The organism is Hahella sp. NS-SX17 (genome assembly GCF_057367735.1).
Genome location: NZ_CM170632.1, coordinates 571,505 through 686,847, shown reverse-complemented (window position 1 = coordinate 686,847; position 115,343 = coordinate 571,505). Strand labels below are relative to the sequence as shown.

The 115,343-nt window shown below is 56.4% G+C and carries 104 protein-coding genes and 1 pseudogene (2 of these 105 running past the window's edge); 48 read left to right on the top strand and 57 right to left on the bottom strand.

All coding sequences use genetic code 11. The features are described from left to right. Both AC2IBB_RS03120 and AC2IBB_RS03115 read right to left on the bottom strand, forming a co-directional pair. Window positions 1–492, bottom strand: partial view of a putative bifunctional diguanylate cyclase/phosphodiesterase gene (locus AC2IBB_RS03120; RefSeq protein WP_486331454.1) — the 5' end (the start) only. It extends 807 nt beyond the left edge of the window; only the first 492 of its 1,299 coding nucleotides appear in the window; it begins with the start codon at window positions 490–492; the stop codon falls past the left edge of the window. Window positions 493–503: 11 nt separating this feature from the next. Beyond that, window positions 504–1,748: an HD-GYP domain-containing protein gene (locus AC2IBB_RS03115; protein WP_486331453.1), complete on the bottom strand. Its 1,245-nt coding sequence runs from the start codon at window positions 1,746–1,748 to the stop codon at window positions 504–506. 576 nt (window positions 1,749–2,324) lie between these two features. On the opposite strand from AC2IBB_RS03115, the gene AC2IBB_RS03110 reads away from it, so the two are divergent. The 4 genes from AC2IBB_RS03110 to AC2IBB_RS03095 all read left to right on the top strand — a co-directional run bounded on the left by AC2IBB_RS03110 (window position 2,325) and on the right by AC2IBB_RS03095 (window position 7,293). Next, window positions 2,325–3,161, top strand: a complete 837-nt coding sequence (locus AC2IBB_RS03110; protein ID WP_486331452.1) for an HAD-IIB family hydrolase — start codon at window positions 2,325–2,327, stop codon at window positions 3,159–3,161. Window positions 3,162–3,231: 70 nt separating this feature from the next. Continuing rightward, window positions 3,232–4,458 carry a glycosyltransferase family protein gene (locus AC2IBB_RS03105; RefSeq protein ID WP_486331451.1) on the top strand — a complete coding sequence of 409 codons (1,227 nt, stop codon included), beginning with the start codon at window positions 3,232–3,234 and terminating at the stop codon, window positions 4,456–4,458. Window positions 4,459–4,575: 117 nt separating this feature from the next. Beyond that, window positions 4,576–6,318, top strand: a complete 1,743-nt coding sequence (locus tag AC2IBB_RS03100; RefSeq protein WP_486331450.1) for a sugar phosphorylase — start codon at window positions 4,576–4,578, stop codon at window positions 6,316–6,318. A gap of 87 nt (window positions 6,319–6,405) precedes the next feature. Next, a complete protein-coding gene (locus AC2IBB_RS03095) occupies window positions 6,406–7,293 on the top strand; it encodes a hypothetical protein (RefSeq protein WP_486331449.1) in 888 nt (295 codons plus the stop codon). 18 nt (window positions 7,294–7,311) lie between these two features. On the opposite strand, the gene AC2IBB_RS03090 is transcribed toward AC2IBB_RS03095, so the two are convergent. The 8 genes from AC2IBB_RS03090 to AC2IBB_RS03055 form a co-directional block, all read right to left on the bottom strand. Next, window positions 7,312–8,085, bottom strand: coding sequence for a BPSS1780 family membrane protein (locus AC2IBB_RS03090; protein ID WP_486331448.1), 774 nt, complete (start codon window positions 8,083–8,085; stop codon window positions 7,312–7,314). Window positions 8,086–8,313: 228 nt separating this feature from the next. Next, entirely contained in the window at window positions 8,314–9,687 is a 1,374-nt protein-coding gene (locus AC2IBB_RS03085) for a DUF58 domain-containing protein (RefSeq protein ID WP_486331447.1), read from the bottom strand. Next, window positions 9,684–10,667, bottom strand: a complete 984-nt coding sequence (locus AC2IBB_RS03080) for an AAA family ATPase (protein ID WP_486331446.1) — start codon at window positions 10,665–10,667, stop codon at window positions 9,684–9,686. The genes AC2IBB_RS03085 and AC2IBB_RS03080 overlap by 4 nt, the downstream gene beginning before the upstream one ends. Beyond that, window positions 10,664–11,896, bottom strand: a complete 1,233-nt coding sequence (locus AC2IBB_RS03075; RefSeq protein ID WP_486331445.1) for a DUF4350 domain-containing protein — start codon at window positions 11,894–11,896, stop codon at window positions 10,664–10,666. The genes AC2IBB_RS03080 and AC2IBB_RS03075 overlap by 4 nt, the downstream gene beginning before the upstream one ends. Beyond that, the gene (locus AC2IBB_RS03070; RefSeq protein WP_486331444.1) at window positions 11,883–13,469 is read right to left on the bottom strand and encodes a DUF4129 domain-containing protein; all 1,587 of its coding nucleotides are present in this window, start codon (window positions 13,467–13,469) and stop codon (window positions 11,883–11,885) included. Before AC2IBB_RS03070 ends, AC2IBB_RS03075 begins: the two co-directional genes overlap by 14 nt. Next, window positions 13,456–14,421: a stage II sporulation protein M gene (locus AC2IBB_RS03065; RefSeq protein WP_486331443.1), complete on the bottom strand. Its 966-nt coding sequence runs from the start codon at window positions 14,419–14,421 to the stop codon at window positions 13,456–13,458. The genes AC2IBB_RS03070 and AC2IBB_RS03065 overlap by 14 nt, the downstream gene beginning before the upstream one ends. Next, complete coding sequence (locus AC2IBB_RS03060) at window positions 14,418–15,173, bottom strand: RDD family protein (protein ID WP_486331442.1); 756 nt, start codon at window positions 15,171–15,173, stop codon at window positions 14,418–14,420. Before AC2IBB_RS03060 ends, AC2IBB_RS03065 begins: the two co-directional genes overlap by 4 nt. Before the next feature lie 161 nt (window positions 15,174–15,334). After that, entirely contained in the window at window positions 15,335–16,261 is a 927-nt protein-coding gene (locus tag AC2IBB_RS03055; protein ID WP_486331441.1) for a DMT family transporter, read from the bottom strand. Between the two features lie 132 nt (window positions 16,262–16,393). On the opposite strand from AC2IBB_RS03055, the gene AC2IBB_RS03050 reads away from it, so the two are divergent. After that, on the top strand, window positions 16,394–17,296 hold the full coding sequence (locus AC2IBB_RS03050; protein ID WP_486331440.1) for an SDR family oxidoreductase: 903 nt from the start codon (window positions 16,394–16,396) through the stop codon (window positions 17,294–17,296). 115 nt (window positions 17,297–17,411) lie between these two features. Further along, on the top strand, window positions 17,412–18,836 hold the full coding sequence (locus tag AC2IBB_RS03045) for an HDOD domain-containing protein (protein ID WP_486331439.1): 1,425 nt from the start codon (window positions 17,412–17,414) through the stop codon (window positions 18,834–18,836). Here AC2IBB_RS03045 and AC2IBB_RS03040 read toward each other — a convergent pair. The 3 genes from AC2IBB_RS03040 to AC2IBB_RS03030 form a co-directional block, all read right to left on the bottom strand. Beyond that, the gene (locus AC2IBB_RS03040; protein WP_486331438.1) at window positions 18,826–18,951 is read right to left on the bottom strand and encodes a hypothetical protein; all 126 of its coding nucleotides are present in this window, start codon (window positions 18,949–18,951) and stop codon (window positions 18,826–18,828) included. The genes AC2IBB_RS03045 and AC2IBB_RS03040 overlap by 11 nt on opposite strands. A 30-nt stretch (window positions 18,952–18,981) precedes the next feature. Continuing rightward, on the bottom strand, window positions 18,982–19,239 hold the full coding sequence (locus AC2IBB_RS03035; protein WP_486331437.1) for a PAS domain-containing protein: 258 nt from the start codon (window positions 19,237–19,239) through the stop codon (window positions 18,982–18,984). 132 nt (window positions 19,240–19,371) lie between these two features. Beyond that, window positions 19,372–20,361 (bottom strand): GlxA family transcriptional regulator, encoded by a 990-nt coding sequence (locus tag AC2IBB_RS03030; RefSeq protein ID WP_486331436.1) that lies wholly within the window; start codon window positions 20,359–20,361, stop codon window positions 19,372–19,374. A gap of 155 nt (window positions 20,362–20,516) precedes the next feature. Here AC2IBB_RS03030 and AC2IBB_RS03025 point away from each other — a divergent pair, with 155 nt between their 5' ends. The 7 genes from AC2IBB_RS03025 to AC2IBB_RS02995 all read left to right on the top strand — a co-directional run bounded on the left by AC2IBB_RS03025 (window position 20,517) and on the right by AC2IBB_RS02995 (window position 30,092). Beyond that, window positions 20,517–21,104: a cysteine hydrolase family protein gene (locus tag AC2IBB_RS03025; RefSeq protein ID WP_486331435.1), complete on the top strand. Its 588-nt coding sequence runs from the start codon at window positions 20,517–20,519 to the stop codon at window positions 21,102–21,104. Between the two features lie 480 nt (window positions 21,105–21,584). Continuing rightward, window positions 21,585–22,844, top strand: coding sequence for an ABC transporter substrate-binding protein (locus tag AC2IBB_RS03020; RefSeq protein ID WP_486331434.1), 1,260 nt, complete (start codon window positions 21,585–21,587; stop codon window positions 22,842–22,844). Between the two features lie 319 nt (window positions 22,845–23,163). Continuing rightward, on the top strand, window positions 23,164–26,739 hold the full coding sequence (gene pulA / locus AC2IBB_RS03015; protein ID WP_486331433.1) for a pullulanase-type alpha-1,6-glucosidase: 3,576 nt from the start codon (window positions 23,164–23,166) through the stop codon (window positions 26,737–26,739). Window positions 26,740–26,967: 228 nt separating this feature from the next. Beyond that, window positions 26,968–27,801 (top strand): hypothetical protein, encoded by an 834-nt coding sequence (locus tag AC2IBB_RS03010; RefSeq protein ID WP_486331432.1) that lies wholly within the window; start codon window positions 26,968–26,970, stop codon window positions 27,799–27,801. Further along, window positions 27,798–28,325 (top strand): DUF6843 domain-containing protein, encoded by a 528-nt coding sequence (locus tag AC2IBB_RS03005; RefSeq protein WP_486331431.1) that lies wholly within the window; start codon window positions 27,798–27,800, stop codon window positions 28,323–28,325. The genes AC2IBB_RS03010 and AC2IBB_RS03005 overlap by 4 nt, the downstream gene beginning before the upstream one ends. 203 nt (window positions 28,326–28,528) lie before the next feature. Continuing rightward, window positions 28,529–29,050 (top strand): DUF6843 domain-containing protein, encoded by a 522-nt coding sequence (locus tag AC2IBB_RS03000; RefSeq protein ID WP_486331430.1) that lies wholly within the window; start codon window positions 28,529–28,531, stop codon window positions 29,048–29,050. A 466-nt stretch (window positions 29,051–29,516) separates the two neighbouring features. Then, window positions 29,517–30,092: a YceI family protein gene (locus AC2IBB_RS02995; RefSeq protein ID WP_486331429.1), complete on the top strand. Its 576-nt coding sequence runs from the start codon at window positions 29,517–29,519 to the stop codon at window positions 30,090–30,092. Window positions 30,093–30,165: 73 nt separating this feature from the next. Here the strand turns inward: AC2IBB_RS02995 and AC2IBB_RS02990 are convergent, their stop codons facing one another. After that, on the bottom strand, window positions 30,166–30,930 hold the full coding sequence (locus AC2IBB_RS02990) for a hypothetical protein (RefSeq protein WP_486331428.1): 765 nt from the start codon (window positions 30,928–30,930) through the stop codon (window positions 30,166–30,168). A gap of 126 nt (window positions 30,931–31,056) precedes the next feature. Between AC2IBB_RS02990 and AC2IBB_RS02985 the strand changes: the two genes are divergently transcribed. Beyond that, complete coding sequence (locus AC2IBB_RS02985) at window positions 31,057–31,875, top strand: DUF1186 domain-containing protein (protein WP_486331427.1); 819 nt, start codon at window positions 31,057–31,059, stop codon at window positions 31,873–31,875. Between the two features lie 37 nt (window positions 31,876–31,912). On the opposite strand, the gene AC2IBB_RS02980 is transcribed toward AC2IBB_RS02985, so the two are convergent. Next, window positions 31,913–32,341 carry a hypothetical protein gene (locus tag AC2IBB_RS02980; RefSeq protein ID WP_486331426.1) on the bottom strand — a complete coding sequence of 143 codons (429 nt, stop codon included), beginning with the start codon at window positions 32,339–32,341 and terminating at the stop codon, window positions 31,913–31,915. 55 nt (window positions 32,342–32,396) lie between these two features. Then, the gene (locus AC2IBB_RS02975; protein ID WP_486331425.1) at window positions 32,397–32,612 is read right to left on the bottom strand and encodes a hypothetical protein; all 216 of its coding nucleotides are present in this window, start codon (window positions 32,610–32,612) and stop codon (window positions 32,397–32,399) included. Window positions 32,613–32,921: 309 nt separating this feature from the next. Here AC2IBB_RS02975 and AC2IBB_RS02970 point away from each other — a divergent pair, with 309 nt between their 5' ends. Beyond that, window positions 32,922–33,548: a YopT-type cysteine protease domain-containing protein gene (locus AC2IBB_RS02970; RefSeq protein WP_486331424.1), complete on the top strand. Its 627-nt coding sequence runs from the start codon at window positions 32,922–32,924 to the stop codon at window positions 33,546–33,548. A gap of 1 nt (window position 33,549) precedes the next feature. On the opposite strand, the gene AC2IBB_RS02965 is transcribed toward AC2IBB_RS02970, so the two are convergent. From AC2IBB_RS02965 to AC2IBB_RS02950, 4 genes are all read right to left on the bottom strand, one after another. Further along, the gene (locus AC2IBB_RS02965; RefSeq protein WP_486331423.1) at window positions 33,550–34,899 is read right to left on the bottom strand and encodes an esterase/lipase family protein; all 1,350 of its coding nucleotides are present in this window, start codon (window positions 34,897–34,899) and stop codon (window positions 33,550–33,552) included. Between the two features lie 42 nt (window positions 34,900–34,941). Further along, window positions 34,942–36,081 (bottom strand): tRNA 2-selenouridine(34) synthase MnmH, encoded by a 1,140-nt coding sequence (gene mnmH / locus AC2IBB_RS02960; protein ID WP_486331422.1) that lies wholly within the window; start codon window positions 36,079–36,081, stop codon window positions 34,942–34,944. Beyond that, window positions 36,082–37,122, bottom strand: a complete 1,041-nt coding sequence (selD, locus tag AC2IBB_RS02955; protein WP_486331421.1) for a selenide, water dikinase SelD — start codon at window positions 37,120–37,122, stop codon at window positions 36,082–36,084. A gap of 72 nt (window positions 37,123–37,194) precedes the next feature. Beyond that, on the bottom strand, window positions 37,195–37,638 hold the full coding sequence (locus AC2IBB_RS02950) for a hypothetical protein (RefSeq protein WP_486331420.1): 444 nt from the start codon (window positions 37,636–37,638) through the stop codon (window positions 37,195–37,197). A 211-nt stretch (window positions 37,639–37,849) separates the two neighbouring features. Here AC2IBB_RS02950 and AC2IBB_RS02945 point away from each other — a divergent pair, with 211 nt between their 5' ends. The 3 genes and pseudogenes from AC2IBB_RS02945 to AC2IBB_RS02935 all read left to right on the top strand — a co-directional run. Beyond that, window positions 37,850–38,182: a hypothetical protein gene (locus tag AC2IBB_RS02945; protein WP_486331419.1), complete on the top strand. Its 333-nt coding sequence runs from the start codon at window positions 37,850–37,852 to the stop codon at window positions 38,180–38,182. A gap of 173 nt (window positions 38,183–38,355) precedes the next feature. Then, the gene (locus AC2IBB_RS02940) at window positions 38,356–38,940 is read left to right on the top strand and encodes a hypothetical protein (protein ID WP_486331418.1); all 585 of its coding nucleotides are present in this window, start codon (window positions 38,356–38,358) and stop codon (window positions 38,938–38,940) included. A 478-nt stretch (window positions 38,941–39,418) separates the two neighbouring features. Beyond that, window positions 39,419–39,548: pseudogene (locus tag AC2IBB_RS02935) on the top strand (helix-turn-helix domain-containing protein); the annotation flags it as partial. Between the two features lie 576 nt (window positions 39,549–40,124). On the opposite strand, the gene AC2IBB_RS02930 reads toward AC2IBB_RS02935, so the two are convergent. The 6 genes from AC2IBB_RS02930 to AC2IBB_RS02905 all read right to left on the bottom strand — a co-directional run bounded on the left by AC2IBB_RS02930 (window position 40,125) and on the right by AC2IBB_RS02905 (window position 49,245). Beyond that, window positions 40,125–42,362, bottom strand: a complete 2,238-nt coding sequence (locus AC2IBB_RS02930; protein ID WP_486331417.1) for an ATPase, T2SS/T4P/T4SS family — start codon at window positions 42,360–42,362, stop codon at window positions 40,125–40,127. 7 nt (window positions 42,363–42,369) lie between these two features. Continuing rightward, on the bottom strand, window positions 42,370–43,557 hold the full coding sequence (locus AC2IBB_RS02925) for a sensor histidine kinase (protein ID WP_486331416.1): 1,188 nt from the start codon (window positions 43,555–43,557) through the stop codon (window positions 42,370–42,372). Window positions 43,558–43,579: 22 nt separating this feature from the next. Then, on the bottom strand, window positions 43,580–44,230 hold the full coding sequence (locus AC2IBB_RS02920; RefSeq protein ID WP_486331415.1) for a GTP-binding protein: 651 nt from the start codon (window positions 44,228–44,230) through the stop codon (window positions 43,580–43,582). Between the two features lie 106 nt (window positions 44,231–44,336). Next, on the bottom strand, window positions 44,337–44,825 hold the full coding sequence (locus AC2IBB_RS02915) for a GNAT family N-acetyltransferase (RefSeq protein ID WP_486331414.1): 489 nt from the start codon (window positions 44,823–44,825) through the stop codon (window positions 44,337–44,339). A 127-nt stretch (window positions 44,826–44,952) separates the two neighbouring features. After that, window positions 44,953–45,816: a nucleoside-specific channel-forming Tsx family protein gene (locus AC2IBB_RS02910; RefSeq protein ID WP_486331413.1), complete on the bottom strand. Its 864-nt coding sequence runs from the start codon at window positions 45,814–45,816 to the stop codon at window positions 44,953–44,955. A gap of 447 nt (window positions 45,817–46,263) precedes the next feature. Next, window positions 46,264–49,245 carry a M14 family metallopeptidase gene (locus AC2IBB_RS02905; protein ID WP_486331412.1) on the bottom strand — a complete coding sequence of 994 codons (2,982 nt, stop codon included), beginning with the start codon at window positions 49,243–49,245 and terminating at the stop codon, window positions 46,264–46,266. Between the two features lie 469 nt (window positions 49,246–49,714). Here AC2IBB_RS02905 and recC point away from each other — a divergent pair, with 469 nt between their 5' ends. The 4 genes from recC (at window position 49,715) to AC2IBB_RS02885 (ending at window position 59,133) form a co-directional block, all read left to right on the top strand. Next, window positions 49,715–52,936, top strand: coding sequence for an exodeoxyribonuclease V subunit gamma (gene recC, locus AC2IBB_RS02900; RefSeq protein WP_486331411.1), 3,222 nt, complete (start codon window positions 49,715–49,717; stop codon window positions 52,934–52,936). Continuing rightward, on the top strand, window positions 52,933–56,478 hold the full coding sequence (gene recB, locus AC2IBB_RS02895) for an exodeoxyribonuclease V subunit beta (RefSeq protein ID WP_486331410.1): 3,546 nt from the start codon (window positions 52,933–52,935) through the stop codon (window positions 56,476–56,478). Before recC ends, recB begins: the two co-directional genes overlap by 4 nt. Further along, window positions 56,475–58,412 (top strand): exodeoxyribonuclease V subunit alpha, encoded by a 1,938-nt coding sequence (gene recD / locus AC2IBB_RS02890; RefSeq protein WP_486331409.1) that lies wholly within the window; start codon window positions 56,475–56,477, stop codon window positions 58,410–58,412. Before recB ends, recD begins: the two co-directional genes overlap by 4 nt. Window positions 58,413–58,686: 274 nt before the next feature. Beyond that, window positions 58,687–59,133, top strand: a complete 447-nt coding sequence (locus AC2IBB_RS02885) for a CBS domain-containing protein (protein ID WP_486331408.1) — start codon at window positions 58,687–58,689, stop codon at window positions 59,131–59,133. A gap of 87 nt (window positions 59,134–59,220) precedes the next feature. Here AC2IBB_RS02885 and AC2IBB_RS02880 read toward each other — a convergent pair whose 3' ends face one another. Beyond that, on the bottom strand, window positions 59,221–60,678 hold the full coding sequence (locus tag AC2IBB_RS02880) for an aminoacyl-histidine dipeptidase (RefSeq protein ID WP_486331407.1): 1,458 nt from the start codon (window positions 60,676–60,678) through the stop codon (window positions 59,221–59,223). Window positions 60,679–60,734: 56 nt separating this feature from the next. Then, window positions 60,735–61,631, bottom strand: a complete 897-nt coding sequence (locus tag AC2IBB_RS02875) for a LysR family transcriptional regulator (protein WP_486331406.1) — start codon at window positions 61,629–61,631, stop codon at window positions 60,735–60,737. A 131-nt stretch (window positions 61,632–61,762) separates the two neighbouring features. Between AC2IBB_RS02875 and AC2IBB_RS02870 the strand changes: the two genes are divergently transcribed. Next, window positions 61,763–62,602 (top strand): pirin family protein, encoded by an 840-nt coding sequence (locus AC2IBB_RS02870; RefSeq protein ID WP_486331405.1) that lies wholly within the window; start codon window positions 61,763–61,765, stop codon window positions 62,600–62,602. Window positions 62,603–62,645: 43 nt separating this feature from the next. On the opposite strand, the gene AC2IBB_RS02865 is transcribed toward AC2IBB_RS02870, so the two are convergent. Genes AC2IBB_RS02865 through AC2IBB_RS02855 form a run of 3 tightly spaced genes read right to left on the bottom strand, consistent with a single transcriptional unit; the run spans window position 62,646 to window position 65,057 of the window. Continuing rightward, window positions 62,646–62,798, bottom strand: coding sequence for a DUF5989 family protein (locus AC2IBB_RS02865; RefSeq protein WP_486331404.1), 153 nt, complete (start codon window positions 62,796–62,798; stop codon window positions 62,646–62,648). Beyond that, complete coding sequence (locus tag AC2IBB_RS02860) at window positions 62,798–63,220, bottom strand: SxtJ family membrane protein (protein ID WP_486331403.1); 423 nt, start codon at window positions 63,218–63,220, stop codon at window positions 62,798–62,800. The genes AC2IBB_RS02865 and AC2IBB_RS02860 overlap by 1 nt, the downstream gene beginning before the upstream one ends. Then, a complete protein-coding gene (locus AC2IBB_RS02855; protein ID WP_486331402.1) occupies window positions 63,213–65,057 on the bottom strand; it encodes a carbamoyltransferase family protein in 1,845 nt (614 codons plus the stop codon). Before AC2IBB_RS02855 ends, AC2IBB_RS02860 begins: the two co-directional genes overlap by 8 nt. A 137-nt stretch (window positions 65,058–65,194) precedes the next feature. Here AC2IBB_RS02855 and efpL point away from each other — a divergent pair, with 137 nt between their 5' ends. The 3 genes from efpL (at window position 65,195) to AC2IBB_RS02840 (ending at window position 68,586) form a co-directional block, all read left to right on the top strand. Continuing rightward, entirely contained in the window at window positions 65,195–65,764 is a 570-nt protein-coding gene (efpL, locus tag AC2IBB_RS02850; RefSeq protein WP_486331401.1) for an elongation factor P-like protein EfpL, read from the top strand. Between the two features lie 142 nt (window positions 65,765–65,906). Then, window positions 65,907–67,040: an ABC transporter substrate-binding protein gene (locus AC2IBB_RS02845; protein ID WP_486331400.1), complete on the top strand. Its 1,134-nt coding sequence runs from the start codon at window positions 65,907–65,909 to the stop codon at window positions 67,038–67,040. A gap of 28 nt (window positions 67,041–67,068) precedes the next feature. Next, on the top strand, window positions 67,069–68,586 hold the full coding sequence (locus AC2IBB_RS02840) for a HAMP domain-containing sensor histidine kinase (RefSeq protein ID WP_486331399.1): 1,518 nt from the start codon (window positions 67,069–67,071) through the stop codon (window positions 68,584–68,586). A gap of 18 nt (window positions 68,587–68,604) precedes the next feature. On the opposite strand, the gene hspQ is transcribed toward AC2IBB_RS02840, so the two are convergent. From hspQ to AC2IBB_RS02800, 8 genes are all read right to left on the bottom strand, one after another. Then, window positions 68,605–68,916 carry a heat shock protein HspQ gene (hspQ, locus tag AC2IBB_RS02835; protein WP_486331398.1) on the bottom strand — a complete coding sequence of 104 codons (312 nt, stop codon included), beginning with the start codon at window positions 68,914–68,916 and terminating at the stop codon, window positions 68,605–68,607. 74 nt (window positions 68,917–68,990) lie between these two features. Then, complete coding sequence (locus AC2IBB_RS02830) at window positions 68,991–69,833, bottom strand: helix-turn-helix domain-containing protein (protein ID WP_486331397.1); 843 nt, start codon at window positions 69,831–69,833, stop codon at window positions 68,991–68,993. 38 nt (window positions 69,834–69,871) lie between these two features. Beyond that, window positions 69,872–70,900: an ABC transporter ATP-binding protein gene (locus tag AC2IBB_RS02825; RefSeq protein ID WP_486331396.1), complete on the bottom strand. Its 1,029-nt coding sequence runs from the start codon at window positions 70,898–70,900 to the stop codon at window positions 69,872–69,874. A 73-nt stretch (window positions 70,901–70,973) separates the two neighbouring features. Further along, window positions 70,974–72,596, bottom strand: a complete 1,623-nt coding sequence (locus AC2IBB_RS02820; protein WP_486331395.1) for an alpha-glucosidase — start codon at window positions 72,594–72,596, stop codon at window positions 70,974–70,976. Window positions 72,597–72,652: 56 nt separating this feature from the next. After that, entirely contained in the window at window positions 72,653–73,498 is an 846-nt protein-coding gene (locus AC2IBB_RS02815; RefSeq protein ID WP_486331394.1) for a carbohydrate ABC transporter permease, read from the bottom strand. 1 nt (window position 73,499) lies between these two features. Beyond that, on the bottom strand, window positions 73,500–74,417 hold the full coding sequence (locus tag AC2IBB_RS02810) for a carbohydrate ABC transporter permease (RefSeq protein WP_486333918.1): 918 nt from the start codon (window positions 74,415–74,417) through the stop codon (window positions 73,500–73,502). A 59-nt stretch (window positions 74,418–74,476) separates the two neighbouring features. After that, entirely contained in the window at window positions 74,477–75,754 is a 1,278-nt protein-coding gene (locus AC2IBB_RS02805; protein ID WP_486333917.1) for an ABC transporter substrate-binding protein, read from the bottom strand. Window positions 75,755–75,870: 116 nt separating this feature from the next. Next, complete coding sequence (locus AC2IBB_RS02800; RefSeq protein WP_486331393.1) at window positions 75,871–76,278, bottom strand: glyoxalase superfamily protein; 408 nt, start codon at window positions 76,276–76,278, stop codon at window positions 75,871–75,873. 328 nt (window positions 76,279–76,606) lie between these two features. Between AC2IBB_RS02800 and AC2IBB_RS02795 the strand changes: the two genes are divergently transcribed. Beyond that, a complete protein-coding gene (locus tag AC2IBB_RS02795; protein ID WP_486331392.1) occupies window positions 76,607–78,289 on the top strand; it encodes an alpha-glucosidase in 1,683 nt (560 codons plus the stop codon). An 18-nt stretch (window positions 78,290–78,307) separates the two neighbouring features. Here AC2IBB_RS02795 and AC2IBB_RS02790 read toward each other — a convergent pair whose 3' ends face one another. Continuing rightward, complete coding sequence (locus AC2IBB_RS02790; protein WP_486331391.1) at window positions 78,308–78,883, bottom strand: DUF924 family protein; 576 nt, start codon at window positions 78,881–78,883, stop codon at window positions 78,308–78,310. Between the two features lie 124 nt (window positions 78,884–79,007). On the opposite strand from AC2IBB_RS02790, the gene AC2IBB_RS02785 reads away from it, so the two are divergent. The 3 genes from AC2IBB_RS02785 to AC2IBB_RS02775 all read left to right on the top strand — a co-directional run bounded on the left by AC2IBB_RS02785 (window position 79,008) and on the right by AC2IBB_RS02775 (window position 82,471). Continuing rightward, window positions 79,008–80,429 (top strand): DUF6880 family protein, encoded by a 1,422-nt coding sequence (locus AC2IBB_RS02785; RefSeq protein ID WP_486331390.1) that lies wholly within the window; start codon window positions 79,008–79,010, stop codon window positions 80,427–80,429. A 147-nt stretch (window positions 80,430–80,576) separates the two neighbouring features. Continuing rightward, entirely contained in the window at window positions 80,577–81,029 is a 453-nt protein-coding gene (locus AC2IBB_RS02780) for a hypothetical protein (protein WP_486331389.1), read from the top strand. Continuing rightward, window positions 81,026–82,471 carry an LruC domain-containing protein gene (locus AC2IBB_RS02775; RefSeq protein WP_486331388.1) on the top strand — a complete coding sequence of 482 codons (1,446 nt, stop codon included), beginning with the start codon at window positions 81,026–81,028 and terminating at the stop codon, window positions 82,469–82,471. Before AC2IBB_RS02780 ends, AC2IBB_RS02775 begins: the two co-directional genes overlap by 4 nt. Here AC2IBB_RS02775 and AC2IBB_RS02770 read toward each other — a convergent pair. From AC2IBB_RS02770 to AC2IBB_RS02745, 6 genes are all read right to left on the bottom strand, one after another. Continuing rightward, on the bottom strand, window positions 82,451–83,020 hold the full coding sequence (locus AC2IBB_RS02770) for a methyltransferase domain-containing protein (RefSeq protein WP_486331387.1): 570 nt from the start codon (window positions 83,018–83,020) through the stop codon (window positions 82,451–82,453). The genes AC2IBB_RS02775 and AC2IBB_RS02770 overlap by 21 nt on opposite strands. Before the next feature lie 3 nt (window positions 83,021–83,023). Beyond that, on the bottom strand, window positions 83,024–83,440 hold the full coding sequence (locus AC2IBB_RS02765; RefSeq protein ID WP_486331386.1) for a hypothetical protein: 417 nt from the start codon (window positions 83,438–83,440) through the stop codon (window positions 83,024–83,026). Beyond that, window positions 83,433–84,170, bottom strand: coding sequence for a helix-turn-helix transcriptional regulator (locus tag AC2IBB_RS02760; protein ID WP_486331385.1), 738 nt, complete (start codon window positions 84,168–84,170; stop codon window positions 83,433–83,435). Before AC2IBB_RS02760 ends, AC2IBB_RS02765 begins: the two co-directional genes overlap by 8 nt. Window positions 84,171–84,209: 39 nt before the next feature. Beyond that, on the bottom strand, window positions 84,210–84,530 hold the full coding sequence (locus tag AC2IBB_RS02755) for a hypothetical protein (RefSeq protein ID WP_486331384.1): 321 nt from the start codon (window positions 84,528–84,530) through the stop codon (window positions 84,210–84,212). A 130-nt stretch (window positions 84,531–84,660) separates the two neighbouring features. Continuing rightward, complete coding sequence (locus AC2IBB_RS02750) at window positions 84,661–85,275, bottom strand: LysE family translocator (RefSeq protein WP_486331383.1); 615 nt, start codon at window positions 85,273–85,275, stop codon at window positions 84,661–84,663. Window positions 85,276–85,469: 194 nt separating this feature from the next. Beyond that, window positions 85,470–85,697 (bottom strand): DUF1127 domain-containing protein, encoded by a 228-nt coding sequence (locus AC2IBB_RS02745; protein ID WP_486331382.1) that lies wholly within the window; start codon window positions 85,695–85,697, stop codon window positions 85,470–85,472. Window positions 85,698–85,896: 199 nt separating this feature from the next. Here AC2IBB_RS02745 and AC2IBB_RS02740 point away from each other — a divergent pair, with 199 nt between their 5' ends. The 5 genes from AC2IBB_RS02740 to AC2IBB_RS02720 all read left to right on the top strand — a co-directional run bounded on the left by AC2IBB_RS02740 (window position 85,897) and on the right by AC2IBB_RS02720 (window position 89,912). Continuing rightward, complete coding sequence (locus tag AC2IBB_RS02740; RefSeq protein WP_486331381.1) at window positions 85,897–87,324, top strand: aminotransferase-like domain-containing protein; 1,428 nt, start codon at window positions 85,897–85,899, stop codon at window positions 87,322–87,324. Window positions 87,325–87,415: 91 nt separating this feature from the next. Beyond that, window positions 87,416–88,432, top strand: coding sequence for a YheT family hydrolase (locus AC2IBB_RS02735; RefSeq protein ID WP_486331380.1), 1,017 nt, complete (start codon window positions 87,416–87,418; stop codon window positions 88,430–88,432). Window positions 88,433–88,476: 44 nt separating this feature from the next. Continuing rightward, entirely contained in the window at window positions 88,477–88,839 is a 363-nt protein-coding gene (locus AC2IBB_RS02730) for a translation initiation factor Sui1 (protein ID WP_216735391.1), read from the top strand. Window positions 88,840–88,941: 102 nt separating this feature from the next. Further along, complete coding sequence (locus AC2IBB_RS02725) at window positions 88,942–89,283, top strand: ParD-like family protein (RefSeq protein WP_486331379.1); 342 nt, start codon at window positions 88,942–88,944, stop codon at window positions 89,281–89,283. Between the two features lie 50 nt (window positions 89,284–89,333). Next, a complete protein-coding gene (locus tag AC2IBB_RS02720; RefSeq protein ID WP_486331378.1) occupies window positions 89,334–89,912 on the top strand; it encodes an ATPase in 579 nt (192 codons plus the stop codon). Window positions 89,913–89,928: 16 nt separating this feature from the next. Here the strand turns inward: AC2IBB_RS02720 and AC2IBB_RS02715 are convergent, their stop codons facing one another. Then, on the bottom strand, window positions 89,929–90,561 hold the full coding sequence (locus AC2IBB_RS02715; RefSeq protein ID WP_486331377.1) for a flavin reductase family protein: 633 nt from the start codon (window positions 90,559–90,561) through the stop codon (window positions 89,929–89,931). A 221-nt stretch (window positions 90,562–90,782) separates the two neighbouring features. Here AC2IBB_RS02715 and AC2IBB_RS02710 point away from each other — a divergent pair, with 221 nt between their 5' ends. From AC2IBB_RS02710 to AC2IBB_RS02690, 5 genes are all read left to right on the top strand, one after another. Next, window positions 90,783–92,162, top strand: a complete 1,380-nt coding sequence (locus tag AC2IBB_RS02710) for an imelysin family protein (protein ID WP_486331376.1) — start codon at window positions 90,783–90,785, stop codon at window positions 92,160–92,162. Between the two features lie 89 nt (window positions 92,163–92,251). Then, window positions 92,252–93,775, top strand: coding sequence for a di-heme oxidoreductase family protein (locus AC2IBB_RS02705; protein ID WP_486331375.1), 1,524 nt, complete (start codon window positions 92,252–92,254; stop codon window positions 93,773–93,775). Window positions 93,776–93,786: 11 nt separating this feature from the next. Further along, the gene (locus tag AC2IBB_RS02700; RefSeq protein ID WP_486331374.1) at window positions 93,787–94,899 is read left to right on the top strand and encodes an imelysin family protein; all 1,113 of its coding nucleotides are present in this window, start codon (window positions 93,787–93,789) and stop codon (window positions 94,897–94,899) included. Between the two features lies 1 nt (window position 94,900). Then, entirely contained in the window at window positions 94,901–96,061 is a 1,161-nt protein-coding gene (locus AC2IBB_RS02695; protein ID WP_486331373.1) for a DUF1513 domain-containing protein, read from the top strand. 139 nt (window positions 96,062–96,200) lie between these two features. After that, on the top strand, window positions 96,201–96,953 hold the full coding sequence (locus AC2IBB_RS02690; protein WP_486331372.1) for a helix-turn-helix domain-containing protein: 753 nt from the start codon (window positions 96,201–96,203) through the stop codon (window positions 96,951–96,953). Between the two features lie 115 nt (window positions 96,954–97,068). On the opposite strand, the gene AC2IBB_RS02685 is transcribed toward AC2IBB_RS02690, so the two are convergent. After that, the gene (locus tag AC2IBB_RS02685; protein ID WP_486331371.1) at window positions 97,069–97,356 is read right to left on the bottom strand and encodes a hypothetical protein; all 288 of its coding nucleotides are present in this window, start codon (window positions 97,354–97,356) and stop codon (window positions 97,069–97,071) included. A 365-nt stretch (window positions 97,357–97,721) separates the two neighbouring features. On the opposite strand from AC2IBB_RS02685, the gene AC2IBB_RS02680 reads away from it, so the two are divergent. Then, the gene (locus AC2IBB_RS02680) at window positions 97,722–99,374 is read left to right on the top strand and encodes a ricin-type beta-trefoil lectin domain protein (protein WP_486331370.1); all 1,653 of its coding nucleotides are present in this window, start codon (window positions 97,722–97,724) and stop codon (window positions 99,372–99,374) included. A 2-nt stretch (window positions 99,375–99,376) separates the two neighbouring features. Here AC2IBB_RS02680 and AC2IBB_RS02675 read toward each other — a convergent pair whose 3' ends face one another. The 4 genes from AC2IBB_RS02675 to AC2IBB_RS02660 all read right to left on the bottom strand — a co-directional run bounded on the left by AC2IBB_RS02675 (window position 99,377) and on the right by AC2IBB_RS02660 (window position 102,874). Continuing rightward, window positions 99,377–100,174: a carbon-nitrogen hydrolase family protein gene (locus tag AC2IBB_RS02675; protein ID WP_486331369.1), complete on the bottom strand. Its 798-nt coding sequence runs from the start codon at window positions 100,172–100,174 to the stop codon at window positions 99,377–99,379. A gap of 105 nt (window positions 100,175–100,279) precedes the next feature. Beyond that, entirely contained in the window at window positions 100,280–100,918 is a 639-nt protein-coding gene (locus tag AC2IBB_RS02670) for a dioxygenase family protein (RefSeq protein ID WP_486331368.1), read from the bottom strand. A 130-nt stretch (window positions 100,919–101,048) separates the two neighbouring features. Continuing rightward, the gene (locus tag AC2IBB_RS02665) at window positions 101,049–101,972 is read right to left on the bottom strand and encodes a GGDEF domain-containing protein (protein ID WP_486331367.1); all 924 of its coding nucleotides are present in this window, start codon (window positions 101,970–101,972) and stop codon (window positions 101,049–101,051) included. Window positions 101,973–102,118: 146 nt separating this feature from the next. Then, complete coding sequence (locus AC2IBB_RS02660; protein ID WP_486331366.1) at window positions 102,119–102,874, bottom strand: nucleotidyltransferase domain-containing protein; 756 nt, start codon at window positions 102,872–102,874, stop codon at window positions 102,119–102,121. A 585-nt stretch (window positions 102,875–103,459) separates the two neighbouring features. On the opposite strand from AC2IBB_RS02660, the gene AC2IBB_RS02655 reads away from it, so the two are divergent. The 5 genes from AC2IBB_RS02655 to rtcA all read left to right on the top strand — a co-directional run bounded on the left by AC2IBB_RS02655 (window position 103,460) and on the right by rtcA (window position 110,560). After that, the gene (locus tag AC2IBB_RS02655; RefSeq protein WP_486331365.1) at window positions 103,460–104,710 is read left to right on the top strand and encodes a D-amino acid dehydrogenase; all 1,251 of its coding nucleotides are present in this window, start codon (window positions 103,460–103,462) and stop codon (window positions 104,708–104,710) included. 224 nt (window positions 104,711–104,934) lie between these two features. After that, window positions 104,935–106,299: an alanine/glycine:cation symporter family protein gene (locus AC2IBB_RS02650; protein ID WP_486331364.1), complete on the top strand. Its 1,365-nt coding sequence runs from the start codon at window positions 104,935–104,937 to the stop codon at window positions 106,297–106,299. A 181-nt stretch (window positions 106,300–106,480) separates the two neighbouring features. Continuing rightward, window positions 106,481–108,070, top strand: coding sequence for an RNA repair transcriptional activator RtcR (rtcR, locus tag AC2IBB_RS02645; protein WP_486331363.1), 1,590 nt, complete (start codon window positions 106,481–106,483; stop codon window positions 108,068–108,070). Window positions 108,071–108,271: 201 nt separating this feature from the next. Beyond that, entirely contained in the window at window positions 108,272–109,510 is a 1,239-nt protein-coding gene (locus AC2IBB_RS02640; RefSeq protein WP_486331362.1) for an RtcB family protein, read from the top strand. A 48-nt stretch (window positions 109,511–109,558) separates the two neighbouring features. Continuing rightward, on the top strand, window positions 109,559–110,560 hold the full coding sequence (gene rtcA / locus AC2IBB_RS02635; RefSeq protein ID WP_486331361.1) for an RNA 3'-terminal phosphate cyclase: 1,002 nt from the start codon (window positions 109,559–109,561) through the stop codon (window positions 110,558–110,560). 64 nt (window positions 110,561–110,624) lie between these two features. On the opposite strand, the gene AC2IBB_RS02630 is transcribed toward rtcA, so the two are convergent. The 5 genes from AC2IBB_RS02630 to AC2IBB_RS02610 all read right to left on the bottom strand — a co-directional run bounded on the left by AC2IBB_RS02630 (window position 110,625) and on the right by AC2IBB_RS02610 (window position 113,062). Further along, on the bottom strand, window positions 110,625–110,882 hold the full coding sequence (locus tag AC2IBB_RS02630) for a hypothetical protein (protein ID WP_486331360.1): 258 nt from the start codon (window positions 110,880–110,882) through the stop codon (window positions 110,625–110,627). Between the two features lie 77 nt (window positions 110,883–110,959). Further along, on the bottom strand, window positions 110,960–111,346 hold the full coding sequence (locus AC2IBB_RS02625) for a 1-deoxy-D-xylulose-5-phosphate synthase (RefSeq protein WP_486331359.1): 387 nt from the start codon (window positions 111,344–111,346) through the stop codon (window positions 110,960–110,962). 2 nt (window positions 111,347–111,348) lie between these two features. Continuing rightward, window positions 111,349–112,086: a PLDc N-terminal domain-containing protein gene (locus tag AC2IBB_RS02620; protein WP_486331358.1), complete on the bottom strand. Its 738-nt coding sequence runs from the start codon at window positions 112,084–112,086 to the stop codon at window positions 111,349–111,351. A 71-nt stretch (window positions 112,087–112,157) separates the two neighbouring features. Continuing rightward, window positions 112,158–112,502, bottom strand: a complete 345-nt coding sequence (locus AC2IBB_RS02615; RefSeq protein ID WP_486331357.1) for a hypothetical protein — start codon at window positions 112,500–112,502, stop codon at window positions 112,158–112,160. Window positions 112,503–112,825: 323 nt separating this feature from the next. Beyond that, window positions 112,826–113,062 carry a hypothetical protein gene (locus tag AC2IBB_RS02610; RefSeq protein ID WP_486331356.1) on the bottom strand — a complete coding sequence of 79 codons (237 nt, stop codon included), beginning with the start codon at window positions 113,060–113,062 and terminating at the stop codon, window positions 112,826–112,828. Window positions 113,063–113,541: 479 nt separating this feature from the next. Between AC2IBB_RS02610 and osmF the strand changes: the two genes are divergently transcribed. Together osmF and AC2IBB_RS02600 are read left to right on the top strand one after the other, a co-directional pair. Then, window positions 113,542–114,465, top strand: coding sequence for a glycine betaine ABC transporter substrate-binding protein OsmF (osmF, locus tag AC2IBB_RS02605; protein WP_486331355.1), 924 nt, complete (start codon window positions 113,542–113,544; stop codon window positions 114,463–114,465). 50 nt (window positions 114,466–114,515) lie between these two features. Then, on the top strand, window positions 114,516–115,343 hold the 5' portion of the coding sequence (locus AC2IBB_RS02600) for an ABC transporter permease (RefSeq protein ID WP_486331354.1). Its footprint extends 306 nt past the window's final position; only the first 828 of its 1,134 coding nucleotides appear in the window; the start codon lies at window positions 114,516–114,518; its stop codon lies beyond the right edge, outside the window.

Genomic DNA, 115,343 nt, shown 5'->3' with positions numbered 1-115,343 from the left:
TTCCGGCATGTCGCTGTAGTCCATATAACGCACGCGCAGATACTTGGCCCCGGACAGAGCCTGCTCCGCGCAGGTCAGCAAAGTCTCAGGTCTGGAGGTATGAGCAGGGTAACTGGCGCCGCCACAGGTGAGATGCACGCTGAGGCGGTGACTATCGATATCCAAGGGCTGTTCCAGCACCTTCAGCATTTGCTGCGCCGCCAACTGCAATATCGCCGCGCTGACCGCCTGCACCGTGATGGCGAAGCGTCCGTCGCCCACGCAAAAGACGGGACCTTTTCCTTCTCTGAGTTTATGCAAACGCTCGCCGACGGCCTGAAACAAGTGATCGCCGACCGCGTCGCCGTATACTTCGTTGGTCCTCAGCAAACGCCGCAGGTCGAAGACGATGACGCCCAGCGCACGTCCCTCCGGCAACACTGTCGCAGCGCGCCGCAGTTCCTGCAGAAATTCACTGCGCTGCGGCGTCGTCGTGTCGAGGGCGTCGCTCATGATGACTCCATCTAGATATAGAGCGTTTCAGGATCAATGTCATAAGAGCCCGGCTCCAGGCTGCGTTCGATATGCAGCGGCTGACCTACGCTGGTTTCCAGACAATCCAGCAAATCAAGCTCTTTGGGGACGTCGTACAGGTTTTTCTCGCTATCCAGCAACATCAGCAAACGGGGCCGCAATCGCCTGGATCGATATTCTCCGATAACGATTCCCACTTGCCCATCCGTCAACTCGACCAGCGTGCCAGCGGGATAAATGCCCACCGCCTGAATGAATTCCTCCACCAGCTCCGCCTGGAACTCCACATCGCGCCACTCATACAACTTGCGGACGGCTTCAGAGGGCGGCAGAGGATGAGCGTAAGGGCGCTGGCTGGTGATGGCGTCATAACAATCCGCCAGAGACGCAATGCGGGCGTAGATGGGAATCGCATTCGCCGCCATACCCCGTGGATAACCGGAACCGTTGTGGCGTTCATGGTGGTTCTCCACCATAGCCAATATCGTACGGCTGACGCCCTCGATGTTCTGCACTGTCTCCAAGCCCCGCGCCACATGGCTTTTCATGAGTTCGAACTCATGATCTTCAAGCCGGCGCGCCTGCATCAACAATTCCGCCGGCAGTTGCAGCTTGCCGACATCCAATAACAGCCCGCCGACCGCCAGTTCCTCCAGATCTTTCTGCGACAGCCCCAACTGGCGCCCCATGATGACGCACCAGACAGAAACGCTCATGGAGTGTTTGTAAGCGTAGGAGTCCTGATTCTTCATGCGGGCCATCAAGGCGCAGGCGTCCGGGTTGCGGATAACACTCTCTACCATGGGCGCCACCAGGGCCTGAAATTTTTTGAGCTGGAAGGAGACGCCCCGGCTCATTTCATCCATCAGATAGGCGACGTTGGCGCTGAAATCTTTGTACAGCGCTTTGGCCACCGGCATCTCTTCTTCCAATGGCGCGACGTCCACATAGTTGTGCAACTTGACGCCAGGCAACAATTTGCGGCGACGCTGCAGGGAGTCTTTGATGTTTACCGCCAAAGGCGAGACGCCGCCCTTGGGTTTGCGTCCTTTAACGGTATCGATATAAACGTAATCGCAAAACTGTTGCAGTAATTCGATATCACGTCGGGTGCGCAGTAAAAAGCCCTGTAACGGAAACGGCGTATCCAGCCAGGGACGATCCAACTGGCTGACGAACATCCCCACCTCAAGCTTGCCGCAGGGAAGTTCAATCGTCTTTATTTCGTGTTTCATGCGTACCCGATTCAGTTAAACGCTGATGGAGATTTTCGCCGTTTCCATCGGCGCTGTTTCGGTTTGTGCGCCCCAGGCGCTTGCCGGCGGGATGTTTCGTGAGATTCAGCTATGCGTTTACCATTAACGATTTATATAAGCTTTTCGTCGCGCGCGCCGCAGGCGCCTTTTCCGTATGGCTGATTTATTAATCCGTTTCTTATAGCTTAATTTATATATGGATGACATGCAGAGATTTGTAGTCGATTGTGTGTATTCCTCTCAGCGGCAGTGCTACGCCGGGGGCCGTTATCCTGTTGCGCCGTCCCGCCCGGAAGCGTCAAAGAGAAAAAGAACAGATTTTCTTGCGTCACATGCACCAAAATAAAGCATGATGACGCTTACGCCCCTTTGGCGCCCGCTTTTAGGGCGCATCCAACACACTAACCGGGCGTCTCTGCGTCACCAATCCATGCATGACTAGATCGAACAGGGAGCGAAAGGGAGAAACAGACATGCCGCAGGGAAGCTGGTATCGGATTTGCAGAAACACCATCACAACGACATCAACCGGACGATAGTCCCAGTGGGAACGATATGAGCCAGCTAATCATTTACACCGACCTGGACGGCACTTTGCTCGATCACCACACCTACGCTGCGGATTCAGCATTACCCACGTTGGCCAAGTTAAAGCAATGGCGTATTCCCTGCGTCTGGAACACCAGTAAAACTTACGCCGAACTGCGCGCGTTACGCCAAAGACTGCATCACCAGGACCCGTTCATCGTGGAAAACGGCGCTGCCGTGTATCTGCCGAAATCCCAGTTCCAGGAACCCTTTAGCGGCGCGCATGTCAGTGAAGAGTTTTACGCCAAGAGCTTCGGACCCAGCCGTCAGCATATTCTGGACGTATTGCAGGAGTTTAAAGGCTCCTATGGATTCAAAAGCTTTTCCGAAATGGACGCCGAAACGGTGGCGTCGCTCACCGGTTTATCCAAAGTCGATGCGGCCCTCGCCAAGCAACGTGAATTCACAGAGCCGCTGGTGTGGGAAGACAGCCCAACGGCGTTAAAACAATTCACCGCCGAACTTAATGACACCGGTTTGCAAATTTTACGCGGCGGTCGCTTTTTGCATGTGATGGGGCAATTCAACAAAGCCACCGCCATGCAATGGCTGACGGAGCTTTACGCCGAACGTTGCGGCGAAACGCCGGTCAGCCTGGCCCTGGGCGACAGCCATAATGACATCGCCATGCTCAACGCCGCGGATATTGCGGTGGTAGTGCGTTCCCCCTCGCATCTGCCGCCCTCCCTGGAGCGCAAGGAGCGCATCCTGACCAAAAAGTTCGGTCCCGAAGGCTGGGCCGAAGCCGTAGAACAGGTGCTTGCGTCGCAACAGTCGCTGAACGCGCCATCCATGCGTTCGTAACCTGCGCCGGAATGCTGCGGCGTTCCGGCTACTTTCAGGAGACGCACGCCGACAATAAAGAGGATCAAGCATGGGCGATTTTTATCAAAACGGCATCGTAACCACCCTGCACAACCTGTCCCGTCGTCCACTGGAGGATATTGAGCAGGAGCTGGTCGCCTTTTCTCAACGCCGGCCTTTGGCGCTGGTGCTACCCTGCCTGTATTCAGAGCTGCAGGGCGAAGCCATGCCGCGCATTCTGGAACACTTATGCAAAGTGCCTTATCTGGAGGAAATCATCATTGGTCTGGATCGGGCGGATGAGGGGCAGTACCGGGAAGCTCTGCATTTCTTCTCCGCACTGCCGCAACGCCATCGGGTTCTATGGAACGACGGCCCCCGTCTACGCGCCATCGACGCGGAGCTAAAACAGGAGTCGCTGTCGCCGCGGGAACCGGGCAAGGGCCGCAATGTGTGGTTCTGTCTCGGCTACGTGCTGGCCTCCGGGGCCTGCGAATCCGTCGCCCTGCATGACTGCGACATTGTCACCTATGACCGCGAACTCCTGGCGCGCCTGATTTATCCCGTGGCCAATCCCAATTTCAACTATGAATTCTGCAAAGGCTATTACGCCCGCGTGGCCAATGGCAAAATCAACGGCCGCGTAAGCCGCCTGCTGGTGACGCCGCTGTTGCGGGCGCTGAAAAAAGTGCTCGGCCACCTGGATTTCCTCGACTATCTGGACAGTTACCGCTACCCTCTGGCCGGCGAATTCTCGTTTCGCAAAGACGTGATCAACGACATTCGCATCCCCAGCGATTGGGGCCTGGAGATCGGCGTCCTGAGCGAGATGAAGCGTAACTACTCCACCAACCGTTTGTGTCAGGTGGATATCGCCGACGTTTATGACCACAAGCATCAGGACCTGTCCGCGGACAACGACGACACCGGGCTGTCGAAAATGTCCATCGACATCACCAAAGCCCTGTTCCGCAAACTGGCCACCCAGGGCATCGTCTTCAACCAGGAAACCTTCCGCACCATCAAGGCCTGCTATTTCCGCATTGCGCTGGATTTTGTGGAAACCTATCGCAATGACGCGGAAATCAACGGTCTGGCGCTGGACGTCCATCATGAGGAGCAAGCCGTGGAGCTGTTCGCCAAGAACATTATGAAAGCGGGCGAGTACTTCCTCGAACACCCGATGGAAGCGCCTTTTATTCCGTCCTGGAATCGGGTCATCAGCGCGTTTCCCGGGGTCATGACTCAACTTTATGACGCCGTGGACGCCGACATGCGGGAGTACGCCGCCCAGTAAAGTCCGCTGAGGTTTCGCGGCGTCGCCGCGGAGACGCCCGAACCCTCCAGTCACAGACTATGCTGTATGTGTCGCCATACGGATGAACCTCTTTCTGACCAGGAGTACTGCAGAATAATGGAGCCCACCTCGCTCACTCAATTAGAGCAGCGTCTGATGGAGCACATCAAAACGCTGTATCCGGACGTCAATGCCCTCAACTTCGCCAGAGACTGTCTCGACACATTCGGAGTTCAGCCCGATGCGCCGCCTCCGCAGCCTCACCGCAATCCCTGGTCGCAAGAGGACACCGTACTCATCACCTACGGCGACAGTCTGCGCGGCGAAAGCGAACCACCGCTCCATAGCCTGCATGAGTTCCTGCGCAGCCAGCTACGGCAATGCATCAGCACCGTGCATATTCTCCCCTTCTTTCCCTATAGCTCCGACGACGGCTTCAGCGTGATGGATTACACCACCGTGAATCCCGCCCTTGGCGACTGGGAGGATATCGCCGCCTTCACCCGTGAATTCAAGGTGATGGGAGATCTGGTCATCAACCATTGCTCCAGCCGTTCTCTCTGGTTCGAGAACTACAAAGCGGGACAGACGCCCGGCGCCAATTACTTTGTGGAGGCCGCCCCCGATACGGATTTAACCCAGGTAGTGCGGCCGCGCACCTCGCCGCTACTGCGGGAAGTCGCCACGGCTGACGGCGTTCGCCATGTCTGGTGCACCTTCAGTCATGATCAGATCGACCTGAATTTCCGCAATCCGCAGGTGTTGCTGGAGTTTTTGCGCATACTGCGCCTGTATCTGGACAAAGGCGTGCGCTGGTTCCGGCTGGATGCGGTGGCGTTTCTCTGGAAAGTTCCCGGGACCTCCTGCATCAACCTGCCGGAAACCCATGAGATGATCCGCCTGTTGCGCCTGCTGATCGAGCACCGCGCCCATGACGCAGTCATCATTACCGAGACCAATATTCCCAACCACGAAAACCTGACCTATTTCGGCAACGCCAACGAAGCGCACCTGATCTACAACTTCTCCTTGCCGCCATTACTGATCAACAGCCTGGTCACTGGCAGTTGCGAGTACCTAAAGAAGTGGCTGATGAGCATGCCGCCGGCGCAACAGGGAACCACTTACCTGAACTTCATCGCTTCCCATGACGGCGTAGGGCTGCGCCCGACCGAGGGTTTGCTCAGCGAGTGGGAGCTGGATGCGCTGGTGTCCACCATGCAGAAATTCGGCGGCAAAGCCAGCGCCCGCACCGGCCCCGATGGCCAGCCTAAGTTTTATGAGATCAATATCAGTTTGTGGAATGCGCTCAGCGGCACCGTGCAGCATGGCCCCGATCATTTAGGCTTCGCCCGTTACCTCTGCGCCCACGCCATCATGCTGGCGCTGGAGGGCGTTCCCGCGTTTTATATTCACAGCCTGATCGGAACGGAGAATGACTACGAGCGGGTGGAGCACACCGGTCAGTTCCGCTCTATTAACCGCCATATCTGGCGGGCGGAGGATTTGTACGCCGCGCTGCAGGGAGAGGGCCACCATCCGAAAGTATTCGCCGCCATGCAAAAGCTGATCGCCATCCGGCGACGCCAAAAAGCCTTCCATCCCAACGCCACCCAATACACCCTGCACACCGGCGACGCGCTGTTCTCGTTCTGGCGTCAAAGCCAGGATCGCATGCAAAGCATCTTCGCCATTCATAACGTTTCAGACCAGCCGCAGACGATTAATTTGGCGGAGCTGAATCTGATCTCCACCGATCAGTGGTTCGATTTGATTTCCGAGCAGGCGTTCGAGGATCGGGTAGGCCAGATTATCCTGCGTCCCTACCAGTACATCTGGCTGACCAACGTGAGGCTGTAGGGGAAAACAAAGCGGTATGCCGGATTGCGGCGCGATAGGGTAAAATCGGGAGCGCATTAACCATTTACTTTGAGCAGCGCCCTCACCGTGTCAGACGCTATCGCCACAGACCAGCTTGAGCAGGACATTGAACAAACGCTCCTGCGCCATTTCACTGCAGCGCACGCCCGCGTTCCTCAGGTATACGCGGAGCATATGTCTTCCACCAAGGCCATCCTGCGACGCCACTGGACCCATCGCCGCGACATCCCGGCGGATTTAATGAGCCTGCCGCGGGGCCTGGTCCGCGTCGCCGGCAAGTTGATTCGCCGCAATAAAGCGGCGGCGCAGACGGAGTTGTCGGGTAAGGAGCAGGCGATGTTGCGCATCATCACGGAAGAACTGCTGCAACTGCCCGCTTTGCAAAACCAGATCCAACGCTTGATGGAGCGCCATATTCCTGAGCTGCAGGAATGCGGTGAGCTGATGCGTCAGCCGCATATGCAGCACCACCAGCATGAGATTCAGTCGTTTTTAAGTCAGCGTATGCAGTCTCTGAGCGGCCCCCGGGAAGGCGGACGCGATCTACTGGTGTTTCTGCTGATCGGCGCGCTGGGGAAAAGTCTCGGGGGACAGGCGACTTTTGGCAGCGCCATAGCCACCGGCAGCGCTATGGCGAGCAGCCTGTATCTGGCGCAGCAATCCTGGTGGGGCGCGCTCTGGGTGCAATGGGCCGGCGCCCCCGCCTGGGTGACCTGGAGCGGAGCCGCCGCCGGTGTGGTGGCCGCCATCGCCATCGCGCCGCTGCTGGCGCCGGTATCGGAAATCGCAGTAAACCGTCTGCGTGGCGAGCGCTATCTGCATCGATTGGTGGATCAGGTACAGGAGAATGTGCTGGCCAGCAAAGCCGACGCCCTGGACGCCGCCGGTCTGTTGGCCAGCTATGCGCAACTGGCGCCGGATCTGCTGGCGCTATTGCGCAGCATCAGGCCATAGGCCTGCAAAACCCGTTCGCTATGGCTCAGTAACCAGAAAAATACCCTTGTAGGCGGCGTAGATCGAGCCGATCAGCGTCGGTCCCAGCACCAGCATTCCCAGGCCTAAGGGAATCATCGCCGGAATCATGAGTATGAAAGAGATGATTCCGTACAGCAGAAACGGAATGATATTCACCAGACAGCCTTTGAAACTCGTAGTGAACGCATCCCAGGGGCCCAGGTCGTGAAATATGATCAGCGCCGGTGCGAACCAGGCGCCCATCATCAGCGGAATTAATAATCCCAGATAGATCAGAATCGCCAGCAGGAACTTGGCGTCCGGCGCGCCGCCGAACTGCGCCGCGTCCATGGAGTCCGCTACGGATGAGAAGAACAAAACGCCGCATATGATCATTATCACTGTGCTGAATCCCAGAATGATAAGGCCCAGCAGAATCAACGGCGTCGACTTTTCCTGCACCGCCGCGAACATATCCGCGAACTCAATACGTCCAGTCGTAGCGCCTCGGCGACTGGCGATCATAAATCCCGCCATCAGCAACGGGGCCAGAATGCTCACCAGAACGATGGAGATAAAAGGCAAAATCCCCACCACAAGCATGATCAGGAAATACACGATCATCATGCCCATCCAGGGCCCTGGGCCGGCGCGAAATATCGCGAAACCCTCCGCAATCCAGCTCCAGCCACAGCTGGCGGGCATACTTTGCGGCGGACCCAATGCGCCATGCGAATTGGATTCATCCATCACTTCTGAGGACGGCGATTGGTAGGGATTGGGATTGGACACGGGACAGGCTCCTATTATTAATCAGGCAGACAAATAGCTTCCTTCTATTTGTCTGCAACGGCAGGGCCTGTACATGTCAGGCCCTGCCTCCCGCGGCTAGCCGCCGCGCAGGCGCATCCTTGCACCTATTTATTAACACGCCATTAACATACTAATATCATCACCACGTTAATAAATGCCTGGACAGATGCAAGCATAGCAGAGCCCGCCCTGAGGCGCGTAGCGGGGTTAGAGGTAGCCCGCCCGCTTGATGGAGAAGTAACTGTTGATAACCTGGGCAGTGAGCTTGCTGGGGGCGCAATCCACAAAGAACAGCCCTTGTGCGCGCAGCTTTTCCTGTAGTTTGTCCCGCTGGCGCAGATAGTCCACCACACCGGCGTAAACCACCGCCTGATCGAAATTGCGCACGTCCTCCGCAAGCGTCCGATCCAGGGTTTCCTCACGCAGATTCGCCACCAGCACCAAGTGACGCTTTTGCAGCAGGCGACAGGCGTTGATGATGTCGTCGCTGTCCTCTTCCCTCAGGTTGGTGGTGAGCACCACCAGGGAACGCTTGCGATACCGTTGCATCAGCTCGCGGGCCGCTTCCAGATAATCCGGCGCGGATTTATCTGGATAAAAGTCGTAGAAGTGGTTGATCAGACGGTTGATGTTAGTAGCGCCCTTAATCGGAGAAGCATGCTTTACGGAAGCGCCGAAACTCATCATGCCCACCGCGTCTCCCTGTCGTAAGGCGACGTAAGAAAGCATCAGCAAACAGTTAAGGCAATGATCAAAGTGCGTACTCACGCCATCCTGCGTCAGCATCCGACGACCGCCGTCCAACAACAGGATGACCTGCTGATCGCGCTCGTCCTGATACTCCCGGGAAATCAGTTTCTGGCGGCGTGAGGTCGCCTTCCAGTCTACCTGCCGCTGCGAATCTCCCTGCCGGTACTCCCGCAGCTGATGGAAATCCATGCCCTCGCCGCGGCGCGGCTTGCGGCGGATACCCATCTGGCTGGTGTGATTGTCTGTGGCCAACAATTGATAGCCTTCGATAGAAGCGAAGTCAGGAAACACCTTGGCGGAGGTTTCCACGGCATGGGTCTGACGCAACAGCCAGAAACCCGCCACCGAGCGCACACGGACTTCCGCCCGGGTTAACTCCAAGGGGCCGCGGCGGCGAGGCCGCAGTCGATACTCCACAGTCGTGCGAAGACCCGGCTCCATTGGCACAACCAAAGGCAGCCCCTCGGACTCGCAATCTACCGGAATATGGTCGTGCACTTCCAGCGTGGCCGCGTAAGGAAAGTCATGAGTAATAGTGAGTTTAACGGGAATCCACTGGTCCAACGCCAGATTGTGGCGCACTTCGCGATGAATCTGCGCCGATGGCAAACGCCAGGACACAAACAGATCCGCCGCCAGCAGCAGCACAGCCACTGTAGCGAGCCCCATCAGCACATAGAAAAAGCCTTCGCCGACCTCATTGCCAGGCGCCGGCAACCAATCGCCGTCGCCCGTCCACAGCTCATAGCCCTGCCAACACAGCAGAGCGAGCGTGACGGCGAGCCCGCAGTAGAGCAACTGCGAACTGGGTTGCACCCCTCTACGTCTCATTTACGAGGGGCCTCAATCTCTTCCAGCATGCCGGCGAGGAGTTTATCGACGCTGACGCCTTCAATTTCCATGTCCGCGGACAGCAGCAATCGATGGCGCAGCACTGCCGGAGCCAGAAGTTTAACGTCATCAGGCAGGATATAGGGACGCCCTTCCATCAGCGCCCGCGCCTTCGCTGCGCGGATCAGGTTGATGCTGCCGCGCGGACCGGCGCCGCGAGCGACGCCCGGCCATTCACGAGTGGCTCGGGTAATGCGCACTGCGTAGTCCACCACCGCGTCATCCGCCAGAATTCGCCAGGCCGCCGCCTGCCAGGCGCCGACTTCTTCCGGTGAGGTCAGCGCGCTGACCCGGGACAGATAATCCACTTTGGCGCCGCGGCTGTCATTGACCTGACGTACGATAGAGGCTTCGTTCTCCGCGCTGGGGAATTCGATCAGCAGCTTCATGATGAACCGATCCAGCTCCGCTTCCGGCAGCGGATAGGTGCCTTCCTGCTCGATCGGGTTTTGGGTCGCCAGCACCATAAAAGGCGTAGGCACCGGGAAAGACGCGCCATCGATAGTGACCTGATATTCCTGCATCACTTCCAACAACGCCGCCTGGGTTTTCGCTGGCGCGCGGTTAATCTCGTCGGCCAGCAGCAAGTTGGTGAACGCGGGTCCTTTGCGGATTTTGAAGCTCTGCGTCTCCATGTGATACATGGAGTGGCCGGTCACGTCGCTGGGCATCAGGTCAGGCGTGAACTGAATACGTCCGAACTTGCCCTGGAAGGTTTTCGCCAACGCCCGCACCAATAGCGTCTTGCCCAGGCCGGGAACGCCTTCGATCAGTACGTGACCGCCGGCCACCAAAGCGATCAGGGTATGTTCGATAATGTCGGATTGCCCCACTATCGCCTTTTCCAGCTCAGACTTCAGCGTCTGCAGTTGCTGGCTGATGGATTGCAGTTGGGATTCTTCGATGTGGGCTTCACTCATAACTTATCCTTTATTCGCTTCAAGGCTCGAATAATATTGACAAAACTTACCGGATCATGGTGTATCGGGCCAAACAGGGCCGCTTCCACCGCTTGTTCATTCATTTGAAAATGCTTGGCCAGCTGGGCGATCTGAACGGATTGCTCCAGTCGCGTAATGTGCTGCAACCGTTTTGATATCGCCTGCCAGACTTCCGCTCTGACGCTTTCCACCAGAGCCTGCCCTTTATCCATACGCCACAGAAAGCGGGCGCTGGCGGCGATGTGCTCAAGAATCTGGCGCTGTGTTCCCGGCTCCTCGTCGCGCAAAGGACCAAAACGCATGCCCCGGCGCCACAACCATAAAAACAGCGTCAGCGCTCCTACCGCGATCGCCGCATAGAAGTGGCGCCAGAGTACGGACCACAGGCTGGGGAAGTCCCGGTTGTAGTAAAAATGCATAACGCCGCTCTCCCCTGGCGCCATTTGCCACAGCATGTAAGCGTGATCCTGGCAGCCGATAGCGAAGTTCTTCCACATATCCAGACTGGCCAGGTAAGTCACCATGCCGTCGCCATATTCATACTGCAACATGCGCGTAGCGCCGTCCCGCCCTACCGATGAATAAAGGTAATCGTCATCGCCATAGAGCGTGTCGTTGGAGAGAAAATGCACGCCAATGGTGTTTTCATCCCCCTCAAACGAGAATTCCGCCTGGGGGTACAGCATGGGGCACAGATCCTTTTGCGTGATGCCGACATAGCCGCCAATGGTGCTGATAGCGCCCCACAGCTCTTCGTCGAAGTCGCCCTTGCCATTGCGCTCCACTTCCACTCCAAATTCCTGGAAAATCGGGTCCTGAATTTTCTCCATCCCCTTAAGATAGGGGTTCTTCGCCGTCACCATCAGATGGCCGCCGCGCTCCACCCACTCCAGCAGGGTTTGCGCCCGCTTTTGTGACAGCGACCCGTATGCATCCACCAGCACTATGGCGTCTTCCGTGGACATTTTCAGCGCAAAATCAGGAGCGTCGAAATCACGAAAGCTGGGGTTGCTCTCCAGCTTGTAACCGCGTTTTTCAATGAACAGCTGAGCCGCCATAAACGGCTCCCGCCGGGCTTTCTCCTTCGGCCCCAGATCACGTTCGTACTCAACCCACTCCAATCCCTGGTACCAATAAACGCCCAATAACACCAGCACCAGAACCGAGACGGCGGCAGCGATAGCGACGAAAGAATTACTGCGCTGCATGTTCGCCTCCCTCCCGCTCTACATCAAAAACCGTGCTCCAGCCCCGGCACAGCTCCTGAAAGCGTTCGGGGGTCGGCAGTTCGTGAGCGTAAGCCAGGTGCTGCCATACCCCGGTCAAGCTGGCGAAATATTCACTGAGCGCACCGCCCTGGCGTCGTTTCACCATAGCTACGCAGTCTCCCTCAGTGGCGCCGCGATTCAAACGTAATCCGTGGCGATGCACCAAACGGGACAGACCGCCCCGATATAACAGCCCCAAAGCGTCCCGATGTCGCCCTTGCTCCCACAGCGCCCAGGCCTCGTCGGACAGCTGCGGCGGCAAGGATTCCTCACGGATATCAAGATCAAACACATGCGTCGGTTTGGCTTTCTCCTTGCGCTCGATGCGCGGCATCCAGGATAAAGCCAGAATAGAGTCCCGATAGCGATACAGCAGGTATAAAATCAGGCCAATCAGCGTCGCCCAGATCAACAGCGTGAAGATCTCCGCGAAGTATTCGCCAAAGGAAAAGTCAGAGTTTTTGAAATCATCCAGCTGCTTGTCGCGCTTTTCTTCCTGGCGATCCTCCCACTCTTTCAAGAACCTGGGCGCTTTTTTCTTGACGATATTGCGGAAGTCCGGTCCATTCAGGATCTTTTCGATATCCTCTTTCGCCTTGTCCGGCGTCAAAGCAGACCTCCCGGCGTCCCAGCTTTGACTGTCTTCCGCCTCAGCCTGCTCAGTCGCCGTCTCCGCGCGAACGGAGCCAGAGGGCGGGAGGGCCAAGGCGCCTAACGCCAGGAGCAGACACATCGCCTGAGTCACCCGACGCGCAGCGCCGCCCTCTCCGGAAGGAAACGTCCCTTGACGCTCTTCCAGGCGCTGCCCCAATTGACGGAAGATCAGCTCCAGGTCCCAGCCTTCCAACATGATGCGACGATTCAGGTACAGGGCGAAGCCGCTGGCGGCGTATATAGGTCCCACCAGCGCCATGCCGACAAAGTAACAAACGATGAACAGCGGCGCCGCATCAAAGAAGGTCTCCCATTCAAGCTGTACGCCTTGAGGGACAAACATCACAACCAGCCCCACCGCCGCAAGCATCAGAAAATTCTCCAGATGCACGCCGACGATGGTGACCCAGAAACTGACGGACGCGGCATTATCACGGTGCAGCACTGTCATACGCTGCTGCCGACTCTTGCCTTTTAAGCCTTCCAACTGGATGACAGGCAAATCAAAGGAACGGGTCGGACTGAAACGCCGCCAGGTCAGCGTGGAGAAACATTGCAGAAACATCAGTTTCGGCGTTTGCCGTAAGGTTTCCTTTATTGTGGGCGGCGCGCCGAATACCGCGCGGCTCAGAAAATACAGTTGCCCGCGTTCGAACAAGGGCTTCACCCACCACACGGCGACGCTGACATAATTGATGTCGTCGATCAGCAGCAGACATAGCGCCACGACTGGCGCCATCGTCAACAACCAAACGGCGTACAGCTGCACCCACCAGCGACGCACAAACTGACAACCCAGATCCACAGCTTCATAGTGGTCCCGGGGGCGCAAGCGGAAATTGATATTAGCGGGATTCACGCACCCTCCCGCTAAATACAAAATAACAGGTCACCAGCGCCCACATTACTGCGCCAACGGAATACTTCACCACCGCCGGCATGGTGTGATCCGAGGACCAGAAGGCCTCTATAAAGGCGGCGATCAGTAACATTCCCACCATGCCGAACAGAATGGGCGTACACGCCTTCGCCGAACGTTTCAGGGACTCCATACGGGAGAGGTTGCCGGGGGACAGTAACGAGAAGCCCAGCTTAATGCCCGCCGCGCCAGAGAATACGATGGCCGTCAACTCAAAGGCGCCATGGGCGATAACGAAGGTCCAGAACGGCTCGGTGTATCCGATTTCCGTCAAGTGCCCGGCCACCGCGCCCATATGTATGCCGTTGTATATCAGAAAGAAAAGACTGCCCAGCGTGTAGAGAACGCCCGTGGCGAAAGTGCGGAAAGCAATGCCGATATTGTTGTAGATGTAAAACCCGAACATCTGCACGTCAGTGGAGGCCTCCCGCTGACGTCCCAAGCGCTCCGAAGAGGGGTCGTACATCGCCTCGTAGGAAGCGACATCGTGGGGATCAAGAATCAGGTTCACCAGATCAGGCTGCAACTTAATCGCGATGATCAGCAAGATGAAAGGCAGATACAGTAAGGCGCTGGCCAACCAGACGTACTGCTGATTGGCTCGCACCGCCTGGGGAAAGTCGTAGCGGATGAACCCCAGGAAACTCAGCCAGAAGTGACTGGGACGGCGATACAGCATCTGATGCCCACGCAGCATCATATCGTTCAGATAAGAAATCAGATGCGGCGAGTAACTGCGATGACGGGCGACGGACAAGTGCTGACACAGGCGCCGGTAGGAACTGGCGAAATTACGGTAGCCGGTAGTGTCGCCTTTCTCCAGCGTCTGCAGTAACTCTGCGTACTCGCTCCAAAAACGCTGCTGTTGGCGCTCAAATACGTCCTGCTTCACTGCCGCTCCTCAGGTGGTTGCGCGATCGATGATGACGGTTTCGGCTCGGAAGGCTCCTGCGCCGATTCCGGACCAGGCGTCTTGCCCAATAGATAATTCGCCATCTGGTTGAGATTAACGACCGCCACTTCATCTTTTTCGTGATGCAACGGTTCCAGAATATTGGCCAGTTCCTGGCGGCGCGCCTGGGACAATACGCCAGCGCGTTGCGCAAACTGCACAATGGCCTTCTGTTCATCCGGCTTGAGGGGGACGCTCGGCGCCCGCACGCCCGGTTCCGCCAGCGCCGTCAACGCCTCCGCGCGACGCGCTCTGACCACGACCGTGCCGGCGGCGATATCGCCCAAACGCTTGAATTGTTTGTTGCACATCATGGACACCAGCCCCAGCGCGTAAAACACCGGCAGGATGTCCGCCGCGCGCAGAAGGTTGCGCAGCAATGAGGAAGAAAAGGTAATAGGAGCGCCGTCATCGTGTACGACGATAAGGTTCATCCACTTCTTGCCCGGCGTCGCCCCCCGGTACACCTCAAACAGCACCGGGTAAAACCACTCCAGCACAAAGTAAATAATCAGTCCTATGCCGTAACCGGCTTCGCCAAGGATAGACAGGACAATCATACAGGCCAGGACAACCCCAAGCCGGATGAAGAAGTCGGCCATGTACGCCAGCGCGCGAGAAAGCGGCCCGGCGGGGGTGAGATCGAAGTCCACGCCTTCCGGCGTTTCTATTGCGATGGAAGTATCCAGCATCCCGGCTTAATCACCTTACTAAGGAGTACATCAAAAAGGGCCCCGTATTTTACAGTAGTTGACGGACTTGCATAGCCCAACAGGCGTCTTCGTAGTCCAACAGCTGTCTTACATACTCCAACAGACTGCTGAAAGCGTTGTGTTCAGGCTGAAGAGCACGCTCAGGACCCGGCTGCGCCGGAATCCAGCAGCTCTCGCTCACGGGTGCGGCCACGATTGAAATTCAGCTGCGAAACTATCATGCCGGCCAGCATAAGACCACAGCCGTAAATGGCTTTTTCGTCCAGGACTTCCTGCAGCATCAGCCATCCGCCCAGCACCGCAAAAACCGTCTCCAGGCTGATGATGATGGCGACCCGGGTCGCCGGCGCATGCTGCTGGCCGATCACTTGCAAAGTATAGGCGATTCCCACGGACATGAAGCCCGCGTAGGCGATTGACCAGGAAGCGCCCCACAACCCATCCCAGGTAGGCGTTTCGATAGCGAACGCCACCATCCAGCTCACCACGCCGCAGACCAGGAACTGCAAGATGGAAATATGCAGTGGATTAAAACGGGGAGACAGCCAGCCGATCATCAACACATGTCCCGCCCAGAACCCCGCGCCGATCAGTTGCAGAGAGTCGCCATAGGAGACGGTAAAGTCTTCGCGCACGCTGAGATAGAACAGACCCATGACGCATAACACGGCGCCAAACCATATTTTGGCTTCGGCGCGCTGTCCCCAGCATAACGCGATCAGTGGCACCAGGATGATATACAGCCCGGTGATGAAACCCGCCTTACCGGCGGTGGTGTACTGCAGCCCCACCTGTTGCAGCGAGGCGCCGGCGAACAGAAAGAAGCCCGCCAGACAGCTTCCCCAAAATAAACCTCTGGCCTTGGGTTTGACCGGCGCCACCCGTTGCAAGCGCGGCAAAATGATAAGCAGAGGAATCAATGACAGGCCGCCAAGCACAAAACGGGCGGCGTTGAAAGTAAAGGGCCCCACATGCTCCATGCCCGCCACCTGGGCGACAAAGGCGAATCCCCAGATCGCCGCCGCGACTATCAACATCGCTTCCGAACGATACGCGCCGACTTTCATCAATAACCTCCGTAATCCCAAGGGAAAATAAAAATATCCAAAGGCCGCAAACAAACCGCCGATTGTATCACAACCGCCTTAAATGGCAGACTTGCCGTTAACAGGCTCAGGCCAAACCAGTAAGGGACTTCCATGCAATTTTTATCCACCGAAACCAAAAAGCCCAGAGTACTGGTCACCGGCGCCAGCGGTTTTTTAGGCGCGCATATTTGCCGGGCGCTGGCCCAGGATTACGAAGTGCTGGCGCAAAGCCATCATCTGGCGCTGCCAGAAGATCTCGCGCCGTTTCGAGTGCGGCAGGATCTCTGCGACACAGAGCTGACGCAAGCCATGTTTCGAAACCTGACGCCAGATGCGGTGATTCACGCCGCCGCCTTGTCCGACCCCAATACCTGCCAGCAGCAACCGGAGCGCTCCCTGCAGGTGAATGTGGAAACGACGCGTCTGCTGGCCGCCTTATGCGCTGAGAGGAATATACCGCTGTTGTTCACCTCCACCGATCTGGTGTTCGACGGCCGCCAGGGCGTGTACCGGGAAAGCGATCCCGTGAACCCCATCAACCGCTATGGCGAACACAAAGCGCTGGCGGAGGAATCCGTCCGCGAACTGCACCCTCTCGCCACTATCGTGCGCCTGCCCTGGATGTTCGGTCTGGGTCTGCTCAAGCCAAGCGGCGTGACCCAATGGTTGGAGCGCCTGCGACAGGGCGAGCCACTGACCGGCTTTGTCGACGAATATCGCTCCGCCGTGGATTACGCCACCGCCGCTCAGGGCATCGTGCGTTTTTTCCAGATGCAGCAGGGTCTGACCCTGCACCTGGGCGGTATTGAAACCGTCTCCCGCCATCACTTTCTCAAGGCGCTGGCGCGCACGTTTGAACTTGATGAAGACCTGGTTCAGGAACAAAAACAAAGGGATGTCATCATGCCCGCCAAGCGTCCCCGCGATGTCAGCCTAGACAGTCGCCGCGCCAGGGGGCTTGGCTATAAGACCCCGTTCATGGATGAAATGCTGGCGGATCTGCGCAACATTTAGTCACTAATAAACGCAAATCTGCACAGAGTTCACACCTTCCATACAAGTCTGATTGCAAAACCGTTACGGAATTCCCCTGTTGCGCCGGTCATACTGAGCGACAGGGGGACCTTTAATGATCGCCAAAAATTGCCAAGCCTGGGTCGACTTTCTGAGCCGAGTCGAATTGCCCGTACTTTCTGAAACGATGCGGGAAATCAACGAGCTCACCGCTACCGGCGACTGTTCCGTACAGCAGCTGGCGGACGTCGTTTTGAAAGACGCCGACCTGACTTCGCAAGTCATCCGGCAATCCAACACCGCCTTTTACAATCCATCCTGTCAGCCGGTGAGCACCATCAGTCGCTCCATTATGCTGCTGGGATTCGAAACCGTTCGCTCCATCGCGGTTTCCTCTCTGGTGATCGACGCGCTACTGAGCAAATCTCCCCGCATTCACTTACAGAAAAGTCTGGCCCGGGCGCTGCATGCAGCGGTGCAGGCCAAGCGTCTGCTGGGCAAGTTTACGCCCTCGCGCAGTGAAGAGATTTTTATCGCCGCGTTGCTTAGCAATATCGGCGAACTGGCGTTCTGGTCCTGCCGCACGCCTCAGGCGGAAGCCCTTGACGAGCTATTGGTGCGTGAAGAGCCGGTCACCGCCCAGAAACAGGTTCTCGGCGCCACCTTCCCCGCCATCACTCGCGGCCTGGTGGACTGCTGGAAGCTGGGTCCGCTGCTGCAGGCGGTGGTCAGCGGCGGCAAAGCGGACAACCAGATGGTGACGCTGATCCGCAGCATCGTCGGGCTGGTGGAAGAAGCCGAACAGGGCTGGAATTCGCCCACGCTACGACAGTCCATCAACCATGTCGCCTCGCAGTTGAACGAGCAGCCGGACAACCTGGAACAGCGTCTGAAAACCAATGCTCAGGAAGCGGCCAAAATCGCCGCCGCTATCGGCATGAAGCAGATCGTCAATCATATCCCCGGCCATAACGCCCGCTACGCTGGCGAACAAACGCCGCCGCAACCCGCAGACCCGGCGTTGCAGTTGCAGATTTTGCGCGACCTGTCAGTGATGCTGACGGAAAAGCCCGACATCAACTTGATACTGATGACGGTGGTGGAAGGCCTGCACCGCGCCGTCGGCCTGACCCGCGTGGCGCTGCTGATGACCGACCGCAGCCAGAAGCAACTGGTTCCGAAGAAAGTGCTGGGGCCGCATACGGACCACTGGAAAGAAAACTTCTGCGTCAATCTGGAATCCGACAGCCTGCTCGCGGCCATGGCGAAAGGGTTGCAAAGCGGCTGTTTCACCAATGCGGACGATCCCGCCTGGCGAATTCTGCGGGGGCCGGACTTCGACCGCCTGATCGGACGTACGCCCAGCATGTTCACGCCGTTGCGCGTAGGTCCGCGCATTGTCGGACTGATTTACGCCGATAACGCAGACTGTCGCACCCGCCCGTCCCCGGAGCAGTTTTTCTCCTTCTGCCACTTCACCCAGCAGGCCCAGCTTGGTTTGTTGCAGTTATCGGAGCAGGCGCAAAACCCTAGTTCTTAAAACGGGTCACCAGTTCATACAGGTTAGCGGCCACGCCCCGCAGTTGTTCGATGCTGGCGGTGGAATCCCCCGCCGCGCTGGAGCTCGCTTCCGCCAGGTCGGAGATATTCACCACCTGCCGGTTAACTTCCTCCGCCGCCTGCGCCTACTGCTCCGCCACCGGAGTAACGTAAGCGTACACCCAGTAATAATCGCCGCTCTTGGCCCGGTTTTTCACCAGCCCCATCCAGGGTTTGCCCGCTTGCAGACACTCCCAGATCACCTTGAACGCCGCAGGCGGCATATCCGGGTGACGGATCAGATTGTGGGGCTTGCCGATCAGCTCCTCTCTGGTGTATCCGCTGATCGACGCAAACACATCATTACAATGGGTGATGACGCCTTTCAGGTCCGTGGCGGACACCAGCTTTGCTCCGGCGCCAGTTTGATCTCTTTCATCGTGACGGGAAGGTTCTTTCGCATAGCCTCACCTTCAGTAGTCTGTATGTCTCAAGATACAACTGTTACCAGATACAACTATAGCAACTGGATTTATTCAGACAGGCTGAAAGCGCGCGCGATACTCCGTCATGGTCAGGCCGGTGGCGAGTTTAAATAGTTTACGAAAGGAACTGGGGTCTTCGTAGCCGACATCCCAGATGATGCGCTCCACGGGGGTTACGCTGGTTTCCAGCAGCTCTCTGGCGCGCTGGATGCGCAGTTGCTGCACGTACTGCAGCGGCGACATCCCCAGGGTTTTGCGAAAACGTCGTTGCAGAGTGCGCTCGCCGACGCGGGCCACGGCGGCCATGTCTTCGAGGGCGACCTCCTCCGCCATGTGCTCCTGCAGCCACAACTGTAATTTGCGCACCGCGCCATCGCCGTGCGAGAAATCCGGGGCGAACAATTGATAATACTGCTGGCGGCGAGGGCCGGTATCCACCAGAAAGAACTTGCCCAGATTCATAGTCAGGGAAGCGGACGTCACCCGTTGAATCATACGCAGGCCCAAATCCATCCAGGCGCTGACGCCGCCCGCGGTGACAATGTCGCCCTGATCCACCAGCAGTTCGTCCTCCACCAGTTCCACCAATGGAAACATCGCCTGAAAATCCTTCGCCAGCCGCCAATGGGTGGTCGCTTTGCGGCCATCCAGTAAACCAGCCCCCGCCAGCGCGAAGCTGCCTGCGCAGGCGGAGGTCATGATGGTTCCCTGCTCATGCAACGCCTGCAATCCGGTCGTCAGCGCCGGTTGGCGCCAGTCCACCGCCAGAGCGTCAAAGCAGGGCGGTACAATCAGCACATCCGGCGCCGCCTGCAACGCTTCATGCAAAGGACGGGAGGCCAACCCCGGCTGGCTGGCGTCCTCTCCCGTGCGCCAGAAACTGATCTGCAACTCAGGCCAATGCGGCGACGCCGCCTGACGTCGATATTCTTCCGCCACGGATAACAAGTCTTTCAGTCCAAACACCGCCGACTGCATGGAGGTGGGATAAAGCAGCACGCCCACCTCGTAACGTTTGATGCCTGATTGGGTTTGCGCCATGTCGTAATCCACCCCGCATTTGTCGTTTACGACATCAGCATACCCCGCGCCCAGTCCCTAAGATAGTCCTCAACCTGATCAGCCAGCCGAATCCCCATCAGTAATCCGGCGGCGCAGGCTACCTGAACCCTAAATGAAGATGAAAGGAAACGAATATGACTGCGACCAACCTACCCGCGACTAGCCTACCCAATACGGCATTGCTGTTGATCGACATCCAGAACGACTACTTCCCTGGCGGCGCCATGGCGCTGCATCAATCCGAACAGGCCGCAGCGAAAGCCGCCAGCGTGTTACACGGATTTCGCCGCGCCGGCTTGCCGGTGATCCACGTCCAGCACGAAATGGTTGGCGACCGCGGCTTTTTTCTTCCCGGCACGGAAGGACAAAAGATTCACGCCTCCGTCACGCCAGAAGCGGATGAAACCGTCGTCGTGAAAAACTACCCCAGCAGCTTCCTTCGAACTGAACTGGATCAACTCTTAGAGAAGCAGGGCGTCAAGCATCTGGTAATCGTCGGCATGATGACTCACATGTGCGTCAACACCACGGTGCGCGCCGCGGCTGAGCATGGCTACGGCGTCACCCTGATCGGCGACGCCACCGCCACCCGCGACCTTATTCTTGACGGAGAAAGCGTCCCGGCGGAGCAAGTGCAAAAGGCCATGCTCGCCAGCGTTATCGGTTTCTTCGCCGAGGTCACGACAGCGGATAGCTTCCTGCAACAACACAACCTGATCTAACTTCCTATCCTGTAAGAAAAAACAGAAACCCGGGCTGTCTGTCACATTCAGGCGGCCCGTTCGCATTTTCCGATTGCATTGCCGCCGCTTTTCATTACCTTTGCCGCCTTAATGGAGAGAGTCGCCGCCCATTGCCGGCGTTTTACAGTATGGACCGTTCACTGGCCGCCTGCAGATTACTTTCCCGAATGAAATTCCCCAAAAGCCGTAAGTCTTTTACCCATTTCCCCTTTAGCGTGGGAAGGTAGCCGCAGCAAGCGCGCAGACCTGACCGGACCGACTCTTTTCCTGTTGGAGCGTCGGCGGCGGGTAAGGACGCCGGCCCGAATTGCAGACTTGCAGTTTGTCCGGAATGCAGGGAGGCGGGAGGGGTAAAGCGCCAGGGCCCGCTTGAATGCGGGCGCTGCACGTTAAACGATTAAGAAACCCGCAGCGTGGCTCAATTGAACTGCAGTTTAAGTTCGCACGAGGAGAAAACCCATGAATAAGAAAACGATCCTTCTCTCATTGGCGCTATGCTGGCAGAGTCAGGCCGCAACGGCCGGCGAAGTCGAGGTGCTGCATTACTGGACCTCCGGAGGAGAGGCCGCCGCCATCGACGTGCTGAAGGATCTGGTGAAAAAAAGCGGACATACCTGGCGCGACTTTGTGGTGCCGGGCGGCGGCGGCGAGAGCGCCAACGCCGAACTGAAAAAACGCGTGATTCAGGGCGAGCCGCCTGCCTCCGCCATGGTCAAGGGCCCGGATATCGAACGCTGGGCCAGATTGGGTTTTCTACAGAATCTGGATGAATTGGCGCAGAAGCAAAACTGGGATGAAAAGCTTCCCCCCGTGATAGCGGACGTCGCGAAGTTTCGCGGCCATTACGTCTCCACGCCAGTGAACGTGCACCGGGTCAACTGGATGTGGATCAACAAACGCATTCTCGATGACGTTGGCGTCCCCGTTCCCACTACCTGGGAAGAATTCGAAACCGCCGCGAAAAAGATTCAAGCCAAAGGCTATCCGGTCATTGCTCATGGCGATCAATCCTGGCAGGACGCCACCGTGTTTGAGTCCGTCGCGCTGGCGGTGGGCGGCGAAGAGTTCTACCGACTGGCCTTTGTAGAAAACGACTATGGCGTCATCAAAAGCGACACCATGACCAAAGTGCTGGCGCAATTCCGCCGCTTGCAGCCTTATTTCAAGACCGACCTGAAGAGCCAAGATTGGAACGTCGCCACCCAGGCGGTCATCAATGGCCAGGCCGCATTCCAGTTCATGGGCGACTGGGCCAAGGGCGAGTTTGAAAAAGCGGGCCAGAAAGCCGGTAAAGATTTCGTCTGCGCGCCCATGCCGGGCACGTCCAACCAGTTTCTCTACAACATCGACACGCTGGTGATGTTCCAACTCAAATCTGAAAGCGCCCAAGCCGCGCAACAGGACCTGGCGGACGCCGTCATGAGCGAGACTTTCCAAAATGTTTTCAACCTGAAAAAAGGCTCTATCCCTGCGCGCAGGGACGTCAGCCTCGATCAATTCGACGATTGCGCCCGCCTGAGCCGCGCGGACTTCCTGGCGGCGGAGAAAAACGGCGGTTTGTTGCCCAGCATCGCCCACGGTATGGCCACCACTGCGCGGGTGCAGGAAGAGTTCTACGCCGTGCTGCACGAGTTTCTGCACGATCCCGGCATGAGCCCGGAAAAAGCCACTGTCACACTGGCCAAGCGCATGCGCTACGGCTCTTACGCCATCAACTGACGCACTCCCTCCAACTTAGACTCTCGGCGCTCCTGGGGATGACCCCGGGGGCGTATTTTCATCTTTTTTACGCCGACCTGCGCCGCCAGCAAGGAGGATAAGCCTGCGCCATCTCCTCCAGGGGGGATTTTAGGGGGGAATTTCGCGCTCTGGATTTGATCGCCGTCCGTATTAACTACGTAACCTATTGATTAACAAATATAATATCGCACATCTACGGCTCGGGCGGCTGGTTGGTGAGGGGCGCGCGTTGCCATTAGCATAGCCTCACCGAACGCACTCAAAGCAACAACAAATATAATCAGAAAGGCGTACCTCTATGAAACGTTGTTTTACATGGAACTGCAGGCAAGGCGTCAGCGTCTTGCTGGCGTTGACTCTACTGGCCCTGTTCGGCTGCTCCAACGGGGGCGGCGATAAAGGCGATGGAACTGGCGACGACGACGGCCTCTACACGCCCACCGCTTCTCAGGCCGTTATTTACTACAAACGCGAAGACAACAATTACGATGGCTGGGGACTGCATCTGTGGAGCGCCTCCGGCGCTGCTTTCAGCTCCAGCGAATACATCAGCGGCGGAGAAACCAGCTGGTCCAAACCCCTCCCCGCCACAGGCGTCAGCAGCAAATACGGCGCGTATTACGTCATTGATTTCGACAGCGCCAATTGGTCGTCATTCAACCTGATTATGCACAAAGGCGATGACAAGGATCTCGGCGGTCAGGATCATACCTACTCCAAAGCGACTCTGGGCGGCGACGCCTTCTCCTTCAGCGGCGTAGGCGTACTTTATCCCGATCCGCTAACCAGTCCCCCCGTATCGTTGGAAGGGGCCAAAGCCCACTGGCTGGACGCCGACCTCATCGCCTATAACGGCTCCGGCAGCGTGCGTCTGTATCACTCCGCCAGCGCCGCGATCACCGTGAACGCCACCACCGGCGAATTAAGCGGCGGCGACGCCATTGAACTGACCTCGGCCGCTCTCTCTGACGAGATCAAGGCCCGTTTCCCGCATCTGGCCTCGTACAACGCCTGGGCTTTGCCTGACTCAGCCGACGTCAAAGCGCTGCTGAAAGAACAGCTGGTCGTGGCGCAATTCAGCGCCGGCGGCGAGTTACGCAACGCCACGCAAGTGCAAACGCGAGGCGCGTTGGATGCGCTCTATGCCGAAGCCGCCGCCGACGCGCAACTGGGGGCCGTCACTGCCGGAGCCACCGTCTACAAACTCTGGGCGCCGACGGCGCAAAGCGTGAAATTGAAACGTTATGACGCAGATAAAAACCTGCTTTCCGCCGACGTCATGGCGGAAGACAGCGCCAGCGGCGTCTGGACTTTCGCCAGCGACCAGAATGACAACGGCCGTTACTATCGCTACGAAGTGAAGGTGTATCACCATCAGACCCGCGGAGTTGAAACGTTCGACGTCACCGATCCCTATTCTCTCAGCCTGTCCGCCAACAGCGTCTACAGCCAAGTAGCGGACCTGAACGATCCCGCTTTGCAGCCAGCGGGCTGGGATGCGGACGCCAATGCCTCCGGCTATGCGGTCGCAGCGCCGGAGGACATCATCATCTACGAAACGCATATTCGCGACTTCAGCGGCTCAGATAACAACGGCACAGCCGCTTATAACGGTAAATTCCTGGCGTACACCGAACCTGGCCGGGAAAGCATGACGCATCTGCAAGCCTTGAAAGACGCGGGATTAACCCATCTTCACCTGCTGCCTGCGTTCGATATCGCTACGGTTGACGAACGCCAGGGCGCCCGCGCTGATCTGGACAGCACCAAGGCCGAATTCTGCGCGCTCCGCAGCACCGCCGCCCTGTGCGGAGATGCCTCCGTAACGGATTCCGCCACCTTGCGCAGCGTGCTGGAAAGCTGCGACCCCGCCAGCGGCTGCGCCCAGGCGCTGATGAACGATCTGCGCGCGCTGGACAGCTTCAACTGGGGCTATGACCCTTATCACTACACCGCGCCGGAAGGCAGTTACGCCAATGAACCGGAGGGCGCCTCGCGCATTCTGGAGTTCCGTCGTATGGTGAAGGCGCTGCATGATATGGGACTGAATGTGGTCATGGATGTGGTGTATAACCACACCAACGACGCCGGCGCCGCTGAAAAATCCGTGCTGGACAAGATTGTCCCCGGGTATTACCAGCGCCTGAATCCTGAATCCGGCGCGGTGGAAAACTCCACCTGTTGCTCCAACACCGCCACCGAGGCCGCCATGTTCCAAAAGTTGATGGAGGATTCACTGGTGGTGTGGGCCCGTGACTATCACATCGATTCGTTCCGCTTCGACCTGATGGGCCACCATCCCAAAACCGGCATCGAGTCCGCCCTCGTCAAAGTGCGCGCGGTGCGCAGCAACGTCTACTTCTACGGCGAAGGCTGGAACTTCGGCGAAGTGCAGAACGACGCTCGCTTCGTCCAGGCCACGCAGCTCAATATGAGCGGCAGCCAGATCGGTACCTTCACCGACCGCCTGCGCGACGCGGTTCGCGGCGGCGGTCCCTTTGATTCCGCAGACAGCCTGCGCGCCAACCAGGGCTTCGCTAACGGGCTGTATACCCTGCCCAACGAGTTCAACAGCGGCTCTGATACAGAAAAAGCCACACTACTGGGCCTGACCGATAATATTCGCGTCGGCATGGCGGGCAACCTGACGGACTTCGTGCTGGTGGACGCCTCCGGCGCCACCAACGTCGGCGCTAATCTGGACTACAACGGCCAGCCCACCGCCTATGCGAAAGACCCGGCCGACACGATCAATTACGTTTCCAAGCACGACAACCAGACCTTGTGGGACAACAACCAGTACAAGATCGCCGCAGACGTCAGCGCCCAGGATCGCGTGCGCATGCAATTGCTGGCCCTCAGCATTCCACTGCTGAGCCAGGGCGTGCCTTTCCTGCACATGGGATCGGAAATCCTGCGCTCCAAGTCCATGCAGCGCGATAGTTACGACTCCGGCGACTGGTTCAATAAAGTGGACTTCAGCTACGCCGACAACAACTGGAATGTCGGGCTGCCGAGAGAAGATAAAGACGGCGCCAACTGGCCGTTGATCCAGAGCATTATCGCCAACGCCAATGCGCAAACGTCACCCGCTCAGATTACCGACGCCGCCGCCGTATTCCGCGACTTCCTGCGCATTCGCAGCGGCAGCAAGCTATTCCGCCTGGAAAGCGCCGCCGATATCAAAGCGCGCGTGGACTTCCACAATGTGGGTTCAAGCCAGATTCCCGGTCTGATCGCCATGTCCATCGACGATGGAAGCGGACTGACCGACCTTGAACCTACTCATGACGCTATCGTGGCGATCATCAACGCCACTGGCGCGCAGCAGACCATCACTGTTCCCAGCGCCAGCGGTTTCCAGTTGATCGATGCACAGGCGTCCGGCGCCGATCCTGTGGCGGCGAGCGCTACAAGCAGCGGCGACAGCTTCACCGTCCCCGCCCTCACCAGCGCCGTCTTCGTCAAACCCCAGGGCGCGTCGCAAGGCGCCGGCCTGCCGGTGAATTACGACAACAAAGACCCCTCTGCGATTCCACCGTATGGCCCGACCACCCTGTATCTACGCGGCGACATGAACGGCTGGGGCACTGATACGCCCCTGACCTTCAGCAGCAATGGCGACTATGTCGCCACTCTGACCCTGGCTGCGGGGAGCTACGGCCTGAAAATCGCCGATGCGGACTGGGCCGCCATCAACTTCGGCGGAGGCCTGACGCTGACGCCGGGGGAAACCGCCGCGCTTACCGCCGACGGCGATAACCTCAGCCTGACCCTGACGGAAGAAAGCCAAGTCACCTTCCGCTTTAACGCATCCGACAAAGATGCGACCACACTGACCGTGACCACCGCGACTGTGGCGGATATGAAGTAACCTCTTCAGACAAGTCATTCATTCCATCCGACGCTTGGCGCCAGCAACGGCTCAAGCGTCGGTTTGTTTTCCTGGTCCGCCGTTTCGTTTCCTTCCTCTCAGCACTATGTCTTTTAGCCAATTGAAAGCAGCGCACCTCTCCTGAATACTTTTTCAATTACAGTGCCTGGATGATCAAGACCACTGCAAATAAATAACAAGCTAACCCTTTTAAATCTAAGGATTGATATGCAGCCCCCTACTAAACTATCTACATATGAATTCAACATACGCTCATTCCACCCAGAAAAAGACTTTGGTTGGAGCGGCCTGATGTTTGAAGGTGATAAAAGAGGGTTTTCCTTAAACCCTAGCGGCACAGTACTAGTCACGTCACGTATCTGGCAAAAGTTTCGGTTAAACACTGAAACAGGGGAAATAAGTGATAAGGCGACTGTATCAGATCGATCCAAGGCTCCATGGAGCAAGGTTTATCGAGAGTATTCGGGAGTTCTGGCACCCAAAGGGGTTATACGACACACCCGGCCAATAAGAACCCAACAGAGTATATGCAGTATCCAAATAGAGGGGCATTATGGAGGTGAAAATCACGCAATGCCCGCCTCTCCTGAACTGAAGGAAAGCATAGGCGTCACCTATGTCCCGACCTTAGATGTACGCTATAAACTCGCTGTTGATATCGACCGCACAAATAGTCACATAGATATTGTCCTTTATGTAACTGGTGACGGATTTCCGAATTGCGAAGCCTTTGTTGTCGATAAGCTAGGTAAGGCGGTATTTCTGGGCGTACATGTACGTAAAGGCGCAGCTCCAGTTAGCTTGGCTTTGAATTTAGACTATCCCATGATAGCGTGCGCTGTTCGTTTACCCATAGATTCTCAAGGTAATTTTGTCGGAACAATAGGAGACGAACTGTTGCGACGCCGTAACAACGCTGACAAGCTGGTGTACGAGAGTATTACTCACTGGAACCAGCGCTTTTTAATTTCTAATCCGAATAGAAACCATTGTATGGGCTTAGAGGATTATAAAAAGATTACAGAGTGTTTTTCTAAATGAAAAAGTTACATATCGGTCTCTTGCTGATTTTCATGTCGCCTATTGCCGCCTGCGGAGAGAATGCGGCGTCGCCTGAACCAGAAACCTATCTTCTGCCAAATAATTTTATTGGTATGTTTTATATCCTGTTTAACACGCCTGCAGGAAAGCCTGTCAGACATGAGAAAGAGAGCCGGGTTTATGAAATTCCCCCATCAGGCGTTTTGCTAACCCAAGGGAAACTTAACGAAGGTTGGATAGCCGCAGAAGACCTAAAATATTACTACGTCAGGGAAGACGGCCAGCGCGTAGAAATTAAAGGCAGATGGACAACGAGCCTGGATGATACGCCAGAAAACAGAAACGACCCTGAGCTTACAATTTTTGGCGGCGGCGCTGGAGTTTATTCAGACCCAAGCATTCCCTGCGATGTGACATACCAATATTACTATGTCGGTTTGAAAGCAGACGCTCTGGAGGGAAAGAATCAGTTCGGATTAGAAGAGTATTTGGATAAACACCCATTCCAGTGCCCTATGAAATAGCTTCATCAGGCAAACCTTTAACGCTTGGCGCCAGCAATGGCTCAAGCGTCGGTTTGTTTTCTCATCCCGCCAGCTACTTCGCTTCCTCAACCCTTTATCCTCGCCCCTTCTTCGCCTACGTATGCGCTATGCCTTTTAGTCCATTGAAGGCGACGGCCTTATCAGAAATACTGCGCGTCACCCTGTCTCGATAATCAAAGCTAATGAATAAATTGCCTCTCAGCCTCTTGTTGAGTTCCATATCGCTTGTCGCCGCTTGCGGAGAAAAATCGGCTTCGCCTGAATCCGAAATCTATCTGTTGCCTGATAATTTTGTGGGTAAGTTTTATATCCTGTTTAACACGCCTGCTGGAGAGCCTGTCAGGCGTAAGAGGGGGAGTCGGATTTATGACATTCCGCCATCAGGCGTTTTGCTAACCCAAGGGGAACTTAACGAAGGTTGGATAGCCGCAGAAGACGTAAAATATTACTACGTCAGGGAAGACGGCCAGCGCGTAGAAATTAAAGGCAGATGGACAACGAGCCTGGATGATACGCCAGAAAATCGAAACGACCCTGAGCTTACAATTTTTGGCGGCGGCGCTGGAGTTTATTCAGATCCAAGCATTCCCTGCGATGTGACATACCAGTATTACTATGTCGGTTTGAAAGCAGACGCTCTGGAGGGAAAGAATCAGTTCGGATTAGAAGAGTATTTGGATAAACATCCATTCCAGTGCCCGTAGCATTTTCTTGTTTCAATGCGAGCAGAGATGACAAGGACTTAGCGTAACCGTAGGTTGGATAAGCAACGCGCCATCCAACGACCCATGCTGGACTATCGCTGAAAATGGCAAAGGCGCTTAATACTGATTTGGGAGCCGATCACTGGCTATTCAGCAGCGTTGGAAGGCGCTTCGCTTTTCCAACCTACATTTTCCGAGCTACTTCTTTTCCCGACCGGCTTAAGAAAGCATCGCCCCGCCTAACCGGCCTCTTCAGAAGGTCGCCCCATCTTGCCTAATCCCTTCAAAAAAGTAACAAGCCGTCTTGCAACTCATTGAATATTAGTAAAATTTAACAAAAGCTTTATATTCTTACTTTATTTAATCCAGGTCATTTTCTGGTACAGTAACCGCCTTTTGCAGTATCCATCCCCAGTTACGTTCCGAAACCAGGGATTAAACTATACAGTCACAGCGAGGTGAAAACGTGAAAGCAAAGTGGTTATTGGCGGGTTTGTGTTGCATCAGCAGCTCCGTATTTGCGAACTGGCAGCTGAACAACGAAGAATCCAAGTTAAGCTTTATCTCCATCAAAGCCACCGATGTCGCTGAAGTACACCACTTTGGCCAATTGAGCGGCAGCATCAGCGATGCGGGCGAAGCCGTACTGGAAATCGACCTGAACAGCGTCGCCACCAACATCGATATCCGTAACGAGCGGATGAAAAAAGAGCTTTTCCAGACCGGACAGTTTCCAAAAGCGACTTACAGCGTAAAACTCGATCCTGAGCTGCTGAAAAAAGCCGCTCCCGGCGCATCCATCGTGACTAGCCTTGACGGTTCTCTGGAGCTGCACGATGTGAAGAAAGAAGTGAAAGCGGAAGTCGTGATCAATCGCATCTCAGACAAGCAGGTCGTGGTTTCCACGCTGCAGCCGCTGGTTATCAACGCCGCGGATTTCGCTCTGAAAGACGGCGTCATGAAGCTGAAGGATCTCGCTAAACTGCCTTCCATCAGCATTTCCGTTCCCGTCACCTTCAACTTGACGTTTGACGCCAAGTAAGTCGGTTTCCCCCCCCGCCCTGGCGGGGGAGGACGCTTCCCCAGGCCAATACTGCCCCTGACAGACGACTTCCCTAGTTCAGGTTTTTGAAATCAATCTTGATTTCATCATCTTCCGAGCCGCCGCACTCCGACGAAAAATACCAAACGTCACCGACACGGCGATTAGCTTCCTCTCTCACCAGCTCGAAACAACCGCCTCCCGCCACTTTAACAAAGCGACGACCGGTAGAGTCCTGAAAACTCTCCACCGCATCCGCCGGATATTCGCCTGGCTGGTTATAAATCTCTGCATCGGACAGCGCCTGATCCAGACGTCGATCAAAACGCCTGGGCTTGTCTTCCGACTCAGTCCTCGCATTGTCCCTGGCGTATTCCAGGGCATTATCCAGCAACAGTTTTTTTCGCGGCTGGCTTGCCGGCTCCGTTTGTAGTTTAACCGTCGTTGCAGGCGGCGCCTTTTCCAGCTCAGCCGGCTCTTCCTGCTTACGAGGCTTGGGCGGCGTCTCGACGACTCGTTGTTCGGGTTTGGCCTGTGTCGGTTGCGGAGGCTCGGGCTTTTCCTCCGTGGTGGCAGGCGTGGAATCAGGGTCGGGGGGCTCAGCAATGTCCGCTTCTGGCACTGACGTACCTGGCGCTTGCTGCGTTCCGATCTGAATCGTAATGGTGGACGAGACTGGGCGCGATGTGACTGGCCACTCCATGGATGGAGACATTAATAGCCCCAAATGCGCGCCGACAGATCCCAGCAACGCGACCCACAGTAGCCCGCGACGTCGATTTTCTGATCGATTGGGGTATGCATCCGCACCCGCGTTATTGAAGTTTGCAATTTCCACTTAAGCGCCGCGATCTCACCTGATATCCTTCCGCCGCGCATTTAAGCACTTTTTCGGGGCGCGACTCAATTGCGCGCAACGCCCCTTTATTCCCGACCGAAGGATAAGTTGGAACCAACGTATTTTATGATCACGAATAATCCTAAAATCAAAGCCTTGCTGAACATCGGCCCTCCCAAAGATTTCGACTGGCCGGACTACGTGGCGCAGTACGGTTTTAACCAGGATGACATACCCGAACTTATCCAGATTTTGACGGATGAGAGCCTTAGTCTTGAAGATGAAAACCAGAACCTGTCATGGGCGCCGTTGCACGCCTGCCGCACGCTGGGGCAATTGCAGGCGGAACGGGCCGTTATGCCTTTGCTGAACAGTTTCGACTTTCTCTATATTCAGGATTGGGCCCTGGCGGAAATTCATCGCGCCTTCGCCATGATCGGCCCGGTGGCTATCGCGCCGCTGGCGAGAAAGCTGCAGGAGCCCGCCGAAGACGAGCTGATTCCCGCACTGGCGGTTAAGGCGCTGGCGGCTATTGTGGCCTCACACCCCGCCCACAAAGATCAGGTGGTGGAGATTTTCCGCGAATACATGGAATTTCCGAACCGATCCGCCAAAGTCCTCAACGGCATATTGGTCGCGCGCCTGCTGGAGCTGAACGCCACTCAAGCCATCGACGGCATCCGCCGGTTATATACGCTCAACTGCGTGGACCTGATCTGCGGCGGCGATCTGGAGGATGCGGAAATCAGCCTGGGCTTCCGCAAGGAACGCTCCACGCCCCGACTCAGCATCGAGGAGCTGCTGGATCTGGAAGAATATGGCGCGCAACGCCAACAGGAAGAGCCCGAACCGCCACCGCTTCCCATTAATCGCAAAATCGGCCGCAATGATCCCTGCGTATGCGGCAGCGGCTATAAATACAAAAAGTGTTGTGGGATGAGTTAAGCAACTCGCTTGCTATCGGCCTGACTGATCATGGATGTCAGGCCGTCATACGCTCCGCCACGCACAGCTCCATAATGCGCCACTGCACTTTCTCGATGTGCTCATAAATTTCCGCTATTTCCGTTTCCGCCATGTCTTGCAGATTTAACAAGGACGCGGTCTGGTTCTGAGGAAAGCCAAGCAGGTTAAAGACGCCGCTTTCATGAATCGCGGCCGCGATATACCTGGATAACCGCTGACGATCCCAGCCCTCAAAGTCTTCTTCCAGCTCCAGCTCCTCCGTCGCCTCCTCGCATTCATAGAGAAAATCATCCCAAAACCTGACGCCTTTCTCGCTCATAACAGACTTCATCAACGCCAGCTTCTCCTGTAGCGCCGCTTTATTGCTGGAGACGGACGCCAAATCACAGGCGTTCATAGCGCTTGTTTCCGCTGCGGTTTTTAAAAAAACATCTTTATCGTTCATCACTTTATCTCTCTGCAATACATCCACGAGCATGAGCTGGCCAAAGCCTAGAGGGCTATCTCAAGTGCTCCTTCGGCCATTGTTCCTCCAGACCTATCTCAATCACTTTGCTCGGCGTGCAAGCGTTAAAAGCCAGCAGGACATACAAGCTTGCGGTGCAGGAGGCGCAAGTGCTGTAACAGCATTCGAGATCCCGATGGTCATCCCCTATGGCGGTGCGGCCAGCATTCCATTCGCTAAACCTGGGGTCGGAGGCGGACCACCACGCCATTCTTTGCCCAACTTGATAGGTCCGATCGCAAAAGCGCCCTGACTCGTCCCCATCAAAGTCGGAGCACATGTGGGTTTGAGCATGAATTTTCGTTACCTTCTGGCAAGCGGGACAGCGCTCTTGCAATTCTATCCAATTAAAAGCACCCATAGACACCCAAGTTAATTGATCACAATTAAATTTATTTAACGCTTATTTTTCATTTGCTTAGGAACTTCCTCAGAAACCTCAAGTCGAAGTTTTGCGCGCTGAGTAACGCCGTCAGGCTGCCTCCGCCCGCACCATCTTTTTTGAGTAGTAGAGGTAGTCATGATTATCAGAAGGATAGCGGAGTTTGACCAGACGGTGGCCATGTCGGGACTGACGGGACGATCTCAGGCCGCTTCGGAGGGCGCTTGCCATAACTTCACCATCAACTGGCTGAGCCTGATGTTTCAGGACAACGGCGACATCAGGCGCGCCAAGCAGCGGATGGCGAAGTTGGGAGTGCGTTCCGGCGCCGGTAACCCGGTGCTGCAGAAGGCCTTTGGGGATCGCTGGGGAGAAGGCGGCAATTCCTACAAGATGGCGGACAAACTAATGATACAGATACGCGGCCTGAAAGAGGTCGCGCTCCTCAAAGACTACTCTCACTTCAGCCAGCGCTGGCTGGAAAGCGCGTTGATGACGCCGCAATACGCCGGTTACATCTATTCTTTCTGGTTTCCGATGAAAGTGGTCGGCGCCGACGGCGCGCATACGATTGGATTCTTCCGCTCCGTATCCGGTCGCCAGGGACAGCTCGTTCCCAATGACGCCACCATCGTCGTGTTCGATCCTAACTATGGTGAGTTTCATGTGCCGGAAGCGGAATTCCATAAGTGGTTCCGTAAATTCAGAACGTACTACGGGGGAACCGTCACCTCGCATATGGTGAAGTGCGTGGCGCCCATTTGATTTACTCGTCCACGGTCGGATCGTCGTCTTCCTGGCGGCGTCCATCCGACCTCTTGCCAGCCCAGCGCCCGGCGACAAACCGGGTTCCCCCCTGCACCAGCTTTCCTCCCAGTTTCAGCGAACCGTATACAACGCCGGCGACGCCTTTGTGGGTTTCATCCACCACTCTCGCCACCGGTCGAACCAGGGGAATTCTGGTCAACACCTCCTGCGGGTCGCGGGCGATGGACCGGTGCATGGATTCCACCGCACCTACCGTTTGCAGATAGCCATCCGCCAGTAAATCCACCATACCCACCGCCAGCCGTCCATCTCGCCACACTGCTGTCTCAGGCGCCGCAACCGGCGTCAGTGATATGGTTTGTCGCAATGGCTGCGCGCCTTCCAGGGAGGCGTCCTCTTCACACCATTGCTGAATCTGGCGGTACACGCGATTGCAGTGCGCCAGGGGAATGTGCGGCACGCCCTCGAAATGAGCGAAACGGCTGTCCGCCGGCGCTGCGCGGGGATGGGCGCTACTCTGGGTGACCAGACTGTCGCCGACCAGTTTGTTAATGAGACTGCCGTTCTTGGGGGACACCGATCCACTGATAAAGCAGTGTCTGGCGCCAGGGTAAAAGCCGCGCCCAGACGTCGCCGGCTGTGCAGGGTCCAGCCCCTCGCGCAGGTCGCGGATGCCCTCGCTGCGGCCATCGATCCAATCCGCCCACTGACTGATGTAATCCCGGGGAAACTCGCGCACCAATGCGCTGAAACGATGTCCCATTTGTTCAAATGGCGATCCCTCATGGGGGCAGCCGATGTAGAAACAACGCTTGAGTTTCGGCAACCAGGGAGCGTCGGACAGATCCGCCGATTTCTGCGCGCTGCGCATCACCAGCCCGCCCATGCTGAAACCGATCAGGATAATTTCGTCAATTTTCAGCGGATAGACGGCGAACAAACGCGTCAGCAACTGGGAAAAACGCAGTCCGTTCTCCTTCACCGGCAGCCCGCTGTTGTAGCGCAGAAACAGGGGGGTGTAGCCGAAATCACGTTGCAGTCTCAAGCCATAGTTATCCGGCTTGGGCTCCATAATCGCCTCGGCTTGGCGGGGTTTGATATCCCAGATGCTTTCCAGGTTGGTGAGCCCGTGCAGCAAGACGACGATTTTGTTGGAAAGCACCAGCCCGGAGCGCAGCGCCAGCGTCTCATCCAACGGCAACGGCCTTCGCTGATGATAGAAATCCATCTCAATCGCCAGTGGGTTGCCCCGTCGCGCCAGATAATCGCCGAAGACGCCGTTCAGGGCCGCCTGCCCAAGGCCGCCCCAACGTCGCCAATCCAGAGGTTTTGTTTCCCTGTCCGCCATCGCTCTCTCCCGCCCTTTGGCATTGCGACCGCTATGCGCCGGTCAAAGTCGCTCGTCCCTCAATGTCGTCATCGTCGCCGACGCGTGCGCGAAATAATCGCACACCGCCGCCGCATCCCCACGAAAACAAATACGCTCCGTACGCTTGTTCAGTTGATAGGCGTACATAGGATCATAATAGTCTTCCAATAAACATCTGATCCAATCCCTGTGCGAAGCGGGGTCTCCCCGCCGATGCCGCGCCAGCGCCGCCTCCAGCATCTCGCCCAGTTGTTGATAGCGCAACCCGCCCAAGCGCGTGCGGATGTTGACCATTGATTGACGCAGATCGTCGGCGAAGCGCTCGAAGCCTTCTTCCTCGCCCTGGCTGCGCCGCCACTCGTGCAATTTATGCAGAATATAGTTACGAAAACTGTGTTCCACTCGTTGTTCCAGCGCGACTTCAACCACCACCAGCGGCGCTTGCGCCATGGCCCGCCGCAGACACTGCGGCAATGCGCAGCGACCAATCAGATGACTTTCGTCCTCCAGCAGGAGCGGCGCGTCCGCAAAGCTATGACGCTGACGCAACAGCGCCACCGCCAGAGCGTTCTCAAAGTCGATTTGCGAAGGCTGGCCGTCTGCGCGGCGGCCAAAAGCGCTACCGCGATGATGGGCCAGACGCTCCAGATCCACCGCTCCCGGAAGACGCATAAGCAGATCAGTCTTACCGCTGCCGGTATGTCCCGCCAGCAGAACGAAGCGGGCTTCCTGGCAAATCCTTTCCAGCGACTCAATCAGAAAGCGTCGCATGGCCTTATATCCACCTAGAATACGAGGGTACGCTACGCCGCTTTCCGCCAGCCACTGCTGACAAATACGGGAACGCAGACCACCGCGAAAACAGTACAGATATCCCTGCGGATGCCGCTGCGCGAACTCCCGCCAGCTCTGCACCCGCGCCTCTTTCACTGCGCCATGCACCAGCCGGTGTCCCAACGTCATCGCCGCCTGCTGGCCATGACGCTTATAACAGCTTCCCACCTGCGCCCGCTCGTCATCGGTCATCAGCGGCAGATTAACGGCGTCGGGAAAAGCGCCTTTGTCAAACTCCACCGGAGCGCGGGTGTCGAGCAGCGGCGCGCCGGACAGGAACACATTGAGGTAGTCGTCCGTATCCTGTCTGTCACCTGATTCGGTCATTCACACCACCTCGATGCGCGGCCCGTCGCGATAGGCCTGCAAAGTTCCTATCAGCGCAGGCGCGATGCCAGCGTCCTTCAATATGCGCTCAAGCGCGTCTCTGCCTTCAGGAGCGACAGCGATCAGCAGTCCTCCGCTGGTCTGGGGATCGCAGAGCAACAGACGTTGTTCCTCCGTCATCTCTCCCAGACGCGCGCCGTAACTGTCGAAATTACGCCGCGCGCCGCCGGGAACGCAGCCTTGCTGGATGTAGTCCAACACTGGCGGCAAGCGGGGAATGGCGGCGTAATGCAATTGCGCTTTCAGTCCGGAACCTTCGCACATCTCCAGCAAGTGCCCCATCAGTCCGAACCCGGTCACGTCGGTCATCGCGCAGACTTCCGTCAAACGCGCCGCCTCTGCGCCGACCCGGTTCAACGCGCACATTTGCTCAAGAGCCAAGTGGGCATGTTGCGGCTGAAGTTTCTTTTGCTTTTGCGCGGTGGTCAGCACGCCGACGCCCAGTGGCTTGGTGAGATAGAGCAGACTGCCGGGGACAGCGGCGTCGTTGCGTTTGAGGTGTGCAGGTGTGGTGGAGCCGGTGACCGCCAGTCCAAAAATGGGCTCCGGCGCGTCGATGCTGTGCCCGCCCGCCAGCATGATTCCCGCTTCATGGCAGGTGTGGCGTCCGCCTTCCACCACACGCTGGGCAATCTCCGCTGGCAGGGCATTCACCGGCCAACCGAGGATGGCCACCGCCATCAAAGGCTCGCCGCCCATGGCGTAGATATCGCTGATGGCGTTGGCGGCGGCGATGCGTCCAAAGTCGAACGGGTCGTCGACGATGGGCATGAAAAAATCCGTGGTGCTGAGAATGATGCGCCCGTCGCCCAGATCATAGGCGGCGGCGTCATCTTTCGACGCATTGCCCACCAGCAGCCGGGGATCGTTGATGGGCGGCAATTGAGAAAGAAGAATACGGTCGAGAATTGCAGGAGAAATCTTACAGCCGCAGCCAGCGCCGTGACTGAATTCCGTGAGCTTGATCGATGCGTCTTGCATACGCCCCTCCGTTGACGATGGAAGGACATATGATAGGTCTTCGCCGGGGCCTTGTCACAGCGCTGAGCGCCGCTATGCCGACTGCGTCGCGACTTCCCTGGAGACGGCTCGGGAAAGCAGAAACCCACACCACCACAAGGGCGCAATGACCAAAACGGTGGAAAGAATATCAGCGACGCTATGGTACTCCTGATACAGCATCAGCAATGCGTATCCCAGCAACCCGATCAAGGCGGGAATACGCAAACGCGGCGCGGCGGCGATCAGGCTGAGGGTAATGACAATCGCCACAGCGGAGTGCGTGCTGTAGTCCATGCCCAACGCGGGCCATATATCAAGGGTGTGATCAACCCACCGCACCGTGTAGGCGATAGCCAGCCCGCCAAACAGCGTCAGCGCCAATCGACCTGCCGCCGCCCAGCGACGACGCCACAGGGTGAACGCCAGCAGCGCCAGCGTCACAAGGCCAAGCAAAGGGTTAAAGCTGTCGGCGATAGCATCGAGAATTGCGTACACGGGAAGATCACTCCTTGAAGACGGAAGGGAAATGGCGCAAAGCGGCTAAGTTACCATAACCATGCTTGGACTGAGTATGGCTCGACGTAATGAGTCCGCGAACGGTTCCCGCGTAAACATACGCCCTGCCCGCAATTGCATTTTCGTCAGGGTGGATTATGATCGTCGGGCTCGCACCAGACCTTCAGCCCAACCAGCGCGTGGAATTCACATGTCCGAAGTCGTTCTAACCAATCTCAACCTGTTCACCGTCCTGTTCGTGATCTTTTTCGCCAGCGCGAGTTTCATGTTCATGCAGATTTTTTTTCATGACGCCAAGATGGGGCTGGTGTTCCTCGTTGGACTGGTGATCGCCGGCACCGCCTCCGTCATGTTCAAGCCCTTGGCGATTCCCGCCCTGTCACTGGCCCTGATCGCTTTCGTCGCGCTGATTCTGATCAACCTGTACAAATACTATAAAAAGCCCCAGTTCTACGCTCCCGCCCTGGGCATGCTGTTAAGTCTGGCGGTTGGCGGCGGAGTGATTCTGGCCTTGCAGCAGTGAACCAGACCAGTTATCGCCAGTGGTTTTGTCGAGGTACTTTTTAACGCCTCCGCTGCGACATATTCCCACGCACAGTCTCTTTCCCAGGTCTAAGCTTGCTGTGTTCCGGCGCCACGCGCCAGAGCCCGCCCGGCGGCCGGACATGCCGCCCTTAAGCAATGGAGACAGCAAATATGGAACGAGTCAGCGGATCTCTCAGCCATTTAATTCAGTGGCTACGCCCATCACAAACACTGACGAGGTTGTTGCAAGCCAGCGCTTTCACGCTTGCGACCGGTTTTGTGGGCGCGGCCTGGGCGGCTTCGCCGTGGACGGCGGTCGGCTCCGCCGGCGTTGTCGACGAGGCGGACGCGGCGGAGGTTAACTTTTCCAGCGGCGTCGCCCAGATCAATGGCGCAGCATCCAGCAGCGTTACTTTACGGTATAACGTCACCGCCATCGCCGACCTCGATAATGGCGGCGTCAATAAACGCCTCAGCGCCCGTTTTCGCGATAATGGAAGCGACGCCAGAGTGCTGTTGTCGCTACGCCAGTACAACTTCAACACCGGCGTCACCACCACCCTGTTGACCCTGGACAGCAATACCCGTCCCACCAGTACCGCCTTCCAGACCCACAGTGTCAGCGACGGCTGCTGGACCACTAGCTTCGACTTCACGCAAAACGCTTACTACATCGAAGCCGTCCTCAGCCGAACCAGCACTGCCGGAAGCCCCGGCCTGGCGATTCTCAGAGTTGAGGATGCGGATCTTTGTTGAGGTACAGGGAAAATTACGGGACTTAAAACTATGAGTCTCGCCAGGGAAGGCGGGATTCAATATGACAAGAGTAAATGAACTTACACTTACTATTTCCCAATTTTCCCTTCAAAAATCAGAGGTGGTAAAGGCAAACATCATCGTACCGAATCAGATTGGTGAGGCGTATAAGCTGGAGAAACTGGAAACCCTATTACCTTGGAATGTGGAGTTGGCTTCAGAAAAAGTGCCTCAGTATGGGCAAGTATGTTGATTTAACGGCGGGTACGAATCAGCAATTCCGGCTTACCGATGAGCTAAAAATAGCAACGCCTCGTAACCGGGAAGCGGAGCTTCAGTACAACCATGAACTGGCGCTGGCGGACAACCAGATTCTGCGAGCGGATACAGAAGGGAGAATAAGCAGAGATATCGCGGAGACTGCTGCGTTCAAGGACGGGCTTAAAGAGCAGAGCCAAACTTATGGGATGTCGCGACCCGAACGGTCGGCAATTATCTGGCCGCCTGGGGGTTCACGCCGCAGAAGCCGACGAAAAAAGCGTATGAGCAAAACCCATCTCTAGTCGAGAAGTGGTTGAAGGAGGACTACCCGGTCATCAAGGGACGAGACAGGGCTGCGAAGCGACGCCCAACATGGGCGAGGCTAGCGCCCCAAGGGAAAACGCCGGTGATTCGCCTGAACGCCAGGCATATTATTTCCGTGAGTTTCACGTACATGCTCCCACTATACTAGAGAACCTCGGACAAACTACCTGTGTTGCCATCGTGGCGCCAATAATCAGCTCAAAAGTTTTATCGAGAGCACAATAGAGATCCTCAACAACATAGGGGTTCACTACTCGTTCAATGTGGAAAATAGAAGTATATCGTCAGATGACATCACTAACTGCAGGCACTTTCTTCCCAGGTTTGACTGCGATAATTTTGCTCACGGAAAGGCTTCGTAGTTATTTTCAAAAAGTCTTAGAGGCTCCGGTTATATTATTAGTCAGGCAGACAAATAGCTTCCTTCTACTTTTCTGAAACGACAGGGCCTGCACATGTCAGACCCTGTCTCCCGCGGTTAGCCGCCGCAACTCCTTCAATACACCCATCAATTTTGAAGGCGAAGTATCCCCCTTAAAGCATCGTCAAAAAGCAATCTTGCGCTATACAGATCACTCTCAGGACCAAGAGTGTTCAGGCTAGATTTCAATCTGCGTTCCCAGCACCCGCAGGACTTCGTAGGTGGTGGTGAGGCCGTTGTGGACGCGGGATTTGGCGTCGGCGACGAGGGTGATCAGGCCGTTGGCGACGGCGATGTCGTGGAGTTCTTTACTGGATGCGCCGTTGGCGATGTGGTGGCGCAGTTCTTCTGTGATGGTAAGAACTTCATACAGCCCAATACGGCCTTTGTAGCCGTGATTGCACTTTTGGCAACCGCGGCCGTGGTAGGTTTTCAGGTGCGGATCGTCGAAGAGCGGACCCAGCAGGTAAATATCCTCTTCATTGGGGGGGACTTCTTCACGGCAGTGGTCGCAGATGCGCCGTACCAACCGCTGCGCGATGATGCATTCTAACGCCTGCGCCGCAACAAAAGGTTTGATTCCCAGATCCAGCAAGCGGGCGATGGTGCCTATAGAAGAGTTGGTGTGCAGCGTGGAGAACACCAGATGTCCGGTCAAGGCGGCATGTAACGCGACTTCAGCGGTCTCGAAGTCGCGGATTTCTCCCAGCAAAATGATATCCGGGTCCTGTCGCAGAATAGCGCGCAGAATGGAAGCGAAGCTCAAGCCGATTTTCTCCCGCACCGACACCTGCCCGGCCATGTCCAGATAAAATTCCACCGGGTCTTCGATGGTGACGTAGTTCTTTTCCGTGGTGGCGTTATGCTGCAATAACGCATACAGCGAGGTGCTTTTACCACTGCCGGTGGGCCCAGTGGCGAGAATCATGCCCTGGGGTTTATTGATGGCGGCTTCCATACGTTTGGCGTTGAGTTCCGACAGCCCCAGATGGGTCAGGTTTTTTACGGAGGAGTTACGCTCCAGCACCCGCATCACCACTTTTTCCCCATTCAACGTGGGCAAGGTGGAAATACGCAAATCCACCACCCGCATGGGCGTTTTCACCGTGATGCGCCCGTCCTGAGGGCGTCGACGTTCGGTGATGTCCAGCTCGGACATCACCTTGATGCGCGAGACCAGAGACATATGCATGTTATGCGGGATGCGAATCTTATCCTCCAGCACACCGTCGATCCGGTAGCGCACAATGACCTGATTAGTGCGGGGATGCACATGGATATCGCTGGCGCCAAGGCGTAGCGCCTCAATAATAATGGCGTTGACCAAACGCACCGCCGGCGGCTGTTCCGTCTGGCTGAGCAGATCTTCCAGAGAATCGTCGTCTTCATCTTCGATCACCACCTCAATGCCTTCAAAGGGATCGAGGCCTGTCACCACGCTTTCCAGCTCTTTGATGGAGGTTTCCTCTTCCTCGAACAACTCGGCGAGTTTCATCTCCATCGCGCTGACGGTGGCCACCACAGGGTCGATCTGCATACCGGTGGTAAAGCCCAACTCATCCACCAGCTCCACATTGAGCGGGTCCGCCATCGCCAGCAGGAGGCGCTTACCGTTGACTCTCAGGGGAATGATAAGTTGCTTCTGACACAGAGATTTGGGTATGAGCGACAATGTGACTGGTTCAATTTGAAATTCAGCCAGCGCCACTTCTTCAAAGAACATTTCCTTTTTCAGCAACTGCACCAGCTTACGTTCATCAATCCATTGTTTTTCCAGCAACAGTTTGATCACTGTCTCCTTGCGGCTCTGCTGCAGCTTGAAGACCTCCTGCACCTGCTGTTTGTTCAACAGATTGTGCTTGTGCAGCATGATCGCCAGCTGGCTGCGGTTTTGTTGCGCCAGCTTGCTGAACGCCTGCAGATCTTTTTGCTGTTTGGCGTTGGTCTTTTCAAGCTCCTTGTTTTTCTGAATGAGATCATACTGCTCCAGCGCCAGAGCGACGGTGATACGCAAGTCGTCGTCATTCCAGGGCTTGAGAATAAAGCGATATACCGCGCCCTCGTTGATGGCGGCCATGACCGCAGTGGTGTCCGCCTGTCCAGTCAACATAATTCGAATCGTATCCGGGGACTGCTCCTTCACCTTACGCAACAGGTCCGCGCCGGTCATGCCCGGCATCATATAGTCGGAAATCAGCAGGTGAACGCGCCTCTGGCTGATAATGTCCAACGCTTCCTGCGCATTCTTTGCGGTCAGGATGTCATAGCTCTCCTTACGAAAGACACGGCTCAGTGAGTTCAGCACCGCCGGCTCGTCATCCACTAACAATACGCTATATGACACACTGGTTTTTTCTTTGTCCCCAGTCTGACTGGCGTCCGGGTTATTGACGAACAAGGATGCGAATTTCGACATAGTTCAGTTACCCGGGCGCATCTGCGTTCACCGGCAATTCGATGTAAAACCGACTGCCTTTGCCCGGCTCGCTGGCGATGCGGACATCCCCGCCGTGAGCGCGGATGATGTCCCGACACAAAGTCATGCCGAGCCCCGTGCCTGACCCCACCGGTTTGGTGGTGAAGAAGGGTTCGAAAATGCGGTTCAGGGTGTCCTCATTCATGCCGCAGCCAGTGTCTGCAATCAAAATCTGAACGCCATTTGCGCCTGGGCCGCACTGCACCAGGATTTCACCCCGCTCGCCAATGGCTTGCACCGCATTCAGCATGATGGCGTACACCGCCTGACAGAACGCAGAGTAGTCCACCCAAAGCGGCGGCGTCGGTTCGTACTCCTTGCGCAACCGAATATGGCCGCCCATCAGCGGTTTTGCGAGGTTGCAGACGCTGTCCATCAGTTCCTCTATAGCCACTTTCTGGCGCGAGCCTCCATCCGTACCGGCGAAGCCCTTCAGGTCCTTGACGATCTTCGCGACACGCGCCACGCCGTCCAGCGTGTCGCCCATCAGGATATGCAGATCCTTGATGACAAAGTCCAATTCATAGCGGCTGAAAATCGCCTTCACATCGTGGCCGCGCGACATTTCCGCCAGCGCATCGCTGATGTCATGCAAATAGCCTTTACCTGAGTTCAGGTTTGACTGGATAAAGCCCAGAGGGTTGTTAATCTCATGGGCGACGCCAGCGCCAAGCTGTCCCAGTGCGCTCAGTTTCTCCGCTTCGTAAACCTGCTTGCGACGCAGCTCGATCTGCGCCACCTGCTCCTCAACCCTGCGTTCAAGCTGCTCCGCCAGTTCCCGATATCGGGCTTCCGATTCCTGCAGCGCTTGATGTTTCAGCTGCAGCTCCTCGTAATCCTGCTCCACCACATGATGATGCAGGGAGGCCGCCAATCGGTAACGGGCGGCCTGATGCAGGATGGCTTCCACCAGCTTGCAGGCGGCTTCCGCTTTTTCTTTGGGGGCTGAGGCGACTAAATAGGCGACTGTGCGGATCTGATAGCGGATAGGCCAGACGTCAGCGTCTGGCCTATCCTGCGCGGGGACGATACTGGCGGACGTATCCAACAGCGGCGACAGTCGACTTTGCAGCGACTCGATGTCCTTAGGCGTCAATAGATCGGCAAGTGTGAATTCAGGGTCAATATCATTCACGAGATGGCGCCCCCTGCTTCTGTTATTTTCCCAGCAAGCCAGAAACAAACGCCTCCCGGCTCAATTGATGCGCGCCAGCCAGCCCATGCTCTTCATCCAGCGCCGGGTATACCCGTTGCAGCAACAGCTCCAGCGTCTCCAGCACTCCCTGATTCTGCAAGGCGCTGGCGAACACCACCGGCCACCAGGGGCTGGGCTCCCAGCGCTCGCGGATCTCCTGCTCGCTCAGAATGTTTTTCAGGTCGCGCTTATTAAACTGCACGACCAAAGGCAGGCGCTCAAAGTCTATGCCTACGCGGCCGGCGTTGGCGGCGAGATTCTCAAAGGATTCAAGGTTGGTGTGACTTTGGTTGTGCTGGGAGTCCGCAATAAAGGCGACGCCGTCGGCCCGGGACAAAACGGCTTTGCGGGTGCTGTCATGCTGCACCTGTCCCGGAACGGTGTAGAGCTTGAGTTGAATCAACAGGCCGCTGGGCGCTTCAAAGCCGAGGGGAAAAAGATCAAAGAACAGGGTGCGGTCTTTTTGCGTCTCCAGCACCATCATCTCGCCTTTCAATTCCGGCGAGGATAGCTCATGCAGCGCGCCAAGATTCGTGGTTTTCCCGCTCAGCGCCGGTCCATAATAAACCAGCTTTAATGTCAATCGATTCGTCTGTTCATCCAGCTCCGCCATAATGCTCCTTCCCGGCAAGACTTCTCCGGCTGGGATATTCCTATCCCTCAGTATAGAAGACTTCCTCATTGGTGCTGAATTTAATAGGCGGGGCCGGAAAGGCGGCTCAGTCTGTCTCCGTCAGGTATAAGCGCATGCCGCGAGCCTGGTAGTTGGTCAAGGCTCCGGGATGGTCAAGTGAGCAAGTATGCACCCACACCCGTGCAGCGCCCCAATTCCAGGCTTCACGAATACACTGGGTAAGAAAATAGCCGCCCAGTCCTTGGCCGATGAATTTGGGCGCCAGCCCAAAGTAAGAGATCTCTACCTGTCGTTCAGGCTGCTTCTGCAATTCGAAATACCCCGCCGGCGAGCCTTTCACGTATGCCACCCAGGTGCGCAGGTTCTCATTTTCCGCATATTCCCGCCACTGGTCATCGCTCCAGGACAGCTTGTCCGTCCATCCCCAGGCGCCGCCCACCAATGTGTACAGGAAACGGCTATATTCGAACTGCCGGATTTCACATTCCATGATCTGCAACTCCGCGACCGGGCTTTTCGCGCGGATGTCTGACGGAGAAGTCATTTCCAAATAGTAAGTGGAGACTGTCTGCATTTTCCCTTTCCTGAAGTCGTTTCCCTGCCTGAAAAAGGAGACGAATCCCAAGACGTCGCTGCGTCTTCAGGTCGTTCGGACTCGCCTCCGAAATCCGGCGCCGCGTAACACGGCGCGTAGACTGTCGCTAGATTTTGTAGGTCAGGTTGAAGTAATGGCCAACGCCGGTAGTGTCCTGGTCCGGGCCGGCAAATCCCGGCGCACCGTCCTCAAACTGGGTCATATTGCGGTATACCTTGGCGCCATACCCCACCGCCCATTGCTTGGAATGGTACCAGATGCCCAGGTAGGACTGGAATGAGTCGGAGGACCGGGCCGGGTCATCGTCGCCCAGATCCGAGGCGAACTCGTAATCTGCGTAGCCCTGGAAAGCGACAAAGTCATCGCCATTATGGTAGAAGGGTTTGAACCAGTTGATGTGGGCGACATAACCGTCCCAACTGCCTTCATTTTTCGCGCCGTAGTTCTCGCCCACATAACGAGCATATACAGCGATGCCTGTTTTACCCAGCCAGGGCAGCTCCGTATCTGTGCCAATCCCCGACCACAAGACCTGCAGACCGCCGTGTGGGCCTGTGTCAGCCATCAGCAGGTCAAAAGCGAGATACCATTCTTTAACCGGACCGACTGACAGATCCGTTCCGGTGAGGTAGTCGATGGAAAGACGGGGCTCGATATCCGCGAAGAAGTTATCGCCGCGATTTTTATCGGAATTGCCTGAATCGCCTAAAATATCCAGAAAATCCACATAGCCGAAAAAGTCCAGGGCGCCGGAGCGGCCGCCAAACTCGATTTCAAAATAGGTGTCGTCGAACTTGTAAGGTCCGCCACGCTGATCAATCCCTCGATAAAGATGCCAGTTCATCCAATGATAGTCCGCGGCGTGAATATCTTCCGGAACTTCTACAGCACTCGCAGCTGAAGAAATAAGCAGACCGGCGATCAATGCGCCGCTTGCTGCGGCCAGGGCCGACTGTTTTTTGAGAGTCATGGATACTCCTACTTCTGTGTTTGCTTTGTTTTGATTGTTTTCCTGCAAATACATCACAGCGCGGGGGAAGCGACCGCCCCCCTGCGACGTAGCCGGATCGCTCCGCCTCGCCGCCCCACATATGCAGTCGTCTCCCCGCGCTGTGTGTATTTATCGACAGGGAGCAGAAGAGCAATATGCGCGCCAACGACAATGATGACCGGCAAATATTGACCTTTTAGTCAACAATTTGCAATTTAAATGCACAATTTGAATGATTTACGAACAGACGAAAGTCACATTCATGCCTGAAAACAGGGCGTGAAAAATAACTTAGCCCCAAATCGGCGCAGTACGTAAAAGGCGGCGAAGGATATAGACGAAAGTCTAAGTCTGCAAGAAAGCGAAAAGGAAAAAGGGGCGCCCGCAAACGCGGGCCCCCCTCTCAAAGAGTGGAATAGCCTGACATTACAGACCGAAGTAGTTCATTGAACGCTCAATCAGCTTCACGCGGTTTTCGTAACCGTCGACGCCTTCCAGTCCGAAGCCCATATAGATGGTGTCTTCATCACGGATGACGGGACCGTCAACGAAGCCTGCGCCTTCAATGTTTTCCCAGTTATTGATATTGAACGCGCCATCGGGAGCGCCTGGCTCCCACTGACCGAAGCCGTCTTCGAAGTCTTCCGCATCGTTCTCACCAACTTTTACATCATCGACGAACACGCCCAGGCCCTGAGTGCCCCAGTCAGACGCGTAGGTAATGTAGATTTCGACAGTTTTACCCGCATAGGCGGACAGATCGAACAACATGGTGCGGAAACCGGCGCTGCTGCCGCTCATGGCGTTCCACTGGCCAGTGGTTCCAGTCGGATTACAACTTGCGTCCATGTAGTGAGCCAGTGTCGGATGCAGGTCAACCCAGCCGGAGGTGCAGCTTTCGCCGGTATTCTGACTGGTCAAACCGTTGGCTTCCGGCAGAGTGGTCCAGTTGTCGCTGCCCTGCTCGGCGATTTCAACAAACACAAAGTCCCAATCCGCTTCAGTTTCATGGGCCATGTTGAACGTGATGTAAGGCGCATCTGCAGGCACTTCGATGGTTCCGCCCAGACGTTTGTAGCTCTGATCCGCTTGCTGGCTGTACACATAATGCGTGCCGGAAGTGGGATTGAAGCCGCCGCCAGGACGATCATAGGTCGCCGCCAGAGTCTGGTGATACTCGTCCACAAAGCTGCTGGTGACCAGGAAGCTGTCTGGCGTCTGCTGGTTGTTGGCGCTGTCGCCGCCGTTCAAGGAGAAACGCAGGCCCGCCATGATGGGGTCGTCATCCTGACCCACGACATCCAGCGCATTGCCCTCTTTGCCCAGACCGGACGTTTCCAGATGCAGGAAGGCGCCCATGTAGTACTGGAAGAAGTCATCGTTGAACTGGGCATACACCGTGGAGGCTTCGGACAGTCCCTGGCCAGTAGCCATCACTTTGCCGTCCCAGTAGTTGATGTATTCGCGCGCCTGCAGCTTCATCTGCTCGTGCGCCTGATAACCTTCCAGCACCGTCGATACATAGTCGTCGCCGGTATACCAGATCACCGCGTCATAATGACTCATGACCTCACGCGCTGGAGGCACCGCGCCCCTGGCGTCCACATCCCACACGTCATAAGTGTAGCCGGCCCCGTCAAGCGCATCAGTATAGTAAGTCAGATAGTTCGGAGCGGTATTGTTCTCATACACAGGGTATTCGCCGGTGTAATCCTCCGCCGCCACCACCAGCACTTTCGCGCCGCTGGCTTTTTCTACGGTGTAGCTGTAGGGACCGAACTCCTCGCCTTTCACTGTCTTGACCCAGTAGGTGATGGTGCTGCCGGCGGCTTGTCCGCGAACTTTCGCTTCATAGCGATTGAAGTAAGTACCCTGTTCCGTGTTGTAACGGTCGCCGAACTTTCTGCGGAAACGAGTCAGCTTGGGCGGACCGCCATCGACTTGATACACCAGGAAGCTGCGGTCGCCGATGCGGCGCTTGGCCAGGATATCGATGGACTGAGACGCGCCCCAGGAAGTGGTCAGCGGCTCGTGATAGACGTCCTCGGTCTCGATACCCACTGCGGAAACAGGATCATCCGGTCTTCTTGCGCTTTCTGCGAGAGTCAGCGCGAACTCCAGATTATCGTTGAAAACCGCTTGCAGCATTTTTTCATCGTCAGGGAATTCAAAGCCGTAGGCGTTGCCTTCTTTGTCCTGACCGGAGGTCAGCTCCACCGTATAGGAAGGAATGCCCAGCGCGCCGTAGGACCAGTCAGTAAAATCGCCGTTAGTGGTGTACAGGTCGGCGCTGACGCCGGGATCATACCCCGCTTCGATGATGCTGTCGTAAATCGCGGGATTGTCGTCCGTACCCGCCTGCGCTACGAAAATGGGATTGTCGAAGCTAGGCGTCTGCACCTGCCATCCAAAGGGATACAGAATCAAGTTACTGTAAGTGTGATAAGACAGCGTAAAGCGGAAGTCATGAGCTTGAATAAAGCTGGTCAGCGCTACCGTTTCCGGCTCACTTTCCGCTTCGGGTCCGCGATAGGTCTGATCAGACATAACCGGGCTGGAACCCTCATCGTCAAGCCCCCAGTGCTCAGCGAAGTTACGGTTCAGGTCAACGCCGTCCTGCAGCGTGATCTGGCCGTCGCCGTCGTTATCACGCAGGTTTTTCCGCCATAGACGCTCGTTGGTGAAGGTGTACTCGTAACCATCCGGGTTCGCCACCGGCATAATCCAAAGTTCATTACGATTCAGTAGCTTAGTAACGCGTTCAATCTTACCGTAGTTCTCGGTCAGATAGTCCAGGTAGCGCATGGCCATTTGCGTCGCCACCCATTCGCGGGCGTGATGCGTGGCCACATAGAACACTTCCGGCTTTTTGCGTCCGGGTGGCTGATGGCTGACGCCATAACCTTCCTTCAACACGCCTCCGCGATCGAACCAGCGCTCCCACCAGGTCTTACGGCTCAGTTTGGCGACAATCAACGGGCGTCCCTGATGGGACTCGCCGATTTTATACAGCGTCACCAGTGCAGGGTATTTTTCCGCCAAAGCATATAGACGATCTTCGATGCCCAGTTCCGGTTCATCAAAGCTGTGATAAGCGGTTTCGCCGCTGGCGGAGAAGGCGGAGCGGAACTGCGACGTCATCTGCATCGGCTCCCACTTGATGCCAGCTTTATTCAGCTTTTCCTTATCAATGGGAGACAACACCGCTTCCACCGTAAAAGATTCCCCTTTCACGCCCGCGGTCAGATTTTTCAGTTTGTGGTAATGGACGATGTCGAGGCCGAGTTTCTTGGCTGATTTCAACTCATCGCCGCTGTTGAGAGTGATACGCGCCATGCTAAGTTGCCCGGCCAGCGCGACCCCCGGCAGTATCGTGCAAATCAAGGCTAGCCATCTAACTAATTTCATGATGTTTTCCTTATTCATGGTTATCGTTAACGGAAAGTTAGTTCGGACTACTGCTAGACTACGGCCAAGGGGGTGAGGGGGAGCCCTAAGCACTCGATCCATGTGCCGTTACAGGCCTTTCGCGGATAGGTTTCCGGCTGGGTCAACGTCGTTTAACCGGTCAAATGGGGTAACCGGCGGGAACAGCGCTTTTGGGAAAACCTAACAGCAGGCGCTAACGGACTGCACTTACCTCTATATGTGATAGGAACTCAGCTTGATATAGCGGTTTTCCACTATATCCTTATAGCGATTTTAAATATAAGGGAAAATACCTAACGACGACGCTGAGACGGCGCACGCCGCGGGTTTGACCGATTGACCAGGAAAATGATTTATCCATGCAGCCATCCTTGGATTTCCTTATACTCCTAGCGAAAATGATAAATAGCTCACACACAATTTCACGGTCATCGTTTACGCCTCCTTCATGCTGAAAATCTACTACAGCAACCGTCAGGAACAGCTGCTCGCCTTGCTCGCCGACGCCCTCGCACGCCCCAAAGCCAACCCATTGCAAAGCGACATACTGATCGTACAAAGCCAGGGTATGAGCCGCTGGTTGAGCCAGCAATTGGCGGAGATCAACGGCGTGGCCGCCAACCTGGAGTTTCAACTGCCGGCGCAGTTGATCTGGCGGCTGGCGCGGCTGTGTCGGAACGACTTGCCGGAACGGCACCCCTTTGATAAATCCATCCTGACCTGGCGGCTCATGCAGCTCGCGCCGACATTACCGGACAGCGGCGAATTCGACGCCCTGCATCGCTATCTTCACACCGGTCCCGACCGCAAGTCTCCAGACCTGCTGCGCAATTACCAGCTTAGCCAGCGCATCGCCGATGTCTTCGATCACTATTTGATGTATCGCCCGGACTGGCTATCAGAGTGGGAGCAAGGCCTGCCAACCGAAGCCAGCGGCAGCGAACACGCCTGGCAGATTGAGTTATGGCGCGGCCTGACCCGCGACAGCGACTCGCCGCACCGGGCCCGCGTGTTGCAGGAGTTGGCCGGGCAGTTGCCGCAGCATGTGGATCAGCTGCCCCCACGTCTGTTCGTTTTTGGCGTTCCCTATATGGCGCCGGCTTATCTGGACGTGCTGCAAAACGCGGCGCGTCACATAGAAGTGCATATGTATCAGTGGAACCCCACAGAGCATTACTGGGGCGACATCGCTTCCCGCAAGGACATCAGCCGCATTCGCACCCGCGACGGCGCAGAAGTGTCAGGCCTGTACGATGAAGGCCATCGCCTGTTGGCCTCCTGGGGTAAACCGCTGCGGGACTACCTCGATGTGCTGCAGGACGTGTCCGTTACGGAGGCCGACTGTTACGTTGCTCCGCCGCAGCCGCAAACCTGGTTGCAACATCTGCAGGCGGACGTTTTCAACCTGCGTCAGGACGCTTGGCCTGAACGCTCGGCGGACGACCGCTCCTTACAAGTGCATCAGTGCCACAGCGCCTTGCGCGAAGTCGAGGTGCTGTACGATCAGTTGATGGATCTGCTGCAGAAGGATCACAGCCTATCCCCTCGGGATATCGTGGTGATGACGCCGGATATCGGCCAGTATGCGCCTTTGGTCGAGGCCGTCTTCGGCGCGCAGATAGGGCCGCGCAGGATTCCCTGGTCCCTCGCTGACCTGAGCCGCTACAGCGACTTTAATCTGGTGCAGTCGGTATTGCAGTTGTTCGATCTGCTGCCCGGCCGCTTCACCGCCTCGGAAGTGCTCGGCCTGCTGGAAATTCCTGCTGTGGGTCGCCGCTTCGGGCTGGATGAAGAGTTGTTATCGCGCCTGCGCCAATGGTTGCAGGAGGCGTCCATTCGCTGGGGACTGGATGCGGAGTCGCAACAGGCGTATGGCGTCGACTGCGCCGATCAGTTCAGCTGGAAGGCCGGCATCAAACGCCTGCTCCTGGGCTTCGCTCTGCCCGATGCAATGCAGATGTACCAGGACGTAGCGCCTTACCCTCATATCCAGGGCGGCGATGCGGACAGTCTGGGCGCGCTGTCGCAACTGATCGACACCCTGGCGCGCTGGCGCGCTCAAATCGCCCGCGGTCAGACGCCCCAGCAATGGGCGGACCTCATACACAGCTGGATGAATGACTTGTTCGATCCAGATCGGGATGAAGAACAGGCCCTGCAGGTCGCCCGCGAGGCGGTGCAGGAATGGCTCCAGGAGACCCAGACAGCAGGCTTCGAGCAGCCCTTGCCGCTGGCGGTGGTGAAACAGGACTTACGCCGACGTCTGGACAGCCCGCTACGCCGTCAGAGTTTCCTTACCGGGGCGGTGACCTTCTGCGCTATGGTGCCCATGCGCAGTATTCCCTTCCGGGTTGTAGCTGTGCTGGGACTGAATCACGATCAGTTTCCGCGCCGCCAGACACAGCCCGGCTTCGACCTGATCGCCGCTTTCCCACGCAAGGGCGACCGCGCCCGCCGCGAGGAGGACCGCTTTCTGTTTCTGGAGGCGTTGCTGGCCGCCCGTGACGTGTTTTATCTGAGCTATGTCGGACGCAGCATCCGCGACAACAGTGAGTGTGCCCCATCCGTCATTCTCAGCGAATTATTGGACGCCATACAGGAACAAGGCGGCGTGGAGGCGATGCAGCGCATCCTCACAGAGCATCCGCTCCAGCCGTTCAGCCCTCACTACTTCACCGCCGAAGGCGCTCATTTCAGTTACCAGTCGGAATGGTTGCCAGCCTTACACGGCCGCCATAGCAAGCAGGATTTTCAGGCTTTCTGTCCTGAAGCGCTGCCGTCTCGGGAGCGCGAACCCTTCGCCACAGACCAGCCAGTGGAGCTGGATAGCCTGCGGCGCTTTCTGCGCAACCCAACCCGGTATTTCGTACAGCAACGGCTCAATATATTGCTGGACGCTGGCGACCTGACTCAGGACAGGGAGCCTTTCGATCTGGCGGGCCTGCACGGTTTCCAGGTGAAAGAGTTATGGCTGCAAGAGCTGATGAACACAGCGACGGAGGAGGAAGCGGAAAGCTATCTGGAAGCCAAGGGACTGCTGCCTGGCGGCGCCGTCGGCGCCATCAGTCGCAAGCAGACGCGACAGCAATTGGGAGCCCTGCGCGAACAGGCCCGTGAGCTGTATGGCAAAGACCGCATTGAAATTACCCCGGAGAAATTGGGTCTGCCATTGCGCGGCGCGGTGGCGGGCATTGGCCCGCGTGGCCTGCTGCACCTGACCACCGCCTCCTGCAGCGCATCCCGCATGCTGCTGCTATGGCTGGAGCATCTGGCGTTATGCGGCGTCACTGCCGACGCGCTGGCCCGTCCCAGCTTTCTGGTCTGCAATCAAGGCGTTGGACACTACCGCCCTGTCGCCCAGGACCAGGCCAGAAAACGACTGGCGGAGCTCATGGAGCTGTTGTCCCAAAGTGAGAACGAACCGGTGCGCTTCTTCCCCAAGACCTCTTTGAAATATGTGGAAACCAAAAACAATCCGCGCAGCCGCAGCGAACCCATTAACGCCGCCCAGAACTGCTGGCTGGGCAGCGAATGGCTGCCCGGCGAACTGGCGGATGCGCATCACTTTTTAGTGTGGCGTTTTGAGGCGGAAACCTTAAATGAACGCTTCGTGGCGCTGGCGGAAAGCGTCTGGGAGCCCGCGCTGGAACACTGGGAGGCGCCCGCATGAGGCCGCTGGACCCAATCGCCATCCCATTGCAGGGCGTACAGCTCATCGAAGCCAGCGCCGGTACGGGGAAAACCTACACCATCACCACCTTGTATCTGCGTCTTCTGCTGGAGCGCCAGCTCGACGTCAGGCAAATCCTGGTTGTTACTTTCACCCGCGCCGCCACGGAAGAACTGCGCACCCGTATTCGCCTGCGGATACGCGAGGTCATGCAGACCTTACAGGCGCATGCGGAAGCGGAAATCCCGGAATGGCTTGCCCCCTGGCGCCATCCAGAGCGCAACGAGGATGCTCTCGCTCTGCTGCAGCAGGCGCTGCTGAATATGGACGAGGCGTCTATTTTCACCATTCACGGTTTCTGCCAGCGCGCCCTGCAGGATAATGCGTTCGAAAGCGGTTTGCTGTTTGATCTGCGCCTGCAGGAAGACCTGGGGCCCTTGCTGCAACAGGCGGCGGAAGACACTTGGCGTAAACTGTTTTACACGGACCGACTGCTGGCGGAGCTGGCGCAGGCCAAGTGGGGCGAGCCTGCGGAAATGCTGAACGGGCTGCGCAGCTATCTCGCCCAAAGCGATCTGGAGCTGATTCATTCCGAAGTCGATCCTGACAGGCTCAGTAATCTGGCCGCCGAACTCAAAGCCCAATGGCGCAATCAGGGAGACGTCCTCAGTGCAGCGGTGCGGGACGCAGCGGATAACAAAATTCTTGGGCGCGCAGAGAAAACCTATCGGGAAGATAAGCTGAACGATGCCGTTCTCAGCCTCACCATATGGAGCCGCACGGAGGAGCAGATGACGCTGCCGCCCGCCGCTGCCCTGTTCAGCCAAACCACGCTCGACGCCGCCATTCTCAAAAAAGCGGCGGATAAAGGACTTGGCGCGCCGCAGCACGCCTTCTTCGTCTCCCTGGACCAGTTCCTGAGCCAACAGGCGCAGCTGGACGCCTGGCTGGTGGGCGCTACGCTAACGACTTTCAAAGAAGTGCTGCAACGCCTGAAAACCCAGGCGGAAATTCTTGGCTTCGATGATCTGATCGGCAGCTTGAAGGACGCCCTCCAAGCCGCCACCGGGCCACAGTTGCGGCAGGCGCTGCAACGCCGTTATCCCGTCGCCCTGATTGATGAGTTTCAGGATACTGACCCGTCCCAGTATCGCATCTTCTCTTCTCTCTATGACGCCGCCGACAACAACGCCACGCTGTTCATGATCGGCGACCCCAAACAGGCCATTTACAGCTTTCGGGGCGCGGATATTTACGCCTACCTGCAAGCCAAACAGCGCACGCCCCAGGCTAATCGCTACACCATGGACACCAACTGGCGCTCGCGTAAGGAGCTGGTGGCGGCGGTTAACGAACTGTTCGGGCAATGCGCCAATCCGTTCCTTTTCGCCGGCGACATTGAGTTCATCCCGGTACAGGCCGCTGGCGCCGCTGACGCATCCACGCTGACATTGGACGGCGCTCCAGTCACACCATTGCAGGCCTGGCTGCTGGAGCGCGAGGCCAGCGGCAAGCCTGTCAGCAAAGAGCAGGCGCGACCGCACCTGGCGCAAATCACCGCCAGTGAGATCGCCAACTGGCTCAACCTGGGAGAAAGCGGCCGGGCTCGTCTGGGCGAGCGACCGGTTAGCGCTGGCGACATCGCTGTTCTGGTGCGGGACAACAATCAGGCCCGCATCATGTCGGAGAAGCTTTCCGCCGTCGGCGTCAGCAGCGTGTTTCTAACTCGGGAAAGCGTCTATCAGAGTGAAGAAGCCACCGACTTGTTACGCCTGCTGCGCGCGTTACTGGAGCCCAATGACGAACGACGCCTGCGCGCTGCGCTGGTGACTCTGAGCTGGGGCTGGACTGCTGCGGAACTGGAAACCCTGGCGCGGGACGAGCAGCGCTGGGAAGGCATGCTGACGTCGCTGCATCAGCTACGGGAAGAATGGCAGGATACCGGCTTCATGCCCATGTTTCAGAAGTGGCTGCAGACTTTTAGTGTGGCCGCCAGACTGCTGGGCCTGCCGGATGGCGAACGCCGCCTCACTAACCTGCTGCAATTAGCGGAACTCTTACAGCAGGCGGGGCGCGATTACCCCACACCAGAGCGCCTGCTGGCCTGGTACCAGGGGCAACTGGAGCAGGCCGACGGACGCGGCGACGAGCATCAGTTGCGTCTGGAAAGCGACGAAGCGCTGGTGAAAATCGTCACCATACACAGTTCCAAAGGACTGGAGTATCCCCTGGTGTTTCTGCCGTTCCTGTCTTTTGGACGCAGCGGCAAAGACAATTACCTGATGTGTCACGACCCGGAGCGGGAACACCGTTTGGTGCTGGATCTCAGCGGCGGCGACCGGCTGCAGGAGCAGGCGGAGCGGGAACGCCTGGCGGAGGACCTTCGCCTGCTCTACGTCGCGCTGACCCGGGCCAAACAATTGTGCGTCTGGGCCTGGGGAGCGGTCAATGAGTTCCAGTACGCCGCCATGACCTGGTTGCTCTATGGCGGCGCAACAGACAATTTGACCGACTGGCTGGCGTCCCTCAAACCTCTGGACGATGCTCAACTGGCGGAGCCTTTGACCCGCCTTGCGGCGCAAACGGACTTTTGCTGGAGTCCGGCGCCGGACCCGATCCACCATCGCCATGACGCCGGGGCAGGCGCTGGACAATGGCGGGCCCGCCCCGCCCAGCGGCTGGTGGAGCAGAACTGGCGTTTATCCAGCTATTCGCAACTGGCCGCCGGGGGCGGCGGTCGTCATAGCGAAGAACCTTTGGATGAGGCGGAGCCGACCCAGGACGTCCAGCCCCGTCTGCAGCCGGACGTCGACGATATATTCCAGTTTCCCAAAGGCGCCTGGGCTGGACAGTGTTTTCACCATATTCTGGAAAATATGCCGTTCCAGGTGGAAAGTCCCGACATTCTGCATGAACTCGCCAGCCACAGCCTGCAGCAGCATGGTTTTGGCGAAGAATGGGTTCCCTGCGTGGCGGAGCAAGTATGGCAGGTGGTGAATACGCCTCTGCGGCGGAACGGCGTTGCGCCCTTCTCGCTGTCGCAACTCGACAAGGCCGACATGCAGGTGGAAATGGAGTTTTTGTTTCCTGTGACGCTGATACAGCAAACCCGTCTGGCGCAATTCCTGGCGAACTACTCCGGATCGGAAACGCCGGTAAATTTGAACGTCGCCGCCAATGAAGGCTTGATGCATGGTTTCATCGACCTGACCTTTCAGCATGAAGGGCGCTTTTATATTGTCGACTACAAGGGCAGTTGGCTGGGCGAAACGCGGGAGAGTTATGCGCAGGACAACCTACGCAATGAGATACTCGCCCATCGCTATGACTTGCAATACCTGATTTACACGCTGGCGCTGCATCGCTACTTACAGCGCAGCTTGCCCGAATATGATTACGAAGCCCATTTTGGCGGCGTTTACTATTTGTTTTTACGGGGGATGCACAGCCAGCAGCAGCCTGAGTTAGGGGTGTATTTCGACCGCCCCTCTTACGATGCTGTCGTCGCCTTCGCAGAAATCTTACAGGGAGAGCCGGCATGAGCATCGCCCATCTCATCGACGCCGCTCGCCAAAGCAATCTGCTGCGCCCGCTGGACTATTATCTAGGCCAACAGTTCGCCGAAATGGCGATGTCGGCGACTGAAGAGCAACGAGAGCTACTGGCGCTGACAGTGGCGCTGACATCCAACGCCCTGGCCAACGGCCACACCTGTCTGGACCTGTCGCAATACGCCGGCCGCTCGTTGTGGCCGGAGTCGGCGGAAGAAGACATACGCGCCTTTATCGCCCCCTCACTCAAATTATGGCGCGAAGCGTTACTCGCCAGCGGCCTGACCCAGGCGGATACGGAGGTCGGCGAGGCCGGCCCGGTCAGCCCCAGCGTACTGGACGGTCGCCACTGTTTCTATCTGGCCCGCTATTTCGAATATGAACGCCAGCTCGCCGGATTACTGCAACAACGCATCGCCAATCACACCGCATTCCCGCCCGAACAGGTGCGTCAGGCGTTGCTGCGCTTCTTTCCCTCCGTCGTCGCGGAGGATCGTCAGGCGATTGCAGCGGCCGTGGCCTGTCGCCAGAGCTTCACCGCCATTGTCGGCGGCCCCGGCACGGGAAAAACCACCACTGTCGCCAAGCTGTTGGGTATGTTGGGAGAACTGTCCGACCCGCCTCCGCGCATTGCGCTCGCGGCGCCGACCGGCAAAGCGGCTGCGCGTCTGATGGAGTCCATCCGCAACGCCAAGGCGCAACTGGCGGACAGCCTGCCGCATCCAGAGCGGATTCCCGACACCGCTTACACTCTGCATCGTCTGCTCAAAGTCCGCGGAGACGGCAAAGGCTTCGTTCACCACGCTGGTCATCCGCTTCCTGTGGATTTGTTATTGATAGACGAAGTATCGATGGTGGATCTGGCGATGATGCTGCGCACCGTGGAAGCGCTGCCTCCCCATGCCCGCCTGATGTTGTTGGGCGACAGCGAACAGCTCGCCTCCGTGGAGGCCGGCAGCGTCATTGGCGATATCTGCTCGCAACGAAGCGTCTCTGGCGTCAGTTCAGGTATGGCGGAGTATCTGCGCCAGCTTGGCCTGACGCCGCCCTACCCGGCGGACAAAGAAGCCGCGCCTGTGGCGGACTGCGTCATCCGTCTGGAAGTGAGTCATCGTTTTCACGCCCGCAGCGGCATCGGCCGCTTGGCGCAGGCGATAAATGCAGGAGACCCGGAAGCCGCTCTGCAAGTATTCAAACAGCCGGAGTTTGAGGATGCGGACTGGGAAAATCTACCGCCCTCGCAATTACAGTCGATCATCCAGCAGAGCGCCGCCAGCGCCTATGAACCTTACTTTAAAGCCAGTTCTGTGAAAGCCGCATTGGAAGCCATGAATCGCTTCCGCATTCTCTGCGCAGTCAAAGAAGGCCGTGGCGGCGTGCAGGAAATCAATCAGTGGGTGGAGGCCGCGCTGCAGCGCAAAGGTCTGGCTCCGCGCTACCAACTGCACTATCACGGTCGTCCCATCATGGTGACCCGTAACGACTATAGTCTGGGCTTGTTCAACGGCGATGTGGGACTGATCTGGCGCGATGCGGCGTCTGGCCAGCTCCGGGCCTGGTTTCCGGATGCGGACGGTCCTCTGCGCAGTATCCCCTTATACCGCCTGCCCGCTCATGAAACGGTTTACGCCATGACGATACACAAAAGTCAGGGATCTGAGTTTGACCATTGTGTGGTGGCGCTGCCTGAAACCGATCAACCGGTGCTGACGCGGGAGTTGTTATACACGGGGGTCACTCGCGCCAAGAAACGGATCAGCGTGTGGGGGCCGCGTCACCTGTTAATCAAGTCCATCAAACGTCCCACCCAGCGGATGTCCGGGCTCGCCCGCCGAATCTGGGGCGAGCCCGCGCCGAACGACCCCAGCGCGGATAATCCGCCGGATGCAGCCTCCGGCGACGGCGTGCAATTAGATTTATGGTAATCCTAAACACGGACGGAGCTTAGAACTCCCCCCTTAGCATGTGAGGCAAACTTTAGGCAATGATTGGGCTGTCCCAAAAGCGAGCCGAAGCATACACTAGGGGTTGTCTGTGTAACAGCGTCAACGCTGCAAAGCTCTACACGCCCAGGCTGGCTATACTTCCTGGAATGACGCCGAAATATCGCCAGGCCCCGGGTAACGGCGGGTTTGACTCGCATCAAGCCATTCCGACGCCGGTTCCATTACCTTAAAGCTTACGCAATTGGAGGTAAGCATGATCCTGATGAAAGATGTAATGAGCCATCCCGTGCATACACTGTGCACCGAGAACAGTCTCGCTGATGCGCGCAAAATGATGCAGGAACAAGGCATTCGCCATATTCCGGTCGTCAACGCTAAGCATAAATTGGAGGGGCTCGTCACCCAGCGCGACGTCTTCGCCGCCATGGACTCCTCCGTGTATGACATGCCTCCAGAGTTAATGGAGGCCCATGAATCCGAAATTCCCGTCACCCAGGTAATGCGCACAAAAGTCGCCACCGCCAGCCTGGATACGCCCATCCGTAAAGCAGCGGAGTTTTTGCAGACTAAAAAGTACGGCTGTCTGCCAGTGGTGGAAAACGGCCATGTGGTAGGTATTTTAACGGGAGGCGACTTTATCAAGATCGCCATCAATCTGTTGGATCTGGTGGAAGTGGAGCCGGAAGAAGAGCCCAGCTGACTGACAACGCAACCGGCGCCAACGAAACCGGTGAGGTGACGTTAGCGCTGGGAGCCCGTAAAGGCGCCCGCCAGCTCAATGCCTGTTTCAGGCGGGTTTGGCCAGATGCGCCAGCGCCGCTTCCAGAAACTTCCAGAAATTCGCCACGCTTGGCGCATGCACCGCCTCATCCGGCGAATGCGCGCCGCGAATGGTCGGCCCGAAAGAAATCATGTCCCAGTGGGGATAATTAGCGCCCAAAATACCGCACTCCAGACCGGCATGGATCACCTGGATTTTGGGGACAACGCCCACAACCTTCTCATGCAGACGGGTCAGGTTCTCCAGCAAACGAGAGTTCTTGTCCGGCGCCCATCCCGGGTAAGAGTTACCCACAGAGGTTTCCGCGCCCGCCAGTTCAAAAACGCTCGCCAGGGATTGCGCCGCGTCGTCACGCAAAGAGTCCACCAGACTGCGCGCCAGGCAGTGTACTTCGATGTGCCCCTGATCCATCACCACTCGCGCCAGGTTGTTGGAGGTTTCCGTCACGCCGGGGAAGTCCGCGCTCATTCGGAACACGCCATGGGGACAGGCGAAAATCACACGCTGCAGGCGGTCCACGATATCTTCCGGCAACAAATCAGCGGGATCAGTTTCACTGATGGTGAGATGTAAGTGCGGCTCAACGGACTTCAGTTCCTGCATGAACAACTGCTGCAGTTCACTGATGCGCCGGGCGATCGCCTCGCCTTGCTCAGCAGGCGCCGCCACTACGGCGAAGGCCTCACGCGGAATGGCGTTGCGCAGGGTGCCGCCGGTCAACGAGGCCACCCGCATCGCGGGAAACTGTTTACGTATCTGATCCAGGGCGCGATTCACCAGCTTCAACGCATTGCCGCGCCCCGAGTGGATATCCAGCCCTGAATGACCTCCGCGCAGCCCTTTCAGCGCAATGCGCCAGTATTGTCGGCGGTCGTCCCGAGGCTCCGCCTGATAAGTGAAACGCCCGCCAATATCAACGCCGCCGGCGCAGCCGATGTATAATTCGTTTTCTTCTTCAGTGTCCAGGTTCAGCAGTAAAGAGCCCTGTAATACGCCGCCCTGCAATCCTTTGGCGCCGCTCATTCCTGCTTCTTCATCCACAGTCAGTAAGCCTTCCAGCGGGCCGTGGACCATGTCTTTGGACGTCAGAACGGACAGGATAGCCGCCACACCAATGCCGTTATCCGCGCCCAGCGTCGTGCCGCGGGCGCGCACCCAGTCGCCATCGATGTAGGGTTGAATCGGGTCCTTGCTGAAATCGTGAGGGGAACCTTCGTTTTTCTGCGGCACCATATCCAGATGGCTTTGCATGACCACGCCAGGAGCGTCTTCATAGCCGGGCGTCGCAGGTTTGCGGATGATCAGATTGCCGACCTGATCCTCAATGATTTCCAGTTCATAATCAGCCAGGGCGTCTCTAATACGGGATTTGAGCAACTGCTCTTGTTTGGAAGGCCTGGGGGTATCGCACAGGAGCTGGAAAAAGCGCCATAAAGGCTGCGGGGTCAGGTCGTTTAAACTCATAATGTCGCCAACTTATTGATTGTTCTCGATTTACTCAGGGCGCTGCGCCCAGAGGGCTATTCAGGAAATCTGGTCCATTCACGTCCCCGTCGCAATAGCTGATTTCCCAGATAAAGCGTGGCGGGGCCTTGCCTGTCCATATCGCCATAGACCAGATACAGCGGGACGTCTCTATCGCCGCCTTCCTGCAGCGGCAGCGCCTTCAAAGCGCCGCTTTGAATATCCGCATCCACCCAGGACACCGGCAGCCAGGTGAAGCCAAGTCCGCGCTTCACCATATTCACCGAAGTGCTCATGTGCGTCACCGTCCAGCGCTGTTCAGCGCCCAGCCACCCGGAATTGCGGCGCACGCTGCCGGAATCGCGAATGACAATCTGCCGATGCCGGGCCAGATCGTCTTTATTCAAAGTGCGATTGAGCTGGTGTAGCGGATGCTCAGGATTAGCGACGGGGGTGAACGGAATGTTAGTGATCAGATCGCCGATAAATCCCTGGGGCACAAAAGGTGTAACGACCAGATCGCAGACGCCCTGCTTGAGCAGGTCTTCAGCGCCTGACAGCACGGTTTCGATAATTTCGATGCGAGTATTGGGGTATTGCTCAGAAAATTCCGCCAAAGCGCAGTACAAAGCTTCCTGGGGGTAGATAATCTCCACCGCGATCTGGATGTGCGCCTCAATGCCCTGCGCCAGCCCGGAAGCCACAGACTCTAGCTGTTCCGCCTGCTGCAACAGGTTTTCCGAACGCCTCAACAGTAATTTACCCGCCTCGGTCAGGGTCGCCTTGCGTCCCTGCACCTGCAGAATCTGCACGCCCAGCATTTCCTCCAGCTTGTGCACAGCGTGATGCACCGTAGACTGGCTTTTGTGCACCATCTCCGCCGCCTGGGCGAAACCGCCGTGAGTCACCACTGCATGCAACATGCGCCATTGTTCCAGCGTTGATTTAGGCATGAATTCTAATTTATCGAAATTTAGACACGAATAATTGCAATTTATTTTCGAATTTTACGATGCATAATGCAACAATGAGAAGACTGCTTGCAGGATATGCAAATCATGCAATGGAGTGGGAGGACACCACCATGGCTGTACGAGAACTCAAGCGCATCATCAACGCCAGCCCGGCGACCGACGGCGCGGGAGTCAGGATTTCCCGGATCGCAGGATTTTCCGCTACCGATCTGGAACCTTTCTTAATGATCGACGAAATCCGTTCGGACGAACGGGACGACTTTATCGCCGGATTTCCCGAACATCCCCACCGTGGCCTGGAAACCCTCACCTACATGAAAGAAGGTGGATTCGAACACCGCGACCATATGGGCAACCAGGGCGCGATCAAAAGCGGCGGCGCGCAGTGGATGTCCGCTGGCAAAGGCGTCATTCACTCGGAAATGCCGATTCCGGAAGCCGCGCGCATGCATGGTTTTCAGATCTGGATCAATCTGCCACGCACCCAGAAAATGAAACCGCCGGAGTGGCGCGACGCGCAGCCGGAAGAGCTGCCTTCCATCATTTTGAGCTGCGGAGAGATTAGAGTCATCGCCGGTTCCTGGCGCATTCAGGATAATTTCAGCACCTCGCCATTAAATCGTTTAGCGCAATCCGCCGGGCTGCTCGACATTTCCCTGTTGCCCAACGGTAAACTGGATTTGCCCCTGGAGCCGGATCAGCAGGCGGCGATTTATGTTTACAACGGCCGCGTCCACGCAGGCTCTGCGTTACAGCCAGGCCAACTCGGCATTCTGGGCGAAGGCGACCGACTGCAACTGAGTACGGACAAAGGCGGAGCCGACTTTCTACTGCTCGCAGGAGAAGCCCTACATGAACCGGTGGCGCATTATGGACCTTTCGTCATGAACACCCACGACGAAATCCTCGCCGCAGTGAAGGACTATCAGGAAGGAAAGTTGACCGCTTAAAAAAACGGCCTTCCATGAGGCCGTTTTTCTGTGAGCGACGCCATTAAAACAGCGTATAAATGAACGGAGCCACCGCAGAGCCCTGAGTAAAGACAATCAGGCCGCCTAGCATCACCAGCGTCAGCACCAGCGGAAACAGCCACACTTTTTTCCTCTGCCGCATAAACGCCCAAAGATCTTTGATAAACTCCCACATTAGAAAGGTTGCTCCATGGACTCAGGGGTAATAGGTTCGTTACGTAAAGTTCGATACGTGGTCGCCTGCGAATCAACGCTTTTCTGCAGTTGCAACTTATGCGTAAGCCGCAGCGCCCAGCCCAGCGGCGCCACCAGTAAAACGAAGATAGCGCCCAGAATGATAGCGCCGTTTATCTTGCCCAGCCTTAACGCGAAACGCATCCATAGAACGTAAGGCTGACGTAGCAGTCCGGGCTTGATAAGCGCCAGCCCAGCGAATACGCCGGCAACCGGGTAAGGCCATATTGGCGGGCTCAATGCAAACACCCAGGGTAAAAATAACCCAAACACCAGTATCAGGAAGGCGGCCATCATGAAGCCGAACTTTCTCAGCTCTCCTTCCGGCGCGGAAGCGAAGTTTTGATGCAATGATTCAGTCAAGTTCAAACTCCCGTGACCAGTCTTTATTAACCAACGACTCTGGTTGCTCAGTCTTGCGCAGCACGCATCGTCCCAATACCAGAACATCCATCTCCGTGGCCATAAAACATCGAAATGCATCGTCCGGCGAACATACCGGCGGCTCGCCCCGCACGTTAAAGGAGGTATTGATCAGCACCGGATGACCGCTAAGCTTCGCAAATTCTTTTATTAGACGATGGAACTCAGGATTAGTTTCCTGATGCACCGTCTGCACCCTCGCCGAATAATCAACATGGGTGATGGCGGGCAAATCTGAGCGAATCTGCCGCAGACGTTCCAGCCCCTCAAGGCCCGGCTCGGCGGATTTACGCCACTGTTCCTGAACATCCGCCACCAGCAGCATATAGGGGCTGGGTTTGTCCAAGTCGAAATAATCGCTGCAATGCTCCGCCGCCACCGCCGGCGCAAAGGGGCGGAAGGATTCACGGAACTTGATCTTGAGGTTCATTTTGGTCTGCATGGCCGAATCCATCGGATTTCCCAAAATGGAGCGCGCGCCCAGAGCGCGGGGCCCGAATTCCATGCGTCCCTGAAACCAGCCCACTACCTGACCATCGGCCAGGTCAGCGGCAACGCCTGCGTACAGGGCTTCATCCTCCAGCACGGTAAACGACGCGCCGGCCTCAGTTAAATATCCCTGGATGTTTTCATCGCTGTATTGCGGACCTAAATAGGCGCCCTGCATAGCGTCCAGTTGTTCGGGTGGGAGCGGACGCTCCCGCGGCTCGCCCTGATAATGGTGCCAGGCCAACAAGGCCGCGCCGAGAGACCCACCGGCGTCGCCAGACGCTGGCTGAATCCAGATATCGTCAAAGGGGCCTTCCCGTAACAGTCGACCATTGGCTACACAGTTGAGGGCGACTCCCCCGGCCAGACATAAATGGCGCTGCCCCGTTTCCTCGGCGATCGTACGTCCGAGGCGCAGTACGATTTCCTCCGTCACCGCCTGCACCGAGCGCGCCAGATCCATGTACGCCTGCGTCAATGGCGCTTCCGGCTCGCGACGGGGCAAACCGAACAGCTCAGCAAATCGCTGGTTGGTCATACGCAGACCTGTCATGAAGTCAAAATAGCGTAAATGCAGACGAAAGGTGCCGTCTGGTTTAACGTCGATCAGGTGTTGCATGATTACATCGACATATCTGGGCTCGCCATAAGGGGCCAGCCCCATCAGCTTGTACTCGCCGGCATTGACCTTGAAGCCGCAAAAATAAGTGAAAGCGGAATACAGCAAACCTAGTGAGTGTGGGAACTCGATATCCCATAAAGGCCGCAGTGCGGCGCCCTCGCCCACCCACACGGAGCTGGTCGCCCATTCGCCTACGCCGTCCAGACACAGGACAGCGGCGTTCTCAAACGGACTGGGATAAAAAGCGGAAGCCGCATGAGACTGATGGTGCTCCGCAAACAGCAACCGCGGAAGCGTAGCTTTGGCGTCGCGCAACAATCCCCGCAACGCCTTCTTCAACTCACTTTTCAGAAACAGCTTATCCTTAAGCCAGACCGGCATCGCCGTGGCGAATGAGCGAAATCCTCTCGGCGCGTACGCCAGATAGGTTTCCAGCAGCCGTTCGAATTTCAACAGCGGCTTATCGTAGAAAACCACGGTGTCCACGTCATCCAGGACAACACCGCCTGCGTTAAGGACGTACTCAATGGCGTGGCGGGGAAAACCCGCATCATGTTTCTTACGGGTGAAGCGCTCTTCCTGGGCGGCGGCGAGAATCTCGCCATCCCTAACTAAGGTCGCGGCAGCGTCATGGTAATAAGCGGAAATGCCTAAAATCGTGGTCATTGAAGGGAAAGCCAATCCGTTATGCGTAGTAGGAGGTATGACTTGCCGGGAAAAGGCCGTCGTCGCTATCGCTATAGTTTTCTTAAGACTACTGATGCCATAAAATGCGCGCAACCATTTTTTCCGGAGACACCCCTATGCCGCGGGCCAGCGAAATTAAAAAAGGCGAAGTCGTTGATTTAAACGGGCAGCTGCTGATTGTTAAAGACATCGAAGTGCACAGCCCCAGCGCCAGAGGCGCCGCCACCCTGTACAAAATGCGCTTCAGCAATGTGCGCACCGGTCTCAAATATGAAGAAAGCTTCAAAGGCGACGACATGCTGAGCACCACTCAGCTGGAGCGACGTCAGGTCGCTTTCTCCTATATCGACGGCGACGACTATGTTTTCATGGACAATGAAGACTTCTCCCAATACATGCTGAAAAAGAATGACATCGAAGACCAGCTGCTGTTCCTGACCGAAGAAACCCAGGGACTGCAAGTGCTGATGGTGGATGGTCAGGTTCTTGCGCTGGAACTGCCGCAAACAGTGGAAATGGAAGTGATCGAAACCACTCCCGCCATGAAAGCGGCCTCCGCCAGCGCCCGCACCAAGCCCGCCAAATTCGTCACCGGTCTGACGATTCAGGTTCCTGAATATCTGGAGCAAGGCGAACGCGTAAAAATACACACGGCGGAAAAACGTTTTATGGGTCGCGCGGACTAAATTTCGCCCCCTTTGATCGTCGTTGCAGCGGCGCGCCGTCGTCGCTGCGCTCCCCCTGGAGCCCTTCTCCACGCTGAAAGCGCATACCCGGATTTACGGCTACACTGAGTGAATGAATTCTAACTTGGTCCGGCCGGAAACGATGCTATTTAAGTTGTCCTGCAAAGGCGTGCTTTGGCTGCTCTTTTGGCTGTTGGCGTCGCCATTGGCCCACGCCGCCCCAGCGCCATCCATACCGCCGGCGATGCATGTGGTGTTTTTCAACCCACAGAACAGCGACGATACATTCTGGTCCGAAGTGATCCGTTTCGCCCGGGCCGCCGCGGAAGACCTGAATATCCGCCTGGATGTATTCAGCGCCAATCACGACCGGTTGCTCATGCGTCAGCAGATCAAACACATTTTGGCCAGCGATCCGCCAGACTTCATCATGTACAAGAATTTCAAGGGCAACGCCCCAGAGCTATTGGCCCTGGCGGAAGAAGCCAAAGTACGCTCCTTCATCTTTAACTCCGGCCTCAACGTAGAGCAGGAGCGGCGTTACGGACACCCCCGGGAGCGATTCAAACAATGGGTAGGGCAAATGCTGCCCAACGATGAAAACGCGGGTTACGCGCTCGCCAACATGTTGTTCGCTTCCGCTTCCTCCCGCGAGTTATTGCGCGGCGGACAGGTGCTGCCCATTCTGGCCATTGGCGGCACGCCCACGGACAACGCCGCCATCGAACGGGAAATGGGACTACATCGCGCACTCTCAGAGCGTCCGGAGGTGGAATTGCAACAGCTGGTGTCCGCTCGCTGGGATGAAGATCTGGCGTACAAGCAGGTCGTCGGCCTGTTGAAGCGCTATCCCCGCACCCGCGTGGTCTGGGCCGCCAACGACTCTATCGCGGTCGGCGCCCTGCGGGGCGCGCAAAGCCTCGGCTATAAACCCGGCGAGAATCTCCTGATCGCCGGCATTGATTGGAGTCCATCGGCGCTGGAGTACATCAAGGATGGCAAACTGATCGGCTCTTTCGGCGGGCATTTCATGCAGGGCGCATGGAGTCTGGTGTTGATGTACGACTACCATCACGGCCAGGATTTCGCGGATGACCTCGGCGCGTCCATCCATTCCAACATGGGTTTGCTCACCCCGGAAAATGTCGACAGATATCTGCAATTCATAGTCGGAGTCAATTGGAGTGAAATTGACTTCACCCGGTTTTCGAAAGTGTTGAACCCTCAGCTCAGGCAGTACGACTTCTCACTGGACCGGCTGCTCCAGCCGCACTGAACTTACTTTGGCGAGACGCGACGACATAATGCTTCCAGATCAGTCCATCAACGATGAAGCCCCCAAGGAGCGGACACAAAAACGTCAACCACACAGCGCCTACCTGCGCCGCCGGTTGATGACGCTGACCTCTATCATCATTGTTTCCATGTTCGCGCTGGAGGCGACGGTGACGGCCTGGTACGACTACCGGGCGCAGCTCGCCAACCTGGAGAAAGAAGCCTACCTGCTGGCGGACGCCCAACGATCCGTGCTGGCCGCCGCAGTGTGGAACTTTGACTTCGACATCATCAACAACGCCGTCAATAATTTGTTCTCCATGCCGGAGATCATGCAGGTGGCGATTCGCTATCCTGACGGCGAAGTCATCGCCTCCGCCGGCAAATTGTCCGAAGGCGCTGCGCAAATGCGCATTACTCGTCCGCTGTTATGGAATCAGGGCGGGGAAAAAGAGATCGGCACGCTTAATGTGGTTATCGACATCAGTCAGGTGGAAAGCTCCATGCTGGTCAAGCTAACGGAGCGCTCCGTCACTCTCAGCGCCACGCTGATTATCTGCCTCGTCGCTATTTATCTCGCTTGCCGCTGGATGACCCAGCCGCTGGAGGAGTTGACCGCCGCCATCACCCGGCTGGCGAACGGCGATCTGGAGCAACGCATTCCTCATACCCAGCGCAACGATGAAATTGGAAATGTGGCCCGGGCGCTGGTCAAGTTTTCGGAAAACAGCCGGCTGCTATACGACCTGCAAAATTCCCTCACGTTTAATGTGGCGGAGAAGACCCGGCAATTAAAACAAGTGCGGGAAGACTCCGCTCACGACAACACCGTGCGCGCCCGACTGCTCGCCATGGTGTCGCAGGAAATTCGATCTCCCATGACCGCAATCCAGGGCGCAGTGATGTTGTGCAAAAACGGTCTCACCGGCGAAATACAGGAAAAGACCCTGCACATGCTGCACGTCGCCGAACGCAACTGCGAACGCATGCAGAAATTGATTGAGGTGCTGTTCGATATCTATCAGATTCAAAACCACTCACTGGAGTTGAATTTAAAGCCGATTAATCTGCTGAAATTGACGCGGACGCAAACGGAAATCTGGCGCAACAAAGCCTATCAGACCAGCAAAAACCTGCACTTCGAAAGTGGCGTGGCGGAAGCCTGGGTGCGCGGCGATGAAAAACGTCTGCAGCAGGTCATCGACATTCTGCTCAGCAACGCCGTCAGGCATTCCGGCAAAGGCGGCGAAATCAGCGTACACCTGCGCCGGGAGGGGGCTCTGATCAGTCTGTCTGTCAGTGACAATGGCCCGGGCATTCCCAAGAAAATCCGTCCCTATCTGTTTGAGGGTCTGGCCCGCAGCGACAACTCCAGCAGTGACTCTCTGGGTTCCGGCTTCAGCTTGACGCTGGCGAAAGGTTTGGTGGAGCTGCAAGGCGGGCAGATCTATTTTGAATCCATCGCCAAGGAAGTTTCCAGCAACGCCACTCTTCCCACCGGCGCCACCTTTTATCTGGAGCTGCCCTATATGCCGGCGCCGGATTAGATTCTGTCTGGGCGTCGGCTAATGCATGGAGTGGCGAGGAAAGTAGCGCTTGCCGTCGTAACGGTCAAAATAAGCGCCCAGCAAGGGATGATCAATCTGAGTCGTGTCCAGACTCGTCCTTAGGTTGCGTTCCGCCACATAGGTCATATGGTCGCTTTCATGCACTAACACGTGATACCAGGGTTGATCTTTTGGCGGACGCGACTTGGCCACGCTCTCATACCACGCATCGGTATGGTTGAACGTCGGGTCCACCCCGATCACCACGCCACGATAACCAAATAAACTATGTTCAACCAACTGGCCGACAAAAAAGTGTGCTTGCGCCATATCCCCTCCTGCCCCTAATTATAGTCAGGCTTGGCGGGATGCGCTGACGCTGTTCAGCGCATCATGCGCATGCGCTATACCCGGCGCGACTTACGATAATCGCAGGGCGACTGGCCGAAGCTGCGGGAAAACACCTCATAAAAACGGGTGATGGAGGAAAACCCGCTTTCGAAAGCGACCTGACTGGCGCGCATGGGCGTCGTCGTCAACAACCGCGCTGCGTGGTTCACCCGAAGCTGGGTCAGGTATTCGAGAATGGTCATGTCGAGCACCTGTTTGAACAGCCCCATGGCGAAATTTTTATGCAGACGGACATGAGCGGCCACGTCCGTGACGGAGATAGCCTCGCAGTAACGCTCGTTCATGTACTCCACCATCTTGTGCACATGGCGACACGATCCCGCAGGCTCGCCCGCCAGTTTGGCGCGACGGACATCCGGGCCGCAGGCGTCCTTGAACAGGCGGCGCAACAGCAACGCTATCTCGTCCCAGACCAGATCCTTCAAGTAGTCATCCTGGCATGCCAGTTCCTCCGCCCAACGCGCCACTGTATCCGCTTCCAGCGCTTTGGCGGCGTCCGCCACGCAGATCTCGCCATGCAGCAGTTTCTGTTTCACCCGGTGCGGGATGCAAAGCTCCGCCAGAAAGGATAAGGGCAACCATAAGCGCAATCCCCAGGCTTCGGCATTACTGTGCAGCTGCTTGGCGCCGTGCAGAGAGGAAAAGCACACCAGGCTGAATGGCTCCAGCACCAGACGCCGGCGCTCATCCCATAACACCGCGCCGCCTGCGCAACAGATGGCGACTTCAAAATGAGCGGCGTCCGCCAGACTGGGAGAGTCCGCCAACGCGCCGAAGTAGTGGTGCGGCGAGCCGCCCCTGGGAGCGGCGGTCGCTGATACATTTGCTGTTTTCATGAGGTGACGATTGTTGTTGTTTTAGTCTCTGCTGAACGTCAGGCGGACCGGCGCAACGCAGCGTCCACCGGCTTGCCCTGGGCGTCAAACAGATGAATATGTTGCAAGGGCGCATGCAAATACAGCTCGCAACCTGGCTCCAGCTCCATTTCGCCCACGATGCGCGCCGTCATTTCGCCAACGCCTGCGACGTCGACATACACGTAGGTATCGCTGCCCAGATGCTCCGCCATACGCAGTACGCCTTTCCAATCCCCCGCCTCGCCTTGAACACGCACCTGCAGATGCTCCGGCCGTATGCCCAGCGTAACGCCGCCAAGGTCTTCCGCCGCCTTGCCCTTGAGCATATTCATGCGAGGCGAGCCAATAAAAGTGGCCACAAACTCGGACGCAGGCTGGTTGTAAAGCTCCAGCGGCGTGCCTACCTGCTCTATGCGTCCCTGGTTCATCACCACGATTTTGTCCGCCAGAGTCATGGCCTCAACTTGGTCATGTGTGACGTAAATCATGGTGGAGCCGAGGCGCTCATGCAGCTTGGCGATCTCCAGGCGGGTCTGCACGCGCAAGGAGGCGTCCAGGTTGGACAACGGCTCATCGAACAGAAATACCTTAGGCTCTCGCACAATAGCGCGTCCGATGGCCACCCGCTGACGCTGACCGCCGGATAACGCCGCCGGCTTGCGCTTGAGCAAGGCGCTTAACTGCAGGGTTTGCGCCACCGACTCGACCTTACTGCGAATTTCATCCTGCCCAGCGCCGTCGAGCTTCAATCCGAACGCCATGTTTTCATACACCGTCATGTGCGGGTACAGCGCGTAGGACTGGAACACCATGCCCACCCCGCGCTTGGCCGGCGCTACGTCATTCACCAGTGCGCCGCCGATATAGAGTTCGCCGGAAGAGATGTCCTCCAGGCCAGCGATGGTGCGCAACAATGTGGACTTGCCGCAGCCGGAAGGGCCGACAAACACGACAAATTCGCCGTCTGCGATTTGCAAATTGACGTCGTGCAGCACATGGGTCTGCTGAAAAACTTTATTGACGTTGCGTAATCTAAGCTCAGCCATAACATCTCGTCTCTTGTATTTGTTGTGCCGAAAGGCGCGTCCACGCGCCTTGTGTTTCAGCTATTTGTCTCAGCTATTTCAGCTCGCCGAAAAACGCCTGATACGGCGGCAATACGATATCTTCACCTTCCAGCACGCCGCTGTATCCGTGCCCGCTCATCGCCGTCACATTGGCCATACGACAGGGAATGCGAATAGTTTCCGCGGTCATGTTCAAGGCGACGACGATACACTGGTCTTCATCGCTGCGTTCAAACAGCAAGCCGCCTTCCGGCGCGTCCAGCATGCGAATCGCGCCGGCCTTCAGTGCGGACTGCTGCTTGCGCCAGTGAATAAAGCCGCGATAGAAGTTGAGTACGGAGTTCGGGTCTTTTTCCTGTACGTCCGGGGCTAACCCCAAGTGCTCCTCAGATACCGGCAGCCAGGGATCGATGGAAGAAAAGCCGCCGTAGGGCTTGTCGCTTTCCCACACCATCGGCGTGCGGCAGCCGTCACGGCCTTTATATTCCGGCCAGAACGGCAGGGCGTAGGGGTCCTGCAGGCGCTCATAGGGAACATCCGCCTCCGGCAGTCCCAACTCTTCGCCTTGATAAATGCAGGCGCTACCGCGCAGAGACAGCAGCAGACCCAGCAGCAGCTTGGCGAAAGGCGCGCGATCACGGCCGTTGGCCCAGCGCGTGGCGCAACGCACTACGTCGTGGTTGGACAGCGCCCAACAGGCCCAGCCGTCGCCAATCTGATTCTCCAGACGCTCCACCACTTCACGGATATAGGTGGGCTCATGGAACACATTCAGCAGATCGAAGGTGTACGCCATGTGCAACTTGTCGCTGCCGGCGGTGTAGTCCGCCATGATTTTCAGCGGCTCATCGGCGCCGATCTCGCCGACCGTGGTGATGCCTTCATACTGATCCAGCAACTCACGCAGACGCTTGAGGAAGCCAATGTTGTCCGGGCGGCTGATATCATAGACATGCAACTGCAGGGAGTATGGATTCTGCTCAGGCGCGCCCAGTGTTTTCTTGGCGTCTTTCGGCAGTGGCGGGTTGTCGCGCAGCTGCTTGTCGTGGAAGTAATAGTTGACGGTGTCCAGACGGAACCCGTCTACGCCCAGATCCAGCCAGAAGCGCACTTCCTCCAGCATCTGATCCTGTACTTGAGGATTATGATAGTTAAGGTCCGGCTGGCTGCTCAGGAAGTTATGCATATAGTACTGGCGACGCTTGGCGCACCATGCCCAGGCGGAGCCGCCGAACATGGCCAGCCAGTTGTTGGGCGGCGTGCCGTCCGGCTTGGGGTCGGCCCAAACGTACCAGTCCGCTTTGGGATTGGTGCGGTCCTGCGAGCTTTCCTGGAACCAGAGATGCTGATCCGAGGTGTGGCTCATCACCAGGTCGATCATGACTTTCATGCCCAAAGCATGAGACTTTTCAACCAAACGCTTGAAATCGTCCAGGTCGCCAAAAATAGGGTCGACGCTACGGTAGTCAGAAACGTCATAGCCAAAATCTTTCATCGGCGACGTAAAAAATGGGGACAACCAGATCGCGTCCACCCCCAGACCGGCGATGTAATCCAGCTTGCTGACGATGCCCGGCAAATCACCGATGCCGTCCTGATTGGAATCCAGATAGCTACGCGGATAAATCTGATAAATGGTGCAGCCGCGCCACCAATCCCGCTCAACCTTCGACATGAGAGAAACTCCTAAAACAATCTATAACTGCAGGCCCCGCATACGGCGGCGCCCGTTTAACCTTTGACTGCGCCAGCGGTAAGGCCGGACACAATGCGACGTTGAAACACCAATACCAGCGCCACCAGCGGCACGGTCACGATGACCGATGCGGCCATGATCACGCCCCAGGGCAGCTCATGCTGGCTGCTGCCGCTGATCAGCGCGACAGCCACCGGCACCGTGCGCTGCGCGTCAGTGAGCGTGAATGTCAGAGCGAATAAAAATTCATTCCAGGCGGCGATGAACGCCAGCAGTCCGGTCGTGACCAGCGCCGGCCACATCATCGGCAGGAACACCCGGAAAATAATGGTCAGGTTGGAGGCGCCGTCCAGAATCGCCGCTTCCTCCACTTCCTTCGGCATCTGCTTCATGAAAGTGGTAAGCACCCATACCGTGAACGGCAGCGTGAAGATCAGATACGCCAGCACCAGACCCAGCAGGTTGTTGTACAGGCCCAGGCCACGAATGACTTCGAACAGGCCGGACAGCACCGCCACCTGCGGGAACATGGATACTGACAAAATCGCTATCAGCATCAGTCCGCGGCCGCGAAAGTCGATTCGCGCCAGGGCGAAGGCGGCGGTCAGGCCCAGCATGAGCGACACCAGAACCACTGCGCTGGACACCATCACCGAGTTGAGGATGTTCTCTCCAAAAGCCGTGCCCTTGAATACGGAAAGATAGTTCGCCCAATCAACGGAAGTGGGCCAGTAGTCCACCACGAACAATTCACTGCCGGATTTAAATGACGTCAGAATCGCGTAATAAAACGGGAACACGGAAAACACCACGATGGCCGCCACCAGCAGGTAAAAAGCGGCTTTACGCAGCAACTGTTTTGCATCGACAGTCTGGTTCATGTCAGTCCCCCACGCGCATGTGCTTGCGCCCCAGATACAGATAGGCCAACGTCAGCAATGCGATCACCAGGAACAACGCCGTCGAGGCGGCGGAGCCGTATCCCACATCCTGGAAGTCCACCAGTTGCTGGCGGGCGAAAACGGACATGGACATGGTGTCTTCACTGTTGGAAGTCAGCACATAAATCAAATCGAAGATACGCAGCGCGTCCAGGGCTCTGAACACCACCGCCACCAGCACGGCGGGCATGATCAGCGGCAGCGTCACTCTGAAGAAAACCCTTACCGGATGAATGCCATCCACTTTCGCCGCTTCATAACAATCCTTGGGCAGCATCTGCAGCGCGGCGAGCATCAACAGCGCCATGAAAGGCGTGGTTTTCCAGACATCGACCATGATCACCGCCACCATCGACAGGTCCGCATCCGCAGTCCAGGCCAGCGGCGCCGAGATCAGGCCGACTCCCATCAGCATGTCGTTGAGAATCCCGAACTGGTCGTGCAGCATCCAGCTCCACATCTTCGCTGAAACGATGGTGGGAATCGCCCAGGGAATCAGCACCGCCGCACGCACCAGACCCCGTCCCGCAAAGTTCACGTTCAAAGCCAGCGCCACGATCATGCCCAGCACCAGTTCCACTGACACGGAGATCAGTGTGAACGTTAAGGTGTTCCACACAGACTTCCACCATACGGCGTCGGCCAGGAGGCCGTACCACTCGCCATCTTCCTTGTATAGATAGTTCCCCCAGCCGATAAACTCGGCTGCGTTAAGATCCGCCAGACTGGCGTCAGTAAAACTGAACCAGACCGTGCGTAATAGCGGCCAGCCGGCGACCAGCAGCAGCGTACAGATCATCGGGGCCAGGAACAGCCAGGCGCTGCGGGCGCGCTGACGTTGTCGGGACGACTGGGACATCTTGTCGCTTACCTCAGGCCGGGGAGGCGCTGCGGATGCAGCGCCGGATTGAGAGAGTTTCATTTCCATTTTCCGTTACGGGCGAATCGACGCAGTTGGCCTTCCAACTGAGCCAGACTGGCTTCGGCTTTTTCCTTGCCGGATAAAACGCTGTGCACAGCGTTGAAGAAGGCGGTGCTGACCTGGTTGTATTTACTCTTGGTCACACTGGAGGGACGCGGCACGCCGCTGACGAAGGTTTCGTACAGGCTGCCGAAGAAGGGCGTCGCCGCCAATACTTCCTTATCCTTGTACAGGGCGTTGATGGTGGGGTTGTAAGACGCCTTGATGGCGCGGCGCTTCTGCTCCTCATAGCTGGTCAGATACATGACCAGATCCGCGGACAGTTTCGGGTTCTTGGCGTATTTGGACACCGCCAGCTGCCAACCGCCCAGGGTGGCGCTATGGCGACCGTCTTCCCCGCCCTTCGGTAAGGCGACGACGCCCACTTTACCTTTGATGGCGCTGTCTTCCGCCTGAGAAAGCGACCAGGCGTATGGCCAGTTACGCATGAACACTGCGTTGCCGGACTGGAACACGCCGCGGGACTCTTCTTCCGCGTAGTTGGTCACGCCCTGCGGACTGATGGTCCCGACCCACCCTGCGGCGGTATTGAGCGCCTTGGCGGCCTGTGGATTATTAATGGTGATCTTGCCTTTCTCATCCACCACTGCGCCGCCGTTGAAGCTCGCAACCCACTCCGTCGCATTACAGGTCAGCCCCTCATAAGCGCGGCCTTGCCAGACGAAGCCCCACATTTTGTCATTGCCGGCTTTACGCTCGCCGTCCTGCACCAGTTTCGCTGAGGTTTCCAACTGCGCCCAGGTTTCCGGGGGCTGCTGGCTGTATTTCTCCAGCAGGTCTTTGCGGTAATACAACACGCCAGCGTCAGTGAACCAGGGCATGGCCACCAGTTTGCCGTCGACGGTATTGTTGTTGACGATGGATTCGAAGTGATCTTTTTCAGCGCCGTTGCTGAAAGCCTTGAGGTCAACGAAATGCTGCCCAAGCATCCCTGGCCACACCACATCGATCTGGAAAATATCGATATCCTGGCTGCCCGCGGCCAGTAGCTGCTGATACAGCGCCAGACGTTCGGAGGAGGAGTTGGGAGTGGACACCACCTTCACCTCATTGCCGGTTTTCTCCGCCCAGGCCTTGACGCCTTCCTTACACAACTCCAATTCCGCGCCAACAGCGCCGCAGGAGATAGTCAGCGTTTCCGCATGCGCTTGCAGACTGAAAGCAGCGGACAGAAATACACCCGTACCAATAGCGTTAATTATGGTTTTTTTCATCATGGATTCCTCCGAGTTATTGTTATATGGAGCACATTACGTGAGTTACGAGAATGAAAATAAAGATACACCGTATGCGGGGCGACCGTGAGGACGCCGCCTGCGTCAAACTCTCGTCAGATCAAAGACCAGACGCTGGGAGAGACGACTACGGAATGGACTGAACCCTCGCGACGCCCCACATGGCCGGCGACGCCGGAGCCAATGCTGCGTCGTGCGATGCGCCAACTGTATGGCACCGCATGAGCGAAAGATTCTGCGAACAGGGAAATGTGCTTTCCGAAAGGATTTACGACTACGCTGGCGCGATTCGTTGTCTGAGGTTTCTGCGGCTGCGGACGCGCTGAGGAGAGATCTTTGGCGCGGTTTAGGACATCAAACCAGGAACGGAATCCATGTTCCACAGCAACAAGATCCAACGCCTGGGCGTGGGAGATTCCTTGGCTGCGTTTGATTTTCTTGGCGTCACGCTTGAAATTCTTCAGCGTGCTTTCTGATACGTGTCTGCAGGTCGCATGATTCATAGCAATGTCTCGCTACAACGGCAATGACGCGGCCCACTCACATCTTGTCTCATGAGTCACTAAACCTATAACACTGATAGATTTGTAGATAATGTCGTACTCGACTTTGCCTGTGTGGGCGGCAGGCGTATATCAACACCTGTGAGGATCGAAGTTAACAAAAAGTTTTCTGCAACACAAGCGCCGGCTTTTACATAGCCCAAATTTCCACGCCGCTGGGTCACGTGGACAAGCCTCTGTCGCGCACGTACACTGGGCGCTATGGGCGTCAGACAGATAATCCGAACAGCAAAATTCGGCGCCAGGAATCCGGCAACGCGAGCGCTTTATGAAATCACCCGATCCGCAACTCCCGGGACAGCGGAACAACCAGCGGCCACAAAGGCGGCGACCTGAAGACGCACAGGATGACTGGTGGAAATACGGCGTTATTTACCAGGTCAACGTGCGCAGCTTTTTCGACGCCAATAATGATGGCGTCGGCGATATCAAAGGCCTGGCCGCAAAACTGGACTATTTCGTTGAGCTGGGCGTCGCCGCCATTGCGCTGACGCCGGTGTTTACTTCACCGATGAGCGACTTCGGCTTCGATGTCAGCGATTACTACAGCCTCGATCCCGCTTTCGGCGATCTGGACGATTTCGATGCGCTGATCCGCGAAGCGGATAAACGCGGCCTCAAAGTATTGCTCGACATCGTCATCAGCCATACTTCCGTGCAGCATCCCTGGTTCCTGGCCAGCAAACAGGATCGCAACAACCCAAAAGCAGATTGGTACGTATGGGCGGACGCGCAGTCGGACGGCACGGTTCCCAACAACTGGCAAACCACTTTCGGTCACCCGGCCTGGTCATGGAGTTCCACCCGCGGCCAGTACTATCTGCACAACGCCACCAGCCGGCAGGCGGACCTCAACTTTCATAACAGCGAAGTCATCGCCGAAGTGCTCAATGTTCTGCAGTTCTGGCTGGAGCGCGGCGTCGCCGGTTTCCGTCTGGATTGCCCGAACCTGTACACCCATGACAAAAAGCTGCGCAATAATCCGGCGCGACGCAATATGGCGGCGATACCCGAAGAAGCGCTGATCAATCCGTTCGAATATCAGTTGCAGATCTATAACCAGAATCGCCCCGAAACCCTGCCGACGCTGGCCCGCATCCGCCGCCTGTGTGATCGCTATGAAGCCGCCCTGCTGGGCAGCGTCACCAGCAGCGCCACCTTTGAAATGCTGAACATTTACAGCGGCTCGCAGGAAGGCCTGCAGATGGCCAATATTTACGAAGCCTTGCCCAGCGTCTGCAACCTGCCCGGTCTGGTCGACGTTGTGCGGGCCTTCGAGGAGAACTGTGACCAAGTCTGGCCCTATTGGATGCTGAACAACCATGACGTCGCCCGGCTGGTGTCCCGCTGGGAAGGCGACCATGATGCGCCCCGTCTGGCCGCTATTGTGTTGGCGTTGCACTTATCGTTGAGGGGAACGCCCGTCCTGTTTCAAGGCGACGAGCTGGGTCTGGAGGAAGCCTATATTCCTTTCGATAATCTGTGCGACCCTTACGGCAAACTATCCTGGCCGCAGTATATGGGGCGAGACGGCTGCCGCACGCCGCTACCCTGGGACGAGGGTCTGCCTCACGCTGGCTTCTCCACCCATAAGCCCTGGCTGCCCATCGATCCGCGTCACTTATCTCACGCGATAAACATGCAGCAAAAAGACCCTGAGTCCGTATTGCGTCGCGTGCGGCAATTCATAGGCTGGCGCGGAGAGCAGCCGGAGATACTATTGGGGGCCATGTCGATCATTCACGCAGACGCGTCAGTGTTGCTGTTGCTGCGCAAACACAAAGGGGGACGGTTACTCGCCGCGTTTAATGTGTCCTATGAGCCGGCGGACATAGAGCTTAACCTGCCGCAACCGCCTGAGGCGTTAAGCGGACACGGTTTCGCCGGCGAATTACGGGACAATCGGATATATTTGCCGCCCTATGAAGCTTTCTTTGGCCGTTTGCCCTGAACAAAGCGCGCGCCCGGCTTAGAACCCTGAGCCTGGCTCCTTTAAAAACGCCTGCTCTTCCAGCGTGGATTCGCGCCCAAGAATCGCATTGCGATGAGGATAGCGGCCAAAGCGTTTGATAATCGCCAAGTGTCTGTGCTCAAAGTCCAGGTTGTTCTCCAGTCCGGGTTGGCTGAACAAGCGCACAGCCTCTTCATGAACCATAGCGGATTCGCTATGCATGTACGGCATGTACAGAAAACTCTTCTCCTCTTGCCGCAGTTCCCTGTCCGCTCCCGCTCGCACCGCTTCCTGAGCCAACGCCAGCGCCATGCTGTCCGCTGCAAAGGATTCAGCCTGATCGCGATAGATATTACGGGAAAACTGGTCCAATACGATTACTTCCGCCAGACGGCCGCGAGGCTCGTCGCGCCAGTACGCCAGCTCACCAGACCTTGCCGCCTGTAACAAGGCGCTGAAGCGCTCCGCGATACGGCGATCCAGCTCGTCGCTTTTGCGGAACCAGTCCGCGGGGCTCAATTCTTCAAACCAGAATCGCAGCACGTCATCGGCGGTCAGCGACGGCGCATTTTGCAAACCTGACTCTTTCGTCATGTCCATCCCTCTTTAGTTTGTCTAAAATTAATAACATAAGGCAGTTTACACACTGACCGTCAACGCCACTAATCGGACGCCTGTGACGCTACTCGTCAGAGGGTCCTGCAAGCAAAGGTGCCTCATGTCCTCCGACTCCCAGGATCTTAACAACTCACGCGACCTTCAGCGCCGACTCAAAAAGCTGAGTAAAAGCGAGTTGACTCAATTATTACTGGAGTTGCACGGTAGACATGAAGAAGTAGACGCCTTCATTGATCTATTCCTACTGAGGCGCTCTCCCTCCGCCCTGGCCGCCAATCTGAGCGAACGCATCCAGGCGATCGGACAAAGCAGGCAGTTTATCCGCTATGGCGAAACCTTCAGCTATGCGGCGCAATTACAACAGTTGCTGCAGGATATCGACGCGAGCCTGGTGGATGAGTATCCATTGCAAGGCTGCGACATTCTGGCGGAGTTCATTATTACCCACGAAAAAGTATTCGTACGCAGCGACGATTCCGCTGGCGCCATCAGCGACGTGTATCGCGAGGCGGTCGCCATGATGGCCAGGGCGATCACGGCGGCGCGGCGGAGTCAGCGCTTCCCCGAAGGTTACTGGTTGAGTCGCTTCGCGGAATGGCGCGATAAAGACGCCGGCAATCTATTGCTTGGATTACTGGCGTCGGACAAAGCCTGCTTTACTGACAGCGAACTCAATCAGTTAGCGTGGCGTTATGAACGACAGTTGCGTCAGGCGATAAAGAAGGGGTTGTCGCCCCAGGATGCATACTTTCGCGAAGCGCTGGCCGGACTGCAGGGTACGGCGCAGGCCCTGAACGACCCTGACCTGTACGCCCAGGCAGTGAAGCTGGCCTACCCTGAACTTAGCGACTTTCTGAAAATCGAGCTGGCGGAAAACTATCTGAAGGCGTCAGAGCCGGATAAAGCGCTGGCCTGCCTGGATGCGCCGGAAGCCGACAGCCCTGACCTACTGAAAATACGCCTGCAGGCTTATGAACAGCTTGGCGACCGCACCAGTAAACGCAACGCCCTGCAACGCCTGTTCAATCTGGAGCCGACTCCAGAACATTTGCAGGCGCTGCTGCATCTGGCGCCGCGAGAGGAGCGTGAGGAAATTATTGACGACGCCATTCAAAGCGCGGAGCAGGCCGGCGATGGCGCACTGGCGGCCAGTTTGCTGCTGGAGCTGCAGCAACCGCAGAAAGCGCTGGCGATACTGCAACAACAGGGCGAAGTGTTACAGCAGTATTATCATGGCGACCTGTTGGCGCTGGCTGAGCGTTTTAAAGAGCGCCATATCGGCCTGGGCGCTATTCTTTGCTATCGCGCGCTGCTGGAAGACATTCTCAATCGCAGCTACGCCAAGGCTTACGCCTATGCCGCCGACTATATGAAAGAACTGGCGGAGCTGGACGTCGCTGGACCGGACTATCAAAGTTCGCCAGACCATAGCGCTTTTCTTGTCGAATTACGCCGTAAACACCCGAAAAAGGCTGGCTTCTGGAGCCGGGTGGACGGTTCAGTGTTGTTACGCAGCGTGTGATTGCAACTTGCAAACAATGTTTCTCGATGTGATTTGCAAGTTGCGCACTCCTATTCTCTGGTAGCTACAGTTCACTGTTTTTAAAAGAGTTATATTCTGGCTTGAGTTTTGCCCATTAGCAGGAAAGCGTTAATGGAGCATATTGTTATGATTCAAGTCCAAAATACAGTGCTTACTTTTGCGGTCGCAATCTCATGCTGTCTATTACAGGCATGCGGCGGCGGTGGCTCAGGCGGCGCGTCTTCCAGCGGAAGCGTCACGGTGACGGAACCACAAACGGACGTGGAAACGTCCGACTCAGACACTCTCACACTGTCCAGCACAGTTAACGCCGCCGCAACCTCACTGAGCGCTTATGCGATCAAGCAGGCGATTATCCCGATACCGGATGCGCTTGTTGTTGAGTCCCGCCTTTTCCTCAAAGTTTACGACAGCCCTGACGCCCCCGTTTTTCTGGGCGAAATCGTTCCGGTACAGAATGGTTTGAACTACGAATACAGCCTTGAACTCAGCCTGCTTCAAAGTCAGGACCGGATTAACTACGACCTCTTTGGCGTGACTGGAGACGCAGCATCCGTCACAGGAGAAATTGAGCTATGAGAAACACTACCCTGACTTTGCTTAGCGCTTCTCTGATCGTCTTCTGTACAACGACCTTTGCGGCCCCGGTTTCTAAACGCCTTAATGATGTCATCAAGTCGCAGGGATCAGGCAATATCAACGTTATGGACATAGCGGGGAGCGAGCCAGACCTGAGCAGCAGCGAGCTTGAAGCATTTCGCCAGGACAACGACGGACGCCTGGTCTTCGCCGTTGACGTCAATGAGGCCGCAAACGGTACGGAAAAAGCCTCATCACAAGGGATCGCGATAGAAAGTCTTGAGCTGGTGGTTGAGCTGCCAGACGGTGCGCAGGTTTTTACTGAGTTCTGGACACAGAGCCAGAGCATGATCGCCCCTAAAGGCGAGCCGGAACGCCAATTGCGCTACACCATGCTCGGCGATACCGGCTCCAGCCGCATCACGCCTAATTCAGACAGCGACATATACGGGTCAGACTTCGATTCAACCATTTATGTGCCGGTCGATATTAACTTGACCAGCGCCACCGCAGTCACGCTCAACATCCGCCTTACGGATACGCAGACGCAACTGGGGGACCCTGAGGCCTTCTACGACTATTCAAATGGCTATGAAGACATCGCTATCCTCACCGCCGAAGACGCTGCATATCTGGACCAACTGCAGGCAGGCTGGCTAGAAGCGCCGCTAGTGATCAGACCGGGCGATTCCGACCTGACGATAGTCAGCGTGCAGTATTTTCCCAGCGCCGATAACTACTATATCGCCGCCTTTGAGGACTCTTATCCGAACCGGGGCGATTACGATTTCAATGACTTGGTGGTCGCCTACCGCGTCAACGCAGCTTTCAATAAATACGGCAAGGCGGTGCAAATATTTGGAGAAGGCTTTCTGGTGGCCAAAGGCGCGGAGTACGACCTGGATTGGGGGCTGTCTTTTAATCTGGGGGCCATTAGCGGAACCGCCTCAACTCAGGTGTTATCGCCCGAAACGGGCGCATCGATAGCCGAAGAGAGCCAGGAGAGAATCGTCACCGGCCAGACCGACCTGCCTTTGTTCACGAGGCTAAAGAGCTTATGGAGCCCTGTCGCAGGCGCGCGGTTCGTCAATACCGAACCCGCCTACCCCATCATACAGGGGCCGGGTTTCACGTTCTCAATTGCGCTGGACACCCCCCTGGACGCTTTTTCTCCCAGCGCGTTCCGCCCCTATCTTTACGTACGCCCGAATTTCCAGACCGTCTATTCCGGTATGGACTTCGTCAACGACCAGGGATATCCATTCGGTTTGATTCTGCCCGACTCCTGGTCGCCGCCTACCGAGCATACGGATATGGGACTGGCCTACACCGACCTCATTGATTATATCAACTCCGAGGGCGCAACCGATCAGGACTGGCACGCCAACAAAAATCCCGTGCGAGTGATGTCCATCCCGCGCTCAAGCTGGCAATGGCGGTAGATCTGAAACACCGAGACGGGGCTTTTGTCCGACCCATCGAGAAATCGCCTGAGGTTTCTCGGGGTCCACCCCTTCGAAGTAGTGCACTTCATCCCAGGCGGCGAATTCCCGTCGCAATTCGCCGGGCTGCAACAGGAAGTCAGGATTGGAGGGACGGCCGTACTGCGGCTGTTCCCAGTTAAAGGTTTCATAGAAAAGATAGCCGCCAGGGGCCAAGGACCGCCTTAACAGGGGAAACAACGGGCGATGCAGGTAACGGAACACCAGGATTGCAGAAAAACTATCGTCATCCAGATTAGGCAGGTGCGTCTCCAGATCGATACACCAGATGCGTCCAGGCAGCCCCTCTTGCGACAACACCTCGGCGATAGCGTCCAACGCCTCCGCGTCACGGTCGGCGAAGACCACATCCCGCCCCCGACGCGCCAGCCACAGCCCATTGCGGCCATGGCCGCAGGCCAGATCAAGCACCGGCGCCACAGGCGCGTCGAGAAACGCGTCTTGCCATCTGACCAGTAAAGGCGACGGTTCTTCATCATGACAATACATCTGTCATCCTTTCATATCCGAGAGTGAACGCATCACGCGCCGATGTAATAAAGAATAGTATCTAATCGAGCCGGGAGCATGAGAAATTACCACGGAGGCGATGATGATAACGGTCAGCAGCCAGCGATCCGCAGAGGGATACACGCCCAGCATAGAGAATAGAACAAACTTGGAGAGAATCACCGCGCCGCGGACCTGCACCAGCCATAGCCAGTTGGAGAGCAAATCGAGCAGCAGCATCGCCAGGCCGCTGGCCAGGGCGAACATCCAGAAGCCGCGCCATTCTTCCTGCCCATGGCCAAACCAGATGCCGCCGCACACGCCGGCGACGCTGAGAATATGCAGCGTGCGCAGCGCTATCTTCAACCAGCGTTTGCCGGGAAAGTCGCCGATTACGCCAGAAGAAGGGGCGTCACTCATTGGAATTGGGCTGGTCTGTTCTGGAATGTTCCTGAAAGTATTCGTTATACAGCGAGGTTACATGATCCAGATAATGATCTAAACATTTGTCTTTTTGGGTCTCGAAGGTCTCCTGGGCGGCCCTGAGCTCCAACAAACGATCCAGCCGGAACTCACGATATTCGGCGCGCAGGCGACACCAGGCGACCAGGGTCCAGGTGCGGCCCCAGAAGAACATGCCTAACGGCTCCAGCCAGCGCTCGCTCTCAACGCCATCGACTCGTTTGTAGCGGACCCAGATCAACGTTTTCTGTCGAATCGCAGCGCGTAACTCCTCGCCAAACTGGGCGGTTTTGCCGTCTACAAAAAATTGGGGGGAATATATCTGCGTCTGTTCGCCCATGCGCTTTAAATGGGAGGGGAGTTCCGCCAGAATCTTCTGCAAGGCGTGGGTGGCGGCCCGGCCCATGGCGCGGTCGCTCCAGGCCTGCACCATACGCATGCCCAGCAGCAGAGCTTCCAGTTCGTCTTCTTGAAAGTTGAGCGGCGGCAAGGTGAAGCCCCTCATCAACCGATACCCCACGCCAGCTTCGCTTTCAATCGGCACGCCGGACACCATCAGCGCCTGAATATCACGATAGATAGTGCGCTCCGACACCTCTAACTGCTCCGCGATAATTTTTGCGGTGGTGGCCCCGCGCCGGCTGCGCAGAATAGTCACAATTTGAAAAAGACGATCAGCTCTGCGCATCCGGGAAAGGATTCCTCACGACATGGGAGTATTCGGCTCTCAGGCGGACATTGAACAACCTGAATCGCTCGCTACCTGTAGATGCCGCATTGTAACGGAAGTCGGATCAATATAGCTCATAAAGCCGCGCGTCAGTTCTGACGTCATGAACAGCTCCCCCGCTTGCTTCGCGGCGTCCATATCCTGCCAATATACAATATCCGTCCAGCTGTTTTCCTGAGGGTTTTCACACAGGCTGCGATAGAGAAACCCATCGCGCTTTCTAACAAACGCGTTGACGCCTTCGCTGGCCTCGGCGAAGGCGCCTTTGTCCGCATGGGGTAATAGTTTGAAGGTTACAAGCTCTACGATCTGGCTCATGCTCAGTCTCCTTGATTGAAGTGATATTAAGAACTCGGAGACAGCATAAAAAAGAGCTCCTGACAGCATTCTGTCAGGAGAAATGGGGGTTGAGGATAAAAAACCTGCGCAACGGGACCGTCGCGTCAAGTCAGACCGGAACGTCGCTGAGGTTGGAAGCGATCATCGGCAAAATGGAGGCTACCAGGAGAAACGACATAGTCAGGTTAAACACGCGCTGATGTCGGGGTTGAGTCATCACTTTTTGCAATATCGCGCCACACAGCATCCATACGCCGACACAGGGGAAGCTGACGGAGAGAAACGCCAGGGCGATAACCGCCACCTGCGCACTCATGTCGCCACTGACAGTTGTGAACGCCGCTACCGCCCCAATGGCCATGATCCAGGCTTTAGGGTTCACCCACTGAAACACCGCCGCCTGCCAGAAGGTCATGGGTTTAACCTCTTTCTTCGCATTGATGGAGGTGTCCGTCGAAGCGATCTTCCAGGCCAGATACAGCATGTAGGTTACGCCTACCACTTTAACGACCACATGCAGCGCCGGCGCTTGCACAAAAAGAGCGCCCAGCCCCAGTCCGACTGCCGCCACCATAGAAGGAAATCCCAGACAAATGCCAAGAAAATGCGGCAAGGTGCGGCGCACGCCGAAGTTAACGCCTGAAGCCATCACCATGATGTTATTCGGCCCGGGGGTGACAGTGGTGGAAACAGCAAACAGCAGTACGGCGAAAAATAATTCCATGATGACGACTCCCCGCCGAAGCGGAACAACTGCAACAACCGGCGCGCGAACTCAGACATCCTGGAGCGCTTGGAGATTTGCAAAGACTAAAGGGTTAAAAGAGCCTCCGGATGAGGTATCCGGAGGCAAAAATACGAGGGTAAACTCGTATGGGAAGACAAAAAAATGCTAAACGATCTCGCCTCAGAGCGGCCTTAGTCGCGCCAGAAGGGTTTTCTGGCTTCCGCTTCCGCGGCTTCGCGGGTCAGGCCGATATCATCCAGCATGCTGTCCGACATCAACGACAACTGATGCCGGGTATCGATATTGCGGCGCCACTTGCCAATCAGACCTTTCAAACTGTGAGTTGTGGCTTCATGCGCGCCATGACTGTCGGAAGGCGCCGCATTCCGACCGAATTTTCCAAAATGTGCTACGGCCATGCTTCATCTCCTCTGCTCGGACGCGATCCGGACAAATCTGTACCGCTGGTCGCGCCTTAATTTTCGCCACCAATCTAGGATGCATACTTTATCGCCCTTTTTTGAGCCGTTACAGATTCAAAAACCAAACATGTTGACCATAACAGATTTCCTAATTAACCTTCTGTTATGGTGTTAACCGGCTAAATCTGTACTGCTTATGGAAATGAATCTTTATGCGCGTCTGGCCGACCAGTTGGCGGATCAGATTCGCGAAGGCGTGTTCCGCGTCGGCGACAAACTCCCTTCCGTACGCCAAATGGCGAAGAAACAACAAGTCAGCATCTCCACCGTCAACACCGCCTACGGTGTTCTGGAGGACCGCGGCTGGATTGAGGCGCGCCCCAAGTCCGGTTATTACGTACGCAAACGTAAAGAGGACCGGCTCGCCACCCCGACGCAAACTCGCCACACGCCCAAGCCCCGCCCCGCCAACACCTCACAGTTGGTAATGGAGGTGCAGCGCGACGCCGCCGCCCGCAAAGGGGTAAGCATGAGCGCGGCGATTCCGGCGCTGGATTTTCCTATTCTCAAGCAAGTTCAGCGCACCTTCGCACAGATGGCGCGCAGTAAGACGTTTCTGGGCATTGGCTATGACTCGCCAGAGGGCGTGCGCGAGTTTCGTCATCAGATCGCCCGCCGCGCCGTGGATTCAGGGGTTTTTATCTCCCCAGAGTGCATCATCACCACTGCCGGATGCCAGAACGCCATGGCGTTATGCCTGCGGGTGCTGACCCAACCCGGCGATATTGTTGCGGTGGAGTCCCCCTGCTATTACGGTCTGCTGCAGATGATCGAGACCTTCGGCCTCAAGGCGCTGGAGATTCCCGCTCATCCGCAGACCGGCCTGAGCCTGGAAGCGTTGCAACTGGCGCTGGAGAAATGGCCGATCAAAGTTGTGCTGACCGTCGCCACCTTCTCCAACCCCATCGGCTCACTGATGCCCGACGAGCGCAAAGCAGAGCTGGTGAAAATTCTCGGTCGCTATGACATCCCGCTGATTGAGGACGATGTCTACGGCGATCTGTACTTCGGCGACCACCGCCCCAAGGCCGTCAAAGCCTTTGACCCGGACGGGCGAGTACTGCTGTGTTCCTCGCTATCGAAAACCATCGATCCCCAGTTACGTCTCGGCTGGGTGATGCCGGGCCGTTATTTCGAAGCAGTCAGTCATCGCAAATTCATCAACAGCATCGCCCTGCCGACCTTGCCGCAGATGGTGATGGCGGAAGTGCTTTCCCAAGGCATGTACGACCGTCACCTGCGTCAGGCGCGGGAGTGCTATCGGCAGCGGTTCGCGCGGCTGCTGGATCTGGTCAACGAACACTTTCCCGAAGGCACCCGCATCTCCCGTCCCCAGGGAGGACTGGTGGCCTGGTTCGAACTGCCGCGCAAGATCGACACCACGCAACTGTATCACCGCGCCCATGCGGAAGGCGTTATGCTGGCGCCCGGCGAACTGTTCTCTATATCGGGCCAGTATCGCCACTGCTTCCGCCTCAATTACGCCCAGGGCTGGTCGCCGGAGCGTGAACTGGCGGTGCGTAAAATCGGTCAGTGGGTGAAAGAAGAACTGCAATCGTCCTGATACGCCCCCTGCGCAAGTCTCAGAGACGGGAGCGTTCACAGGATTTATACTGGACGCTCTCAAGACCACTCTGCAGCAGGGTATCGCCGCCATGAACGACGCCACAGACGACCGCCATAGTGAAGAAACCGCCGAATGGAAACCCCAGTTCGGCCTGCGCAACCGGCACGTTCAGTCGCTGTTCGCGTCGGTGAAACTGCGTCGTCCCATGATGGCGAAACGCGCTCAAGAGGTATTGGATCGCGCCCAGCCTTATATTTTCGACTGCGCCGATGGGGGGAAAATTCACGGTCTGCTCAGCTGTCGGGAACACAAACCGCGCAAGCTGGCCGTGTTGATTCATGGTTGGGAAGGCTGCGCAGATTCGCTGTATATACTCTCCCTCGCGGCGCATTTGTATAACGCCGGTTACGACATCTTCCGTCTGCATCTGCGCGATCACGGTCCCACCCATCATTTGACTGAAGAGCTGTTCCACGCCAATCGCCTGGACGAAGTCTGCGAAGCCCTCAATAAAATGCAGACGCAACTGGAACCGGAGCAGTGGTATCTCGCCGGTTTTTCTCTGGGGGGCAATTTCGCTTTAAGAGTGGCGACGAAAGTTCAGGAATTTGGGCTTAAACTGAGCAAAGTAGCGGCGATCTCCCCCGTTCTGGAGCCGATGCACACTTTATGGGCTCTGGAGCATGGTCTGCCGATCTATCGCAGTTATTTCCGCAAGAAATGGTTACGCTCGTTGCGTAAAAAAGCGGACAACCATCCCGGCTTAATCGACTACGACGCCTTCTATGATCGTAAAAGTCTGACGGAAATGAGCGACTACTTTGTCGGCGCCCATACGCCCTACGCCAACTCCGAAGTATACTTCAAAGGCTACGCCGTCACCGGCGAGCGTATGCGCCAGATTCAGGTGGAAACCCGTCTGGTGCTGGCCGAAGATGATCCGGTGATCCCCGCGCGGGACCTGGACCACCTCAACGGCAACCCGCTGCTGAAAATAGTACGCTCTCCCTACGGCGGCCACTGCGGATTTATCGAAAATTTCAAAATGGAAAGTTGGGCGGACCGTTATATCGCCGACTTCCTGGGGGAAGATGCGCAACGCTGATCCCTCTCGCTGAATACATGATTTTGAACAGGCACGAATTACCTATGTCGAAGAAAAGCGCAAAAAACTCCGGACTGGTTTACTCCACAGAGTTTGGTCGAATGTGTCCGGATTGCGGCAAACCCGTGGACGCCTGCGTTTGCGGTCAAACCGCCGTCCCCCAGGGTGACGGCGTGGTGCGGGTCAGCCGCGAAACCGCTGGTAGAAAAGGCAAAGGCGTCACTGTAGTGAAAGGCGTTCTGCTGGCGGGCGAAGAATTAAAGAATCTCGCCAAACATCTGAAGCAGAAATGCGGCGTTGGCGGCACGGTCAAAGACGGAGTGATTGAAATTCAAGGCGATCATCGCGACCTGATCGTGGAAGAGCTGAAAAAGAAGGGATTCACCGCCAAGAAAGCAGGCGGCTGACGCGCCCAAGGCATGGCTATATTAATAATCGCACCTTGATCGCATTTTGCGATTACGTCTATAATTTGTTCATTATCGACACTCAAGTTGTTGGAGCCCGCCATGCCCCAGTCCGTCCGAATCGACGACCTTCTCATTGACAGCGCCAGACGTGAAGCCAAAGGCGCGCACCGTTCCGTCCAGGGCCAGATTGAACACTGGGCCAAGATTGGCCAGATGGTGGAGCGTTCCGGCGTTTTATCCTATGAACGCATCCGAAGCTTCCTGTCCGGCGAAATACAGATCGACAACCTGAATAATGACGAGCGCCTGATGGCGTCCCGTACGCTGTTCGATCAGTTCATCGACGACGACTTCAGCTCGGTGACGGACGAACTGAAAAACCGCGATGACAGTTATTACGGCAGCGAGGACGGCGAATCAATCAAACGTTATGAGCCCTGACTGACCCGAAAGTGATTCATCATACGAAAACACAACAATAAGGACGGAGAGTGAGACGTAAACCGGTTTTATGGGTCCTCGTCGGCGGCAACGGCGCAGGCAAAAGCACTTTTTACAAACATAAGCTCGCACATCTGGACATTCCTTTCGTCAACGCGGACGAAATCGCCAAAGGTTACGCCCAGACCATTGATGACGAAGTCACCTTACGCGCGGCGCAAGAAGCTCAGGCGCTACGAGAGCAACTCCTGCGCGAGCGACGCTCCTTCTGCATGGAAACCGTATTTTCCCATCCTTCCAAAGTGGACCTCTTGTTGTCCGCCAAGCGCCATGGTTATGAAATCACGCTGGTTTATATCCATTTGCAGTTGGAAGACCTGCACGTTAACAGAGTCTCCCAGCGCGTCCGCGCAGGGGGCCACGACGTGCCGGAAGACCGTTTGCGCCGCCGACTGCCACGGCTACGGGAAAATGTCAGCGCCGCCATCAATTTCGTCGACTTTGCGTATTTCTTCGATAACACCAGCGCAGAAGCGCCTTATCAGTTTGTCGTCAAACTGGAGCATGGCCGCGCCGTGCAGTGGGGAGAAACCACCCCGACTTGGGCGCTGCGTATGATTGCAGACTAACGTCTGCATCTCCGCGCTATTCTATCTCACTCAAGGGCGCATCCGGTTTGGCGTAACTCAGTCGGGCCAGACGCTGGCTGCGGTGATAGCTGTCGAGCCCGGACAGCGCTACTGTTCCAGCTTTTTCGATATCCACAAAGCCATCCTGCGCCAGACACTCCATTGGTACTTGCACCTGCATGATCTCGCCAATCACCAGTTCAGTTCCATTGATGCTGAGATGATGATGCTCACGCAACGCCATTCCCAGTGAGATTTTGCTTTCTTTCACATAGGGCGCGGCGAAATCTTCCCGCCAGGCCTCCGTCAGCCCCACAGCAGCGAACTCAGAAACCTCTTTGGGATAGCGGGCGGAAGTCTGATGGGAATGCCGATAGATGTCTTCATGCACCTGGTTCAGCGTGTAAAAACCGGTAGCAAGCAGGTTCTCCAGCGTGTGCCTTTCGACCGAATGCGGACGGATAATCATAGCCACCAGGGGCGGATGCGCTCCGATATGAGTACAGGAGCTGACAATGGAAAGGTTGGTGCACCCCTCGCTGTCAACCGTCCCAACCAGGTTCGCGCTCTTGAACCCAGTGAGAGAATTAATAAAGGCGACCCGATACAAATGCGGCATCGATTCGATTTCTTCACGGCTGATCAGCATGCGGCCTCCATCGTCAGCGTCTGGTTACAAACGCATAACTATACGCGTATTTTGCACTACAGGTTCAGTTGGCCAGCTTGTAACGACGCGCCGCCCCATTCTCCAGCGCCCATGAAAATCCAGGCGAGGCGCCGCTCGCCCGTAGTGTTATTGAATAATGAAATAATAGTAACTATTATCATTTACATTATTAGTATTATTCACCAATAGGAACCGATCCCATGATGCGCCCTTGCAAACTCGCCGCAGCTCTCGCTGTTCCGCTGTTTATGTCCGCCTGCGCCGGGCACCAGACTTCAAGCACCAGCCAGATTGTTGAACCGAAACAAGTTGTCGATCACTTCGCTAACATGGCTCACGCTATGTATGAAGACTCTCTGTTGGCGGCGAAGCAGTTGAACAAGTCTATCGACGTATTCCTGGCCAATCCCACCCAGGCTAATCTGGATGCAGCCAAAGCCGCCTACGCACAGGCGCGGGTTCCCTATCAGCAAAGCGAAGTCCTGCGTTTTGACGTAGAGAACGGACATGTCACTGAAGGTCTGGACGCAGACGGCGGTATCGCCAGCATCGACGCCTGGGAAGGTCAGGTCAACGCCTGGCCGCTGGACGAAGCCTTGATCGATTACGTTTCCGGCTCCTATGAAGGCGAATACAACTCACCCAAGAACATCATCAACAGCACTGGCGTTTTCACCGTAGGCGGCCAGAGCATTGACATCTCGACCATCACCCCGGAACTGATCGCCGGCATGAATGAAATCGGCGGCGCGGAAGCCAACGTCACCAGCGGCGTACATGCGATTGAATTTCTGCTGTGGGGCCAGGATCTTAACGGAACAGGTCCTGGCGCCGGCGCACGTCCCGTCAGCGACTACTATACCCAGTCCAGACAAGGCGCCTGCACCAGCGGCGACAAGAAGTCAGACTACAAAATATGCCAGCGTCGCGCGCAGTACCTGAAAGCGGCGGCTGACCTGCTGGTCATTGACCTGCATGCAATGGAGGCGGAGTGGACGCCCGCCGCCGGCGAGCGTAAAGGCACCTTGCGTAACGACTTCCTGACCCGTGGCGACGGCCTGCAGCGCATCCTGGACTCCATGGGCGACATGGCCATCGGCGAACTGGCCAGCGAGCGTATGAAAGTGGCGATCCTGTTTGGCAGCACTGAAGACGAACATGACTGCTTCAGCGACCTGACCCACATCGCCATCTATAACAACGCCATGGGCGTGGTGGACGCATATCGCGGCAGCTACACTCGCCTGGACGGCAGCGTAGTCAGCGGTCCCAGCATTGCGGATCTGGTGGCGCATCATAACCCCGCGCTCAAGCAACAAATGGATGAGCACATGAGCTTGATTGAGAGTCGTATGCGCGCCATCGTCGACAAAGCGGAAGCTAAATCCGGCGGCAAAAAGTTCGATCAGTTGGTCGGCGGCAGTGCGGAAGACAAAAAACTGGTGCTGGACGCCGCCGCGGCATTGGTCAGCCTGGAAGAGCCATTGAGCGAAGGCGTGTCCAAAGTGCTGGCGCTGAGCCTGCAGGAGTTTGACCCCGGCACTTGTCCCACTGACGACGTAGGCGACTGCGAATCCTGATCCTGATGTAAATCACGGCGGCCGGTCGAGAATCGGGTAAAATCCCCGACCGACCGCCGTAATCTCTGATAATTAGCTGTGATGAAATAATGAAAAGATCGGGACCCAAACCCTTTTATCCATTTCCATTAACCAAACACACCGGGAAGCGCCAAGGCGCTTTTTTTGCGTTTATACAGAGCGCTTTTTTGGCCGCCGCCCCTGCCTGCGCCGCCACCGAGGGCTATAATCTCGCCACCCAGAAACAATCAGGCGGAGACACCACTGTACAGGCGACGCACGCAGGCGCATTCAGCCTGAATTCCGCCAACATGAGCTCCCGTCGCAAAGGCGACTTCCTGATCGGCAATGACTTTTTTGAAGATCCCTGGGTCATCGCGCCCGCAACCACGGATCTGCGCGATGGCCTGGGACCGCTGTTCAACGTCAGCGCCTGTCAGAGCTGTCACTTTAATGACGGCCGCGGCCATGCGCCGGATGACGCGGCGGATGACGCCGACAGCCTGTTGATCCGATTGAGCCGGCCAGCGCGCAACGCAGACGAACAGGCGCTATTGGGCAAACCCGAAGTCGCCAACCTGGGCGATCCCGTCTACGGCGGTCAGCTACAGGACCGCGCCATTCCCGGCGTATCCCCTGAAGCCCGTATTGAGGTCAGCTACAGCGAAGAGACCCTGAGTTTCGCTGACGACTTCAAAGTCAGCCTGCGGCGGCCACAGTGGCGTCTGCGTAATTGGGCCTATGGCGAGCCTGCGGATGACCTGACCCTGTCTTTACGTGTGGCGCCGCCGGTCATCGGCCTCGGACTGTTGGAAGCTATTCCCCAGACTGATATTGAAGCCCTGGCTGACCCGCAGGACAGTAACCAAGACGGCGTATCCGGCCGCCCCAACCGGGTTTGGGACGTAGAGAAAAAGACACTGGCGCTCGGCCGTTTCGGCTGGAAAGCCGGCCAGCCCACCGTCAAACAGCAGACTGCCGGCGCCTTCAACGGCGACATGGGCCTTACTTCATCCCTGTTTACCGCAGACCATTGCACTGACGCTCAAAGCGCATGCAAAAAAGCCCCCAACGGCGCGGATGAAAACGGCGTTGAAATTCGCGACGACATCCTGGATTTCGTCACGTTCTACGGCCGCAATCTGGCGGTTCCGGCGCGCCGCAACATCGAGGACAGCGCTGTGCAAAAAGGCCATCGCCTGTTTCGAGAAGCTGGCTGTAACGCCTGCCACAATGAGTCTTTCGTCACTGCGAAACTGGACAAAAACCATATAGAGCAGTCCGAGCAAATCATTTTTCCTTACACGGACATGCTGCTCCACGATATGGGCCCTGACCTGGCGGACCTGAAACTGAACGGCTCTCCCGCGCCTGCGGACGAAGTGGTGGAGCATGACGCCACCGCAACGGAATGGCGCACGCCGCCGCTTTGGGGCATAGGGTTAAGCCAGGTCGTCAATCCGCAGGCGACTTATCTGCATGACGGGCGCGCGCGCACCTTGCTGGAAGCCGTGCTTTGGCATGGCGGCGAAGCGCAGCAATCGCGGGATAAAGTGCTGACGTTCAAGGCGGAAGAGCGTGACGCGTTGGTGAAATTTTTGGAATCTCTGTAAAGGAGTCCGCTTTGAACTTTAAATCGACGAGCCTATTCAGACTGTTCAGCGCAGGCGTGCTGGCGGCGTCCGCGCTGTCGCCGCCCGCAGTCGCGGCGGGGGAAAGTTTAGAAAAGGAATACCTGCAGATTCTGCAGCAGGCCAGAAACAGTCTGATCGTACCCACTCACGAGGAACTCAGCGCCAAAGTCCAGACCCTGAAAACCAAGGCGGCGGCCTTATGCGAAAAGACAGATGAAAATTCCCTTGAGCAGGCGCAGCAGGCATGGCGCGACCTCATGCAAACCTGGATGGGCGTCTCGCTCATTCAATTCGGCCCACTGCAAGAGCATGACCGCCGCCTGCGCATGCAAAGCTGGCCTATTCGTGAAAAACTGCTGGAGCGCGCCGTAGAATCACTGGCTTCCGGCTCGGATCAACTACAGAGCGCAATCAGCAACGGCAGTATCGCAATCCAGGGCCTGCCCGCCATCGAGTACCTGTTGTTCGGCAAAGACGCCCTCAGCAAGCTGCAGTCTTCTGACCTCGGCGCCCGTCGATGCCAGGCGCTGACGGCTATCGCCGGACACAGCGTGGAGATCGCGGCGGAACTGGAGAAAGAATGGAAAGGGAAATTTGGAGACAACTTCGAAAATCCATTCGAAGCGGACGGCGACCTCAGCGTGCCTCAGGAAGGCGTCGATGAATACCTGAACGGACTCATGACCGGCATCCAGCAAATCACCGCCAACAAAGTGGCGACGCCTATGGGGCTGGAGGGTCGCTCCGCCAAGCTGAAAGCGTTGGAGTCTTTCTACAGCCGCCATTCCATCGACAATATTCGCAACAACCTCAGCGCTCTCAGACGTTTCTATATGGGCGGCGATGGCTACGGGCTAGACGACTTCCTGCTCGCGCGCGAAAACGCCGCTATGCATAAGAAAGTCAGCAGTCTGCTGGATGACGTTGATGCGCAGCTGGCGCATATTGATTTTGCTCTGGAAGACGCCGTGGACGACGCGGATAAAACCGCCAAGGTCAAAAACCTGTACGAAGCGCTACGTCGATTGCAGGCGACAGTAGAAAAAGAGTTGTTTCCCGCCATCGGCGTCACCCGGGACTTCAACAGCGAGGACGGGGACTGATATGCGTCACAAGCCTGTTCAGCAAACCCAGCCCCAGTTAACGCGCCGCCAACTGGCTCGCGGAATGGCGCTTGGCGGACTGGCCATGGTCGTCCCCGGCTGGGCGTTCGCCGCCAAACAGACGACCAGCGGCGCCGCCGCCTCAGGCGCGCTGTTTTCATCCGTGAATGGCGCTGGCGGCGACTCTCGCCTGATGTTGTGGAGTCTACAGGGCGATATTCTGATGGAGCGCGCCCTGCCTGGGCGCGGGCACGGCGTGGCGCGCCATCCGTCCGGCGAAGAGTTCGTTCTGGTCGGCCGCCGTCCCGCCCGCTTCGCAGCCCTCGTACGTCGCAAAGCAGATGGCGCTCCCAGCTATGAGGAGTTTGCCAGCGCGGAAGGCAGACACTTCTTCGGTCACGCCTGCTATTCCCTTGATGGCCGCTACCTTTACACCACGGAAAACGATTACGCCAGCGGCCGCGGCGTCATTGGCGTTCGCGACGCCCAGGACGGCTACCGTCAGGTGGGCGAGTGGTCCAGCGGCGGCGTCGGACCGCACGAACTGCGTTTATCCGCAGACGGCAAAGCCCTGGTAGTGGCCAATGGCGGCATCCTGACACATCCGGATAACCCACGGGAAAAACTGAACCCAGACGCCATGGAGCCTTCGTTGGCTTATATCGACATCGCCAGCGGAGCAGTATTGGAGCGTTGGGAGCTGGAGGATAAACAGCTCAGCATTCGCCATTTGGATGTAGCTGACGATGGCGCGGTCTGTTTCGGCTGTCAGTATGAAGGCCCTCCCACGGATACGCCGCCGTTGGTCTATATGCATAAATCCGGCTCTCCAATTCAGGCCGCATCGGCTGAATACAGTCTTTGGCGCAGCCTGAAAAACTATACGGGCAGCGTTGTGATCAATTCACATCAACGCGTGGCGGGCATTACCTCCCCCCGGGGCGACTCCATCACCTTATGGAGCCTGGACACCCGGAAATGCGTTGGAAAGATAAGTCTGCCTGACGTCTGCGGACTCTCGCTGACGCCTGACGGCAAGCAGTTCCTGGCCAGTAGCGGCGAAGGTGAAGTAATCCGCGTCGATCCACTGACAATGAAAGTTGAACAACACTGGTCCGTCGCCGGCGCACGCTGGGATAACCATATGACGCTGGCGGGCTAGCCCGCCCAGCGCTCAACTTTTTGTCTTCTCCTGGATCAGCAAGGCTCTGACGGACTCTTGTCAGCGGCCCCTTCTCTCTCGACGCCGCCCTGCGACAGGGCTATTATTTGAGTCCGCTGCTCCCCCCGGAAGGATAGTTATGCCGCAAACCATCGCCTTGATCGACACTCTCAAACGCACTCTCAAATCTCAAGGGAAAACCTACGCCGACGTCGCCGAGGCTCTGGAATTATCCGAAGCCAGCGTCAAACGACTGTTTTCCGAACGCAGCTTTTCATTGCAAAGGCTGGATCGGGTTTGTGAATTCCTCGGGATCGAAATCTCAGACCTGGTGCGCAGTATGGAAAACAGTTCCGGAGAAATTACTGAACTGACCGAAGAGCAGGAAAAAGAACTCGCCGGCGACATAAACCTGTTGCTCACGGCTCAGCTATTGCTGAACAAATGGACTTTCAAGCAGATTATTGGCACCTATCAGATCAATGAATTAGACGGGGTGAGGTTGCTGGCCAAGCTCGACCGCATGAAGTTGATTGAACTATTGCCAGGGAACCGGGTGAAGCTAAAAATCTCCCGCCACTTCTCCTGGCGTCCGCACGGACCGATCCAGCAGTTTTTCGAGCAGCAGGTGCAAAACGAATTTTTGCAGTCTCGCTTCAACAAAAATGGTGAAAGTCGTTTATTCCTGAGTGGCATGCTGTCGCGGCGTTCAAATGCGGAAATTCAACGTCGCATGCAACGTTTGGCGGCGGAGTTTCACGCTCTGGTGGCGGAGGATGAGTCTATTCCCCTTAATGATAAATTCGGCACCGCCTTCGTCATGGCGATTCGGCCCTGGGAGCCGCAATCCTTTACCCGCTTGCGCCGCGAGCCATCTACGAAAAAATTCTAGACGCCTCCTCTGAAAGCACAGCAGGGACTAACCTCTCAGTCAGTCCCTGCCAATCATTCATGGGCAATCGTCCCTGCACACCTAAACCAGGAGGCTACAGGCGCCCTCACAGGCGTTAATCGTTGCTTCCAAATTTCTCCCACTTAATATCTCGCGCTGACGCGTCATCATCCATCATTGGGCGATCATAGCGCTTGGTTTTACTGTCATTCATCGTAGCGGGACCCGCTGCAGTGGGTTCGCCGTATTGAATATAGAAATCTGTAACCAGCTGTTCCAGATTTTTGTGCTCAACATTCTCCGCTTTTTGATTTGCAATACTCAAATCACCCGCGAACGATAGGGAACTGGACAACGCTAACGCTAAACCAGCAACTAATCCTACTGATTGTTTAGTACACATAGGTCACCTCCTCAGTTTTTGGGAGTTTTATTGTTCCTGCTGCGCTAAAAATTACGGTCTTGTTTTCAGTTTGGACCATAAATCTCGCTTGCTGTTGCAGTAATACTGGTTAATTTTTGTTCACAAAAAAGCGGAGGCTTACGTACGTATTTGTAACAATGTGTGGCATAGCGGATGCATAGCTGCATCGTTCAAATGACGCGCAATTTGTGATCCGCCAAGCATTTCACACCCGTTGTGTTGGAAGAAAACCGAACACTTTCTAACCTTATCCCTGTATCCGGTTAAAGCCTGTATCCGAGTTGTAACCTGCACTGGATATAAAAAGCCCCTGGCAAAATAACGATAAGATAGGGATACCTCTCATGAAAAAACTCGCATACGCCGCAGTGATTGCGGCCGTGGCGTCTTCGGTCTGCGCCAACGAGATTGAAGACTTCCGCAATAGCTGGACCTACCTCGCTCTGACTCATCAACGCGCCCTGGACCTGGGAGAACCGCTGGGCCGCGCCAACTTCCCATATACGCATAACAGCTATAACTCATCCGCCTACGCAAACCTGGGCAGCTACTGGGACCCCAACCACATTTACAGTCTGGTGGATCAATTGGACATGGGCATCCGCGCCCTGGAGCTGGATGTTCACTATACCTATGGCGACCTGAAGCTATGCCACGGAACCAACGATCATACCGGTTGCTCTGCTTTTGACCGCCGCTTCGAAGATGGCCTGAAAGAGGTTGCTACCTGGCTGCGGCAGGACGGCAACCGCGGTGAAGTATTAATCATCTATCTCGAAGAGCACGTTGATGGCCGCTATGACGACGCCATCGCAGCCTTGAACCGACAGATGGGGGATTTGATTTACAAACCGGGAAACTGCGCCACGCTGCCCATGAATATCAGCAAGGCGGACATCCTCAACAGCGGTAGGCAGGTGCTGTTGATCGGCGGTAATTGCGGTTCGGACGCCTGGGCGCAGACGGTCTACAATTACGGCTTTCCCACGGACAATGATCACTTCCGTCCTTACCCTGAGTGCCGTACTGACAAATACGACCTTAACTTCGTTCAGAACAACCTGGTGCGGATATACGAGGACAGCACCCGCCTGTCCGACATATTCGGCGATCCGCCACAGCCCATAACGCCGGAGTTAATGGCGCAGGCTGCGCGCTGTAGTCTGGGCGTCGTCGGACTGGATCAACTAAAAGCCTTTGACGAGCGTATGACCGCCGCCGTGTGGAGCTGGGATCAGGACGAGCCCAATAACGCCAATAATAACGAGCATTGTGCAGAGCAGTGGAGTAATGGACGCTTCAATGACGCCGCTTGCAGCAATGTGCGCCCATTCGCTTGTTACAGTGATGCCGAAGACGCCTGGGCGATCACGCAGAGCAGCGCGATCTGGGAGCAGGGAGCATTTTTCTGCCAGCAGGAACTTGGCGGCGACTATCGCTTCGCTACGCCGAAAAACGGGTATCAGAACCAGATGCTGCAAAACGCCAAAACCGACATGGGTTACGCCAATGTCTGGCTGAATTATTCAGATCTGGCGCAAGAAGGCGTCTGGTCGCCGGGCGATCAGCCCGTCGTCACGCTTCCCGGCGACAACAGGACCGTCATCTGGCGCAAACTACGCAATGACAAAGGTAAATGCCTGGATCTGGAAGGCCGCGAAACCCACAACGGCGTCGAGATCCATCAATGGTCCTGTCACGGGGCCGATAGTCAGTTATGGTGGCGGGACCAGTACGGCATGATTCGCGCAAAAACAGCGCCGGACAAGTGCATTGACGTATCCGGCGCAGGTACGGAGAAAGGAGCGCGCATCGTCCTATGGAACTGTCACGGCGGCTCCAATCAGGTCTGGCTGCAAGGTCCCAGCAACAGCTTCCGTATCTCCAACGCCACAAATATGGCGCTGGACATCAAAGACCCTTTCTGGGGCGATGGCCAGCGCGCGCATTTATGGGAGTATCACGGCGGTAAATCACAGCGCTGGAGCTGGGACTGACTTCAGGCCTCCTCCAAATCCCGTTCAGGGGCGTAGCGCCGGGCGTTAACGCCGGTGGCGTCCCTGACGTCGATACAGGACACCAACGCCCCGACTTCCGCGTAGGGCTGATAGGCCACGCATGCGCCGTCAGGCGCAATCAACGTCGTAGCCGAGCCCTGGTAGTCCATGGCGTAGTTGACGCTGGCGAAGAACACCGTGTTTTCGATGGCGCGACATTGCATCGCCCGCTCGTAAAACGGGTTTTCCAGCTTTCCCCATTGCGTCAGCTTCACCCCTTTGAAATGACTGCCCGAGAAATGTGGATGAAAAACTATCTTGGCGCCGCGGCTGGCCGCCCAGCGCACGGTTTCTGGACAGCGCCAGCCTTCGTGACTGATCACGATGCCGAATTTCACCCCATCCGCTTCAAACAACTGGCGTCGTGAGCCCGGCGTGAAATACGCCTCTTCCCCCTGCTCAAGATGATTTTTCGTTTGCCGTCCCAGCAGCACGCCACGACGATCCACGACAAAGGCGACATTGCGTCGCCCTTCCGGGGTCGGCCACTCCATAGGAAGAATGATGTTGATAGAGGTTTTACGCGCCAGGTCGCAGATGCGATCCAGCGCCGACTGCATTTTTCTCGGCGAGCAGTGTTCAACTTTGAAATCCATGCCTCGAATTCCCGGCACATAGGCCTCGGGGAAACAGATCAGGTCCACTTTCGACAATGTCGCCTCAGTGACAAGACGGTCTACCCACTGCAGCGCATTATCGACAGACTTCGGAATAGGCGGGGATGCCAATGCAATTTTCATATATCAATCCTTTTGTATGCGTACGTCCTTTTTATAAACCCGTCGGCGCGCGTCCGGGCGCGCCACGAGCTGTGTACAGCTTGGCGGTGTAATCAACTGCGGATGCTACTGCAACGGTTTTAAAACAACATTAAAGACGCCGACCTGAATGCCTTTCCGGTCAAGGGAGAAATCCAGCCAGCGACAGCGGTCCGTATCACGGTCAACGACATCCGTGAACGCCTGCGCGCTGTTCTGGTCCTCTCGCCAGTAACTCTGCGTCGTCAACGCACGATATCCCGGCGCGCTGAACTTCCAATGGATGTGCCTGCGGCGACCGCCATAAGTTCCTGGAACAATACTGTGAAACGTATAGCCGCCTGTGGCGTCGGTATAGCCGACCCCACGCAGGTTCACTGCATCCAGAGAATACTCACTGACGTCGCCGTCGCTAGCAGGGTGGTAACGGCCATCGCCATCAGCGTGCCAGATCTCTACGCGCGCTTCCGGTAAAGGAAGGTCGCCCAGCGGGCCTCCGAATACTTTCCCCTCCACTCGCATCAAGCGACCAGGAAGATTGCGGTAATTGATATAGGCGGTTTCTCTCGCGTTGCGCACGTAAAAGGGACCTTCCGTCGCCGCCTGCGTGACGCCGCAAGCGCCGTTTTCAAGATTATCCGCGCGCGCTCCACGCCAGGGCCACAATGTCGCTCCCACTAATAATTTGAGAAAAACGCGTCTGTACAGCGCAGTCCCGGCGTTCATGAGACATCCTCCATGGCCGCATGTGAAAGGCAAGTAAGGTAAAGCCGTCTTATCCGTGCAACCAGCAGTTAGTGAAAGTATAGTTCGCGCTGACGCGCAAATGCGAAAGGATGGACAAAACAAATCGCCGTCAGGCGGCGGCTTCGTGGTTCTTGGAGGCGGCGACGCGGTTGCGGCCGCCCTTGATGGCCCGATACAGGGCGTGGGTGGCTCGCTTAATGGTGTCATGCAGATCTTCATTACGAATCAGCTGGGCGCAGCCAATACTGACGCTGTAGCGAACATCGTAGCTGGTGGGCTTGCACTGCTCGAACAGTTGTCGGATGCGCTCAGCGACCACCACGGCGCCGTTGAGGTCCGTGGAGGGAAGGCCAATGACAAACTTCTCACCGCCGTAGCGGCCTAGGATATCCACCTCGCGAATGACGTTCTTGATGGTTTCCGCCAGGAAAATCAGTGCTTCGTCCCCGGCTTCCGGCCCGAAATTGTCGTTAATCCAGATAAAGTGGTCGCCATCAAGCACCAGAAAACTGAATTCCTCCTTATAGCGACGACAGTGCTTCACCATTTGCGTACACCGCTCTTCCGCAAATCGCCAGTTCAGTACTTTGGTGACCGGATCATACATGATCAGTTCCTTCACTCGCTCCGCGAAAATACGGTTTGTCCAAATGTAGTAAGTGAGCACGACAAGGCTGACCAGTAAAAGCAGTACGGGAATCGTGCGCAGAATCGCCGTCAGAGTGAAAGTGGATGCGGCATTGCGCCGCACCAGCCAGAATTGCCCGCCCGGCATAGGCGTAACATAGACAACATCGCCCTCAATAGTGCGATGCTGCGGCTCCGAGGTAAACAGGTCAGGCGGCAGCCCCAACGATTGCGACGGAGAGGCCAGCGTTTGCGCATCAGGCTCTGGATTGAGCCCCAGCCATTCAATCTCCGCTGAGCGCCGATGATACCAATACGCCAATGCAGTCAGAATCGCCAACGCCAGGAAGACGCCTCCCACCACGAGCTTGTTGAGTTGCCTCTTGTTATTGCTATCTGTTTGCACCCACCGGTTCTCAACTGCTAAATGGCTCAGATTTAAAGAGAATTCTGATGAAAGTATAGCTGATATGCGCGTTGCGCCAATGTTCGCAATCAGAGCGCTGTCGGAAAAGGGAAAGACCGGAAAGCTCCGGCCTTGATTGAAAAGGGTTAAGCTGCGTTGAGCATTTGCTGGAAAAAGCGATCCATGACATCCAGATCGAGTTTTTCCAGAGGCTCAAAACGTACTGCCTCCAACGCCTTAAACTGCGCATCCGCAAAACAGTCTATCGTCGTGACAGGTTTGATGACTTCCTTCTCATTTCCCATCGCCTTGCGCTCCAGCAATGCATCCACCTCCGTCACTATCGGACCGCCGCCCAGCATGTGCGCCTTCAATTCATAAAAACGCACTGGCGGAGGCGTTCGATGCTCCGCCACCCACATGGCCGCCAGCAACGTTCGCAGCATATACGCATAGCGTTTGGCGTTCACTTCTCCCGCCGCCAACAGCTCACGCTCCTTGCGCGCCATAGAAAGATAGTGGTGAAACAATGTAACAGGGCGCGCGGAAAGCGACGCCAAGTACTGCATCTGCGCTAGAAACACCACATCCCGACTGTACACAATCGGCGAGTGAAGCCATTCCTGCAGCGTAGCCGAACCGCTACGCAACAGTATCAACGCCTTGCTGATATCCCATCCGTTGACGTCCAGCTCATCCACAATGGGAAGTTCTATCACATCTCGCCGTTTGCCTAACGATAAATAATGGGACAGTGAGCGCTGGTAGATAAATCTAACGTCATAGTCACTGTCCTGGGAAGCGAATCCCCAGGCCCGACTGCCTGATTCGCAAGCGTAGAGTACTTTGACATCGTGCTCCCACTCGACCCTCTCCAGAGTTTCCTGTATCCGCTTTTCCATTGTCGCCACTCCTGTTGTTACTTCTAATATGGTGGACGCGGTGGGACTCGAACCCACAATAACCAAAACTTCCGGCATTACCCCGAAGCGGTATTGACCTGTAACGCGCGCCAGTCGCGAACCCCGCAACGAGCCCGGACCTGCATCCTCAAATTTCGTCAATACGCCAAATGGTATCGGTATTACCCTTCACCGGCTGCCTTAATCGTTTGCCGGCGGCTCGCCTTTTCGCCTTCGCGCCCTTTCTTCTAGCCCCTCATAAAACAAAGATCGCGCCAACATTTTTAAGGGCGGTGAGAATTCTTTTATCTCTTTGTTTTAAAAGCATTTAAAGGGATGTCATTACAGGCTAAGCAGATAAGGTCTGCCATACCAAAGTCAGAATTCATTATCAAAGAGAATAGCTAGTTATCTTTTTAGATCAGAATATTAATTACTCAATTCGACGGTCTAAACGCCAAATTCTCCATGCACAACTATGGGAATTACTTATGCAGATTTATATACGGTTGTTATTTAATGGCGCAGCCTGCGCGTCCAGCGAGCCGCGCGGCGAAGTCAAAGCAGAGACAACAAGGACAATAAATGCGTGTAATTATCCTGGGCAGCGGCGTCATCGGCGTTTCCACCGCATATCATCTGGCTCAGCTGGGCCATGAAGTAACTGTTGTCGACCGACAATCCGCTCCTGCATTGGAAACCAGTTACGGTAACGCTGGAGAAATCTCACCCGGATGCTCTGCGCCCTGGGCCGCCCCGGGAATTGCTTTGAAGGCGATAAAATGGCTGTGTATGAAGCATCGCCCTCTGGTTATCCGCCCCACCCTGAATCCAGATCTATGGCGCTGGACAGCGCAGTTCCTTGCTAACGCCAACGCTCACCGCTACCACCAGAATAAATCACGCATGTTGCGACTGGCCGAATACAGCCGCGACGTACTCAAACAACTGCGTGTCGAGACCGGCGTCAGTTACGATGAACGCAGTCTCGGCACGATTCAACTGTTCCGCAAGCAGCAACAAGTCGACGCCGCACTGGCGGACACCCGTATTCTGGAGTCCTTTGGCGTTCCTTATGAACTGCTGGATCGCGATGGCTGCATCAAGTACGAACCAGGACTCGCCACTGTCAGAGACAAAATCAGCGGCGGGCTGCGTTTACCTGGCGATGAAACCGGGGACTGCTTCAAATTCACACAAGCCTTAGCCGCACTGGCGGAAGAAAAAGGCGTCGTTTTTAAACAGGGCGTTACCATCCATGGGCTGGAGAAGAGCGGCGATGCGATCCTGTCCGTACAAACGGATCAAGGCGCGCTGCAGGCGGACGCCTATATCGTCGCCCTTGGCAGCTATACCCCTCTGCTATTGAAGCCTTTGGGGCTCAGAGCGCCCATCATTCCAGTGAAAGGTTATTCGATTACCCTGCCGGTCAAAAATCCAAACCGGGCTCCAGAGTCGACGCTGCTGGACGAAACCTACAAAGTCGCCGTCACCCGCCTGGGCGACCGTATCCGGGTCGGCGGAACAGCGGAGCTGGCGGGTCACGACCTGCGCCTGCATCAGGCAAGAAAGAACACGCTGGAGTTTGTGGCGGACGACCTGTTCGGCACGGGTTACGCTAATGGCGAAGCCGAATTCTGGACAGGGCTGCGTCCCATGACTCCAGATGGAACCCCCATCGTTGGGGCGACGCCTATTAATAAACTTTATGTCGCCAGCGGCCACGGCACTTTGGGCTGGACCATGGCGGCGGGAACGGGACGCGTCATGGCGGATATCGTATCCGGACGTCAACCTGAGATTGACACTGAGGGATTGGGAATAGACCGCTACTGATAATCACTGCTATTTGAGGGACCGTCGCTGGCGGATGGAGCTCCGCTTCGCCGCCGTTCTCAATGAACGGCGAACCATTGGACGCACGCTTGATCCGTATCCTGTGTCTGGCGCGCGCCGGGAGCTGTGACCCGGCGCAGCGCCGCGTCTTTCAAAAAACGTATGGGAAGCAGCGCAGCGCCCTCCACAGCGCCGCCTGATAAATAAAGAGAGGAGAAAATCCCTTGGAAACTATTCATAAGCTGGTATCCGACCTGAATGATTTCGTATGGGGTCCCCCCATGCTCATTCTTATTCTGGGCGTAGGGCTGTTTTTGCAATTACGTTTGAAGTTCATGCCCCTATTTACGCTCAAGCTGGGCCTGCAACTGGTATGGAGAGGTCGTAAGCCGGATACCCGCGACCCGGGGGAAATCAGTCCTTTCGCCGCACTGATGACAGCTCTGGCTGCGACAGTAGGCACCGGAAACATCGCCGGCGTCGCGACGGCGCTGGCTCTCGGCGGTCCTGGCGCCCTGTTCTGGATGTGGGCCACCGCTCTGGTGGGCATGGCGACCAAGTATGCGGAAGTCGTGCTGGCGGTGCGCTTTCGTGAAAAAGACGAGAACGGCGAATATGTTGGCGGCCCCATGTACGCCATCAAAAACGGCCTGGGGGCCAAATGGGCCTGGCTGGGCGGGGCCTTTGCATTATTCGGCGGTCTGGCGGGGTTCGGCGCCGGCAACATGGTGCAGTCCAACAGCATTGCGGAAGTGATGAACACCTCCTTTGGCATTCCCGCCGCCGCCTCCGGCGTGGTGATGACCGTACTGATTGGCTTCGTCCTGCTTGGCGGCATCAAACGCATCGGCGCCGTAGCTCAAGCCTTGGTGCCCACCATGTGCGTCTCCTACATTCTCTGCGCCTTCTATATTCTGTTCACTTTCTCAGACCGTATCCCTGACGCCTTCGACCTGATTTTCACCCACGCCTTCTCCCCTACCGCCGCCAGCGGCGGATTCGCAGGAGCCGCCGTGATGATGGCGATTCGCTACGGTGTGGCCCGCGGCATCTTCTCCAACGAGGCAGGCCTTGGCACCGCAGGCATCGCGCAAGCAGCGGGAAAAACATCGGACCCTGTGACCTCTGGTCTTATCGGGATGATGGGCACCTTTATCGATACCATTATCGTCTGCACCCTGACCGGCCTGGCGCTGATCGCCAGTGGCGTCTGGGATAGCGGCGTGTCCGGAGCAGCGCTGACCGCCAGCGCATTTGCGGCGGCGATGCCAGGGTTTGGCGAATACCTGCTGGCGATTCAGCTGATCGTTTTCGCCTTCACCACCATTCTTGGCTGGGCCTATTACGGCGAAAAATGCTGGGAGTACCTGATGGGCTCCGCTGCGATTATTCCTTACCGCCTGCTGAGCACCCTCTGCGTCATGATCGGCGCTCTGGCGCAACTGGAATTCGTCTGGCTGGTCGGAGATGTCTTCAACGCCTTTATGGCCATTCCCAACCTGTTATCGCTGTTATTGTTGTCTCCCATTCTGGTCAAGTTGACCAACGAACACTTCGCCAACGTCAAACTGGCGGCAGTCAGATCTTAATGGTCACGTAAACCCCTGTGGCCGCCTTCGCGCGGCCTTTTTTTCATCCCCCCATAGCCCACCCATACTTTTCCTCCCTCTCTCGCCCCTTTCAAACAAACGCTCCAGCTATCAAGTTGCCTTCTTCCATGCCTTCGGTGAATATGATCTCTGTCTGTAGCCATTTATCGAAAATGATCACATGAAAAACGTAGTAATCGGCCTGCTAGGCACCACCATGGATAAACGCGGCAAAGGTCCCGCCCGTTGGGACGTGTGGCGACCAACCGTCGGCATTTTTATGCAGCAAGACCTGCTGATTGATCGCATCGAGTTGCTCCATGACGCCAGGGATTCGCGTCTGGCCAATAATGTGGGCGCAGATATCGAAACGGTTTCGCCAGATACAACCGTAAGCCTGCACCAAATCAACTTTAACGACCCCTGGGATTTTGAACAGGTATACAGCACCTTGCTGGATTTCACCGAAAACTACCCATTCAAGCCGGATGAGGAGCGCTATCTGCTGCACATCACTACCGGCACCCACGTCGCTCAGATATGCTGGTTTCTATTGTGTGAGGCGAATTACATTCCCGCGCAGATTTTGCAGACGTCTCCAGACCGGGGCGAACGCGTCGCAGCCGGGAAATATCACCTGATTGATCTCGACCTCTCCAAATACGACGCCATCAGCTCACGTTTCAAACGCCAGCAATTGGAAGGGACGGAATTTCTTAAGTCAGGCATCGCCACCCGCAACGCCCGTTTCAACGCCATGATCCAGCAGATCGAGCGGGTAGCGATCCGCTCACAAGCGCCGATACTGATCACCGGTCCCACCGGGGCGGGCAAGTCCCAACTCGCCGGCAGGATTTTTGAGCTGAAGAAAATCCGGGGTTCCGTCAAAGGCGAATTTGTATCAGTGAACTGCGCCACCTTACGTGGAGACAGCGCCATGTCAGCCCTGTTCGGCCATAACAAAGGCGCATTCACCGGCGCGCAAACCACACGCAAGGGCCTGCTCGCCAAAGCCGATCAAGGACTGCTTTTTCTGGATGAAGTCGGCGAACTCGGCCTGGATGAGCAGGCGATGTTGCTCCACGCCATAGAAGAGAAACGTTTCTACCCCGTGGGCTCCGATAATCCTGCACACAGTGATTTCCAGTTAATCGCCGGCACCAACCGTGACTTGCAGAAACAGGTTGATAACGGCAGTTTCCGGGAGGACCTGCTGGCCCGAATCAATTTGTGGAGTTATGAACTGCCCGGATTAAAAGACCGTCGCGAAGACATAGAACCCAACCTGGACTATGAGCTACAAAAAGCTGAGCTACAGTTAGGTCATAAGGTCAGCTTCAACAAAGCCGCACGTGCGAAATTTCTAAACTTCGCCCAACAACCGGATTCCTTATGGCAAGGCAACTTCCGCGACCTGAACGCCTGCGTACAACGTATGGCGACGCTATCTGAAGGAGGCCGCATCAACGAAGTGCTGGTGGATGAGGAGTGTGAGCGCCTACTGCGGTTCTGGCGGCGCAACAGCGCACACGAGACCCTGCCGTTGCTGGAGGACTACCTGTCCTCTGAACAAGTGGCGGAAATTGACGCCTTCGACCAATATCAATTACGCAGCGTGATTGCGCTCTGCCGTGACAGTCGCTCATTGTCGGAAGCGGGACGTCAGCTCTTCAATCGCTCTCGATTACGTAAAAGCTCCAGTAACGACTCCCATCGTTTACGGCAGTATCTGAGCAAGTTTGATCTGGAATTCGACAATCTAAAAACATAAATTCATATCTAAATAGATATATTTATTAAACAACCATTTTCTATAAATCTCTATTATTTCTTATTTTTCATATATTTAAACGTATAAAAAAAGTTGGCCCGTGTTTTGTAATAGTAAAGGCATCGAGATGTACCTGCTGAAAGGCGTCTCCCCCAATACAGTTGCTCCGGGACATACAAGTCCCACCAAAAAGGTTTGAGAATGATGCAAAACACAAAACCCAAAATGCCTTATGAAATTACTAACGTAGAAAAAGGCGTTCCAATCAAAAGCTGGACCAACGGCGTTCCATTTGAGCCAGAAGCGCGTAAGCAATTGAAGAACATTGCGTCTCTGCCCTTCATTCATAAGTGGGTGGCGGCGATGCCGGATGTACATTTAGGTAAAGGCGCGACCATCGGCTCTGTTATTCCCACTTCCGGCGCTATTATTCCCGCGGCGGTGGGAGTGGATATCGGTTGCGGAATGATGGCGGTGAAAACCGACGTGCACGCTACGCAATTGCCGGATTCTTTGGGTCCGCTGCGTAGCGCAATAGAAGCCGCGATCCCCCATGGTCGTCAACCAGGACGCCGCGATCGGGGTTCCTGGCATGATATCCCTGAAGATGTAGGAGCCCGCTGGACTCATGAGCTGGCGGATCGCTTCAAAATCCTGTGCGAGAAACATCCGGTACTGAAAAACACCAACAACGTGAACCATCTGGGAACCCTGGGAACGGGTAACCACTTCGTCGAAGTATGCCTGGATGAGAACAACGACGTATGGATTATGCTGCACTCCGGTTCCCGCGGCGTTGGGAATCGTATCGGCGAGCATTTCATCAAGCTGGCGAAGAAGGAAATGGAGCGTTTCTTCGTGAACCTGCCGGATAAAGATCTGGCGTATCTGGCGGAAGGAACCGATTACTTCAACGACTATGTACAAGCCGTTGGCTGGGCGCAGGACTTCGCGCGCATCAATCGCCAGGCGATGATGCAACGGGCGCTGAGCGCCCTGGCGACTACCTTGAACAAACCGGTTATCGCCGAGCTGGAAGCTGTGAACTGTCACCATAACTATGTGCAGAAGGAAAACCACTACGGGAAAAATGTGTGGTTGACCCGAAAAGGCGCAGTAAGCGCACAGGAAGGCCAGTTGGGTATTATCCCAGGCAGCATGGGAGCCCGCTCCTATATCGTACGCGGAAAAGGCAACGCGGAAAGCTTCTGTAGCTGTAGCCACGGCGCAGGAAGAGTGATGTCCCGCACCGAGGCGAAAAAGCGTGTATCCGTGGAAGAGCATGCCCGCGCCACAGCGCACGTGGAATGCCGAAAAGACGCGGCGGTCGTGGACGAAACGCCTTCCGCTTACAAAGACATCGACGCGGTAATGGCGGCCCAGTCCGATCTGGTTGAAGTGGTGCATACCCTGAGACAGGTCGTGTGCGTAAAAGGCTGAAGACGGGCGCCCGGTCCCGCCGGCGAGATTAGTAGTACGGTAACAAGTATGGAAAAAGTTGTGATAGACGGACGCATGGGCGAAGGCGGAGGGCAGATTCTGAGATCTTCCCTGACCCTGGCCATGCTGTACGGCAAAGAAATAGAAATAAATCATATACGCGGCAAGCGCCCCAAACCCGGGCTGATGCGCCAGCATCTGACCTGTGTTAAGGCCGCCCAGGCGATATGCGGCGCGAAAGTGGATGGGGCCGAACTGGGTTCCTCCCGCTTGACGTTCAAACCCGGCCCGATAAAAGGCGGCGATTACAAGTTCGATGTAGGCAGCGCAGGCAGCACGACGCTGGTGTTCCAGACGATATTATTGCCTCTGTTACAAGCGGAAGGGGTTTCCACTGTCGAATTCGGCGGCGGCACCCATAACCCGTTCGCACCGCCTCTTACGGAAATTGAGCGCTCCTTTCTACCGCTGCTGCGGGACATGGGCGCCCGTATCGAAATAGAAGCAGAGCGCTGGGGCTTCATGCCTGCTGGCGGCGGCAAATGGCGTATTCGTATACACCCTGCGGCGCTAAGACCGATTGAACGCGTTAAGCGGGGCGAGCTGAGTCACAGCCGCCTGACCGCCTATTGCTATAACGTTCCCGGCAAGGTTGGCGAGCGGGAAGTACAGGCGTACTTATCCTTCCGTGAACACCCGGTGCATGAGTCACGGCAGCGCAAGCCGGAAGCGGGCTGCGCCGGCAACCTGCTGGCGGTGGACCTGCAATTCGACGGCCACCGTATCTGTATTTCCGAACTGGGTCAGGTGCGCCGACGGGCGGAGTTGGTGTCCAAGCTGCTCAGCCAGAAAGTGAAGTCCTACTTGGACAGCAAGGCGGTGTTGGATGAGCATCTAACCGATCAAATGATGCTGCCAATGCTGATAGCGGGTGGCGGCGGGTTTTCCATCTCAGAGTGGTCTTTGCACGCGGAGACCAATGCGGAAGTGATCGAACTGTTCACGTCACGCAAAATAGAATGTGACGGCGCCCTCATGTGGATGGACTGATGAAGCGGTTAAGTAACGGGAGCTAATGGAGAGGAAACGCGCCTCTCCTTATTTTGATTGCCGCTTACTCTTGATAAGAGCCTTCTTGATATTGCTCTCGGGACGCCTGCTTCCATTCATCAATAAAGCCCGCTTTGGTTAGATAGCCATAAACCTGATTAAACAGCTTATACATCCAGAATTGCAGATCGTCGATGCCGTCGACAGTGCGCTCCGCATTATCGTCTGCAACCGCCAGATCAGTCATCTCCCAAAAGCAGGCAGCCACCCGTAAGGCCTCCTCAGACGTGGCGACCTCAGCCAGCGAAGACATGACCGCCACTACGTAATCATCCTCCAAAATGCGCGCATAATGTAGGGCCAGAACTTGCGCGCTCCGATTATGTTCTGAAAACTCAATCACTTATTAGCGCTACTCACGTACGCAAAGTATTCCTGCGCAATGTCCTCATCCACCACTACTCCGTCATTGCCGCCATACAAGCGGTCATTACGGTCCTTTCTTGGGCCGGAAATCCAATATTCGTCACCGCTTTCAATATCATAAAAATTTGATTTGTAGCCCCGTCCTTTAAGGCTTTGAAACGTTTTTCCACGGTAGTAGAGCGTCTTCCCACTCTTGGAAAAATAAACACGTCCAATGCGGGCCGAGCCTTCAAGACCAAGAGATTTGTCTTCGATATACATGATTCTGGATCGCGCCTCTCTCATCTCCTGCGGCGGTATGTTGTTCTGATCCAATCTCAGCTTTTGGTATTCAATTCGCCTATCCAACTCAGATCTCATGGTCACCCCGTAAATTCCTGCTTGGCCAGCTTGAGCCACTTTTTGTGGTATGAGTGGTAATGTCTGCCGGAGATCTTCGCTTTTTCCAGAATCTTCTTGAACTGCTCCTGCGACTCTCTTTCCCTGCCTTGGGCTTTCAGGAACATACCGAACCAATAACTGGCTTCAGGGCCAGGGTAGTAGGCTTCCAGCGATTGAAACTCATGTTGCGCCGCGGAGGGCTCGTTGAGTTCCGTCAACGCGCGGGCGTACAGAAGATGGGCTTCCGCGTTTCTGAAATCCGGGTTGTGCCGGATCAGGTCGTCCATCACGGTACGGACTGCGCCAAAGTTGTTCAGACCAAATTCCGCCCTGGCGAGGCCATACATGATGTGAGGATCATTCTGATGTATCCCCTTCAGGGACTTCTCATACATCGCCTTGGCTTCACCAAACATGCCCTTCGCCAGCCACTCTTCCGCCAATCGCATGGAAGTTTCCACGCTATCCGTTACAGAGTAGTTAAACGCCGCCTGTTTAACCGCCTTATCGGGATTCACGATCGACTGCATTTTGCGTTGGGCGTTTCTACCCGTGCGGCTTCCCGCCAGTTCCGGCAGCACTTCCACCAGCAAATAGGCGACAGAGCCAGCAAAAGGCAGCATAACCACAATCCAGATCCAGGTTGTACTGCGGCCTGTCTTAACAATATGCACCACAAGGGCGATTTGAAAAATAATGGATAAGGCGAAAATAGGCATTTCTAACTTCTTACTCTATAACATCAGGTAAATAGAATTGCTCTGACGGCGGGCTTCGAATAAACGACAACCTAAACCGGCGATTGCAACATCAGATGCAGGGGATACATGGCGTAAACCAAGCCGCCTGCAACCAAAACGGATACTCCCGCCGCCATGCCCAGCAATCTTTGCGCGGGCCTTTTCATCATGGCGAAGATCAACAGCATGGCGCACAGCAGAGGAAGCCACCAGGAGCTTTGCTTAAGCGCAAACGCCCATTCGGACCATGTGGGCGCAGCGCCGTAGAGGGAGGTGAAAAATTCTAAAAATTGCTTCGGCGCATCCGTATTTATCCAATACCAGGACACAAACGCCTGCACGAGAATTCCGGCGCACGCCAGAAAGGCGAACAAAAATGAAGTGAGTTTTTGCATAAGCCAACGCTTTGATATCTAAATCCTATAAACGCCGTTAGCAAGAAATGCGGTTGACCGGCGTTCTCCCTGAAATGGGGGGCGAAAAATTTCCGCGCATTCTAACCGATATTTAATAAAAGAGTTCGTAATTACTTCAAAATTACAGCGTGCGGTATGTGACGTCGTTCATTAATAGTGAACAAGACCAGTAAAAACGGATGTAAAAGACGTTTCAGAGAGAGGAAGAAGGAAAAGTCGGGCGGGAGGCTCAAACTACGCACAGAGATAAAGGCAAAACTATATAGATAGCGCCGCAACCTGTCTGGCTGCGGCGCGGTGGTCTATATCTTCGTCAATTCAGGTATCGGAAGAGGCGCCTCCACCCGTTCCCGGGCGGCGCGCTTCTGTTCGACAGCTACTTCAGGCTTCACCATTGGTTGCAGATCTCTGCCGCTGATACGCTCCATTCCGATATCTCTCAGCAAGTGGTCGCTCATACCATATAAGCCATCAATACGCGGCTTACCAACCAGAATACGACGTGCAGTAGCATTTAAACGAACGAAAAACTTTTTCATTGTGCATTCCTCGGTATACGCCGGGAACACATCGGGGAGGAAGGGATTTTATGGGTACAACAGGAACTTATCCAACCAGCCGCGATGAGTTCCGCGGCTGATAGATTTAATTTAGTGGTTCGTCAGCACACGGAAAGCTAAGGAGCAACCCTTAGTAGATCGCAGATCCTTGGCTCTTTTTTGATGAGTAGATTGAGTCATCATGTGGCTTTCCCTCGCGTATTGCGTGTGCTGAAGGCGTATAAAACTTCATTTAGTTGCGCTGTGTCAACCAGTTATATTGACTATTTCGGTTTTCGCATAGCACGTCTCACAAGTCATGTATTCGATTCCGCCAGTGCGATCCAAGGTTGAATCACGACGCGCCATAGGGGACACTTCTGCCTCCCGGCAGGAAAAAGTGGACGTAAAAAACCAAATAAAAAAACTCATCCCGTTTCCCTGATTGAACGACCGACCTGACCGACAGGAGACCTATCGTGAATCGCAAGAGCAGACTTGGACGACTTGCCGCCGCCCTCGTATTGGGCTTGTCCATCGCTACCGGCGCAGCGGCGAAAGATAAAATAGTCGTCGCCTCAAAAATCGACACGGAAGGCTCCGTGCTCGGCAATATGATTCTGCTGAAGCTGGAAAAAGCCGGCTATGAAGTAGAAGATCGCATCCAGTTAGGCGCCACCAAAATTGTCCGCACCGCGTTGATCAATGGCCAAGTTGATATTTATCCGGAATACACGGGCAATGCGGCATTCTTCTTCGACATGGCGGACAGCCCTGTATGGAAAGACCCCGATCAGGCGTACGCCACTGCAAAAGAAAAAGACCTGACCGCCAACAACCTTGTCTGGCTGCATCCGGCTGACGCCAACAACACCTGGGCGATCAGCGTGCGTGGCGATCTGGCGCGCGAGGAAAAGTTAGCGACTTTGGATGATTTTTCCCGCTTCCTGAAGGACGGCGGAGAGGTCAAACTCGCCGCCAGTGCGGAGTTCGTCGAGTCTGAATTCGCGCTGCCCGCCTTTCAGAAAGCCTATGGCTTTGAGCTGACCGCCGATCAGCTGCTGGTATTGTCCGGCGGCAATACCGCCGCGACTATACGCGCCGCCGCCCTGCGCACCAACGGCGTCAATGCGGCAATGGCGTATGGGACTGATGGCGGCCTGAGCGCTCTGGATATGGTGGTGTTGCAGGACCCGCGTAACGTGCAGCCTGTTTATGAACCCGCAGCGGTGATCCGTGGCGAAGTGTTGAAAGCCAATCCAGACATCGGTCCAATGATTGACGCCATATTTCAAAAGCTCGACTTGACCACACTACAGCGCCTCAACGCCGATGTCGCCGTAAATGGCCTGGACCCCAAAGAAGTCGCCCGGGAGTTTCTACAATCCGCCGGACTGCTCTGACCCACACACTCCCGACGAGGAACAACAGCGCGCTGACTGGCGCAAACCCTGTGACGTTTTCCATGTCCGCCTTGACGATTGTCACGCTGTTGTTGCTTGATTTCGCATCCTTTCAACCAAATCGCATCCTTCCCGGGAAAGGCGTTGTGTTGCTGGATGCGCTCTCCCTGCCGTGGAGCTTCCCAGTTCTTGGCGGAGCGCTCATTATCGCCTTCTTATCCTGGCGCCCCACCCGTAAGTCCTATCTCGCCATAATGCTGACGGCGACAGCGATCGTCGCCTTATTACCAGTGATGGCTGGCGTATTCGGGCTGGAGCGGGCAACCGAAGAATTGCGCCATGGTCGCGCAGCGCTGGGCGGCGGTTTCTGGCTCGCCGGCTTTTTTATGGCGCTGACCATAATCGAAGCCTGTCACAAGTTACAGGCTGGCGTCTGGTTGAAACTCGCCAGCGTCATCATCGTAAGTGGGACCATAGTCACCGCCTATCACTATGGCGCATTGGAAAAGCTGTCGCTGGCGCAGGAGTTTCATGTCAGACAACGCCAGTTTGTGACGGAGATGGGCGCGCATTTCAACCTCGTGTTCTGGTCAATGCTGCCCAGCGCGCTGATGGGCATGGCGCTCGCCATCTGGGCGACGCGCTCAGAAAAGGCCCGACGGGGGTTGTTTGGCGTGCTTAGCGTGGTGCAGACGATTCCCAGCCTGGCGCTTTTTGGCCTACTGATCGCACCTCTGAGTTACCTCGCCAACGAGTTTGGGTGGCTGCGCGCTATCGGCGTTCAGGGGATCGGCTTCACCCCGGCGTTGATCGCCCTGATTGGCTACAGTTTACTACCCATGACCCGTAACGCTTACGTCGCTCTCACCGGAACCCCT

Excerpts from the sequence above, each read along its gene's own strand:
- AC2IBB_RS02755 (WP_486331384.1), bottom strand. The coding sequence starts at position 84,530 with ATGAGCCAGATCGTAGAGCTTGTAACCTTCAAACTATTACCCCATGCG.
- efpL (WP_486331401.1), top strand. The coding sequence starts at position 65,195 with ATGCCGCGGGCCAGCGAAATTAAAAAAGGCGAAGTCGTTGATTTAAAC.
- AC2IBB_RS02795 (WP_486331392.1), top strand. The coding sequence starts at position 76,607 with ATGAAATCACCCGATCCGCAACTCCCGGGACAGCGGAACAACCAGCGG.
- AC2IBB_RS02730 (WP_216735391.1), top strand. The coding sequence starts at position 88,477 with ATGTCGAAGAAAAGCGCAAAAAACTCCGGACTGGTTTACTCCACAGAG.
- AC2IBB_RS03045 (WP_486331439.1), top strand. The coding sequence starts at position 17,412 with ATGATCGCCAAAAATTGCCAAGCCTGGGTCGACTTTCTGAGCCGAGTC.
- AC2IBB_RS02790 (WP_486331391.1), bottom strand. The coding sequence starts at position 78,883 with ATGACGAAAGAGTCAGGTTTGCAAAATGCGCCGTCGCTGACCGCCGAT.
- AC2IBB_RS02810 (WP_486333918.1), bottom strand. The coding sequence starts at position 74,417 with ATGTCCCAGTCGTCCCGACAACGTCAGCGCGCCCGCAGCGCCTGGCTG.
- AC2IBB_RS03000 (WP_486331430.1), top strand. The coding sequence starts at position 28,529 with ATGAATAAATTGCCTCTCAGCCTCTTGTTGAGTTCCATATCGCTTGTC.
- AC2IBB_RS03005 (WP_486331431.1), top strand. The coding sequence starts at position 27,798 with ATGAAAAAGTTACATATCGGTCTCTTGCTGATTTTCATGTCGCCTATT.
- AC2IBB_RS02685 (WP_486331371.1), bottom strand. The coding sequence starts at position 97,356 with ATGTGTACTAAACAATCAGTAGGATTAGTTGCTGGTTTAGCGTTAGCG.
- AC2IBB_RS02815 (WP_486331394.1), bottom strand. The coding sequence starts at position 73,498 with ATGAACCAGACTGTCGATGCAAAACAGTTGCTGCGTAAAGCCGCTTTT.
- AC2IBB_RS03085 (WP_486331447.1), bottom strand. The coding sequence starts at position 9,687 with ATGAGACGTAGAGGGGTGCAACCCAGTTCGCAGTTGCTCTACTGCGGG.
- AC2IBB_RS03020 (WP_486331434.1), top strand. The coding sequence starts at position 21,585 with ATGAATAAGAAAACGATCCTTCTCTCATTGGCGCTATGCTGGCAGAGT.
- hspQ (WP_486331398.1), bottom strand. The coding sequence starts at position 68,916 with ATGGCGCAAGCACACTTTTTTGTCGGCCAGTTGGTTGAACATAGTTTA.
- mnmH (WP_486331422.1), bottom strand. The coding sequence starts at position 36,081 with ATGACCGAATCAGGTGACAGACAGGATACGGACGACTACCTCAATGTG.
- AC2IBB_RS02910 (WP_486331413.1), bottom strand. The coding sequence starts at position 45,816 with ATGACTCTCAAAAAACAGTCGGCCCTGGCCGCAGCAAGCGGCGCATTG.
- AC2IBB_RS02945 (WP_486331419.1), top strand. The coding sequence starts at position 37,850 with ATGTCCGAAGTCGTTCTAACCAATCTCAACCTGTTCACCGTCCTGTTC.
- AC2IBB_RS02980 (WP_486331426.1), bottom strand. The coding sequence starts at position 32,341 with ATGAACGATAAAGATGTTTTTTTAAAAACCGCAGCGGAAACAAGCGCT.
- AC2IBB_RS02690 (WP_486331372.1), top strand. The coding sequence starts at position 96,201 with ATGCCGCAAACCATCGCCTTGATCGACACTCTCAAACGCACTCTCAAA.
- AC2IBB_RS02765 (WP_486331386.1), bottom strand. The coding sequence starts at position 83,440 with ATGAGTGACGCCCCTTCTTCTGGCGTAATCGGCGACTTTCCCGGCAAA.
- AC2IBB_RS02940 (WP_486331418.1), top strand. The coding sequence starts at position 38,356 with ATGGAACGAGTCAGCGGATCTCTCAGCCATTTAATTCAGTGGCTACGC.
- recC (WP_486331411.1), top strand. The coding sequence starts at position 49,715 with ATGCTGAAAATCTACTACAGCAACCGTCAGGAACAGCTGCTCGCCTTG.
- AC2IBB_RS03115 (WP_486331453.1), bottom strand. The coding sequence starts at position 1,748 with ATGAAACACGAAATAAAGACGATTGAACTTCCCTGCGGCAAGCTTGAG.
- AC2IBB_RS02675 (WP_486331369.1), bottom strand. The coding sequence starts at position 100,174 with ATGAAAATTGCATTGGCATCCCCGCCTATTCCGAAGTCTGTCGATAAT.
- AC2IBB_RS02845 (WP_486331400.1), top strand. The coding sequence starts at position 65,907 with ATGCTATTTAAGTTGTCCTGCAAAGGCGTGCTTTGGCTGCTCTTTTGG.
- AC2IBB_RS02840 (WP_486331399.1), top strand. The coding sequence starts at position 67,069 with ATGCTTCCAGATCAGTCCATCAACGATGAAGCCCCCAAGGAGCGGACA.
- AC2IBB_RS03110 (WP_486331452.1), top strand. The coding sequence starts at position 2,325 with ATGAGCCAGCTAATCATTTACACCGACCTGGACGGCACTTTGCTCGAT.
- AC2IBB_RS03055 (WP_486331441.1), bottom strand. The coding sequence starts at position 16,261 with ATGAAAGTCGGCGCGTATCGTTCGGAAGCGATGTTGATAGTCGCGGCG.
- AC2IBB_RS02640 (WP_486331362.1), top strand. The coding sequence starts at position 108,272 with ATGATGCAAAACACAAAACCCAAAATGCCTTATGAAATTACTAACGTA.
- AC2IBB_RS02805 (WP_486333917.1), bottom strand. The coding sequence starts at position 75,754 with ATGAAAAAAACCATAATTAACGCTATTGGTACGGGTGTATTTCTGTCC.
- AC2IBB_RS02735 (WP_486331380.1), top strand. The coding sequence starts at position 87,416 with ATGAACGACGCCACAGACGACCGCCATAGTGAAGAAACCGCCGAATGG.
- selD (WP_486331421.1), bottom strand. The coding sequence starts at position 37,122 with ATGCAAGACGCATCGATCAAGCTCACGGAATTCAGTCACGGCGCTGGC.
- AC2IBB_RS02655 (WP_486331365.1), top strand. The coding sequence starts at position 103,460 with ATGCGTGTAATTATCCTGGGCAGCGGCGTCATCGGCGTTTCCACCGCA.
- AC2IBB_RS02775 (WP_486331388.1), top strand. The coding sequence starts at position 81,026 with ATGAGAAACACTACCCTGACTTTGCTTAGCGCTTCTCTGATCGTCTTC.
- AC2IBB_RS03060 (WP_486331442.1), bottom strand. The coding sequence starts at position 15,173 with ATGCTGGATACTTCCATCGCAATAGAAACGCCGGAAGGCGTGGACTTC.
- pulA (WP_486331433.1), top strand. The coding sequence starts at position 23,164 with ATGAAACGTTGTTTTACATGGAACTGCAGGCAAGGCGTCAGCGTCTTG.
- AC2IBB_RS02930 (WP_486331417.1), bottom strand. The coding sequence starts at position 42,362 with ATGTCGAAATTCGCATCCTTGTTCGTCAATAACCCGGACGCCAGTCAG.
- AC2IBB_RS02670 (WP_486331368.1), bottom strand. The coding sequence starts at position 100,918 with ATGAACGCCGGGACTGCGCTGTACAGACGCGTTTTTCTCAAATTATTA.
- AC2IBB_RS03105 (WP_486331451.1), top strand. The coding sequence starts at position 3,232 with ATGGGCGATTTTTATCAAAACGGCATCGTAACCACCCTGCACAACCTG.
- AC2IBB_RS02695 (WP_486331373.1), top strand. The coding sequence starts at position 94,901 with ATGCGTCACAAGCCTGTTCAGCAAACCCAGCCCCAGTTAACGCGCCGC.
- AC2IBB_RS02760 (WP_486331385.1), bottom strand. The coding sequence starts at position 84,170 with ATGCGCAGAGCTGATCGTCTTTTTCAAATTGTGACTATTCTGCGCAGC.
- rtcA (WP_486331361.1), top strand. The coding sequence starts at position 109,559 with ATGGAAAAAGTTGTGATAGACGGACGCATGGGCGAAGGCGGAGGGCAG.
- AC2IBB_RS03010 (WP_486331432.1), top strand. The coding sequence starts at position 26,968 with ATGCAGCCCCCTACTAAACTATCTACATATGAATTCAACATACGCTCA.
- AC2IBB_RS02920 (WP_486331415.1), bottom strand. The coding sequence starts at position 44,230 with ATGGCGGAGCTGGATGAACAGACGAATCGATTGACATTAAAGCTGGTT.
- AC2IBB_RS03050 (WP_486331440.1), top strand. The coding sequence starts at position 16,394 with ATGCAATTTTTATCCACCGAAACCAAAAAGCCCAGAGTACTGGTCACC.
- AC2IBB_RS02975 (WP_486331425.1), bottom strand. The coding sequence starts at position 32,612 with ATGGCGTGGTGGTCCGCCTCCGACCCCAGGTTTAGCGAATGGAATGCT.
- AC2IBB_RS02610 (WP_486331356.1), bottom strand. The coding sequence starts at position 113,062 with ATGAAAAAGTTTTTCGTTCGTTTAAATGCTACTGCACGTCGTATTCTG.
- AC2IBB_RS02620 (WP_486331358.1), bottom strand. The coding sequence starts at position 112,086 with ATGCCTATTTTCGCCTTATCCATTATTTTTCAAATCGCCCTTGTGGTG.
- AC2IBB_RS02780 (WP_486331389.1), top strand. The coding sequence starts at position 80,577 with ATGATTCAAGTCCAAAATACAGTGCTTACTTTTGCGGTCGCAATCTCA.
- AC2IBB_RS02660 (WP_486331366.1), bottom strand. The coding sequence starts at position 102,874 with ATGGAAAAGCGGATACAGGAAACTCTGGAGAGGGTCGAGTGGGAGCAC.
- AC2IBB_RS02745 (WP_486331382.1), bottom strand. The coding sequence starts at position 85,697 with ATGGCCGTAGCACATTTTGGAAAATTCGGTCGGAATGCGGCGCCTTCC.
- AC2IBB_RS02985 (WP_486331427.1), top strand. The coding sequence starts at position 31,057 with ATGATCACGAATAATCCTAAAATCAAAGCCTTGCTGAACATCGGCCCT.
- AC2IBB_RS02965 (WP_486331423.1), bottom strand. The coding sequence starts at position 34,899 with ATGGCGGACAGGGAAACAAAACCTCTGGATTGGCGACGTTGGGGCGGC.
- AC2IBB_RS02740 (WP_486331381.1), top strand. The coding sequence starts at position 85,897 with ATGGAAATGAATCTTTATGCGCGTCTGGCCGACCAGTTGGCGGATCAG.
- AC2IBB_RS02785 (WP_486331390.1), top strand. The coding sequence starts at position 79,008 with ATGTCCTCCGACTCCCAGGATCTTAACAACTCACGCGACCTTCAGCGC.
- AC2IBB_RS02770 (WP_486331387.1), bottom strand. The coding sequence starts at position 83,020 with ATGTATTGTCATGATGAAGAACCGTCGCCTTTACTGGTCAGATGGCAA.
- AC2IBB_RS03075 (WP_486331445.1), bottom strand. The coding sequence starts at position 11,896 with ATGCAGCGCAGTAATTCTTTCGTCGCTATCGCTGCCGCCGTCTCGGTT.
- AC2IBB_RS03025 (WP_486331435.1), top strand. The coding sequence starts at position 20,517 with ATGACTGCGACCAACCTACCCGCGACTAGCCTACCCAATACGGCATTG.
- AC2IBB_RS02705 (WP_486331375.1), top strand. The coding sequence starts at position 92,252 with ATGAAAAGATCGGGACCCAAACCCTTTTATCCATTTCCATTAACCAAA.
- AC2IBB_RS02880 (WP_486331407.1), bottom strand. The coding sequence starts at position 60,678 with ATGAGTTTAAACGACCTGACCCCGCAGCCTTTATGGCGCTTTTTCCAG.
- AC2IBB_RS02750 (WP_486331383.1), bottom strand. The coding sequence starts at position 85,275 with ATGGAATTATTTTTCGCCGTACTGCTGTTTGCTGTTTCCACCACTGTC.
- AC2IBB_RS02615 (WP_486331357.1), bottom strand. The coding sequence starts at position 112,502 with ATGCAAAAACTCACTTCATTTTTGTTCGCCTTTCTGGCGTGCGCCGGA.
- AC2IBB_RS02820 (WP_486331395.1), bottom strand. The coding sequence starts at position 72,596 with ATGTCGAAGGTTGAGCGGGATTGGTGGCGCGGCTGCACCATTTATCAG.
- AC2IBB_RS03030 (WP_486331436.1), bottom strand. The coding sequence starts at position 20,361 with ATGGCGCAAACCCAATCAGGCATCAAACGTTACGAGGTGGGCGTGCTG.
- AC2IBB_RS02970 (WP_486331424.1), top strand. The coding sequence starts at position 32,922 with ATGATTATCAGAAGGATAGCGGAGTTTGACCAGACGGTGGCCATGTCG.
- recD (WP_486331409.1), top strand. The coding sequence starts at position 56,475 with ATGAGCATCGCCCATCTCATCGACGCCGCTCGCCAAAGCAATCTGCTG.
- AC2IBB_RS02855 (WP_486331402.1), bottom strand. The coding sequence starts at position 65,057 with ATGACCACGATTTTAGGCATTTCCGCTTATTACCATGACGCTGCCGCG.
- AC2IBB_RS02715 (WP_486331377.1), bottom strand. The coding sequence starts at position 90,561 with ATGCTGATCAGCCGTGAAGAAATCGAATCGATGCCGCATTTGTATCGG.
- AC2IBB_RS02725 (WP_486331379.1), top strand. The coding sequence starts at position 88,942 with ATGCCCCAGTCCGTCCGAATCGACGACCTTCTCATTGACAGCGCCAGA.
- AC2IBB_RS02830 (WP_486331397.1), bottom strand. The coding sequence starts at position 69,833 with ATGAAAACAGCAAATGTATCAGCGACCGCCGCTCCCAGGGGCGGCTCG.
- AC2IBB_RS02680 (WP_486331370.1), top strand. The coding sequence starts at position 97,722 with ATGAAAAAACTCGCATACGCCGCAGTGATTGCGGCCGTGGCGTCTTCG.
- AC2IBB_RS02710 (WP_486331376.1), top strand. The coding sequence starts at position 90,783 with ATGATGCGCCCTTGCAAACTCGCCGCAGCTCTCGCTGTTCCGCTGTTT.
- AC2IBB_RS03080 (WP_486331446.1), bottom strand. The coding sequence starts at position 10,667 with ATGAGTGAAGCCCACATCGAAGAATCCCAACTGCAATCCATCAGCCAG.
- AC2IBB_RS02885 (WP_486331408.1), top strand. The coding sequence starts at position 58,687 with ATGATCCTGATGAAAGATGTAATGAGCCATCCCGTGCATACACTGTGC.
- AC2IBB_RS02625 (WP_486331359.1), bottom strand. The coding sequence starts at position 111,346 with ATGAGATCTGAGTTGGATAGGCGAATTGAATACCAAAAGCTGAGATTG.
- rtcR (WP_486331363.1), top strand. The coding sequence starts at position 106,481 with ATGAAAAACGTAGTAATCGGCCTGCTAGGCACCACCATGGATAAACGC.
- AC2IBB_RS02905 (WP_486331412.1), bottom strand. The coding sequence starts at position 49,245 with ATGAAATTAGTTAGATGGCTAGCCTTGATTTGCACGATACTGCCGGGG.
- AC2IBB_RS02800 (WP_486331393.1), bottom strand. The coding sequence starts at position 76,278 with ATGAATCATGCGACCTGCAGACACGTATCAGAAAGCACGCTGAAGAAT.
- AC2IBB_RS02870 (WP_486331405.1), top strand. The coding sequence starts at position 61,763 with ATGGCTGTACGAGAACTCAAGCGCATCATCAACGCCAGCCCGGCGACC.
- AC2IBB_RS02865 (WP_486331404.1), bottom strand. The coding sequence starts at position 62,798 with ATGTGGGAGTTTATCAAAGATCTTTGGGCGTTTATGCGGCAGAGGAAA.
- recB (WP_486331410.1), top strand. The coding sequence starts at position 52,933 with ATGAGGCCGCTGGACCCAATCGCCATCCCATTGCAGGGCGTACAGCTC.
- AC2IBB_RS02825 (WP_486331396.1), bottom strand. The coding sequence starts at position 70,900 with ATGGCTGAGCTTAGATTACGCAACGTCAATAAAGTTTTTCAGCAGACC.
- AC2IBB_RS02915 (WP_486331414.1), bottom strand. The coding sequence starts at position 44,825 with ATGCAGACAGTCTCCACTTACTATTTGGAAATGACTTCTCCGTCAGAC.
- AC2IBB_RS02875 (WP_486331406.1), bottom strand. The coding sequence starts at position 61,631 with ATGCCTAAATCAACGCTGGAACAATGGCGCATGTTGCATGCAGTGGTG.
- AC2IBB_RS03100 (WP_486331450.1), top strand. The coding sequence starts at position 4,576 with ATGGAGCCCACCTCGCTCACTCAATTAGAGCAGCGTCTGATGGAGCAC.